100 protein-coding genes, 4 tRNA genes, 1 pseudogene and 1 riboswitch (1 of these 106 cut by a window edge) are annotated in these 115,343 nt (G+C 50.5%); of the genes and pseudogenes, 58 read left to right on the top strand and 47 right to left on the bottom strand.

Going from position 1 to position 115,343, the window contains the following annotated elements:
* On the bottom strand, positions 1-1,525 hold the 5' portion of the coding sequence (locus ABD028_RS16590; protein ID WP_343846325.1) for a tRNA(Met) cytidine acetyltransferase TmcA. The gene continues 575 nt to the left of window position 1, outside the view; only the first 1,525 of its 2,100 coding nucleotides appear in the window; its start codon is at positions 1,523-1,525; its stop codon lies beyond the left edge, outside the window.
* 60 nt (positions 1,526-1,585) lie between these two features.
* On the opposite strand from ABD028_RS16590, the gene ABD028_RS16585 reads away from it, so the two are divergent.
* Positions 1,586-2,002, top strand: coding sequence for an acyl-CoA thioesterase (locus ABD028_RS16585; protein WP_343846323.1), 417 nt, complete (start codon positions 1,586-1,588; stop codon positions 2,000-2,002).
* Here ABD028_RS16585 and ABD028_RS16580 read toward each other — a convergent pair.
* The 6 genes from ABD028_RS16580 to ABD028_RS16555 form a co-directional block, all read right to left on the bottom strand.
* Complete coding sequence (locus ABD028_RS16580; RefSeq protein ID WP_343846321.1) at positions 1,999-3,528, bottom strand: ATP-binding cassette domain-containing protein; 1,530 nt, start codon at positions 3,526-3,528, stop codon at positions 1,999-2,001. The genes ABD028_RS16585 and ABD028_RS16580 overlap by 4 nt on opposite strands.
* Entirely contained in the window at positions 3,525-5,123 is a 1,599-nt protein-coding gene (locus tag ABD028_RS16575) for an ABC transporter ATP-binding protein/permease (RefSeq protein WP_343846319.1), read from the bottom strand. The genes ABD028_RS16580 and ABD028_RS16575 overlap by 4 nt, the downstream gene beginning before the upstream one ends.
* Positions 5,116-5,220, bottom strand: coding sequence for a cytochrome bd-I oxidase subunit CydX (gene cydX / locus ABD028_RS16570; RefSeq protein WP_102796560.1), 105 nt, complete (start codon positions 5,218-5,220; stop codon positions 5,116-5,118). Before cydX ends, ABD028_RS16575 begins: the two co-directional genes overlap by 8 nt.
* Before the next feature lie 11 nt (positions 5,221-5,231).
* Positions 5,232-6,368 carry a cytochrome d ubiquinol oxidase subunit II gene (gene cydB, locus ABD028_RS16565; RefSeq protein WP_343846317.1) on the bottom strand — a complete coding sequence of 379 codons (1,137 nt, stop codon included), beginning with the start codon at positions 6,366-6,368 and terminating at the stop codon, positions 5,232-5,234.
* Complete coding sequence (locus ABD028_RS16560; RefSeq protein WP_343846315.1) at positions 6,365-7,936, bottom strand: cytochrome ubiquinol oxidase subunit I; 1,572 nt, start codon at positions 7,934-7,936, stop codon at positions 6,365-6,367. The genes cydB and ABD028_RS16560 overlap by 4 nt, the downstream gene beginning before the upstream one ends.
* Positions 7,937-8,141: 205 nt before the next feature.
* On the bottom strand, positions 8,142-9,419 hold the full coding sequence (locus ABD028_RS16555) for an NAD(P)/FAD-dependent oxidoreductase (RefSeq protein WP_343846313.1): 1,278 nt from the start codon (positions 9,417-9,419) through the stop codon (positions 8,142-8,144).
* Positions 9,420-9,615: 196 nt separating this feature from the next.
* Between ABD028_RS16555 and ABD028_RS16550 the strand changes: the two genes are divergently transcribed.
* Positions 9,616-10,923: a sigma-54 interaction domain-containing protein gene (locus ABD028_RS16550; RefSeq protein WP_425542127.1), complete on the top strand. Its 1,308-nt coding sequence runs from the start codon at positions 9,616-9,618 to the stop codon at positions 10,921-10,923.
* A 10-nt stretch (positions 10,924-10,933) separates the two neighbouring features.
* Here the strand turns inward: ABD028_RS16550 and ABD028_RS16545 are convergent, their stop codons facing one another.
* The 7 genes from ABD028_RS16545 to ABD028_RS16515 form a co-directional block, all read right to left on the bottom strand.
* Entirely contained in the window at positions 10,934-11,233 is a 300-nt protein-coding gene (locus ABD028_RS16545; protein ID WP_343846311.1) for an ArsR/SmtB family transcription factor, read from the bottom strand.
* Positions 11,234-11,285: 52 nt separating this feature from the next.
* Positions 11,286-11,504, bottom strand: coding sequence for a YgaP family membrane protein (locus tag ABD028_RS16540; protein WP_102796564.1), 219 nt, complete (start codon positions 11,502-11,504; stop codon positions 11,286-11,288).
* A gap of 42 nt (positions 11,505-11,546) precedes the next feature.
* Positions 11,547-12,806: a hypothetical protein gene (locus ABD028_RS16535; protein ID WP_343846309.1), complete on the bottom strand. Its 1,260-nt coding sequence runs from the start codon at positions 12,804-12,806 to the stop codon at positions 11,547-11,549.
* Between the two features lie 2 nt (positions 12,807-12,808).
* A complete protein-coding gene (locus ABD028_RS16530; RefSeq protein WP_343846308.1) occupies positions 12,809-13,591 on the bottom strand; it encodes an outer membrane lipoprotein-sorting protein in 783 nt (260 codons plus the stop codon).
* Positions 13,592-13,606: 15 nt separating this feature from the next.
* On the bottom strand, positions 13,607-16,132 hold the full coding sequence (locus tag ABD028_RS16525) for an efflux RND transporter permease subunit (RefSeq protein WP_343846307.1): 2,526 nt from the start codon (positions 16,130-16,132) through the stop codon (positions 13,607-13,609).
* A 235-nt stretch (positions 16,133-16,367) separates the two neighbouring features.
* Positions 16,368-16,757, bottom strand: coding sequence for a rhodanese-like domain-containing protein (locus tag ABD028_RS16520; RefSeq protein WP_343846306.1), 390 nt, complete (start codon positions 16,755-16,757; stop codon positions 16,368-16,370).
* The gene (locus ABD028_RS16515) at positions 16,754-17,500 is read right to left on the bottom strand and encodes a sulfite exporter TauE/SafE family protein (protein ID WP_343846305.1); all 747 of its coding nucleotides are present in this window, start codon (positions 17,498-17,500) and stop codon (positions 16,754-16,756) included. The genes ABD028_RS16520 and ABD028_RS16515 overlap by 4 nt, the downstream gene beginning before the upstream one ends.
* 97 nt (positions 17,501-17,597) lie before the next feature.
* On the opposite strand from ABD028_RS16515, the gene ABD028_RS16510 reads away from it, so the two are divergent.
* The gene (locus tag ABD028_RS16510; RefSeq protein WP_102796569.1) at positions 17,598-18,470 is read left to right on the top strand and encodes an MBL fold metallo-hydrolase; all 873 of its coding nucleotides are present in this window, start codon (positions 17,598-17,600) and stop codon (positions 18,468-18,470) included.
* On the opposite strand, the gene ABD028_RS16505 is transcribed toward ABD028_RS16510, so the two are convergent.
* Positions 18,467-19,465, bottom strand: coding sequence for a S41 family peptidase (locus ABD028_RS16505; protein ID WP_343846303.1), 999 nt, complete (start codon positions 19,463-19,465; stop codon positions 18,467-18,469). The genes ABD028_RS16510 and ABD028_RS16505 overlap by 4 nt on opposite strands.
* A 249-nt stretch (positions 19,466-19,714) precedes the next feature.
* Between ABD028_RS16505 and ABD028_RS16500 the strand changes: the two genes are divergently transcribed.
* From ABD028_RS16500 to ABD028_RS16480, 5 genes are all read left to right on the top strand, one after another.
* A complete protein-coding gene (locus ABD028_RS16500) occupies positions 19,715-20,302 on the top strand; it encodes a DUF502 domain-containing protein (protein ID WP_102796571.1) in 588 nt (195 codons plus the stop codon).
* An 84-nt stretch (positions 20,303-20,386) separates the two neighbouring features.
* Positions 20,387-20,516, top strand: a riboswitch (TPP riboswitch).
* Between the two features lie 65 nt (positions 20,517-20,581).
* On the top strand, positions 20,582-22,663 hold the full coding sequence (locus ABD028_RS16495) for a TonB-dependent receptor (RefSeq protein ID WP_343846302.1): 2,082 nt from the start codon (positions 20,582-20,584) through the stop codon (positions 22,661-22,663).
* Between the two features lie 63 nt (positions 22,664-22,726).
* A complete protein-coding gene (locus tag ABD028_RS16490) occupies positions 22,727-22,984 on the top strand; it encodes a hypothetical protein (protein WP_343846301.1) in 258 nt (85 codons plus the stop codon).
* Complete coding sequence (gene pnuC, locus ABD028_RS16485) at positions 22,984-23,595, top strand: nicotinamide riboside transporter PnuC (protein WP_343846300.1); 612 nt, start codon at positions 22,984-22,986, stop codon at positions 23,593-23,595. Before ABD028_RS16490 ends, pnuC begins: the two co-directional genes overlap by 1 nt.
* Positions 23,582-24,349 (top strand): phosphotransferase, encoded by a 768-nt coding sequence (locus ABD028_RS16480; protein ID WP_343846299.1) that lies wholly within the window; start codon positions 23,582-23,584, stop codon positions 24,347-24,349. Before pnuC ends, ABD028_RS16480 begins: the two co-directional genes overlap by 14 nt.
* A 54-nt stretch (positions 24,350-24,403) precedes the next feature.
* Here ABD028_RS16480 and ABD028_RS16475 read toward each other — a convergent pair whose 3' ends face one another.
* Positions 24,404-24,766, bottom strand: a complete 363-nt coding sequence (locus tag ABD028_RS16475) for a winged helix-turn-helix transcriptional regulator (RefSeq protein WP_102796812.1) — start codon at positions 24,764-24,766, stop codon at positions 24,404-24,406.
* Between the two features lie 111 nt (positions 24,767-24,877).
* Between ABD028_RS16475 and ABD028_RS16470 the strand changes: the two genes are divergently transcribed.
* The 6 genes from ABD028_RS16470 to argS all read left to right on the top strand — a co-directional run bounded on the left by ABD028_RS16470 (position 24,878) and on the right by argS (position 30,429).
* Positions 24,878-25,633: an HD domain-containing protein gene (locus ABD028_RS16470; protein ID WP_343846297.1), complete on the top strand. Its 756-nt coding sequence runs from the start codon at positions 24,878-24,880 to the stop codon at positions 25,631-25,633.
* Between the two features lie 90 nt (positions 25,634-25,723).
* Positions 25,724-25,800: transfer RNA gene (locus ABD028_RS16465), tRNA-Trp, on the top strand.
* A gap of 144 nt (positions 25,801-25,944) precedes the next feature.
* Positions 25,945-26,445 (top strand): hypothetical protein, encoded by a 501-nt coding sequence (locus ABD028_RS16460; RefSeq protein WP_343846295.1) that lies wholly within the window; start codon positions 25,945-25,947, stop codon positions 26,443-26,445.
* Positions 26,439-26,888, top strand: a complete 450-nt coding sequence (rimI, locus tag ABD028_RS16455; RefSeq protein WP_343846294.1) for a ribosomal protein S18-alanine N-acetyltransferase — start codon at positions 26,439-26,441, stop codon at positions 26,886-26,888. The genes ABD028_RS16460 and rimI overlap by 7 nt, the downstream gene beginning before the upstream one ends.
* A 186-nt stretch (positions 26,889-27,074) precedes the next feature.
* Complete coding sequence (gene prfC / locus ABD028_RS16450) at positions 27,075-28,667, top strand: peptide chain release factor 3 (RefSeq protein WP_343846292.1); 1,593 nt, start codon at positions 27,075-27,077, stop codon at positions 28,665-28,667.
* A 28-nt stretch (positions 28,668-28,695) separates the two neighbouring features.
* Entirely contained in the window at positions 28,696-30,429 is a 1,734-nt protein-coding gene (argS, locus tag ABD028_RS16445) for an arginine--tRNA ligase (protein WP_343846290.1), read from the top strand.
* Positions 30,430-30,526: 97 nt separating this feature from the next.
* On the opposite strand, the gene ABD028_RS16440 is transcribed toward argS, so the two are convergent.
* Positions 30,527-33,151: a TonB-dependent receptor plug domain-containing protein gene (locus ABD028_RS16440; protein ID WP_102796581.1), complete on the bottom strand. Its 2,625-nt coding sequence runs from the start codon at positions 33,149-33,151 to the stop codon at positions 30,527-30,529.
* 436 nt (positions 33,152-33,587) lie between these two features.
* Here ABD028_RS16440 and ABD028_RS23310 point away from each other — a divergent pair.
* Positions 33,588-34,685, top strand: a pseudogene (locus ABD028_RS23310) (PAS domain-containing protein); the annotation flags it as partial.
* Between the two features lie 153 nt (positions 34,686-34,838).
* Positions 34,839-35,339: a methyl-accepting chemotaxis protein gene (locus tag ABD028_RS23305; protein ID WP_425542126.1), complete on the top strand. Its 501-nt coding sequence runs from the start codon at positions 34,839-34,841 to the stop codon at positions 35,337-35,339.
* A gap of 15 nt (positions 35,340-35,354) precedes the next feature.
* Here the strand turns inward: ABD028_RS23305 and ABD028_RS16430 are convergent, their stop codons facing one another.
* The 9 genes from ABD028_RS16430 to queF all read right to left on the bottom strand — a co-directional run bounded on the left by ABD028_RS16430 (position 35,355) and on the right by queF (position 46,344).
* Entirely contained in the window at positions 35,355-36,800 is a 1,446-nt protein-coding gene (locus tag ABD028_RS16430) for a phosphohexomutase domain-containing protein (protein WP_343846287.1), read from the bottom strand.
* A gap of 6 nt (positions 36,801-36,806) precedes the next feature.
* Entirely contained in the window at positions 36,807-38,228 is a 1,422-nt protein-coding gene (locus ABD028_RS16425; protein ID WP_343846285.1) for a mannose-1-phosphate guanylyltransferase/mannose-6-phosphate isomerase, read from the bottom strand.
* 120 nt (positions 38,229-38,348) lie between these two features.
* Positions 38,349-38,654, bottom strand: coding sequence for a ComEA family DNA-binding protein (locus ABD028_RS16420; RefSeq protein ID WP_102796586.1), 306 nt, complete (start codon positions 38,652-38,654; stop codon positions 38,349-38,351).
* A 261-nt stretch (positions 38,655-38,915) separates the two neighbouring features.
* On the bottom strand, positions 38,916-39,923 hold the full coding sequence (locus ABD028_RS16415; protein WP_102796587.1) for an isocitrate dehydrogenase: 1,008 nt from the start codon (positions 39,921-39,923) through the stop codon (positions 38,916-38,918).
* A gap of 163 nt (positions 39,924-40,086) precedes the next feature.
* The gene (locus tag ABD028_RS16410) at positions 40,087-41,742 is read right to left on the bottom strand and encodes a hypothetical protein (RefSeq protein ID WP_343846284.1); all 1,656 of its coding nucleotides are present in this window, start codon (positions 41,740-41,742) and stop codon (positions 40,087-40,089) included.
* Complete coding sequence (locus ABD028_RS16405; RefSeq protein WP_102796589.1) at positions 41,739-42,116, bottom strand: DUF3192 domain-containing protein; 378 nt, start codon at positions 42,114-42,116, stop codon at positions 41,739-41,741. Before ABD028_RS16405 ends, ABD028_RS16410 begins: the two co-directional genes overlap by 4 nt.
* Before the next feature lie 94 nt (positions 42,117-42,210).
* Positions 42,211-43,572: a nucleotide 5'-monophosphate nucleosidase PpnN gene (gene ppnN, locus ABD028_RS16400; RefSeq protein ID WP_102796590.1), complete on the bottom strand. Its 1,362-nt coding sequence runs from the start codon at positions 43,570-43,572 to the stop codon at positions 42,211-42,213.
* A 2-nt stretch (positions 43,573-43,574) separates the two neighbouring features.
* Positions 43,575-45,137, bottom strand: a complete 1,563-nt coding sequence (locus ABD028_RS16395) for a diguanylate cyclase domain-containing protein (protein WP_343846282.1) — start codon at positions 45,135-45,137, stop codon at positions 43,575-43,577.
* Positions 45,138-45,504: 367 nt separating this feature from the next.
* Positions 45,505-46,344 carry an NADPH-dependent 7-cyano-7-deazaguanine reductase QueF gene (gene queF, locus ABD028_RS16390; RefSeq protein WP_425542125.1) on the bottom strand — a complete coding sequence of 280 codons (840 nt, stop codon included), beginning with the start codon at positions 46,342-46,344 and terminating at the stop codon, positions 45,505-45,507.
* Positions 46,345-46,402: 58 nt separating this feature from the next.
* On the opposite strand from queF, the gene syd reads away from it, so the two are divergent.
* A complete protein-coding gene (gene syd / locus ABD028_RS16385) occupies positions 46,403-46,954 on the top strand; it encodes a SecY-interacting protein (protein WP_343846279.1) in 552 nt (183 codons plus the stop codon).
* On the opposite strand, the gene ABD028_RS16380 is transcribed toward syd, so the two are convergent.
* Positions 46,951-47,247 carry a hypothetical protein gene (locus ABD028_RS16380; protein ID WP_343846278.1) on the bottom strand — a complete coding sequence of 99 codons (297 nt, stop codon included), beginning with the start codon at positions 47,245-47,247 and terminating at the stop codon, positions 46,951-46,953. The two genes, syd and ABD028_RS16380, sit on opposite strands and share 4 nt — an antisense overlap.
* Before the next feature lie 166 nt (positions 47,248-47,413).
* Here ABD028_RS16380 and ABD028_RS16375 point away from each other — a divergent pair, with 166 nt between their 5' ends.
* Positions 47,414-47,773 carry a DUF3192 domain-containing protein gene (locus ABD028_RS16375; RefSeq protein WP_102796595.1) on the top strand — a complete coding sequence of 120 codons (360 nt, stop codon included), beginning with the start codon at positions 47,414-47,416 and terminating at the stop codon, positions 47,771-47,773.
* A 25-nt stretch (positions 47,774-47,798) separates the two neighbouring features.
* Here the strand turns inward: ABD028_RS16375 and ABD028_RS16370 are convergent, their stop codons facing one another.
* Complete coding sequence (locus ABD028_RS16370; RefSeq protein WP_102796596.1) at positions 47,799-48,029, bottom strand: DUF2789 domain-containing protein; 231 nt, start codon at positions 48,027-48,029, stop codon at positions 47,799-47,801.
* A gap of 94 nt (positions 48,030-48,123) precedes the next feature.
* Between ABD028_RS16370 and ABD028_RS16365 the strand changes: the two genes are divergently transcribed.
* Complete coding sequence (locus tag ABD028_RS16365; protein ID WP_343846275.1) at positions 48,124-48,753, top strand: GNAT family N-acetyltransferase; 630 nt, start codon at positions 48,124-48,126, stop codon at positions 48,751-48,753.
* A gap of 649 nt (positions 48,754-49,402) precedes the next feature.
* Here the strand turns inward: ABD028_RS16365 and ABD028_RS16360 are convergent.
* Positions 49,403-49,705, bottom strand: a complete 303-nt coding sequence (locus ABD028_RS16360; RefSeq protein WP_343846273.1) for a DUF3301 domain-containing protein — start codon at positions 49,703-49,705, stop codon at positions 49,403-49,405.
* Complete coding sequence (locus ABD028_RS16355; RefSeq protein ID WP_343846271.1) at positions 49,702-50,718, bottom strand: DUF3549 family protein; 1,017 nt, start codon at positions 50,716-50,718, stop codon at positions 49,702-49,704. Before ABD028_RS16355 ends, ABD028_RS16360 begins: the two co-directional genes overlap by 4 nt.
* Before the next feature lie 88 nt (positions 50,719-50,806).
* Here ABD028_RS16355 and truC point away from each other — a divergent pair, with 88 nt between their 5' ends.
* Complete coding sequence (gene truC / locus ABD028_RS16345; protein ID WP_425542124.1) at positions 50,807-51,862, top strand: tRNA pseudouridine(65) synthase TruC; 1,056 nt, start codon at positions 50,807-50,809, stop codon at positions 51,860-51,862.
* A 10-nt stretch (positions 51,863-51,872) separates the two neighbouring features.
* On the top strand, positions 51,873-52,310 hold the full coding sequence (locus tag ABD028_RS16340; protein WP_102796601.1) for a flavodoxin domain-containing protein: 438 nt from the start codon (positions 51,873-51,875) through the stop codon (positions 52,308-52,310).
* A gap of 117 nt (positions 52,311-52,427) precedes the next feature.
* Here ABD028_RS16340 and dapD read toward each other — a convergent pair whose 3' ends face one another.
* From dapD to map, 3 genes are read right to left on the bottom strand one after another with little or no spacing between them, the layout of a single operon-like run.
* Entirely contained in the window at positions 52,428-53,252 is an 825-nt protein-coding gene (dapD, locus tag ABD028_RS16335) for a 2,3,4,5-tetrahydropyridine-2,6-dicarboxylate N-succinyltransferase (RefSeq protein WP_343846269.1), read from the bottom strand.
* Positions 53,240-55,888 (bottom strand): [protein-PII] uridylyltransferase, encoded by a 2,649-nt coding sequence (glnD, locus tag ABD028_RS16330; RefSeq protein WP_343846267.1) that lies wholly within the window; start codon positions 55,886-55,888, stop codon positions 53,240-53,242. The genes dapD and glnD overlap by 13 nt, the downstream gene beginning before the upstream one ends.
* A 12-nt stretch (positions 55,889-55,900) precedes the next feature.
* Positions 55,901-56,686, bottom strand: a complete 786-nt coding sequence (map, locus tag ABD028_RS16325; protein WP_102796813.1) for a type I methionyl aminopeptidase — start codon at positions 56,684-56,686, stop codon at positions 55,901-55,903.
* A 273-nt stretch (positions 56,687-56,959) separates the two neighbouring features.
* On the opposite strand from map, the gene rpsB reads away from it, so the two are divergent.
* The 18 genes from rpsB (at position 56,960) to tilS (ending at position 77,406) form a co-directional block, all read left to right on the top strand.
* Positions 56,960-57,688 carry a 30S ribosomal protein S2 gene (gene rpsB / locus ABD028_RS16320; RefSeq protein WP_102796604.1) on the top strand — a complete coding sequence of 243 codons (729 nt, stop codon included), beginning with the start codon at positions 56,960-56,962 and terminating at the stop codon, positions 57,686-57,688.
* A gap of 114 nt (positions 57,689-57,802) precedes the next feature.
* Positions 57,803-58,675 (top strand): translation elongation factor Ts, encoded by an 873-nt coding sequence (gene tsf / locus ABD028_RS16315; RefSeq protein WP_102796605.1) that lies wholly within the window; start codon positions 57,803-57,805, stop codon positions 58,673-58,675.
* Between the two features lie 190 nt (positions 58,676-58,865).
* Positions 58,866-59,606 (top strand): UMP kinase, encoded by a 741-nt coding sequence (pyrH, locus tag ABD028_RS16310; protein ID WP_102796606.1) that lies wholly within the window; start codon positions 58,866-58,868, stop codon positions 59,604-59,606.
* Positions 59,607-59,629: 23 nt separating this feature from the next.
* Positions 59,630-60,187, top strand: a complete 558-nt coding sequence (frr, locus tag ABD028_RS16305; protein ID WP_102796607.1) for a ribosome recycling factor — start codon at positions 59,630-59,632, stop codon at positions 60,185-60,187.
* Between the two features lie 34 nt (positions 60,188-60,221).
* On the top strand, positions 60,222-60,947 hold the full coding sequence (uppS, locus tag ABD028_RS16300; RefSeq protein ID WP_102796814.1) for a polyprenyl diphosphate synthase: 726 nt from the start codon (positions 60,222-60,224) through the stop codon (positions 60,945-60,947).
* A gap of 19 nt (positions 60,948-60,966) precedes the next feature.
* On the top strand, positions 60,967-61,830 hold the full coding sequence (locus tag ABD028_RS16295) for a phosphatidate cytidylyltransferase (RefSeq protein ID WP_102796608.1): 864 nt from the start codon (positions 60,967-60,969) through the stop codon (positions 61,828-61,830).
* Complete coding sequence (ispC, locus tag ABD028_RS16290; protein WP_343846264.1) at positions 61,830-63,014, top strand: 1-deoxy-D-xylulose-5-phosphate reductoisomerase; 1,185 nt, start codon at positions 61,830-61,832, stop codon at positions 63,012-63,014. Before ABD028_RS16295 ends, ispC begins: the two co-directional genes overlap by 1 nt.
* Positions 63,014-64,366: a sigma E protease regulator RseP gene (gene rseP / locus ABD028_RS16285; RefSeq protein WP_102796816.1), complete on the top strand. Its 1,353-nt coding sequence runs from the start codon at positions 63,014-63,016 to the stop codon at positions 64,364-64,366. The genes ispC and rseP overlap by 1 nt, the downstream gene beginning before the upstream one ends.
* Before the next feature lie 53 nt (positions 64,367-64,419).
* The gene (gene bamA / locus ABD028_RS16280; protein ID WP_102796609.1) at positions 64,420-66,888 is read left to right on the top strand and encodes an outer membrane protein assembly factor BamA; all 2,469 of its coding nucleotides are present in this window, start codon (positions 64,420-64,422) and stop codon (positions 66,886-66,888) included.
* 45 nt (positions 66,889-66,933) lie between these two features.
* Positions 66,934-67,452 carry an OmpH family outer membrane protein gene (locus tag ABD028_RS16275; RefSeq protein ID WP_102796610.1) on the top strand — a complete coding sequence of 173 codons (519 nt, stop codon included), beginning with the start codon at positions 66,934-66,936 and terminating at the stop codon, positions 67,450-67,452.
* A gap of 11 nt (positions 67,453-67,463) precedes the next feature.
* On the top strand, positions 67,464-68,489 hold the full coding sequence (gene lpxD, locus ABD028_RS16270) for a UDP-3-O-(3-hydroxymyristoyl)glucosamine N-acyltransferase (RefSeq protein WP_343846262.1): 1,026 nt from the start codon (positions 67,464-67,466) through the stop codon (positions 68,487-68,489).
* A gap of 23 nt (positions 68,490-68,512) precedes the next feature.
* Positions 68,513-68,959: a 3-hydroxyacyl-ACP dehydratase FabZ gene (fabZ, locus tag ABD028_RS16265; RefSeq protein ID WP_102796612.1), complete on the top strand. Its 447-nt coding sequence runs from the start codon at positions 68,513-68,515 to the stop codon at positions 68,957-68,959.
* A 3-nt stretch (positions 68,960-68,962) separates the two neighbouring features.
* Entirely contained in the window at positions 68,963-69,733 is a 771-nt protein-coding gene (lpxA, locus tag ABD028_RS16260) for an acyl-ACP--UDP-N-acetylglucosamine O-acyltransferase (protein ID WP_343846260.1), read from the top strand.
* Positions 69,734-69,744: 11 nt separating this feature from the next.
* Complete coding sequence (gene lpxB, locus ABD028_RS16255) at positions 69,745-70,902, top strand: lipid-A-disaccharide synthase (RefSeq protein WP_343846259.1); 1,158 nt, start codon at positions 69,745-69,747, stop codon at positions 70,900-70,902.
* Complete coding sequence (gene rnhB / locus ABD028_RS16250) at positions 70,892-71,485, top strand: ribonuclease HII (protein WP_102796615.1); 594 nt, start codon at positions 70,892-70,894, stop codon at positions 71,483-71,485. The genes lpxB and rnhB overlap by 11 nt, the downstream gene beginning before the upstream one ends.
* Positions 71,478-74,945 (top strand): DNA polymerase III subunit alpha, encoded by a 3,468-nt coding sequence (gene dnaE, locus ABD028_RS16245; protein ID WP_343846258.1) that lies wholly within the window; start codon positions 71,478-71,480, stop codon positions 74,943-74,945. The genes rnhB and dnaE overlap by 8 nt, the downstream gene beginning before the upstream one ends.
* A 120-nt stretch (positions 74,946-75,065) precedes the next feature.
* Positions 75,066-76,022: an acetyl-CoA carboxylase carboxyl transferase subunit alpha gene (accA, locus tag ABD028_RS16240; RefSeq protein WP_102796617.1), complete on the top strand. Its 957-nt coding sequence runs from the start codon at positions 75,066-75,068 to the stop codon at positions 76,020-76,022.
* A gap of 43 nt (positions 76,023-76,065) precedes the next feature.
* Positions 76,066-77,406: a tRNA lysidine(34) synthetase TilS gene (gene tilS, locus ABD028_RS16235; protein ID WP_343846256.1), complete on the top strand. Its 1,341-nt coding sequence runs from the start codon at positions 76,066-76,068 to the stop codon at positions 77,404-77,406.
* Between the two features lie 8 nt (positions 77,407-77,414).
* Here tilS and ABD028_RS16230 read toward each other — a convergent pair whose 3' ends face one another.
* Complete coding sequence (locus tag ABD028_RS16230; RefSeq protein WP_343846255.1) at positions 77,415-78,293, bottom strand: GGDEF domain-containing protein; 879 nt, start codon at positions 78,291-78,293, stop codon at positions 77,415-77,417.
* 345 nt (positions 78,294-78,638) lie between these two features.
* On the opposite strand from ABD028_RS16230, the gene ABD028_RS16225 reads away from it, so the two are divergent.
* Positions 78,639-80,873 (top strand): PAS domain S-box protein, encoded by a 2,235-nt coding sequence (locus ABD028_RS16225; protein ID WP_343846254.1) that lies wholly within the window; start codon positions 78,639-78,641, stop codon positions 80,871-80,873.
* Here the strand turns inward: ABD028_RS16225 and ABD028_RS16220 are convergent.
* The 5 genes from ABD028_RS16220 to tsaA all read right to left on the bottom strand — a co-directional run bounded on the left by ABD028_RS16220 (position 80,870) and on the right by tsaA (position 88,335).
* Positions 80,870-83,281, bottom strand: a complete 2,412-nt coding sequence (locus tag ABD028_RS16220; protein WP_343846253.1) for a two-component system response regulator — start codon at positions 83,279-83,281, stop codon at positions 80,870-80,872. The two genes, ABD028_RS16225 and ABD028_RS16220, sit on opposite strands and share 4 nt — an antisense overlap.
* Before the next feature lie 121 nt (positions 83,282-83,402).
* Positions 83,403-84,530, bottom strand: coding sequence for a patatin-like phospholipase family protein (locus tag ABD028_RS16215; RefSeq protein ID WP_343846252.1), 1,128 nt, complete (start codon positions 84,528-84,530; stop codon positions 83,403-83,405).
* A gap of 9 nt (positions 84,531-84,539) precedes the next feature.
* Positions 84,540-85,388, bottom strand: a complete 849-nt coding sequence (locus ABD028_RS16210) for an MBL fold metallo-hydrolase (RefSeq protein ID WP_343846251.1) — start codon at positions 85,386-85,388, stop codon at positions 84,540-84,542.
* A 363-nt stretch (positions 85,389-85,751) separates the two neighbouring features.
* On the bottom strand, positions 85,752-87,461 hold the full coding sequence (locus tag ABD028_RS16205) for a proline--tRNA ligase (protein ID WP_343846250.1): 1,710 nt from the start codon (positions 87,459-87,461) through the stop codon (positions 85,752-85,754).
* A 172-nt stretch (positions 87,462-87,633) separates the two neighbouring features.
* Complete coding sequence (tsaA, locus tag ABD028_RS16200; RefSeq protein ID WP_343846248.1) at positions 87,634-88,335, bottom strand: tRNA (N6-threonylcarbamoyladenosine(37)-N6)-methyltransferase TrmO; 702 nt, start codon at positions 88,333-88,335, stop codon at positions 87,634-87,636.
* Between the two features lie 279 nt (positions 88,336-88,614).
* Between tsaA and ABD028_RS16195 the strand changes: the two genes are divergently transcribed.
* From ABD028_RS16195 to ABD028_RS16175, 5 genes are all read left to right on the top strand, one after another.
* The gene (locus ABD028_RS16195) at positions 88,615-89,538 is read left to right on the top strand and encodes an ABC transporter ATP-binding protein (RefSeq protein ID WP_102796626.1); all 924 of its coding nucleotides are present in this window, start codon (positions 88,615-88,617) and stop codon (positions 89,536-89,538) included.
* The gene (locus ABD028_RS16190; protein ID WP_102796627.1) at positions 89,538-90,266 is read left to right on the top strand and encodes an ABC transporter permease subunit; all 729 of its coding nucleotides are present in this window, start codon (positions 89,538-89,540) and stop codon (positions 90,264-90,266) included. The genes ABD028_RS16195 and ABD028_RS16190 overlap by 1 nt, the downstream gene beginning before the upstream one ends.
* Before the next feature lie 3 nt (positions 90,267-90,269).
* Positions 90,270-92,105 carry a GldG family protein gene (locus ABD028_RS16185; protein ID WP_343846247.1) on the top strand — a complete coding sequence of 612 codons (1,836 nt, stop codon included), beginning with the start codon at positions 90,270-90,272 and terminating at the stop codon, positions 92,103-92,105.
* On the top strand, positions 92,098-93,117 hold the full coding sequence (locus tag ABD028_RS16180; RefSeq protein WP_343846246.1) for a DUF4340 domain-containing protein: 1,020 nt from the start codon (positions 92,098-92,100) through the stop codon (positions 93,115-93,117). Before ABD028_RS16185 ends, ABD028_RS16180 begins: the two co-directional genes overlap by 8 nt.
* Positions 93,118-93,237: 120 nt before the next feature.
* Positions 93,238-95,826, top strand: a complete 2,589-nt coding sequence (locus ABD028_RS16175) for a DUF2339 domain-containing protein (RefSeq protein ID WP_343846245.1) — start codon at positions 93,238-93,240, stop codon at positions 95,824-95,826.
* On the opposite strand, the gene ABD028_RS16170 is transcribed toward ABD028_RS16175, so the two are convergent.
* Positions 95,817-96,353 (bottom strand): DUF1415 domain-containing protein, encoded by a 537-nt coding sequence (locus ABD028_RS16170; protein ID WP_343846244.1) that lies wholly within the window; start codon positions 96,351-96,353, stop codon positions 95,817-95,819. The genes ABD028_RS16175 and ABD028_RS16170 overlap by 10 nt on opposite strands.
* Positions 96,353-97,207, bottom strand: a complete 855-nt coding sequence (gene folD, locus ABD028_RS16165; protein WP_102796632.1) for a bifunctional methylenetetrahydrofolate dehydrogenase/methenyltetrahydrofolate cyclohydrolase FolD — start codon at positions 97,205-97,207, stop codon at positions 96,353-96,355. The genes ABD028_RS16170 and folD overlap by 1 nt, the downstream gene beginning before the upstream one ends.
* Positions 97,208-97,508: 301 nt before the next feature.
* Here folD and ABD028_RS16160 point away from each other — a divergent pair.
* From ABD028_RS16160 to ABD028_RS16115, 10 genes are all read left to right on the top strand, one after another.
* Positions 97,509-97,585 (top strand) — tRNA-Pro (locus ABD028_RS16160).
* A 22-nt stretch (positions 97,586-97,607) separates the two neighbouring features.
* Positions 97,608-97,684: transfer RNA gene (locus ABD028_RS16155), tRNA-Arg, on the top strand.
* A gap of 150 nt (positions 97,685-97,834) precedes the next feature.
* A tRNA-His gene (locus ABD028_RS16150) sits at positions 97,835-97,910 on the top strand.
* Between the two features lie 243 nt (positions 97,911-98,153).
* Complete coding sequence (tig, locus tag ABD028_RS16145; protein ID WP_102796633.1) at positions 98,154-99,455, top strand: trigger factor; 1,302 nt, start codon at positions 98,154-98,156, stop codon at positions 99,453-99,455.
* A gap of 139 nt (positions 99,456-99,594) precedes the next feature.
* Positions 99,595-100,221 (top strand): ATP-dependent Clp endopeptidase proteolytic subunit ClpP, encoded by a 627-nt coding sequence (gene clpP / locus ABD028_RS16140; protein WP_425427693.1) that lies wholly within the window; start codon positions 99,595-99,597, stop codon positions 100,219-100,221.
* A gap of 100 nt (positions 100,222-100,321) precedes the next feature.
* Positions 100,322-101,599 (top strand): ATP-dependent protease ATP-binding subunit ClpX, encoded by a 1,278-nt coding sequence (gene clpX / locus ABD028_RS16135; protein ID WP_102796634.1) that lies wholly within the window; start codon positions 100,322-100,324, stop codon positions 101,597-101,599.
* Positions 101,600-101,732: 133 nt separating this feature from the next.
* Positions 101,733-104,093, top strand: a complete 2,361-nt coding sequence (lon, locus tag ABD028_RS16130; RefSeq protein WP_343846243.1) for an endopeptidase La — start codon at positions 101,733-101,735, stop codon at positions 104,091-104,093.
* A gap of 307 nt (positions 104,094-104,400) precedes the next feature.
* On the top strand, positions 104,401-104,673 hold the full coding sequence (hupB, locus tag ABD028_RS16125; RefSeq protein WP_102796818.1) for a nucleoid-associated protein HU-beta: 273 nt from the start codon (positions 104,401-104,403) through the stop codon (positions 104,671-104,673).
* 300 nt (positions 104,674-104,973) lie between these two features.
* The gene (locus ABD028_RS16120; RefSeq protein WP_343846241.1) at positions 104,974-105,237 is read left to right on the top strand and encodes a hypothetical protein; all 264 of its coding nucleotides are present in this window, start codon (positions 104,974-104,976) and stop codon (positions 105,235-105,237) included.
* A gap of 48 nt (positions 105,238-105,285) precedes the next feature.
* Positions 105,286-107,181, top strand: a complete 1,896-nt coding sequence (locus ABD028_RS16115) for a SurA N-terminal domain-containing protein (protein ID WP_343846240.1) — start codon at positions 105,286-105,288, stop codon at positions 107,179-107,181.
* 98 nt (positions 107,182-107,279) lie between these two features.
* Here ABD028_RS16115 and ABD028_RS16110 read toward each other — a convergent pair whose 3' ends face one another.
* The 6 genes from ABD028_RS16110 to pspF are packed head-to-tail and all read right to left on the bottom strand — an operon-like array spanning position 107,280 to position 113,672.
* Positions 107,280-108,056: an ATP-binding cassette domain-containing protein gene (locus tag ABD028_RS16110; RefSeq protein ID WP_343846238.1), complete on the bottom strand. Its 777-nt coding sequence runs from the start codon at positions 108,054-108,056 to the stop codon at positions 107,280-107,282.
* Positions 108,053-109,048: an oligopeptide/dipeptide ABC transporter ATP-binding protein gene (locus tag ABD028_RS16105; protein WP_343846237.1), complete on the bottom strand. Its 996-nt coding sequence runs from the start codon at positions 109,046-109,048 to the stop codon at positions 108,053-108,055. The genes ABD028_RS16110 and ABD028_RS16105 overlap by 4 nt, the downstream gene beginning before the upstream one ends.
* A complete protein-coding gene (locus ABD028_RS16100) occupies positions 109,048-109,941 on the bottom strand; it encodes an ABC transporter permease subunit (RefSeq protein WP_102796639.1) in 894 nt (297 codons plus the stop codon). The genes ABD028_RS16105 and ABD028_RS16100 overlap by 1 nt, the downstream gene beginning before the upstream one ends.
* Positions 109,928-110,959, bottom strand: a complete 1,032-nt coding sequence (locus ABD028_RS16095; protein ID WP_343846343.1) for an ABC transporter permease subunit — start codon at positions 110,957-110,959, stop codon at positions 109,928-109,930. The genes ABD028_RS16100 and ABD028_RS16095 overlap by 14 nt, the downstream gene beginning before the upstream one ends.
* 2 nt (positions 110,960-110,961) lie before the next feature.
* Positions 110,962-112,578, bottom strand: a complete 1,617-nt coding sequence (gene sapA / locus ABD028_RS16090; protein ID WP_343846236.1) for an ABC transporter substrate-binding protein SapA — start codon at positions 112,576-112,578, stop codon at positions 110,962-110,964.
* Positions 112,578-113,672 carry a phage shock protein operon transcriptional activator gene (gene pspF / locus ABD028_RS16085; protein WP_343846235.1) on the bottom strand — a complete coding sequence of 365 codons (1,095 nt, stop codon included), beginning with the start codon at positions 113,670-113,672 and terminating at the stop codon, positions 112,578-112,580. The genes sapA and pspF overlap by 1 nt, the downstream gene beginning before the upstream one ends.
* Before the next feature lie 209 nt (positions 113,673-113,881).
* Here pspF and pspA point away from each other — a divergent pair, with 209 nt between their 5' ends.
* From pspA to pspC, 3 genes are read left to right on the top strand one after another with little or no spacing between them, the layout of a single operon-like run.
* Entirely contained in the window at positions 113,882-114,565 is a 684-nt protein-coding gene (pspA, locus tag ABD028_RS16080; protein ID WP_343846342.1) for a phage shock protein PspA, read from the top strand.
* 29 nt (positions 114,566-114,594) lie between these two features.
* Positions 114,595-114,834, top strand: a complete 240-nt coding sequence (pspB, locus tag ABD028_RS16075; protein WP_281259791.1) for an envelope stress response membrane protein PspB — start codon at positions 114,595-114,597, stop codon at positions 114,832-114,834.
* Positions 114,831-115,250 carry an envelope stress response membrane protein PspC gene (gene pspC / locus ABD028_RS16070; RefSeq protein WP_102796644.1) on the top strand — a complete coding sequence of 140 codons (420 nt, stop codon included), beginning with the start codon at positions 114,831-114,833 and terminating at the stop codon, positions 115,248-115,250. The genes pspB and pspC overlap by 4 nt, the downstream gene beginning before the upstream one ends.
* The last annotated feature ends 93 nt before the right edge of the window (positions 115,251-115,343 follow it).

Raw genomic sequence — 115,343 nt, 5'->3', positions numbered from 1 at the left:
TCAGCATTTGCCGGCCCAGCCCCAAACGGCGCAGGTTGTCTTTTACCGCAATGCGCACAATTCGAAGATAGCTGAGACTGGCCAGCGCCGGTTCACATAAATAAGCACTGAGATTCTGCGCCAATAAATGACCTTGCACCCGCCGCTGCCCCAGGCTAATGGGGTTAGCGAGGTCCGCCAGACGCTGCGTGCCTTCTGTTTGTACCAGCATCGCAGCAAGCAAGTGTTGCTCTTGCTGCAAGGTAACAACCTGTATATCCGGTGCGTCCAGTATACGCTGCAGGTCATCCGGACTGGTCTGATAATGGGCATTGACCAGCAGGTCAAATACCTTATGCAATAAGCTGGGTTGGCTCGCCAACTGCGGGCCTGAATACCAGTGCAGTTTGGGTGCTGTGAACGTTTGTGAAGCTTCTGTCGCTGGCGCATCACGCATGAGTAAGGCGTCAAACCAGAATGCTTCCAGACAGTCTCCTGGTGACCAGCGCAAAGGAGTGGATAAATGCAGTTGTTGCCAGCCGGGACGCTGAGCCCGCAAATAAGGTTTAAAGCGTATCTCAAAGCCTCTCCCACTGCCTTCGTAGCCGTGAATAGTGGAGGCAAATACCACCCTGCTATAACGTCCTAACAGTTTTTTCAGCAAGGGCGCCGGGATCGCTGCGGCTTCATCCACAAGCAATACGTCGGCAGGCTGCGCTTCGCGTAGCAGCACATCAACAGGTACAAAGCGCAGCTCCCCATGTTCGGTCTGCAGTCGATCTTTGCTTTGGTTTGCTTCTGGCAAAAGCTTTGCGGCTTGTGTAAAAGCCTGGGCAACGGCATCCGGGTGCGGGGCGGTGATGACAATATTCCTGGCACTGTCACGGATCAGTTGAGCTGCGGCAATGCCCAATGCTGATGACTTACCTCGGCCCCGGTCCGCGGTAATAACCAGCGGGCGATGTCGGTGCCCCTTCGCCACTTTAACAATGCCCTGTACCGCCAACGCTTGTTCGGGGCTGGCACAGGGACCCGGCTTGGCTGATGGTTTATCAGCCGGATAGTGGTTGCCGCGAAATGCCTCAGGTGTAAATACTGCCACCTGCCTGGATTGGCTGACCCTATCGAGTAGCCAGCGACAGAACTGGCTGGGGCCAACAGGCCAGCCGAAGGAGTTTTTCTGTCCGGCTTTGGGGTCAATAAAGTGGGCCAGTTCTTGTTGCGCCGGACACAGCAGCAGCATTAAGCCTCCCCGGCGCACGGTGCCTGATAGTGCAACTAACGCACTGGCGCTGACACCTGCAAATAAGTCAAAAACAACGGTATCCCATTCATTGCCCAGTTGGCGTCTGTAGTCACGACAAGACACCTGCCCCGGCTCGTCGCCAATCCACAGAGCCTGACCCGCCCCTGAATGTGATAACAGGCTGGCGGCTTGCTGTCTGGTCCAATCTTTGGGCCCCTGAATAAGCAGAAGCTGGCGATGAAACTGACCTGAGTAACGCTGATTCAGCCAGGATTGAAAAGCATTTTGCACGTCGGCCATATTGTCAGATAACTGGTATACTTAGCGCCTAGTTTATCCTATTGCTGTAGAGGAATTCGAATGCGCTTTTTATCCCGTCGTCTGGTGATGCCTAATGACCTTAACTATGCGAACGCCTTGTTTGGCGGACGCGCCCTGGAATGGATTGATGAGGAAGCTGCCATTTATGCCATCTGCCAATTGGAAAGCAATCATCTGGTCACCAAACACATTGGTGAAATCAGCTTTGAATCTCCGGCATTACAGGGCGATGTGGTGGAATTTGGTCTGGCCACCAAAAAGGTGGGCCGTACCTCTATTACGGTGTCCTGCCTGGTGCGCAATAAGGCTACCAAGAAAACCATCTGTTTTGCTGACGATATTGTATTTGTACGGGTAGATCCGGAAACCCGTTTGCCGGTACCCCATGGTAAAACCATGGAAGAGCTGGAGTCGCAAACCCGCCAAGAGCTCAAGACCCTGAATATGCAGGACTAACTCACCTTACGCCCGGCTCTGGCGTTCGCTTCAATGAGTTTATCCATGTCCAGCGTCTGACTAACATTCAGATTGGTGGGTCGCAGGTGACTGGCCAGGACAATGATTCTATTGGCCGCAGCCCGGTTAATGCTGTCAGCCATCAGCTGTTGCTGATGGCTGTCCAGACCTTCAAAAGGTTCGTCAAGGCACCAGAGCGACGCCTCGCTTAACCAGGCTCTGGCCAGATTCAATCGTTTCAGTTCACCGCCACTTAATTTTCGCCCTGTTTCACCCAGCCACTCATCCAGGGCATTTTCAAGGTGTGACAGGTTGGCCTGCCGTAATACCTCAATCAGCTTAGTGTCAGAGGCCGCTGCCGAGGCGATCTGCAGATTGTCCCTGAGGCTGCCGGCCAGACAAACCGGTTGCTGCTGAGCGAGGTACCAGCCCGTTACCACACCCTGTGTCAGAGTCTGACCGTTAATCAGGCGTTCCCCTTGATAAGAAATAAGGCCAAACAGGGCCTGTAGCAAGCTGGTCTTGCCTGAGCCGGAGCCACCCTGCAGTAACAGTAACTGACCGCTTTGCAGGCTTAAACTCATCGGCGGCAGTGAGCGGTTGCTGACCTGAAATGCCTTAAGTTGTATCTGTTCAAGCGGCATATCCAGTGTTTGTTGCGAGACATTTTGGATGGCAAGATGGGTTAGTTGTGTTTTGCCGTTACGGTAATCGGCCAGCGCTTGCTGCGAGCGCAGCGGGCCCGCCAACCAGTCTCTGGCGGTTAACAGCAGCATAACCGGAATAAGCAGTTTGGCTTGTCCAAGCAGGGCTGCAGGGGCCTGATAAAGCACCATTATCAGCAGTAACAGGCTTACACCATGCAATCGCCATAGTGCATGATCAGCGCGGTTTTGGATGTGCTGCTGTGCCAGCCACATGGCGGATGCATCGGCCAGATGCAATTCGGATTGCATATGCCATAACGAGCAACTGCTGAGTTGGGCGTTGGTTTGTTGTCTGAAGCGCTGCTTATGTTGCAACAGTTGTTCACTGTCACTCAGAGCTTTGAGGCAAACCCAGCCAAAGCTGAGCAGCACCCCCATCAATAAACCCCAACCATACACTGCCACTGCTGGTGTTAACCACATCAGGGCCAGTTGACTAATCAGTAGCGTCAGGACCAGGCCGGCTTGCTGGCTTATCCAGGCCACCCATAAGGCGGCAACCGCTTCGGTATGCTGCACCAGTGCCTCAGTATTGGCGTCTTGTTGTGGTAACCGACTGTTGTGCAGGCGTTTGAATAAGGTCAGTCTGGTGGCTGCTAGTCGCTCTAACAATTGTTTATGCCCCAACCACATTTGTCCGTAGCCCGATGCAATACGAATCATGGCCAGGGCGCGGATGACCACGGCAGGCAACATATAGTTGAACCCCGGGGCGGCAATGGCGCAGGCGGCAATAAACCAACTGGAAAAAATCAGCAAAATCAGACCGGCAGCGATGTGGATTGCGGCCAGCAAGGTTGCCAGCAGATTGTGCTTCATAGACAGGTAATCTCCAGTCCATCTGCCTGCCAATGGCGGTTAAACCATTGTGCAGGTAACGGTTTGTGTGATGCCCATACCACAGTGCGATCAGCCAGATGCTGCCTGAGCAGATGACAGAGTCGCTGGTGCTGTTCGTTGGTCAGGTGAGCTGTGGGTTCATCCAGTAATACCAGATGAGTATCCGATAACAGTATTCGGGCCAGTGCCAGGCGTTGTGCCTGTCCTCCGGAAAGAGCAGGGTGCTCACCCATTATGCTATCCAGGCATTGAGGCAGGCACTTTGCCCAGTCACTTAACTCAACCTGGGCCAGCACTTGCCACAATCTGTCGTCATTGTGTTGATGGCCAAGACACAAATTATCGCGCAGGCTAAGGGGGGTGATAACGGCCTGTTGAGTGAGTAACACCGCCTGACTTTGTATCCTATGACTACAAGGACGTTGGCCAAGCAAACATTCCAACAACAATGTTTTGCCGCTGCCTGACGGACCGGACAGTTGCACCCAATCCCCGGCTTGTAAGGTCAGTCTTCTGGCATGCAACCCCGGCGGGCGGGCTTGCAGTGCTACCCAGTCCAAACCACTGAACTGTCCTGGTGCAGGGGCTGGTAAAGGCATTTCCAGTAGGGGTTGAAGCTCCATCGCCGCAGCCTCGGCTGCAGCCTTTTGATGATAGAGGCGCCCCAGGGCTTTTAATTCGCTAAAGCATAAAGGCGCAACCAGCAGAATAAACAGCCCCTGCTGCAGATTTAACGCAGGACCTATCTGCAGCTCAGACAGTAAATTAAAGCCAACAAATACCGCCACCAATGCCACTGCCAGGGTGGCAAAGAAATCCAGCACGCTGCTGGATAGAAAGGCCAGACTGACCACTTTCATGGTGCGCTGATTTAATTCTTCACTGGCATCTTCAAGCAGGCGCTGCTGGCCGCTATAAGCCTGATGAATCAATAGCAGGTCGGCCGCCTTCAGGCGGTCAGCAAACAAACTGCCCAACCTTGTCAGGGCGGTAAAATGCCTGCGATGCAAACTGGCTGCGCCACTGCCGACTAAATACATAAACAATGGCACCACAGGCAGGGTGAACAACATTAATACCGCTATCAACCAACTCGCCGGCCATAGACAGATGATGGCAAGCAACGGAGCCAGTACGGCCAATTGTTTTTGCACCTGATAGCGGCTCAGAAATTCCGCCGTGGCAGGAATATGTTGTGACCAGAGTTGCTGCCAGTAGAAGGTGGGATGGCGGCGCACCAGCGCCAGTTGTCCGTTTTGTAGTTGCCAGTGCAAGCGGCTTTGTAAATGCTGGCAGAGTTGCAAGTAAGTGCGCTGAGTCAGTTGTTGTTTTGCATAATCAAACCCAAGCCACATGCCCGCCGTCAGCATAACGCCTGATAATGTGGCCGTGTTGACGGGCTGTTTGCTGACAATCAGTGCGTCTGCGGCGACACTGACAAACCAGAAGAGTCCGAGCTGGCAGGCGAATATGGCCAAGCCCAGGGCTGTCAGCAGATGCAGGGCAGCGCGTTTAGTACTGCCCTGTTGACTGAGCCACTTCGACAGAGCCGGTGTGGCAGCGTCTTTAGTCATTTCTGTCCATGTCTTCGGTAGACTCCAGCCACATGGCATTGATAATGCCAAAGGCACAGGCGAGTAAAACGCCCAGTATCCAGGTGAAATACCACATAGTCAGTCCTCCTAGTAAATGGCGTGACTTTGATTAAGTTCAGATTGTTTAATGCGTCCGCGCATCACCCAAAAACCATAAGCGGTATATGCCAGGACGATGGGGACAAAGATACAGGCAACCGCAAACATAATTTTCAGGGTTAGCAGGCTGGATGTGGCGTCCCACATGGTTAAACTGGCATTAGGCATACTGGAGCTTGGCATCAAAAACGGAAACATGGAGAAGCCTGCAGTCAGGATGATGCCAGTCATGCTCAGGGAACTGCTGACAAAAGCCCAGCCAGCCCGCTTTTTCAGTGAAAACCAGGCACAGGCCAGGCCCGCCGCAATACCCAATGCAGGGGCGACCATCATCCATGGATAGACACTGTAATTACTCAGCCACGCGCCACTTTGTTGTTCAACTGTCTTCGTCAGGGGATTGGAGGTGGCATAGGCATCAACGACCGATGTTACGACAAAACCATCAACGCCCAGTGCGACCCAAATACCGGCCAGTATAAACAGCACAACCGCCAGCACTGACAACATCACCGAGACCGCGCGAGCCCGTTGCAGTAACTGATCAGTGGTTTTCAACTGCAGCCAGGTGGCCCCGTGGTTGAGTAGCATGGCAACAGACACCAGACCACAAAGTATGGCAAAGGGGCTGAGTAAGCCAAAGAAGCTACCGGTGTAAGTTGAGCGCAGGTTGTTGTCCAACTCAAAGGGCACGCCCAACAGCAGGTTGCCGAAGGCCACACCGAAGATCAGTGCGGGTACCAAGCCACCGGCAAATAAAGCCCAGTCCCAGGCTTTACGCCAGGTGGCATTGGGCAATTTGCTGCGATAGTCAAAGCCGATGGGGCGCATCCACAAAGCGATTAGTGTTAACGCCAGGGCCAGGTAGAAACCAGAGAAGGCGGTAGCGTAGATCATCGGCCAGGCGGCAAAGATGGCACCACCGGCGGTAATAAACCATACCTGATTGCCATCCCAATGGGGGCCGATGGTATTGATCATCACCCGTCTGTCCTGGTCGGTTTTGCCAACCAGGGTTAACAGGGCGCCCACTCCCAGGTCAAAACCGTCGGTGATGGCGAAACCAATCAGCAGTACGCCGACCAATCCCCACCAGATAACGCGCAATACTTCATAGTCGATCATACTTGTGCTCCTTTTATACCCAGGTGCAGATTGTCCCGCTCGGCTTGCTCAGCCAGGGCAGAAGGACCTTTTTTGGCGAATTTCTGCATCAGATAAAAGCCGATAATAAACATCACCAGATAAAAGCTGGTGTAGGCCACCAGGGTGATGATCACATCACTGACGGATAAGTTGGACACCGATGCATGGACCGGCAAAACCTCAGCAATAGACCAGGGCTGGCGCCCAAACTCGGCAACAAACCATCCTGCTTCACAGGCGATCCAGGGTAAAGGCAAGCTAAACAGCGAGGCCTTAAGTAACCAGCGGGGCTTGGTGATCTGATGCTTGGTGCTGTACCAGAACGCTGCCGCAAATAAGGCCAGCATTAAGAATCCGCACACCACCATTAAACGAAAACTCCAGAATAACGGGGCTACCGGCGGAATACTGTAGTCTACCGCCCGCTGAATGGCGTCTTCACTGGGATTGGCTACATCAGGGGTAAAAGGTTCAAGCAACATGGCATAACCCAGATTGGCCTTGTTTTGTTCAAATAACGCCAGTTCTGCCTCGCTGGCTTGTCCAGTTCTGACACTGTCCAGCACGCCGTAGGCTTTACTGCCAGCGATGATTTTTTGTCTGTGATCTTCCTTAAGCTCGCGGATACCCATCACTTCCTCGTCCAGCGAACGGGTGGCAATCAGTCCCATTACCCAAGGAATTTTTACTGCATACTCGGTTTTTTCCAGCTCATCATTGGGGATACCAAACAGGGTAAATGCGGCAGGAGCGGGCTGGGTTTCATATTCGGCTTCCACAGCCGCCAGTTTGACTTTCTGGACATCTCCCAGTTCATAACCACTTTCATCACCCAGCACAATGACCGACAACACCGAAGCCAGACCGAAGCTGGCAGCGATGGCAAAGGAGCGACGGGCGAAAGCAATCTCCCGGCCTTTTAACAGGTAGTAGCTGGAAATCGCCAGGATGAACATGGCACCTGTCACATAGCCGGCTGACACGGTATGCACGAATTTTACCTGTGCTACCGGATTGAACATCACCTCGGCAAAGCTGGTCATTTCCATGCGCATTGATTCAAAATTGAATTCAGCGCCAACCGGATACTGCATCCAGCCGTTGGCTATCAAAATCCACAAAGCCGAGAAGTTAGAACCTAATGCCACCAGCCATGTGGTGGTAAGGTGCTTAACCTTCGACATTTTGTCCCAGCCAAAGAAAAATAAGCCGACAAAGGTAGACTCCAGAAAGAACGCCATCAGGCCTTCTATAGCCAGGGGGGCACCAAAAATGTCGCCCACATAATGGGAGTAATATGCCCAGTTCATGCCGAACTGAAACTCCATAGTGAGTCCGGTGGCCACGCCAAGGGCAAAGTTAATGCCAAACAGCTTGCCCCAGAATTTGGTCATCTGTTTGTATATCTCCTTGCCCGTCATCACGTATACCGACTCCATAATGGCCAGCAGGAAGCTCAGGCCCAGCGTCAGTGGTACGAAAATAAAGTGGAACATAGCGGTCAGGGCGAACTGCCAGCGTGACAGCTCTATCAGTGTCTCGTTCATAACCAGGCCCTCATAGCAGGACTCCTTGTGAAGGTGTTGAATAACAGGTTCGTGGATTACTCTGTCACTGAACTGCTCAGCAAGTTTTGATCCATATCACCAAGGTGGTATTCCTTTGGGGGGAGAGGCCGCTACTGGGAAGGGCCGACAGGTCACCCGCATGGCAGGCCTGCTGAGTTGGGGGCGTGAAAGACTGACAATTTTGTCAGTCCTCGTCTAAACGTGCTATGCCAAGAGCTTTGAGCACATATTTTTCGTATACCGGTTCGCTGTTGCCGGTTTTCATCTTACGCATAAAGTATTTTTCAAAAGCGATCTTAGCCAGATGCACCCATTTGCCCTTTTTAAACCAGGTGACATTGCGAGGTGGGATCTGTGGCATTGCCACGAAGGCGGCGCCGGTATCTCCCATATCAGCGAGACAGATAGCATGCCAGGTGCCTTTACTGTGTGGAGGCTGATTGTCCACAATGATGGCTTTCAGGTTGTGGGCGATGGCTGTCATCATGGTTTCTATCATGTAGCCGGTTTTGGGGGTGCCGGTGGGGACTGGCGTCGTGTCTACTGGTGGAATGGCAACACAAACACCGCCTGAAAATATGTTTGGGTATGTCGGACTGCGTTGATACTCGTCTGTTATGACAAAACCTTTAGGGTTACACAAACCTTCCACATCAGCCACGGCTTGAACCCCGGCAAACAGCGGGATCAGCATGGCATGCTTGAAGGCCAGGTTGTGAGACAATTCCAACTGTCCTTTACGATCAAGCTCGCTGTTATGCATATTGCTTTCGTCAATCAGGTCGACCCTGGCATTACATATCCACTTAATGTCGCGCTGACGTAGCTCAGACTCCAGCAAGGATTTCGAATCGCCAACGCCGCCTAAACCCAGGTGGCCGATATAAGGCTCGCAGGTAACAAACACCATGGGGACCTTATGCCTGACTTTCGCATCGCGTAAAGCTTTATCCAGAATAAATGCATACTCATAGGCGGGGCCGAAACAACTGGCGCCCTGAAATGCCCCCACCACTACCGGGCCGGGGTTGGCGATCAGTGTCTCAACATCCTGATGGCAGCGAATCGCATGGTCCAGTGTACAAATGGATTGGGTGAAATGCGCCGGTCCCGCCCCCGGAATGTTCTCAAACGCCAGTTTTGGGCCGGTGGCAATGACCAGATAATCGTAGTCAATCTGTTCACCCCCTTTACCCAATAGGCACTGACGCTGTACGTCTATTTTTTCAATCTTGGCACAGACAAAATCGATATGTTTTTTAGCCAGATATGGCGCGATAGGAAACGTAATCGCTTTGGGCTCTCGCCAACCTACCGCCACCCAGGGATTAGAAGGAACAAAACGAAAGTCAGGGTGCTCGTTAACCATCACTACCTTATGATCAGCGCCCAGCATCTGTTTGATTTCATAAGCGGCAGGCATACCACCGGTGCCAGCCCCTAACACGACTATTCTTGCCATATTCAGCCTCATTGCGTTTGCATTGCTTGATGTAAAAAAAATGTTGGCGAGAAAGGTGCCAAAAGTGGTGAAACTTCGTTTCAGGGCTGAGATGCCGCGAAACCGGCCTTGTACTCTGTGAAAGTGAAAATTTCACTATGCTGAAATTGTCATTTATGTCAGTATTTTTCTGTGGTGACTGACAAATATGGCAAATATGAATCTGTCTATTATCCAATCCATGATCGATGCGCTGGACAAGCCCGCCATCTTTATCCGGCCCGATTATTCTATCCAAGCGGTCAACCAGGCCTATCTGGATACCTACCAGCAACCCGTCAAGCTGGGTTTGAGTCGTTGTCACGAGATTTCTCACCATGCAACGGAGCCTTGTGACCGGCACGGCGAGCAGTGCCCGTTGTTATATTGCCAGCAGCATGGGCGTAGTAGCAGTGTTGTGCATGTGCATCACACCCAGGCTGGGTTGCAACACTGCGATATCCTGATGCGACCAGTTCGAGATGACGATGGCATAACCCTTGGATACCTGGAAATTTTAAATAAGGTGGAATTTGCTGCGGCAGGGGCCGGTGTGAATAAGATGGTTGGCGTATCTGCGCCATTTAACAGAATGCTGAATCTGCTTAACCGAGCCGCGTCGGCTGATATTAGTGTTTTATTGCAGGGAGAAACCGGCACGGGTAAGGAGTTGGCTGCGCGGGCAGTGCATGATGCCAGTCAACGCCATGACAAACCCTTTGTAATTATTGAATGTACCGGGCTCAGCGAAGCATTGTTTGAAAGTGAGTTGTTTGGTCATGAAAAAGGTGCCTTCACCGGTGCCAGTCACGCCAAGAAGGGGCTGGTGGAGCTGGCCAATGGCGGCACGCTGTTTTTTGATGAAATTGGTGATGTGCCTTTAAACATGCAGGTTAAGCTATTACGTCTGTTGGAAACCCGCAGTTTCCGCTCTGTTGGCGGGCTGCAGCCAAAGCGCAGCGACTTTCGCCTGGTCTGTGCGTCACATAAAAACCTGCTGTCCATGGTGGATGCGGGGGAGTTTCGACAGGATTTATACTACCGCATTGCCGGGTTCCCTGTTCAGTTACCGGCGTTACGTGAACGTCAGCGTGATATTCCTCTGCTGGTTGAGCAATTTTTGCTTGGGGCGGCTGAACATAAGCAATTTTCTGATGCGGCTATGCAACAGCTTTGTCTTTATGACTATCCAGGTAATATTCGAGAACTGAAAAGTATTGTTGAGCAGGCAAGTTTGATAGCCAATGACAATCTGATCCAAGTGGAAGATTTACCTCAGATGCTGCAGCCACGTGGCAGTGAACAAGCTGAACCAGGCAACAGTATCTGCAGTTTGGAGGAATTGGAAAAGTATTATCTGGCCCAACAGTGCGAGGTATTTTCCGGTACTTTTGAACAATTGGCTTCAGCACTTGGGGTTAGCGACCGCACGTTATATCGCAAATTGCATAAATTTGGCCTGCGCTATCGTAGCCAACCTCAATAGGCAGGGCCGATTATTCAGGGCAGAACTTATCTTTTAGCAACTGCATAAAGCGCAATGTGTCCGGATCCTGGATGCGGTAGTAAATGCTCTGTGCTTCTTTGCGACACTGCACTAACCCCTGCTGCCGCAGTACGGCCAGATGTTGTGAAAATGCCGAAGCACTGAGGGCGAAGGTTTTATGCAATTCCCCGACATTTAATTCGCCTTCAGCCAGGCGGCAGAGAATTTGCAGCCTGTGTTCATTTCCCAGAGAGCGCAGAAAAGCGGCTGCTCTGGCAGCTTCATCTTGATGCAGTTGAATGTTGGTCATGGTCAAGCCTTACTACAATTGCAGTGACGGTTATCTATCAGAAGAGCCCCCCTTATTTGCCCGCCCTGGCCAATTCAGCTTCAGTTTTAAAGCCGAATATTTTTCGCAGTACTATGGTCGCCGGACAAAAACCGGTAAAGGACTGCTGAAATAAGTTGGCCCCGATAAAAACGGTAAACCAGACAAAATACGGGTGCACCCATACCGTCAGGGCCACGGATAATAACACCATAAAGCCGGCAAAGGCAGTCAGGGCTCGTTCGGCACTCATCAAATTCTCCTGTTTTACGCTAACCACTGTGGTGGCGTTAATCTAAAAGCTGTACCTGACTCTCAACCAGGCGTTGTTGTTGTCTTTGAACTGACCAAAAAAGCTATGTTGTTGGTCGGCAAAGAACAGATTTAACCCCAGGCTCCAGGCCCAATGGTCATCCAGACGATGGCTCAGGCCAGGTCTGATGTAACCATCCTGATCCGTGGGGGAATAAAAGGTAAATAAGGACAAGGTCAGATCATCGGTCAGATTGCGCCAGGTCAGCCGATTGGTCAGTACCACGCGATTCTGCTCTTTTTCCCATTGTGGGAAAGGTGAATGGGCGAGTAAGGCACCGTGGTCCAAAGTGTGTTCCAGATAAAACTGAAAGCCGCCGGTTAAGCGAGTGACCAACTCCTGCTCATAGCCCAGTAACAGGCGCCACTGGCTGTTTGGCACCGCAGGGTTGGTGCCATCCTGGTCCTGGCGGCTGTCATGGTAGGCCAATTCTGTGTTGAATAAACCCGCCCCCAGAGTTTGGCGAATGGATGCCCCTACGACCCGCAGGCGACTGAAAGTGGGCAGTCCTTCTGGGCTCAGGCTCTCTGGACTTTTGCTGTAACCATCATAGGCATAGAAAGCCAACTCACGACCATCTAAGTTTTTAAACAGCCGTAAGGCCCATTCGTCAGAGCTGGGTGCGAGGGCGTCAAAGCCAGGGGCGATGATGCCGCCTGCCCAGGGGTTAAAGAACGAAAAGTAGTCGCCGTTGATATAGTTGTCCGGATCAAACTTTGGGGTCCACACCAGATCAACATTAGCCAAGTCAAAATAGCCCGATACCTTTACCGCATCCGAGGGGGCTTTGAGGTATTCATCATGGCGTCCGGCAAAGAAAGACTGCCAGTCTTTAGGAAATAGATCGTTTAGAAACAGATAGTCACCGGTTCCCCAGGTAAGAATCTGCCGTCCCGCTTTGACATCCAGATGCTGGCCTAAGCTAAAACCTGCCGACAACTCGCGAAACTGACCACGCCATTGTTGTTGTACGCCGTCATACCAGCCGTCTGCTTTAGCGGTTACAGAAACTTGCTGCCATTGGCCGGTTTTTTCCAGTCTGAGCCTGGCATCGGCCAGGCTCACCCGCGAATTCCAATGGCTGGAAGTCAGCCGACTACCCAGTGCCAGTTCAGCAAAGCCCTGAAACGGCAGGGACGCGCCTGGTTCCTGCCAGTCCAAGTCCCAGTCGTCTTGTGCGCTTTGCTCCTGTGCTGACAGGCTTAAGCTGCACAACATAGCAAGCAGCGAGATGACCTTCATCATTAATCCTTAAGGTTTAGCCAGTCACGCGGCGGTGTGCGCAAGCTGCGCTCAGAGAAGATGTCCTCTGGCAGACCAAGGTCATACTTAATAAAACGAAACTGCATTTCGGTCTGACCACCGCTGAGCAAATCCTGCACCCTGGAATGGGTTACGGTCGGGTGCCCATCGATGTCTTCAACTTTCAGGGCCTCCACTTTTCTATATTCGCGCGCCTGGTTGTCGAAAAAACGGATTTCCACCGGCAGCATGCTGGTCTTGTCGATTTTTACCAGGTAGCGGCTGAATTCCACTGACGCAGGGTCTTTAGGTTTACCTTCCAGCACATAATGGTCGGGGGTTTGTTCCTGCAGGGTGAAGTCGTCTAGCTCGGTATTGCGGCCTGAAACATCTTCATAAAAGAAATGTGAACCGACAAATGAGGTGCGTTTGTCACCGGCCGAGATACGTTTAACCAGATCTAATCCCGGCAGATACAGCCAGCGATCATCGTCACTGTCAGTATGTTTGACGACCCTGAATACGGTGTCGCGCACATCGGCAGGCTGGGAGAAGAACACCATCATGTCTTGCGAGCCGCCATCTGCCTGGTCGCGGCGTAAAATGGTGAACTGACGCATTTGCTTACGGCCCTGATTATCGGTAATGATCATGCGTGCTGCACTGCGCCCATCATCTCCGGCGTAATAGGCAGCCAGCTCAGCTTGCCTGACTATGTCGCGGGCTTCCTGTGCCTGTATGCTAGTGTTTAGCAGCAGGGTGGTCAGCAATAGAAGCTTTTTCATTGTCAATTCTCCTCGTCAGGATTTAAACAGCCAGGAACGGACCAGCGTGGCCAGTGAAGGGAGCATCACCAATGTCACCAGGGCAGAAATTGCCATGATGCTGGCAAGGAATACGCCGACCGTGACATAAGGCACCAATGGGGCAAACAGCAGTGGCGTAAAGCCCATGGCGATAACAATCGCATTACGACTGATAGCTCGCGCTGGCTCTTCAAACATTAATGCCAGGGTTTGCTGCCAGTCCTTATGTTCGGCCCAGGTCGCCCGTAAACGCTCAATAAAATGAATGGCAAAGTCCACCGACAGGCCCAGGGTCAGTGATGACAGCACAGCAATGGGCATATCGTAATCCTTACCCAACCAGCCGATCAGGCCGTATATCAGGCTGATGGTAAGCGTCAGTGGCAACATGGCTAGAATACCGAAGGCCAGAGAGCGGAACAGTAACACCATCATCACCAGTACAATCACAAAGGCGCCAAGCAGACTGTCGAGCATGCCGGCCACCATTTCCTGTTGCCAGACCACGTTCAGATATGCCTTGCCGGCCCAGTTCAATTGCAATCCGTCAGGCAGCGGATGATCTTGTATATAGCGTTCAACCAATTCAACAACGGCCGTCATATCCTGATTGTCACCACTGGTCAGTTGCAGCCATACCAGGCTTTGACGGTAATTCGGTGTGACAAAGTGCCATAGATCCCCAGGGCGGTGCGAAGACTGATACTGCAGGAGTGTTTGTGCCACACCGTTGGCAGAGGAGGGCAGAACAAAGTCAGTCTCGGTGCCAGAGCGTAATTCCCGGTTCACGGTTTTAACCACATCGGCCAGACTGTTGGACTTGCCTACCAGGCCGCTGCTTTGCAAGTGGACCTGTAGCTGGCTTATGTAGTCCAGAACCGACGGCGATAAAAAGCGCTTTGCTTGACTGGACAATGATTCCACATCGGCCTGCAAAGTGGCTAACAATGCGATGTCTGTGTCGTTGCTGAGTTCGAAACTTTTGTCATCAATGGCCATTAGCAAGGCAGACAGATCATCGTCTTGTTCCAGAATACCGGCTTGCTGCCTGAGCCAGGTGCGGGTGGCGTCAGACATTTGTTTCTCACCCGCGATACCGGCAATGGCTTGAATTGCCTCGTGGCTTAGATTGTTCGTATCCGTTAACACCAAAAAGGCATCGTAGGTGCCGGCAAAGTGTTGGTTCAGCACGCTGTCGGCAATGCGCAGTTCATGGTCCGCTTTAAACCAGCGAACCGGGTTGTCGTTAATATTGATCAGGCTAATACCATACACAGACAACGCAAACAGGGCGGCAAATCCCAATAACCAGAGTTTGGCATGGCTGCCTGCCAGTTTGCCAAGCTTACGCAGCGCTGGAGTCAGTTTCGAATCCTGCTCTTTGGGTAGTTTTTCCAGCAGGCGGGACAGCGTATGGTCATTCAGACCGGACAGATAAGCCGGAACAAAAATGACGGTTAGTACAAAGGCCAGCATGATGCCGCTGCCCACGAACGCACCAAAAATCTGTACAGGAGGAATCGGCGTTAACATCAGGGATAGAAAGCCAACGGTGGACGTTACCGAAGTAAATAACATAGGAGTGAACAGGTGCCCCATAACCTGGCGAATAGTGTGGCTGGCCTGTTGCCCAGGTTTATGTCGATCGGCGAATTCAGAGAGTATATGCACTGAGTCCACCACGGCGATGGGCATTAGGAAGATAGCGATCATGGATGACATAATATGCACGGTAAATCCCATGCCGATGAGTGCTCCCATGGTAATCAGCACGGTTGCCATGGCGACAATCATGGCGGGCAGCACAAAGGGAATATTGCGGAAAAATACCCAAAGCAGCAGGAAAATGGTCAAGCCTGCCAGGGGGGCTGAGATACCCATCTGCACAAACATTTCGTAGCCGAATCTGTCTTCGGCTACCGGCAAACCCGTTATATGCCACTCATCCTGGCTGCCCAGACTGGCAATATGGGCCTTCAGATCCCGGGCTATGGCGTAGCTTTGGTTTTTATCGACGATAGGCACGTACAGTGCTGCTGCTTTGCCGTCGCCGGATACCAGCGTATTACGCAGCAGCGGTAATCTCTCAGCCTGCTCGCGAATACGTTGCGCGCCCGCTAAGTCGCTGGGGGCAGATTTCATCATCCATTCAAATCTGATGGTGCCAGGTTGCGCCTGACTGATATTGTCGACATTGGCCAGAGACATCAAATCGGCCTGCACCACCCCCTCTATGCTCATTGCATACTCGGTCACATCAACCAGCGCCGACAATGTTTGCGGATTGTAGATACTCTGCTGATTCACCACGCCAACCACTATGGTGTCGTGCATGGCAAATGTGGCTTTTGCCTGGTTGTGGAATACGCGCTCGGGGTTAGCGGCATTGAGCATATTTTCAGGATCGGTATCGATCTGAATCTTTGGCAATTGGGCGACAAATATCAGGGTTAGTAACAGCAGGCCCCAATACACCCACTTGCGATAATGGATAGCGATATTCAAAACAGTGTTGACCATCAGATGCTCTAATATCAGGTTTATCTAATTTAGAATAATACGAAATATAGCGGATGAAAAAGTTTCTGTCATTGTTTATTTCGCTTTTTTCTAAAGTAATGTTGCATGTGTGAGGTGTGAGGTGTGAGGTGTGAGGTGTGAGGTGTGAGGCGTGAGGCCGGGATGTCGGAATGAATTCCGACCCACTGTGGGTCGGACTTGAGTCCGACAATCGTGACGTAAGAAGGAGAGCCCCTTATGGCATTTCAATACGCAGATTGGCTTTTTTCCAGGCTTCAAACCCGCCTTCCACCGAGTAGACCCTGGTAAACCCCATGCGCATCAGCGACTCTGCGGCCAATGCGGAACGGGCGCCACTGCGGCAATACAAATACATATCCTGCTCTGCCAATTCTTCTAAAGGGGCCTCGGCGCCTCTGGCCTGCGGCAGATTAGTCAGGCTGGTTTCTAAGATGCCCCGTGGCAGATTCAGTGCACCGGGGACAAAGCCTTGTCTGTATTCGTCTGGCTCACGTACATCCAGCACTATAATGGGGTGTGCCAGTTGTTGTTCCAGGGTACTGATAGGGACTTCCTTGATACGCTGCTTGGCTTCAGCGACCAACTGTGGGGCGGATTTAATCATATGACCTCCAATAGACTGTGTCCGACAATAAACAAAGCAATAATGACTAATAACAGGGCAAAGCCACGACGCAAACGCTGTTGTGACCAACTTGCTGACCAGTAACGGCCGCTCAGACTGCCGATAATTCCTAGCGCGCTGATGGCCAACAGTAGCGTCCAGTCCAGTTGCCAGTTCGACTGAAATTTCAGATTGGCAAGCAGCGCCAATACGGCATTACTAAATATCAATAGCAAACTGGTAGCTCTGGCGTGGAAAAAGTCCTGACCTGCAAACCTGACTAAAACAGGTACCAGCATAAATCCACCGCCAGCACCGGTAAAGCTGGTCAATGCACCAGCGAGAGTTCCTGCGATAACGATAACGTAAGTGCTGGAATGGTTTGCGGTTGTTTCTTGATGCCGCCACATAGCTTGGGCGGCAATCAGCATCAGAGTGGCAAAGATCAGCAACTGCAGCAGTGGGTGAACGAATTGTCCGGCGTAGGCACCAATATACCCACCCAGCGCGCCACTGATACCTAATTGCCAAGCCAGACGCCAGTTTATCTGCCGCTTGGCAGGGCTGAATAGCAAGGTGGCGAGACTAATCATCGCTACGATAAACAATGATCCGGCAATGGCCTGCTTAACATCCTGACCGGCAAGATAGACAAGCAGAGGTAACGCTAGCACAGACCCCCCGGAACCTAATATTCCCAGACTCAGACCAATTCCTGCGGCGGCAAGAAGGGCTAACTGCATCGTTATCTCTCTTTGGAATAAGTTTATAACCTTGTGTTGTATGTTATTTCGTGTTTTGCTAAAGTTCAAGGCGGAATTTTCATCAGGAGGGGTATTTATGGCACTGCGTGTTGACACTTTTTTTCATCAGGACAGTTCAACCCTGAGTTATATTCTCAGTGATCCTGATAGCGGCGAGGCGGCTATCATTGACCCTGTTCTGGACTTTGACTATGCCGCCGGTCGCAGTCACACCGCCTTTGCCGACAGACTGATCGAGCATGTTGCGCATCAGAACCTGCAGGTGAAGTGGATCTTGGAAACCCATGCGCATGCTGACCATTTAACCGCCGCACAGTATCTTAAAACCAAGCTCGGCGGGCTGATTGCCATTGGTCAGGGGATTACCAAAGTTCAGCGAACCTTCCAAAGCATCTTTAATCTGCATGACAGTTTGCCCCTCGATGGCAGTGACTTTGACCATCTGTTTTATGAAGGCGACAAATTTAGTTTGGGTGACATGCAAGGAACAGTGTTAGCGACGCCCGGGCATACCAATGACAGTTTAAGTTATGTCATAGATGGCAATGCCTTTGTGGGAGACAGCTTGTTTATGCCGGATGCCGGTACGGCTCGCTGCGATTTCCCCGGCGGCAGTGCCGCTCTGCTCTATCAATCGGTACAAAAGCTTTATGCTTTGGGGGATGACATCCGTATTTATGTGGGACATGACTATCAGCCACAAGGGCGGGCGCTGGCCTATATGGCCACCGTGGCCGAACATAAAGCCCACAATATCCATATCAGCGCCAAGACCAGTGAAGCGGTATTTGTGCAAACACGCCAGACCAGGGATGTGACCCTGGCTGTACCACGCCTGATTGTGCCGAGTATTCAGGTCAATATTCGTGCAGGCAAATGGCCAGAGCCTGAAGACAATGGCCAGATTTATCTGAAGGTGCCGGTGAATATGCTGGGACAAAAGCCTTAATGCCTGGTGGCCAGTTTCAGTGCATCTGCCATGGCATTCTCTGCGCTGGTGTGGATATCCGGTGTGACACCTTGCCCTTCTATTCGACCAAGATTAAGACTGAAATAGTCGGCTATTGGCAGGAAGAGTTGTGCGTACTGGTCTAAGTCGAACAGGGTTTGCGACAGCATTTTCCCCGCCGTGGTTTCACCCACCAGTGTGACATTGGGTAACATCGCCATGGCGGCTGCGGCCAGTTCAGCAGCACTGGCAGTTTGACGACTGGTTAACACATAAACCTGCCTGTCAAAGCGTGGGCTGGCAGGCTGAAATTCCACCTTGGTCAGCGACTGCTTTTGTACGTCCTGCCAGAAAGAGCGAATCGACCAACCTTGCCAGGCGGGTAATGCCAGCCAGTCCTGCGATTCAGGGGCGCGTTGCTGCTGTAAAAACCATTGGCGACTGGCAAAGGCTCCGGCGGCAAGTGGCTGCTCAAGCAAATGTGCGACCAACGGGCGTACGGCAAAGGCACCGCCTTCATTATGGCGCAGGTCAATCACTAAGGCCTGGGCGTCGCTGAGTTTTTCATAGGCTTCGTCGATTTGCCGGATGGTATCCTGGCCCATCATGGTATTGACTGTCAGTATGGCAATATTATCCTGCCAGGTCAGAATTGCCCCTTGTCCACCAACATTCATTCCGTCCAGAAAGGCGGCTAACTCCTCTGCACTTTGCTGGCGCTTGGCCAGGCGTACATGGGAAAACGGCCCCTGTTGCCAGAGCTGATTAAAGGCTCTGGAAAATTCAATGGGATCGGGTATCTGTGCATCCAGTGTTGCTGTTTCTTGTCGGATAGCCTGGTAGGCAGGTTGCGCCAACTCTGCAGGATTGTAGTGGTGTTGTTGCAACAGGCTGTCTATGTTATCTGCTCTGCTGGCTTCAGCCTGTAAGGTGGCGCTGCAGCAAAAGCTTAGCAGCAGGCTGGCACATAACAGGGGGGAGGGCGATGATCGCATGGTTTTTCCTGGTTGGTTTTAATCGATACATGTCCTAGCAATTTATAAGCCCATTTTAAGTTTTTGATTTTTAAGTAAATACTATATGGGGGTGGCTGGGGGATGGTGAGAACGACTAGTTTGCGGGCTAAATAGCCAAGTGTTTTATGGCTGAATAAACCACCAGTTCACTGAATTATCTGCATGACCTGTTGATTTGTCACAGACCAATGCTACATTGCCTGCCTTGACAATGTTTTAAGGCTTTTCATGAGGTCGTCGGTTTCGCAGATTTTTGCCCGGGGTATGTTGTTCAGTCTGCCACTGGCTATTACCTTTGGCGCTTTGTACTGGTTTTTCAATTGGTCAGAGTCGTTACTCAGTGTACCGCTTAGCTATTTGCTGCCACAAGGCTGGTATGTACCCGGAATGGGCGTGGTTTCGGGCCTGGCGATTATTTTTGTGCTGGGTATTCTGGTTCAGCTTTATCTGGTCAAACATTTATTTCATTGGTTTGAGTCCCTGCTTGAGCGTATTCCTCTGGTGAAAACCCTATATGGCAGCGCTAAGGACATTCTTAAGCTGTTTTCCGGCTCCAGCCAGGACGAATTGCAAAAGGTGGTGTTAGTTACCCTGCACGACGATATTCGCATGATTGGTTTTGTTACCAATGAACAGATCGATTTCGCCGCCGACCAGGATGTTATTGCCGTGTATGTGCCTCTGAGCTATCAGGTTGGCGGGCATTTACTATACCTGCCGCGCAGCCGCTGTGAACCATTGGATATGCCAGTGCAAAAAGCCATGCAGCAAGTGCTGACGGCGCACATCAGCCAGGCCAAAGTGAAGAAGCCATAATTAAAGCCATATAGCTGGCGGCTGAAACATGCCTAGGCAAAGCTGTGACAGGCCTGTTACAATTCACATCGGCTTGTTATAAAGCCAAAGGCCAAGGGGTGCCACCTCCGTTGTCGGAGCAAAAGGCTGAGATGCGACCGCAGATACTGCGGCTAAGCAAACCCTTACACCTGATCCGGATAATACCGGCGTAGGAATGGTTGCAAGGTTTTCCTTCTGAATTTGTCCCATTGACCTGCCGTTAGCCCGGATCTTTTCCAGCTGTGATGAGAAGATCCAATGAAAATACGTTATTCCCTACTTTCTGTGGCGATTGCCATCGCCTGTCAGCCATTAATGGCCGAAGAAGCAGATACTGCTGTACAGGCCGTTGAACATATTCTGGTCACATCAGATTTCTCGGTTCGTAATTTGCAAACCCTGCCTGCCAGTGTGTCAGTGGTGGGGCAGCAGGAAATCACTGCCCGCCAGGCACAGCATTTAGAGCAGATTTTAAATGTGGCACCCAATGTTAATTTCAGTAGTGGTGCCTCGCGCGGGCGTTTTGTGCAGATCCGCGGGATTGGCGAGCGCAGTCAGTTTGCCGAGCCCATTAACCCTTCGGTTGGTTTTGTCATTGATGAGATGGATTTCTCTGGGATCGCCGCTATCGGTACCTTGTTTGACGTGCAGCAAGTGGAAGTGCTGAAAGGTCCGCAGGCCACCGAGTTCGGCGCCGCCGCCCTGGCCGGGGTGATAAAAATTCAGACCATGGAGGCGGGCAGTGACAGCCCTGGTCGTGTCAGTTTGAGTCTGGCTGAAAATAACAGTTGGTCAGCGGGCGTGGCCCAGGGCGGTGAGCTGACTGACAAGCTGCTTTACCGGGTGTCTGCTCAGCAATATAAAAGTGACGGTTTTATCGAAAACCTGCATTTACACAGAGATGACACCGGGCAGCGTGATGAATTGACCAGTCGCCTTAAACTCAAATACCTGGCCAATGACGATCTGACCCTGGCGCTAAACTATCAGTACTTTGATATTAACAACGGCTACGACGCTTTTACCCAGACCAATGATGGGAAAACCCGCTCTGACCAGCCCGGCTACGACAAGCAACAAACCCATGCTTTGAGTTTACAGGCCGACTGGCACCTGGACTGGGCGACCCTGAAAGCTATTGGTACCTGGTCGGATTCCGAAATGCAATATGGTTACGATGATGACTGGTTGTATGACGGTTACCCTGGCGGTTACACCGCTTTTGACGCCTATGCTCGTGAGCGCGACACGCACAGCCTGGAACTGCGCTTGTCATCTTCTGCCTCTGCAAAGTGGTTTAACGGCACCACTGATTGGGTGCTGGGCGTTTACAGCAAAAACGTGGATGAAGTGCTGACCCGCGAGTATGACTATCTGGATGGGGTGTTTCGCAGTGATTATGAGCCGCAAAACCACGCCATTTATGTGCAAACTATCAGTCAACTAAACGACAAAACCCGTCTGACCGTGGGGCTCAGATTCGACAAGTTTGATATTGAGTATGTTGATTCAGATGGCTTTGTGGCCAGCGTCAGTGACGACATGCTGGGCGGAAAACTGGTACTTGATCATCAGGTGACTGAGCAAACCCTGGTTTATGCCGGCGTCAGCCGTGGGTATAAGGCTGGCGGATTTAACCTGGATGAACAGGTGAGCGCCGACAAACGCAACTATGCACCGGAATATAGCTGGAACTATGAACTGGGTGTGAAAGGCAGTAATGTCGATGGTGATCTGACCCTGCACGTTGCCGGCTTTTACATGCAGCGCAAGGACACGCAGATCAGTGACTATCAACTGATACCTTCCACTGGCCAGGCAGCGGAATTTATCGACATTATAGCCAATGCCGATATAGGTACTAACTATGGACTGGAAGTGGAAAGTCGCTGGCAGGTTAACAGCAACCTGGGACTGTATGCCAACCTGGGCTGGCTGCGCGCCAGCTTTGAAGATTACACCAATGCCAAAGGCGAGTATGTGAATAAGCGCGATCAGGCGCAGTCTCCTCGTTATACCTTTAATCTGGGCATGGACTGGCGACTGGCTGAAAACTGGCATTGGCATCTGGAAACCGATGGTAAAGACGGTTTTTACTTCTCTGATGGCCACAATGAACAGGCCGATGCAGAGGTGTTGGTGCACACCCGCCTGAGCTGGCAGCACAATGACTGGACGGTGTCGCTATGGGGGCAGAATCTGTTCGACCGCGAATACCATGTGCGTGGTTTCTATTTCAACAATGAACCCGAAGACGGCTACGACCAGGATAATTCCAGGTTATATACCCAGTTAGGGGATGGTCGCCTGCTGGGTATCAGTGTTGATTATCTGTTTTAATTTATTGTCCCGGCAGGGACGCCGGGTATTTGCCAGGGCGGCAGGTTTGTCAGGAATATTTATATGAAACTGGTTGCAGAAATTTCCCTTTATCCCTTGGCCGATAAATACATTGCGCCTATTCAAACCTTTATCGACCGTATTAATCAGTACCCGCAACTGGATGTTGAAACCAGCGCAACCAGCACCCGCATCAGTGGTGACTACCTGCCCACCATGGAGATTCTGGCCAAGGAAATGCAGCGCAGTCATCAGGAGATTGGCCAGGCTATTTTTGTCTGCAAATTCTTAAATGGTGATGCCATGGGTAGCGGTCGGTAATGAACTGGTTATCTGTTGTCGCTCAGCAATGGGCTGCTCAGTCAAACTGGGAGTTACTGGCGGTGGTGCTGGCGCTCGGTTACGTGTGGCTGGCCGCCAGACAAAGTATCTGGTGCTGGCCCTGCGCTTTGGTGAGTACAGCCATATACAGCTGGTTGTTCTGGGAGCATACCTTGCCATTACAGACTTTGCTTAACCTGTATTATCTGGTTATGGCCGTGTATGGCTGGTGGCATTGGCGGGCCATGGCGGATACCGAGCCCTGCCAAGTACAAAAACGCAGTGGCTGGTATCACTTATCGGCGGTGCTACTGCTGTTGCCCTTGTCGCTGGCCATTGGCTGGAGTCTGAAAAGCTACTTTAATAGTGAACATTTGTATGTGGATGCGCTGGTGACGGTATTCAGTTTGTTCACCACCTATCTGGTCACGCAAAAAGTGCTGGAAAACTGGCTGTACTGGCTGGTTATTAATAGTTTTGCTGCCTGGCTTTATTGGCAAACCGGTTTGTATCTGACCGCGCTGCTGTTTGTAGGGTATCTTGGCTTTGCTCTGTATGGCTACATTAAATGGCGCAGTAGTTATCTGCAGGACCCGCATGCTGTCGGCTGAGCAGGTCATTGAGTTACAACGGCAGGGCTGGATACAGGCTGATTACCACCTGACAGAATTATTTGACGGCACGGTTAACCGGAATTTCTGTCTGACTTCAGGTCAAAAACGTTTTTTTCTGAAGTTGTTCAGTCAAAGCGGCGGTGATCGTCAGGATCGGCTTCGCCAGTTTGACCTTCAGCAACGTATTGCCGCACATGGCATGGCGCCTGAGCCCTTGTATGTATCTGAGCGGCACGATTTTATGCTGGAAGCCTGGCTGGAAATACAGGACTTGGCATCCGCCAGGCTGAGTAAACCGCAAAAAATACAAAGGTTGGCCGAGCGCCTGTTTGCTATTCATCAGCTACCCATAGATTGTGCTGATTTGCCGCTGGTGGACGACTGGCAACATTATATTCAACGCGGTGCAATTCAGGATCGCACCCTGCTGGCACAGGTTGAAGAACTGAGTCCCCGGTGGCTGGCTTTACCTAAGCCGGTGTTTTGTCACCATGACTTGTGCCTGGCCCACGTTTGCCTGATGCCAAAGCGAGTTTGTTTGGACTGGGAATATGCCGCCATGTCTACCCCTGTCTATGATATAGCGTCCAGTATTTTGGCCGAGGGGCTGGATGCACAGCAGGGCAGGTGGCTGAGTGACAGCTATGCCAAAATCAGCAGTACCTGTGCAACTGCGCTCTGGCAAGAGGTGCAGCAAATGCGGCCCTTTGCCGAGTTAACTAACCGGCTTTGGCACCTGGCTCATCGCTAGGGGCTGTTTATCTTTCAAGTATAGATTTTGTTCAAATCCAGCCCCTAGTGCTTATTATCCGTCGCCAGTTTCCAGCGACATAGGTTGTAACTGAAAAAAGCTATCCGGCGGCGTACTGCTGTCGGTGTATTGCATTGCCCATGTTGCCAGACTTTGCATCGCAGGTAACAGATCGGCGCCTTTGCGGGTGAGTCGGTATTGATAGCGCACCGGCTGTTGCTGATACGGCTGCTTGTCGATAATCCCTTCATTTAATAACCGTTTTAAACGTGCAGCAAGAATATTACTGGGTATGTTCTCCTGTTGGCAAAACTCTGAATATCGCCTGGCACCCCCGAGTAAATCACGAAGCAGCAGTAGTGACCATTTGTCACCAACAAGATTGAGAGCCTGAAAAAGCGGACAAGGTTTATGCATGGTTAGGCTTATTTATTGGTTTTCCTTATTATAAAATTGTCACTTGCAAAATAAAAGTTAGCGTTGCTATTCTCTCTTAACTTTCAAAATGCAAGTTACTTAAGAGGATATATGCTGGGCGATTACCAATGGAGTGAGCAAACCTGCGGCAGGCTGTCAAAATGGGACAAGCTCAGACTGCTTGGCTTGTTGGCAAAGGCTAAATGCATGGAACAAAGTTCCAGAATGGCGGTTAGCTTGCGACTGAGATCTGTGTTGCAAGATGCTGACGAAAACTGGCTTGCCCTGCCGGATTCGCAACTGGTCAAACAAGTTGAGGAAGAGGCTACCGCGCTATACAGTGCGCCGATGCTGGCCCATTGTTATCGCACCTATTTTTTTGCCCAGCTGTTTGCCCGCTATTATCAGCTTAAAGTGGACAGTGAATTGCTGGCTGTCAGCAGCCTGTTGCACGATGTGGGATTGTGCTCGCCTTATTCAGAACAATGCAGCCATACAGGATTTCAAATCATTGGTGCTCGCCATGTGCAACAGCGTATCCAGCAAGCCGGTTATTCGCAGCATAAGCAACGCTGTGCATATGAAGCGGTGAGTTTGCATTTAAATCTGTATATCAGGCCGAAGCCGCAATTTGCAGAAGCAGCTGTATTGCAAAGAGGCGCTACCTTGGATGTGATTGGTGCCAACCGGCATTTGTTTGCGCCGGCACTGTTGGCCTGGGTGCACAGGTACTATGCCAGGGATGGCTTTCGGGCTGATATTCTGGACACCATGCAGACTATACCCCATGCACCACATTCCCATGCTGGGTTTTTAGGGCGTTGTGGCTTTGCTGCATTGGCTGCCGCCAATCCTTTGGATCCATAGCCTCTGGACAACATTTACGCATTTAGAAAATGAGATGCAGATAAATGCTTTACCTTTAACTTGGCATGGGTATAATGCGGCCTCCATTGCAGGGGCGTAGTTCCAATTGGTAGAACAGCGGTCTCCAAAACCGATGGTTGGGGGTTCGAGTCCCTCCGCCCCTGCCAGTATTCAAAAAAGCCTGTCCAAGTGACGGGCTTTTTGCTTTCTAACAAGCAGCGTTTACAGACGATGATACGCTGGATTTGCCGTCTTATTACCCGTAACAATTATCGACGCTGGTTTGACTCTGATGGTAAGCTAGCCCTCCTATGACGACACTGACACCATATCAACAAGCCGTACTGACTGAACTGGGTATCGTTCAGTGGCAGCTACGCACTAAGCCTGATGCTGCTGAGATTGGCACGCCGACACACAGTGGGACGGATGCTGCACAGCTGTCCCCATCCGGACAATCTGCGCCAAGAGCCAGCGCCGAGTCTGCCATTGCCAGACTGAAACAGGCCATGCAAGGCAGTACCACCGCCATACACAGTCAACCTGAGCCTGTTCAGGTAAGTGCGCCTGCAGCGCTATCTGTGCCTGATACTAAGCCCATGGCTGAGCCTTTGTGGATAGCTGATAGTGAGCCAATGTTCAGCGATGTGCTGCTGGCGCTAAATTGGCCCGAAGGGCTAGGGTCTCTTCGTTGGCAACAAGCAGATGAGTTTAAGCTGGTGGATGGGATACTGTATTGTCCTGCGCCGACTGCCCTGATAGCCGATAGCCGTCTTAAACGCCGCTTATGGCAGCTTCTGCAAGCATGCTGAGTTTCCTTGCCTTAAACCGCGAAAACTACCAAGCGGCTTTTGCTTTGCAGGTGGCCTGTCATAGCCATCCCTGGTCAGAGGCCACCTTCGCCAGTTGTCTGGATGGTCAGTATTTTGCCTGGCAAATGGAAGAGAATGGTGAGCTGGCCGGGTTCTATGTGGGGTTGCAGGTTTTGCAGGAAGCCACACTCATGGATATCGGCATTGCCAGTTCACACCGGGGGAAGGGGTTGGCTAAGCCCTTGCTGGAACATTTTTTCAGCCAATGCCGCGATAAAGGCATTGATGAGGTGTGGCTGGAAGTGCGGGTTTCCAATCAGGCGGCAATTGGTTTGTATAAACAGTATGGCTTTGTACTGATTGAGCGGCGTAAAAACTACTATCCCTGCAAGGAAGGGCGTGAAGATGCGCTGATTATGAAACTAAGCTGGGAAAACGCCTGATTGGGCCAATTCCTGGTATTTCTGTTGCTGATGCGGCCAACCGCAATTTCCTCTCTCTCGTGGGCGACTTTACAAGCACTTTAGGCTACAATCCGCGCCTTGTTTTTAAACTGTTTCTACCCGGCGATACAGAGTGCCGGAGCCAGGAAACGGTCTGATATCAGCCAAACAGCAGCAGAGAGTCCCGTGGCCAGCAAAGCTTATTTAGAACAACTGAACAAACGACGCACCTTTGCGATTATCTCGCACCCGGATGCCGGTAAAACCACCATCACCGAAAAGGTCCTCTTGTTCGGAAATGCCATTCAAAAAGCCGGTACTGTCAAAGGGCGTGGTTCTAACCAGCATGCCAAATCTGACTGGATGGAGATGGAAAAAGAGCGGGGCATCTCGGTCACCACCTCGGTGATGCAGTTCCCTTATGCTGATTGCCTGGTTAACCTGCTGGATACCCCAGGACACGAAGACTTCTCCGAGGATACTTATCGCACCCTGACGGCAGTAGACGCCTGTTTGATGGTGATTGATGCGGCGAAGGGGGTAGAAGATCGTACCCGCAAACTGATGGAAGTGACCCGTCTGCGTGATACGCCAATTCTGACCTTTATGAACAAGCTGGATCGCGATATCCGCGACCCCATGGAATTGCTGGATGAAGTGGAAACCGAGCTGAAGATCGCCTGTGCGCCTATTACCTGGCCCATTGGTTGCGGTAAGGAGTTTAAAGGGGTTTACCATATCCACCGCGATGAAAGCATTCTGTACCAGTCTGGTCAGGGCCATACCATCCAGGCAGTGCGAATTGTAAAAGGGCTGGATAACCCCGAGCTGGATGCTGCCGTTGGCAGTTCTCTGGCTGGCCAGTTACGTGACGAACTGGAACTGGTAATGGGGGCCTCTCACGAGTTTGATCAGGCCGCTTTTCTGGCCGGTGAATTGACCCCGGTCTTTTTCGGTACTGCCTTGGGTAACTTTGGCGTGGATCATATGTTGGATGGCCTGGTGAAGTGGGCACCGCGTCCGCAAAGCCGCCAGACCGATGTGCGCGAAGTCAGTGTCGAGGAAGAAAAATTCAGCGGTTTTGTGTTTAAGATCCAGGCCAATATGGATCCCAAGCACCGCGATCGTATTGCCTTTTGCCGTATCGTGTCAGGCCGTTATGAGAAGGGCATGAAACTGCATCAAACCCGTATCGGCAAAGATGTACGTATATCTGATGCCCTGACCTTTATGGCCGGTGACCGTGAAGCCGTAGAAGAGGCCTTTGCCGGCGATATTATCGGCTTACACAACCATGGCTCGATTCAAATCGGCGATACCTTCACCGAAGGTGAAAAGTTGAAATTCAGTGGCATTCCTAACTTTGCCCCTGAGCTGTTCAAACGTATCCGTTTAAGAGACCCGCTTAAGCAAAAGCAATTGCAAAAGGGCCTGATCCAGCTGTCTGAAGAAGGTGCGGTGCAGGTCTTCAGGCCACTAATCAATAACGATCTAATCGTTGGCGCGGTTGGGGTATTGCAGTTTGATGTGGTGGTAGCCAGGCTGAAAGCTGAATATAACGTTGATGCCATTTATGAGCCGGTAAACGTGTCAACGGCACGCTGGGTATATTGTGACGATGCTAAAAAGCTGGATGAGTTCCGCCGTAAAGCTGAAGTGAATCTGGCCCTGGATGGGGGCGACAACCTGACCTACATCGCACCCACTATGGTGAATCTGTCGCTGGCGCAAGAGCGCCATCCGGATATCAAGTTCCACAAAACCCGCGAACATTCTTAAGCCGCCGTCGTACAGGATTACAGAGACCATGAATATTTACGAACTGCTACTGGATAAATTCAAACACGCATTGACTAAAGTCGGCGCGCCAGAAGGCGCCCAGGCGCCGCTGACCCGCAGCACCCGTCCTGAGTTTGGTGACTACCAGTTTAATGGAGCCATGGCGCTTGCAAAAGTATTGGGCCAAAAGCCACGGGATATCGCCGAGAAGATTATTGAGGCGGTGGAGCTGGATGGCATTGCTAGCAAACTGGAAGTGGCCGGTCCGGGCTTTATTAATATTCACCTTTGTAGCCAATGGCTGGCGGCCCAACTGGATAGTGCCGCCCAGGACCCGCGTTTGGGCATTGAAAAGGAAGCCGCCAACACTGTGGTGGTGGATTACTCCTCGCCCAATTTGGCTAAAGAGATGCATGTTGGCCACTTAAGAACCACCATCATTGGTGATGCCGTGGTGCGTATCCTGGAATTTATGGGCCATAAGGTGATCCGTCAGAACCATATGGGCGACTGGGGAACACAGTTCGGTATGTTGCTGGCGCATTTCAGTGATCAGCTTCAGGAGCAGGTTGCCGAAACAGCCTTGTCGGATCTGGAAGACTTCTATCGTGCCGCTAAAGTGCGTTTCGATGAGGAACAGGGCTTTGCTGACCGTGCCAGAGACTATGTGGTTAAACTGCAAGGCGGCGACAGCCAATGTCTGAAACTCTGGCAGCAGTTTGTGGATATCTCTATCGCCCATTCTGAAGAGGTTTACCAGAAGCTGAACGTGACCCTCAAGCGCGAAGATATTATGGGTGAAAGTGCCTACAACGCGCGCTTGCCTGGCATTGTCAGTGCCTTAAAAGAGCAGGGCCTGGCCGTGGAAGATCAGGGTGCACAAGTGGTATTTATCCGGGAACTGGCGGACAAGGAAGGCAACCCGGCGGTGTATATCGTACAAAAGTCCGGTGGTGGCTACTTGTACTCCACCACCGATTTGGCCGCCATGCAATACCGCTCTTTTGAACTGGGGGCTGATCGTATCCTGATCCTGACCGACGCCCGTCAGGCGCTGCACTTTAAACAGACCGAAATTGTCGGCCGCAAAGCCGGTTTTATCCGCGAGCAGACCAGCTATGAACATTGTCCCTTTGGCATGATGCTGGGCAGTGACGGTAAACCTTTCAAAACCCGCACCGGCGGCACAGTCAAACTGGCTGAGCTCTTGGACGAAGCGGTGGAACGTGCCTCTGCATTGATTGCTGCCCGAGACAGTGATCTTAGTGCTGACGAGGTAAACCAGGTGGCACAAAAGGTCGGGATTGGTGCGGTTAAATACGCTGACCTTAGCAAGAACCGCACGACAGACTATATGTTCAGTTGGGACAGTATGCTGGCCTTTGAAGGTAACACGGCGCCCTATCTGCAGTATGCCTACACCCGAGTGCAGAGCATTTTCCGCAAAGCCGGCGTGGATGCGGCGGGTCTGACGGCAAAGATTCAGTTGTTGGAACCTCAGGAACGCGCATTGGCATTGCAACTTAGCCAATTTGTTGAAGCCATAGTGCAGGTTGAGCGCGATGCTACCCCGCACGTGTTGTGTGCTTATCTGTATGATTTGGCCAGTCAGTTTATGAGTTTCTATGAAGCCTGCCCAATTTTGAAAGATGGGGTGGAAGAGGACGTGCGTAACAGTCGCCTGCAACTGGCCGGGTTAACCGCCAGAACCTTGCACACCGGCCTGAATTTACTGGGTATTGATACTCTCGAGAAAATGTAAGCCAGCTCTCTGAACGAGAACCCATAAAAAACGCCGGTACAGCACCGGCGTTTTTTGGTTTTAAATCATCGGCAACAGCCGATGATCTTTGTGTTTATCAGAAGCTATATTTAACCCCTGCAGTGTAAACACGGCCATCAATATCATATAACTTCATGGAGGTGGCACCTGTATCAGCGGTCCAGCCCAGGTTATCGTCAATGGATGGATCTTCGTCGGTTAGGTTACGCACACCCACAGAGATCTCCAGGCCGTCGATACCTGTCCAGATAGCGTTGATGGAGTGCATATCCCAGGCGGCGAAACGGCCTTTGGAATTGGCTTCCATGCTGTCGATCCAGTTGTAGCGGTAGTTCACTGCAAAGTCACCGATACTGTACAACAAGTTAAAGTTGGCACGGTTTGCCGGATACTCTTCCATGCCTTCACGCTCAATGACTGTTCCTACCAGCTCATCTTCGTATTTGGCAATATGAGACCATTGAATTTCTGGCGCGAAGCTACCGTATTCAGTGTCAAACTGATACTGCAGACGCAGATCCATACCTGTCACTTCACGGTAGCCCAGGTTGGCATTGACGTTGATCAGACCGCAGTTTGGCGCTTTTTCGGCAACACACAAGGTGATAGACCCAGGTATACCATTGCTGCTGGGGGCGCGGTTGATGACTACACCTGCCGGTAGGTTGCCTTCTTGCTCAAGTTTGAAAAGATCCTCAAACTCAGGAGAAGTGACCAGACCTTCAATTTCTACATTGTAATAATCTAGGCTGACCAGCAGTTTGTCGATTGGCTCAAGCACCAGCCCCAGATTGTAGGATTCGGACGTTTCCGCTGCCAGTTGCAGGTTACCGCCTGTGTAAGTTTCTACCTGTGCTTTGGGACAATCTTTATCGCTGATACCCTGGGCGCGACAGCGGGTCAGATCCTGTACGCCTTCGAAAGATTGCTGTGGCTTGGCGTACAAGTCAGTCAGGTTCGGTGCTTTAAAGCCCTGACCATATGAAGCGCGAACCTTTAACCACTCGGCTACCTGATAACGTGCGGCGATTTGCGGCGACACTTCAGAGCCAAAGTCACTGTAGTCGTCATAACGTACGGCCAGGCTGATATCAAAGTCATTGGTTACCGGCAGCTTGGTTTCGGCAAAAGCCGCCCAGCGGTCACGGCCGCCACTGGCGGAGTTGCCGGCAGAGCCTAAAACATTCTGAGCTTCACGATAGGAGTCATAGATATCCTGGTATTCTTCATCGGCAAATTCTGCCCCGGCCGCCCATTGTACGGCACCACCAGCCAGGTCAATCGGCAGATCGCCACTAAAGCTGGTTTGTACAGACCAGTAGTCTGAACGTAAATCACGGGACAACGTCGCGCGGCTGGCAGCTATAGCGGCCAGATGCTTGGGATCGCTGGACATAGGGTCAACATAGTTATAGTCGCCACTTGCCACCAATGCTTCAATATTGGACGTCAGCACATAGTTATTACCAGCCTCTGAGCCACGGTAGTCGTATTTACGTACGCTGACATCATAGTCCACTGCACCGTCAAAAATAACGCCATTAAAACCGGCTACCAGATCCATCTCTGTGACATCCTGACTATCATCGCGCGGGCCGTGCGCGACAAAACGGTGATACAGGATAAAATCTTCCCCAACCGGGTTGATGGGGGCATCGGCACCGACCAAGAAACCGCCGATGGCCGGCGCGAAACGACCGGAAGACTCCATTCTGGACAGCCTTCCTTCAAAATACAGTTGGTGGTTTTCCCCTAAGTCGCGACGGGCGTCGACAAAGGCTGAGTAACGCTCGGTATCCATGGTGGAGTAGGAGATATCGCTGTAGATATATCCGCAGCCTTCACCCGGCACATCCAATGGGTTTCTCATCTTCATATAGAAGCTTTCGTCACATTCACCCACAATAAATGCGCGTGATTGATCCATTGTCAGGCCAGTGTTGCCGCCGCCATTGGCACCGGTGACATCGACTCCATCAATAGGGTAGCCGTCTGAATCTTTCACATTCAGCTTCGAATAGTCGCGGTCACGATCGGCAATATGATCTTTCTTGGTGTATTCAAAAGAGAACAGCACGCTGGATTTATCATTAGATGAACCCGTGGTGAATTTTACCGACTTACGATCAGCACCATCGCGGCTGGGCGCTTCAATGGCAGCATCGATAATGCTGCCATCAAAGTCACTCTTCATAATAATATTGATTACCCCACCAATGGCATCCGCACCATAAATGGCAGAGGCGCTGTCGGTCAGAATTTCGATATTCTGCACGGCCGACAGAGGGATAGAGTTGATATCGACAGAGGATGAACCGGTAAAAGGGTTCCCCGGGACGCGGCGGCCATTAATCAGCACCGCGGTTCTGTCTGCCCCCAGGCCTTTCAGGTTTACCTGGGCGATAGGGCCAAAGCTGCTACCGGAGCTTTCACGGTAAGAGCCCATGGTATTGTATGAGGTGGAGCGGATAACATCGGCTACGTTTTCAAAGCCTGCTGCTTCAATGGCGTCGGCGGTAATCACAGTAACAGGGCGCGGCGCGTCCGATACCGTGGTGGCAATGCGCGAGCCGGTCACCGCGATTTTTTCTACACTTTGTTCCTGTTGAGCCTGAGCCATGGCCTGGGTGGCAAATGTGCTTGCCACACCCAGTGTCAGCGCCAGATTAACTGAACGAGACAATCTGGATTGCTTTTGCATGTGTTAGTTCCTTTTCTGTATTTTTGTATTTAGATGTCCGAACGCGGACGAAGAAGAGGCAAGCGGCGCTGTTTATTACCGCTGTCCTTTACCCGCCAGCAATGGTTTATGACTAGCGACGGGAACTGCTGAGAAAGCAGTGGCGGGACTCTAAAGGGGCTTTTATTTGGATACAAGCGACAAAGACAAATTGTAACAAATACAAAATCTTAGTGTCGATTTTTGGGCTGTTGAATCGCGTTGATGGCTGAATCTTTTTTGTACCTATCGCCTTGCTGCTGAGGTTGGGCGGCGCTAAAAACAATCCAGAGATACAGGCTGGGATATTTATTGTGCTCGCAGGTCGATTTGACCATCTGATTGAACTGTTTAAAGTTTGCAAAACCATAGTGATTAGCTATTTCTATATAACTCAATGAATTAGTTGGAACAGCTTATGTGGTTTAGGCGTAGTCATGCCGATGACGTCGTTCATGCCATTCATCAGACGCAGGCGGTTATCGAATTTTCACTGGAAGGTATTATTGAGACTGCCAATCAGAATTTTCTGCAATTAATGGGTTATCAGCTAAAAGAAGTGCAAGGCAAGCATCATAAAATATTTGTTGATGCGCAAACCGCCAGCAGTAAAGCCTATCAGGAATTCTGGGCACAACTTCGGGCTGGCAAACCGCAAACTGCAGAGTTTCGGCGTATTACCAAGTCTGGTGCCACGGTGTGGATCCAGGCATCTTACACCCCCATTTTCAGAAAAGGTAAGATTGAACGAATCGTTAAATTTGCTACAGACATTACCCAACAGGTTTTAACCCGAGCCAATTATCAGTCACAACTGGATGCGATTCAGCGTGCCCAGGCGGTCATTGAATTTGATCTGGACGGTAAAATCCTGCATGCCAACGACAACTTTCTATCCTTAATGGGCTATACCCTGGCAGAAGTGAAAGGCAAGCCCCATGCTATGTTTGTTGATCCGCATGAGGCGGCATTACCGGCATACCGGCAGTTTTGGCAGCGACTTCGTGAAGGGCGCTATCAGACCGCAGAGTACAAACGCATTGCCAAGGGGGGCAGACCTGTTTGGATCCATGCCACCTATAATCCGATCCTTGGACCGGACGATACGCTGTTAAAAATAGTGAAGTTTGCCAGTGACATCACTGAAGAAGTGCAAAAACGAGAGGAATTTAAATTACTGTCGCTGGTGGCCAATGAAACAGATAACACGGTGATTATTACTGATGTGGAACGTAAAATTCTCTATGTAAATAATGGCTTCAGCCGTATGACCGGTTATGTGCAAGAGCAAGCGGTAGGGCAGTTTGTCAGGGATATTCTGGTCGGCCCCAGAACCGACGACGTAACGCGCCGGCGTATTGTCGATGAATTGTCAAAACCGGCAGCGTTCTACGATGAGATAGAAATACATCGGCATGATGGCACATCACTCTGGGTGTCTGTTACCAGTAATCCTGTGCATGCGGAAGATGGCAGCCACAATGGTTTTATTGCAATTCTGGCAGACATTAGTGCGGTAAAAACCACGGCACTGGACTATCAAACCCGCTTTTTAGTTATTAGTCGTTCCAACTTACTGATCGAGTGGGACAATAACGGTCAATTGCTTGAGGTAAACAACTACCCTAAAGAACATTTTAATGTCGACAATCAGTTATTTGCTAAAGCAATGGGAAACTGGGCAGGCTGCTTAAATACTGAGCAACGTCGGTTTTTAGCAGAGAAAGACCTGGTTTCGGCTGAAGTTGCGGTGAACCTGAATGGTCATGGCTATGTTATTGCTGCCACATTCGGACAAATTCGCACTGTCACCGGCGAACCAAACAAAGTGATTATGTTTGGTACTGATGTGAGCGAACGTCAGGCTGTTGTTAATACCAGTGAGCAAGTGATGGAACAATTGCTGCAATCTGGTCAGCGCATCAACCAGATGGTGGCCAGCATTAATGCCATTGCTGACCAAACCAACTTGTTGGCGCTAAATGCCGCCATCGAGGCGGCCAGGGCCGGCGAGGCCGGCCGAGGGTTTTCTGTGGTGGCCGATGAAGTGCGCAATCTGGCCGCCAAGGCAGGCAGTTCGGCAGGGGAAATAAACCAAGTTGTTAGTACCAATCAAACCTTGCTGAATGACTTGTCAGACACTTTGAAGTTGCTGAATCGGCGTAATTAATCCACCACAAGCGGACTATTGTCTTATCTTGGCCAGTAATTCTGCGGTTTTTTCCTGCATCAAGGATGGATTACCGCGGCTTTCCACATTTAAACGAATCACCGGCTCGGTGTTGGACTTGCGTAGATTAAAACGCCAGTCGGCAAATTCAACACCTATGCCATCTGTATAGTCCAGCGCCAGGGCATCGGCCTGATAAGCGTCCAGCACCTTTTGCAAGGTGGCGTTGGCATCAACCACCACGCTGTTTATTTCACCAGAGGATGGGAACGCCTGAATACGTGCCTCAACCAGCTGTGACAGCGGGGTACCTGTAGTGCAGATAAGTTCAGCCACTAATAACCAGGGCAGCATACCTGAATCACAATAGGCAAAGTCACGGAAATAATGATGCGCGCTCATTTCTCCGCCATATACCGCATCTTCCAGTCGCATGCGTTCCTTAATAAAGGCATGGCCGGTTTTGCTTTTTACCGGGCGGCCACCTGCATGCTGAATGATATCTTCTGTATTCCAGTAGACTCTGGGGTCAAAGATGATAGCTGCCCCAGGGTCTTTCTGTAAAAAGGCCTGTGCCAGCAGCCCGACTATATAGTATCCCTCGATAAAGTGACCTTTTTCGTCAAATAAGAAGCAGCGATCAAAGTCGCCATCCCAGGCGATGCCCATATCGGCATTATGCGCTTTTACCGCTTCGGCTGTTTGGTCGCGACATTCCGGCAATAACGGGTTGGGAATGCCCTGTGGAAAGGTGCCATCCGGTTGGTGATTGATTTTAATAAATTCCACCGCGCAGCCAGATTGATGCAGGGCTTTTTCAATACAGTCAAGGGCTGGTCCGGCGGCACCGTTACCTGCATTGACCACCAGTTTCAAAGGCTTAAGATGGTTGGTATCAATGTAGCTCAACACGTGGGCGGTAAATGCTGTTTTGTTGTCTTGCAACTGATAGCGGCCACTGGCAAGGAGCTTCTCCTGTGCCACGCAGCCATGCCCCTGTTCAAAGCTACCTTCTAACGGGGTAGTTGCATAGCCAGCCAGGGCGGCAGCAACCACATCTTGTGCATAACTTTCAGCCAGCGTCTGCACGTCAAACAGGCCGGTATCGCCGCTTATAGGACGCGAACCTTCGCGCACCAGCTTCATACCGTTATAGTCGATGGGGTTGTGGCTGGCAGTAACCACAATGCCGCCGTCCTGATGTAAGTGGCTGGTGGCAAAGTAAATCTCTTCAGTACCCACCAGGCCGATATCGGTCACCTCGGCTCCGCCGTCTATCAGGCCTGCACTTAAGGCAAATTTCAGCGGTTGTGAACTTAGGCGTACATCACCCCCTACCACCACGGATTTGGCTTGCAGGTGCTGGGCAAAGGCGCGGCCGATACGATATGCAATGAACTCATCCAGTTGCTCTACCAACTTGCCGCGAATATCGTAAGCCTTAAAACAGTGCATTTTCATCCGCCGTTATCCTTCTTTTTGTTCCGTGCGGCCATACCGGTCTGAAAAACGCACAATATCGTCTTCACCAACATATGAACCAGACTGCACTTCTATCAGCTCCAGCGGTATTTTTCCTGGATTTTCCAGACTGTGCACAGCACCGATGGGAATATAGGTGGACTCGTTTTCGGTGAGCAGAAATGTCTGCTCATCACAGCTGACCCTGGCGGTACCCGCCACCACTATCCAGTGTTCGGCTCTATGGTGGTGCATTTGTACGGACAGTTTCTCGCCCGGTTTGACACAAATGCGTTTAACCTGAAAACGACTACCCTGATCCAGTGAATCGTAGCTGCCCCAGGGCCGAAACACTTCGCGGTGAAATTCAAATTCTGGGCGTTTTTTCGCTTTAAGTTTGTCTACTACCTTTTTAATGTCCTGTACTTGGTCTTTGTGTGCTACCAATATGGCATCCTTGGTTTCCACTACCACCACATTATCTATGCCAACTAACGCGATCAGTCGCTGTTCGGCATTGACGTAGCTGTTATGTACGTTTTCCAGGATTGCATCGCCTCGTACCACGTTACCTTTGGCATCTTTTTTCTGCACTTCCCATAAAGACGACCAACTTCCCACATCACTCCAGCCGGCATCCATTGGCACAACAGCGGCAGCGTCGGTCTTTTCCATGACTGCATAATCAATTGAGTCTGAGGGGCATGCAGCAAAGATGTCACTGTCTACACGGACAAAATCCAGATCCTGACTTTCACTGGCAATGGCCTGACGACAAATATCGACAATCTCAGGTGCATGCTGTTCCAGTTCTTGCAGGTAGCGGCTGGCCTTGAACATAAACATACCGCTATTCCAAAGGTAAGCGCCGGATGCGAGGTATTGTTCTGCTGTGTTAAGGTTCGGTTTTTCCACAAATTCGGCCACGGCGAAACCATCACTGCTTTGTATGGCGTCACCCCGGCGGATATAGCCATAGCCTGTATGGGCGCAAGTGGGCACAATGCCAAAGGTAACCAGTTTGTTTTGTCTGGCTAGTTGTTCTGCCTGGGATATGGCCTGATAGAAGGCCGGAATATTTTCAATTAAGTGGTCTGCCGCCAGTACCAGTAGAATCGGGTCTTCCCCTTTTTGCGTGGCATGCAGGGCGGCAAGGGCGATGGCCGGAGCGGTATTCCTGCCAACAGGTTCAAGCAGAATGCCGTCATGGTGAATCCCGGCCTGAAGCAACTGTTCGGCCACGATAAATCGATGCGCTTCGTTACACACAAACACCGGGGCATCATGCGCCAGACCGTTCAGTCTTGTCAGGGTATCCTGCAGCATGCTGTGCTCTGATGTAAGGCTTAAGAACTGCTTAGGAAAGGCCGCCCGGGATTTAGGCCACAGACGACTGCCTGTTCCGCCAGCCATAATAATGGGTTTCATATGTGATCTTCCGACTTGATTTTTTACAAGCATAACATCGGCTTGTTGCCAGGGGTATAGGGCTGGAAGAGGGAAAGAACTGGATGGCGCGGCACGTCCCTGTGCCTGACAACAGGGCCGTTACTTCACTGTGGCTTTTCCTATCAGGGCTTTGACGGTTTGCTTGCCAATACCCTGAATCTTGGCGAGATCTTCTATGGACTGAAAGTTACCGTTGTCCTGGCGATATTTCACAATGGCTTCAGCCTTACTTTTGCCGATACCTGGCAATTGCATCAGTTCCTTGGCCGAGGCAGTGTTAACATTAATTGCTGACATACTGGCCTCAGTTTGTACCGCCCTGTCCTTGGTTACATCCTTATCTGATGCCAGGGCGGGGGCGGTGATGCCCAGCATCAAGAGCGACAACAGTAAGTACTTTTTCATATCCTTTTCCTTCTATTCCTTGTCATAACGCTGAGCGTCGCATTCAAGTGTAGACCTAGTTTGATGTTTTTTTGGTCAGTGGTAAGGAATTTTTAATACTGTTTGTCCCTGGACATCGCCGCTCATTCGCCTCCATGCGATCGCGGCATACCGTCCATCCCTGGACATCGCCGATGAAAGCTCCTTGCAACATCGGCATACAGTCCATCCCTGGACATAAAAAAGCCGGTCAGGGACCGGCTTTAGTGTTGTGGGGCACGCTTACAGGCGTTCTAACACTGCCTGGGTAAAGTCAGTGGTGCCATGTGAACCGCCCAGATCGCGGGTAGTACGGTCACCTGACTCAATCACTTCCTTAATGGCGGCACGAATCCTCTCGGCTTTATCGGCCATACCCAAATACTCCAGCATTTGAATGGAAGCCAGGATCACTGAGGTTGGGTTGGCCAGATTCTTACCAGCGATATCCGGCGCTGAGCCATGTACCGCCTCGAAAATAGCACAGTCTTTACCGATGTTGGCACCTGGGGCCATGCCCAGGCCGCCAACCAGGCCGGCGCACAGATCAGACAAAATATCACCGAACAGGTTGGTGGTAACAATCACATCAAACTGATGGGGATTCATCACCAACTGCATACAACAGTTATCGACGATCATCTCTGTTGACTCAATTTGCGGATAACGCTGAGCGACCTCACGGGCCACCTTGAGGAACAGACCAGAGGTCGACTTCAGGATGTTGGCTTTGTGAACCGCAGTGACCTTCTTGCGGCCTTCACGTACAGCCAGTTCGTAGGCAAAGGTGACAATGCGCTCTGCACCTTCGCGGGTGATCTTACTCATGGCTTCCGCTTCGCTACCATCAGCAGATACAACCTGACCAAGACCGGAATACATACCTTCGGTATTTTCACGAACCGTGATGATATCAATATTTTCGTAGCGTGCTTTCGTGCCTTTAAATGATAGTACCGGGCGCACATTGGCATATAGCTGGAACTTTTTGCGCAGGCTGACGTTGATTGAGGTGAAGCCTTCGCCCACAGGTGTGGTCAGGGGACCTTTCAGTGTCACCTTGTTGCTGGCAATAAGATCCAGCGTTTGTTGAGGGAGCAACTCACCGTGTTTTTCCAGTGCCACCAGGCCTGCGTCGGCATAGTCATAGGCAAAATCACAGCCGGCCTTTTCCAGGATTTGAATGGCTGCATCAACGATGTCCGGACCAATGCCGTCACCACGAATAACAGTAATACGCTGTTGAGTCATGAAGAATTCCTATGTCTGTCGTCAGGCTGACCCATTGGCAAAGATTACACTATGGGCGATGGGTTCCGGTTATTGTCAGTACCGGAATTATGGGCGCGTTTTATAGCACTTTAGCCGATAATTTTCCAGCTGATAGCGCCAAAGTGCGGGAAATGCCCCACGCTTATCCAGACAAAGGACAGTAGCAATGGCTTTGCTCTATGGCTTGCCATTTGACCATTTGGCATTGTGCTGTGTTGATATCTAATAAGTTTATTGCTGCCAGGTGGTATGGGCAGTTGTCATCCAGTGTTTCAGCAAACCAGATATGCCTTGCTATCATCAAACTAAGTCCCAGCAGACAGGCTGAGGCGCGGATACCAACCGGCATATCATGTGGCATGTCCGCATGGTATTTAAGTGCTTGCAGTAACTTGTGCTGTTGATGCCAGCCTTCTGCCAGCTTTAAGGCATGAATTTGCATATCTGCGGACTGCGGAATGAGTCCGCTAAGTGCATAGGCCGGGGTTGCCGGCTTGGGCAATTTGACCATGATCTTGACGGCTGGATGGGTGAAAAGACCGGCGCAGGCGAAATATCCAAGGGTCATGGCTTCATCACTATCCAACGAGGCATGCTGATGTGCCAGTGCTTCCATAATTCTCACCACGAGCTGGGTGAATTGTAAAAGGCTTTCCTGCAAGGGGAAGAAATGCTGATTCAACCTGCTGATTAAGGCTTGCTGGATCAATAAGTGGCGGGTTCGTTCCAGCCCCTGAAACAGCAAGGCGTGTTTGACTTCCGACATTCTTAGTTTAAGTCTGGTACGACGGCTGGCATCTTCACTTAACTGACGGGCTAAGAAACCTTCATCGGCAATATGTCTGGCCAGATTGTCCAGATCTGCTTCCGGGTGCCCAAGCAGGTCCTGTATGACGATAAGTTTGGCCGGAGGCTGGCTAATTGGATAAGTGGATTTACTCTGGGCCGACAGAGTGGGGGAAACCTCACAAGCCTGTTGCCAATCTGAATTCCAGCAGCTCTCAAAGACACTGACATTCGGGAAACACAGCCTGGGGTGAATGGCATTCACGTTGTCATACGATATCCATTCCACACTTTGCCCTAAGTCATTGTCTGAGTCGGGGACACCTCTGACTATTACACCCGCATCTGAAACGGACAGCACCATAGCCAGCCGCTGGTCGGCGAGTTCGATATGGCTGCCAGGCGGTATTCCCCCTGGGAACGGATAAAGCCCGTCCATCAAGGGTAAAAAAGTAGGAGGAAGTTTTTGTGCGACTGCTTGAATTGCTTCATCAAAATGCTTTTCCAGCATTTTGTCAGCCAGCAATGTGGCAAATACCAGCAGGCGCTGTGTCGTCGACAGCCTGTGCAATGCCCGGTAAAAACCTTGCTTTCCAGCATGGGGTAAAAGGTTATGCAACATCAACGCGCCGCTGTACCAAAGCGGCTGATTACATTGCTTTAGCCAGCGAAGCAGGAGCTGATACTTCTGATTGTCTTGTATCACTGAATGGCAAAGCGTGGCGCACAACAAGCTTTGTGCAACGCTATCGTTAACCGACATACGTTGGCAAAGCAACTGAGTGATAATAAGTCTGCGTAAGGTTTGCTGACTTTGCAGGGCAAGGGATTCTAACCTGATAAGGGCCAGAGCAGTGAATTGGTCACAAGCCTGGCTGGCTTGTTTAGCTTGCCTGGCTACGGCCAGGCATTGACGTAGCAGCGATGTGCTCAGTGTTGCCAGATTAGCTTGTTGTTCAAGTTCTTGCAGGGCCGCTAAGAGCTGAATGCCGGGACTTGATGTTGAACTCACTGCCAATCCAGATACTGCTGGTAAGCTCCTTCTCCCCAGGCGATCAGTTGATCATTCTTAAACAGCAAAGGTGTACATTCATTCATGGTGGTAATGCCATCAGACTCCATATGTTGGGTACGATAGAACATTACCTGCAGCTTATCATCCTGGCTGTGCTTGGCTTCGCTGATATCCGGTGAACCGAGTAACTCAATAATGGCTTGTCTTGCTGTACCAAGCTCCAGCTTGCCGACTTGCACTTTGTTGTATTGTTCACGGTCCTGCCAGTCCATGGAATCAGGATCATCCGGATAAAATAATAGTACCAGCACCGCGAAGAGCAGGTAGATAATCAGTCCGAGGCCAATTCTTTTTGCAATGGTTTTATTCATAATTATTGTGCGTTATTACTGCCTACCGCTAAAGTCTACACAAAACACAGCGCCAAGACAGTGGTCTTAGGCGCTGATATTGAGCGCTTGATCTTTATTTCACCAGTTTATAGCAAGGGTGATACTGACTACCAGGCAGCTTCATCCGATGTTGGGTAACAAAAGACTGAAGTAGTTCGTCCAACATCTTCATTAATTGCAGATCGCCGTTTATTTCAAATGGACCCTGTTCGCGAATTTGCCTGACGCCTTCGGCCTTAACGTTACCTGCGACTATGCCTGAAAAGGCACGTCTCAGCGAAGCCGCTAATTGGGCTTTAGGCTGATTCATATGCAAATTCAGCGATTTCATATTGTTATGAGTTGGCGCGAAAGGCATTTGAAACTCTGGGTCTATTTTAAGGGCCCAGTTGAACTGGTAAGAATCGCCCCGCATCTTGCGGTACTCTGTGATATCTGCCTGGCTTTGCTTGATGGTTCTGGCGACCTCGGCTGGGTCATCGACGATAATGGTGTACAAACTTTGTGCTTGTTTACCTAAGGTTGCACCGATGAATTGATCAATGCTGGCAAAATAATCCTCACATTCTTTGGGGCCGGTCAGGATAATGGGCACCACCTGATCCTGGTTCTGCTCATGCAACAGAATACCGAGCAAATACAGTAATTCTTCTGCGGTTCCAACGCCGCCGGGAAAGATCACTATGGCATGGGCGATACGGACGAACGCCTCCAGGCGCTTTTCAATATCCGGCATAATCACCAGTTCGTTGACTATGGGATTGGGGGGTTCGGCAGCGATAATGCTGGGTTCGGTAATCCCCAGATAGCGACCGTGTCTGACCCGCTGTTTGGCGTGCCCTATCGTGGCGCCTTTCATCGGACCTTTCATGGCGCCTGGACCACAACCGGTACAGATATTTAACTCGCGCAGTCCCAATTGATAGCCAACTTCTTTGGTATATTTGTACTCCAGCTCACTGATGGAGTGTCCACCCCAGCATACCACCATGTTCGCGTCACCACTGGGACGGATAACCTCGGCATTACGCAGCATATCAAAGACCATATGGGTGATATGGATAGATTCAGACTGTTCGACCAGCAAGTTGTTCTGGTAACGGGCGCCCATATGTAGCAAATCCCGCAACACAGCAAATAAATGCTCATGAACCCCTTTGATCAGTTTATCGTCTACAAAAGCCAGAGCAGGTGGGTTGACCAGTTCAATCTTCACCCCGCGTTCGCGGCGCAGAAGGTTGATCTCGAAATCTTCATAGGGAGAAAATATGTTTTCGTAGTTGTCTTCATGGGCGCCACTATTCAGCACTGCCAGGCTGCAATTGCGAAACAGTTGGTAAAGTTCGCTGGAGGTGGATTTTTTCAGTCTGTCTACTTCCAACTGGGACAGCAGACTCATGGCCCCGATAGGGTTTAGCTGTACAGTTTTTTTCATTATCATCCTTTACTGATTATGCAGCGGTTTCGGCCCTGATGCTTAGCTTCGTATAGTGCGCGATCGGCACGCTCGAAGACGGTGTCAACGTCATCTTCACGGGAAAAGCCAGCAGCACCAAGTGATACTGTGATACTGACCGCTTGCTCTTTGAATTTAAAGGGGATTTTTTCAATTTGTTGGCGAATTTTTTCCAGCACGCTATCCAATTCTGCAATGGGGGTTTGCGGAAACAAGATTACAAACTCTTCCCCACCCCAGCGGGCTAAAAAGTCTGTGGAGCGCAGACATTTGGCAATTTGCTGGGCAATAACCTGCAAAGTCTTGTCGCCCCCAGCGTGGCCATATTTATCATTAATACCTTTAAAGTGATCGACATCAACCAGAGCCAGGCTTAAGTCGGTGCCGTATCGGCGCCAGCGCCGATATTCCAGCTCGACCCTGTCATTGTAAGCATAACGGTTGGGGATCTGAGTCAGAGGATCATGATGACTATGGTATTTTTGCTGTAATAGCTTTTGTTTGTATTCAGATGCTTCTTTTTCGAGCAAGGTCAGTTGATCCTTCATATCCCTTAACAGGTTCATCAGCACCAATTGCTCTTCTTTGTCGGCCCGTTCACGGCTGTCTAACGTGGATGCTATCTTGCTCAGGTAGTCGCAGGCCTGTTGTTTTAGTAAAGACAGGTCATGGGCTTCCCCTACTGCCAGTTCGATACCCTGAAGATGTTGGCGCAGTTGCTGATTACTTTGTACCTTGATTTGATATGCCGCCTGACTGTCTTTGAGTGAGCGGCCCACCGCCTGGCTGACATTATTCAAGGTTGAATGCAAACTGGTTATAAAACGCTCGGCTTGTTTTCTGTCTTTGAGCACATCCTTCAATAGACAGCGTACGATCACCAGACAGCATTCCAGCAGTTCACTGCGCTGCAGACCATGATCGAGCCGCTGGCGGATTTCTTGTAACTCTTCGTCCTTACTGGCGCCGGACAGTTGCAACACCAGTTCCCGTAATTCGCAGACCAGTTGTTGGTGCAATCGTTGCTCATCTTGGTCAGAGGAAGGCTTGGTTATCTTGTTGCCTTGTGTAGCGGGGCTTTCGGCCAGCGCTCTTTGGTAGAGTGATAAGACTTTTTCTAAATAGGCCTGACCAGTATAAATCGATGCATAACTTTGTCGGATAGTTTGCAGAAATTGCTGAGAGTCCTCTTTCAGGGCCTGGGGCACATCTGGGGTTTCACGTAACTGTTGAATGGCATCTTCCAGCAGGGCCTGAAACTTGGCATTCTGCTGGCGGCTGTGGTCAGCATTGTCCATCAGCAACCCGGTCAGTTTGCCGATACTGACTTCCGCCAAAGTAAAGTTAACCTTGCCCCCCAAATGCCCGCGTAACACCTGAAGTTCCTTGTCAAGCAGGGGGTTTACCCCATCATAGAATTTGCTGAGTCTTAAAATAAATTGCGACAGCGTATCAATTTGATGCTTAAAGCTACGCAGCACTTTCTGCTGGTTCTGGGAAGACAGATCTAATCGCACAGTATTTGTTTGTGACTCATTATCCATGCCAATGGGTCCTTACTTTCGGCTCCGTGTCAGACCAATGGATTGGGCTGTCAGCTCATCGCGTTGCGAGGTACGATCGTCAGTATAATGGTTATTTATCTGGGTATAAGCAATTTTTTTAAGAATATCGGGGAGTTGGGCGTATATACAGGAGCGCTCAGGCAGAAAAAACAAAGGGATGGCAAGCCATCCCTTTGTTTCAGTCGTCGTTCAATGGACGTTTGACCAGATAGTAGGGTAACCGGTCATTTTTATTATTGTTAAGAGGCATGTGTGTTCTAGTCCTGTTATCAACAACTGCGGACATTTTACACAGTTAGCTTTAAAGTGAAAGTGGTTTTGTAATTATTCTTGTAGGCTTTCAGTTTTACTGGCGAATCAGTCGCAAATTGGCATAGGGAGATTCAAAATTACTTCTGAAAGGATTGATGTCCAAACCACCGCGACGGGTGTAGCGTGCATAAACAGTCAGATTCTGAGGCTGACACTGCTGCAGGATGTCGCAAAATATCCGCTCGACACACTGTTCGTGAAACTCGTTATGTTGCCGGAAAGATATCAGGTAGCGTAACAGACTCTCCGGTTGGATTTCGTTTCCGCTGTAGCGAATTAAAACACTAGCCCAGTCTGGTTGGCTGGTGATCAGGCAATTGGATTTGAGCAAGTGACTGATATGACTTCGCTCTACCAACTTATCGGTACAGACCAGCAATTGAGGATTGGGTTGATATTCACTTACCTCAATATCCAGATCATCCAATAAATCAGCCTGATAATGCTGGATTTGGTAATCCTTGGTGGCGTCGAGGTCATGTAAACTGACCTTAACCTTTTCTCCGGCACAATGGGATAAGTCCCTGCTAAGTGTGGCTTGTAGTTCATCCCGGCCGCCAATCTTCCACTGATTGAAGCTGTTCAAATATAGCTTGAAAGACTTGGATTCAATTAAGTTTGGGCTACTGGCTGGGATCTCAACCTGCATCAGGGCTACACAGGGTTTACCCTTAAGATTCAGCCAGGATAGCTCATAACCGTTCCAGATATCCACACCGTGGAAGGGTTGAGTATCCACACATTTCAACGCTTGCCGATTCATACTGCGAGGTACGGCCTGCAACAGATCCGGTGTGTATTGGTCAATGTATTCTGAGACTTTACCCAGGCTGAGATGGGCCAAGGTATCGGTGGCTTTCTGCTCTGTCATCATCATTCTATGCAGGTTAAACTGACACTATTCTAACGTTTTTCGTGTTCAATCAATAGATATGCAAGTTGCCAGTAGTCTACAAACCTTTGTTCAGCGTTATGTTCAATATTATCAGCAATCTGGGCGGCCCTTGCTGACTGACTGGGATGCGAACTGGCTTTCTCCTTGCCAGATTGGCGAGACTGATGCCGCTGGACAGATTATATGGCAGCCTGTGGCCAGAGTCGGGCTCGCTGACTTTGTTGATACCGAACGGGCGTTGGAGCTTGAGTTTCACCCGGATATCAAGGCGTTTTATAGCGCATATTGGAGTGAGAATCTGACGGCCCATACTTCCAGGGGGGACTTACAATTGCTGTTGCCCTGGAATGAGGATGACTTTATTCGCTTGCAGCAAAATTTGATTGGTCACGTGCTGATGAAAAAGCGCTTAAAGCAGCCTGTCACCCTGTTCTTTGCGGTGACGGATGATGATGATTTTATTCTCAGCCTGGACAACCACAGCGGTCAGGTGGTGCTGGAACGCGTGGGTTTACCTGCCTCAGAGGTGCTGGCGGATAATCTCAGCTGTTTTCTTGACGGTCTGGCACCAGGCCCAGGCGAGGTTTAGGATTTGCCCAACTGCTGATGAATCTGAGCAACCAGAGCGATAAGTTCTGACATCTGCTTTTCCAGTCTATCTACCCGTTGTGACAAAGACGGAACCTGTTGCTCGGTTTCTGCCACGGGTTTGGCCTTGGCCGCTAATGCCTCGGGTGCCTGTTTCCACTTTTGTAATACCGACAGAATGTCGGCCAGCGGCAGTGGCTTTTGTGCTCTGGACTTTATCAGAGCCACTGAGGGGGCTTTCCCTGCCGCCGATAATTCCTTGCATAACGACAAAATATAGTCCGCATTGTTCATAGTATTGGTCAATTTGGCTATCTAGTGGTGAATAGAGTCATTCTAACACTACCTAAGCATGGCACTGATATTAAAAAGTGTTTTAATATCAGTGTTATACAACTTGGTTCGTCTCTTGCTTACACCCATTCACATCAACCAACTGTCCAACAAGACGAGGAAAATAATGAATAAATGGATAGCTGCGATTACGTTAAGTTTGGCTGTAGGCAGTTTATCTGGCTGTATAATTTCGGTTAAACCTGATCAGTATCATCAGGCAGATTGGGAGAAACGTGAAAGCCAGAATCGCCAAGAGATTGCCAGGCTAAGCCCAGGGTTAAGTCTGGAAGAAATTACTCACCGCCTGGGGGTACCCGATTTTAGCGAGTATCACGATCAAAATGGCCAAAAGGTCCAAGTCTTGTTTTATCGTACCCATCGAAATCATGGTGATGGTGTAACAAGCAAGGATGAATGCACACCTCTGGTGTTCAAAGATAACCACTTAAGTGGCTGGGGCGACGAGGCCTATCGGACATATTAGTCTGAACCTAATGCTTACTCATTGATCAGCGCAGCCTGTTGTTGAGCTGATCAATGACTTCAGCCCACTCCGCATCATCAGTCAAGGCATGCTGAATAAAACTGCTTTGAGACGAGTTCCAGAAGGGTGCCTGCTCCAGCTTGACCCGGCTGTCTAAGCCTTTATGACGGTCTATAAAGCGGTTTATCGCTCCTTCGTCACTGGCGAGCCCCAACTGGTTAAATAGATCGTTAATGCTTGGACTGTTGATGTTCATACCTTCCTCCACGAAGATAACAAAATGTTAACAAATTCCCCGTGCTGGGTTATTGTCTTATCTACAACTATAGACAACTTCTGTTGGAAACGGCATGAACCTGGCGTTGGCAAAAGATAAAGTAAAAGCGGTATTCCTGGCGGCTGAAGATCTCAAGATCGCTGCTTCGATTTTATACCAGGCTTACCATGATGATCCGCTGTTTATGAATATATTTCAGGCCGATAAAGAGGGCTACGAAGAGCGACTACGCGCTGCTATCCGTGAAGAACTGCATACTTTTTGGATCGCCAAACAGCCTATGGTCGGGTTATTTGAAGGCGAACGACTGTTGGCAGTGGCCTGCCTTATTCAGCCCAACGCCAGCCTGGGACCCAATCGTTTCTGGCATTGGCGTTTAAAAATGTTGTTGACCGCTGGATTCCTGGGCACCCGACAAATGGTTGAGAAGGAGCAAAAGGTCAGAGAGCAGGTGCCGGCAGGACGTTACCATATGCTGTCGTTTATTGGTGTGCATCCGGATCATCAGCATCGTGGCTTGGGGCATGTATTGATGGGGGCCATTGATACCTTGATGGATGAAGATAGATCCAGTGAAGGGGTTGCAGTATTTGTCACTTTGCCCAAATGTCTTGGCTTTTTTGAGGACGGTGACTACGGGTTAGTGAAAGAATTACAGGTTGGCCGTATCGCTGGCCACTTGATGTTTCGGCGAAAAAAATAGCACTTTGCTTAGCGTTTGCGCAGCTTTATTTGGACTGAGCATTTGGCCGTTGTCAGACGTGTAAGACAAAGGCCGCTTTCTTTGTAAGACATTTCTCACAAAACTGTAGGATAAACCGCTTTTGTTTATGCCGACAAACTCCTACGACTTTTCTTAATCTATTGAAATGTAAAGTTTATTGGTCTTTTCTTCTTGTCTGTCATAGTGCATTTATGTTGTCAGCCTGAATTGGGGGTATGGCAAATAATCCCCTGTGCTTTATCTTTATCCCTGTCACAAGGAAACACGATGGGTCAGGGAAGAGTTTTGGATACCTTCAGGATGAAGGGCAGGGATGAAGCCTAAGGAGAAGGCAAAAGGAACAGCTTCAGGGGGAAGCTAAAGGAATAACTTCAGGATGAAGTAAATGGACAACCCTGGGAGAGGGGAATCGCGCCACAATGGAGGCAGCGTACAGGGATAAGGGAGCGGGATCCACTCAGGACGAGTGTCTTACTCAGGGAGAGTAAGGGCAAACGGATTGGATTCCAGATGGAACCGGAACAAGGATGATAGTGGCAAAGGTATGCCGTAAAGGGAGTTAGTATTTGGTAGGGGCGTGGTCTGATGACCACGCCTTTATTCTTTTTGGCGCCTTGGTTTGGCGGGGTCAAACCCGGTAAGGCGGCAACTGGGTATCTGTTACTTGCATTCCACGCATAATTAAACTGCCCTGATAGGTATCCTCGCCGTTACCGGAAAATTCAAAATCAAATTCACAGTACCAATCCAGTTTGCCGTGAAAAGGACGAATTCTGGTCTTTCTTCTGGACAGAGAAATAAGCTGTAAGCCTTGCTTATTGCAATAGTCCTGCAGATAGCCATAGGCTTTTTCACTCATAGCCCTGACTCGCCAGAATTGCCAGGCCAGCGCCAGAATCACCATCATTAATAGCAGGTCAGCCAGATTCATTGCTGTTGCTCGCTAAATAGTCGTCCGATGGCCTGGGTAAGGGCGGGACTTTTGTCTGTGCTGCGCAGCATGGCCAGCATAGCTGTTCTGAGCTGCGGCAATCTGACCAGATCTGCAAACACTGGTGCAAACAAATCCGGCGTATGTTCAGCCACAAGATTTATATAGGGTGAAAGCAAGTCATGGGGTAGCAGCCTGTGCCAGTGACGCCCGGAAATCGTTATCAGCAAATCGCTGTCAATTTGCTCACCTTGCAGCAGCTTGCTGAGTGTATCAGCCACTAATCCATCAGCCTGACTTTGGCTGAGAGCCCGTAATCCAGCTATTTGCCAGGCTGGCTGTGTCGGGTGTGCCGCCATCTGTGCCAGTATAAACTCACTCAGACCGACATCCAGTTGGTGATTTTCCAAGGAATTCAATAAGGTTAGCTGCACCTGTTGATGTAATGCAGTAAATTGACTGATAAACAATTGGCGTGTCTTAGGGTCGTCCAGACTAGCGGCTAAATCAGCCAGTCCTTGCAAGGCCAGGGATTGCCACTCCTGATCCGCAGGGGCACGAATATAAGCCTGAACATTAGCCAGGTGTTCTGATTCGGGTAATTTCATCGCCTTACGCACTAAAGCGTTAAAATCTGCCATTTGTTGTTGGCCCGGAACAAAGCCATAAGGATGTTCCGGCAGGGTGTCTGGCGAGGCGTTGTCCATCTGTTTGCCCAACGCTTCTAATACAATGCCCAGGAAATGATTGCGGGCGGCACTGACCAACATTCCTTGCTCGTCCAGTGGCAGTTTTAAAAACCAGATGTACTGCTGATGACTAAGCTGCTTATTCCAGAACAACACAGCCAGCCAAGCATAGCCAAGTCGGGGATAAGGATGGGCCTTGCGGTTATTTTCTATATCCAGAAAGGTTTGCGGATCCAGCTTACGGATCGCGCGGCCTAAATCATATACCCGGTACTGACAGCCGGATTGCAGCAGGAATTCACTCAGTGTACTGATACTGGTCATGTTACTCTTGGACTTTTCGCCCCTCCGATTGGAGGTGCACCATATTGCCTTAATTTGAAGCAGGCAAGTATAACCCGATAGATATAGCATGTCAGACTTTGTAAAACGTAAGCTAAGCCACAAGCTCCTCACTAAACTCACCAATGCAATGCAGCATGCGGGTCTATGGCACAAACAAACCCCAGCGGCTGGAGCGTTGTTAAGTCAGGCACCATTTTGTGTGGATACCCTGCAGTTTGAACAATGGTTACAGTTTGTTTTTCTGCCGCGCATGAATAGCATTATCACTCAAGATTTACCTTTGCCTGGCACTATGGCGCTGCTCCCCATGGCCGAGCAAAGCTGGGGTGACAGAGTTGATCTCTCTGCTGTGCTGACGGTGTTGTCGCAGATAGATGACTTATATGCACCCATGCCGACCTTACCCGTATTGTATCAGGATGACTACCTGGTGGCGGTGCACAAGCCGGCCGGGTTGCTGGTGCATCGCAGTGTGATTGACAAGTACGAGACACGTTTTGCCATGCAGGCCGTGCGCGATCAAATTGGTCAGCCAGTGTATACCGTGCACCGCCTGGATAAGCCTACTTCTGGGGTATTGTTATTCGCTCTTAGCCAGGAAGCTGCCAGGCGGCTGACGGAGCAGTTTACTCAAGGGGCAATAAACAAAACCTACCGGGCCATTGTCAGAGGCTTTACCCCGGATGCCGGGCGCATCGATTATGCTCTTAAGGAAAAGCTGGATAAAATTGCCGATAAACAGGCAAAAACAGATAAACCAGCGCAGTCCGCGGTCACTGATTATAAAACCTTACAGCGATTTGAATTACCCTTTGCGGTCAGACCTTATCAAACTGCCCGTTATTCCCTTTTGGAGTTGTATCCGCAAACGGGTCGTAAGCACCAGATACGCAGACATATGGCACATATCCGCCATCCCATTGTCGGCGATGTGAATCACGGCGATGGCAAACACAATGCGTTGCTACGCCGTGAATTTAGTTTTAACGGACTGGGGCTGTGTGCCTGGAGTATGTCGCTGATACACCCTTTTACTCAACAGGCGCTGACAATCACACTTGAGCAGGAACCCAGATTCGATGCACTATTGACCCGTTGGCACGATTACCAAATTAAGGAGTAATAATAGGCTTATGGCTGAAATCAGTATTTTTTACGGCAGTGTTTATGGCAATGCCCAGCAATTGGCCGAAGATGCCAAACAACAATTAGCCGCTGGCGGACATCAGGCTAAGGTGATTGATGAACCTGTTATGGCAGATTTCCAACAGGCCGAGCAACTGTTATTTATCAGCTCCACCACCGGGCAGGGCGACATTCCGCCTAATCTTGAAGGTTTTATTCTGGATCTGGAATCCCGCTTTCCGCTACTCAATGGTAAAGGCTTTGCCGTTGTGGGCTTAGGGGACAGTAGTTACGGAGAAACCTATTGTGGGGCCGGGCGAAAAATATTTGCCTTGCTGGAAGAATTACGCGGTGAGCCATTGGCGCCGCTTTTCAAAGTGGATGCATGTGAAACCCTGGATCCGCAGGACGAAGTACTGCCCTGGTTAAAACAGGTATTTGGCTAAGCCAGATTATGGCTGTGACGCGGCAAGAAAAGTCCTGAGCGCTCATCACCTGATAGTCTTTGCGTCATACAAGTAGTACCGTTGATTGAGGGCGGGGTGTCCCGCCCTCAGCGCAGATTACTCAGCGCCCCGCAGCAGGGCATTGATACCCACTTTAGCGCGGGTTTTGGCATCCACTTTTTTAACAATGATCGCGGCGTACAGGCTGTATTTGCCATCGGCTGACGGCAGATTGCCAGGTACCACGACCGAGCCCGCCGGGACTCGACCATAATGGATCTCGCCTGTTTCACGATCATAGATGCGGGTGCTCTGGCCAATATAGACACCCATAGAGATCACGGCGCCTTCCTCAACTACCACGCCTTCCACGATTTCAGAGCGGGCACCGATAAAACAGTTGTCTTCAATGATGGTTGGGTTGGCTTGCAGCGGCTCCAGTACACCGCCAATACCGACACCACCAGACAAATGCACGTTCTTACCAATTTGTGCACAAGAGCCCACTGTGGCCCAGGTGTCCACCATGGTGCCTTCATCCACAAAGGCGCCGATATTAACGTAGGAAGGCATCAACACCACATTGCGGCCGATAAAGCTGCCGGTACGTACTGTTGCCGGCGGTACCACCCTTACACCTTCAGCGGCAAACTGTTCGGCGCTGTAGTCGGCATATTTCAGTGGCACTTTGTCAAAGAAACGGCTTTCGGCACCGTCCATTACCTGGTTGTCATGCAAACGGAAATACAACAGCACGGCCTTTTTCAGCCACTGGTGCACGACCCATTCACCGGCTATTTTCTCGGCTACCCTGGCCTTACCGCTGTTAAGCAGGGCCATCGCCTGCGCCACGGCGTCATGAATACTGGCGTCAGCCGTGGCTGCACTCAGTTCGTTACGTTGTTCAAATGCGTGTTCAATAATGGATTTCAGTTCTGACATGTTTCACCGTGGTTTTGTTGATCTAATGTCTCGATCAGTTGTTTTTTAAGGGAAAGTTGTTGCTCCTGGCTCAGCGCCTGGCCCTCGGCATTGGTCAGGATAAAAAGATCTTCTGCCCGCTCACCAATGGTGGTGATCTTGGCCATATGCAGTGACAGGTTAAAGACCACAAACTGCTGACTGATTTTGGCCAGCAAACCCGGAGCATCCAGTGCCTCCAGTTCCAATAGCGTCATATTGGCCTGATTAGTAAAAAAGCGCATCTTGGTCGGCACATTCAACTGCTTCATGCGCCTGGGCATTTTACGATTATTGGTATGCTGGTGGCCGGGCTTGGCCAATTGGGTCTGGATGGCATTTTTCAGACTCTGACGACGGGATGGTGAGTCTACACGGCCACCATCCTGTTCCAGAATAATAAAACTGTCCAGCACGTAGCCATCCTGAGTGCTCATAATTTGCGCATCATGAATGGAGCAGTTGCGGCTGTCCAACACCGAAGCTACCTGAGCAAACAGGGTCGCTCTGTCACGTCCATACAAAATCAGCTCGGTACCGGCCTTGGACGTTTCATCAGACAGTTCAATTAACACCTGCTGCTCGTCAAGATCTTCATTGTTAAGGAGCACTTTGGCATGCCAAATGAGCTGACTGGGTTTGAATCGAACAAAATAATCCCAATCCAGTCGCTGCCATAACGCTTCGACCTGCTCTGGCTTGTGCCCCATGCTGGTGAGCATAGCCAGGGCTTCCTGCTTGTGTTCATTGACCAGCGACTGCAAGTCAATCTGGCACTCCAGACCGTTTTCCAGAGCCTTGCGGGTCATCTGGTAAAGTTCGCGTAAAAGTGAGGCTTTCCAGTCATTCCACAGGTTGTCATTGGTGGCACGGATATCCGCCAGGGTCAGGGCATACAGATGATTCAGGTAGGCTTTGTTACGCACTTTACCGGCAAATTCGTGGATAACATCCGGATCATAGATATCGCGGCGCTGCGCAGTGACAGACATTAATAAATGCTGCTCCACTAGCCATACCGCCAATTCGGTGTCTTTGTCAGACAAATTGTGACTCTGGCAAAACTCGGCTAAATCTGCTGCACCTAACTTGGAATGATCGCCTCCCCGTCCTTTGCCAATATCGTGGAACAACGCAGCGATGTAGAGTATCTCCGGCTTATCCAGATTTTGCATGATGCGATGGCAGCGGGGAAAGTCCCGTGCCCCTTCAGGGCGTGAATAGCTATAGATGTGCTTGATCAGTCTGTGGGTATGTTCATCTACGGTGTAGGCATGAAACAGGTCAAACTGCATCATGCCGACAATCTGATTCCACTGCGGTAAATAGGCCTGCATGATGCCGTGCTTATGGGCCAAATCCCAGGCCAAGCCAAAAAAGCCGGGATGGCGTAACAGCCGAATAAAAATCTGTCGGCAACTGGCATGTTCACTGAAGTAGTGTTCGCGGAAACGCCGTCTGGCATTGCGCAGTAAACGCAGGGTGGCGGAATGCAGGCCGATAGTTTGTGGCGTATCGGCGACCAGCATCAGGAAGCTCAGAAGCTTCTCGGGGCTGTCAAATACCTGCTCGTGACGGGCCTGTAACAGGCCGTCTGACAAGGCAAAATCCTGATTGATCGGCTGATAATCCCGTACCTTAAGGGCCAGAATGTCTTGGCGGAAATGCTGCAGCAGCATTTCGTTTAATTCACTGATACGCCTGACAGTGCGAAAGAACGCCTTCATCATGGTTTCCACCGACGCCTTGCCCTGCTCACCATAACCCAGACGCTTCGCTACCTGCGGCTGATAGTCAAACAGCAGGCGGTTTTCACTGCGCCCGGCCACCAGATGCAAACTGAAACGGATACGCCACAGATGATTGCGACATTCGATCAGTTCCTCAAACTCCCGCGCGGTAAAGTAACCATGCTCAACCAGCTCGCGGCCTTTAAGGACCTTAAAGTGTTTTTTGGCCACCCAGCCGATACTCTGAATATCGCGCAGACAGCCAGGATTCTCTTTTACGTTGGGTTCCAGGTTGTAAGAGGTACCGTTGAATTTGGCATGCCGTTGAATCTGCTCTTCGTACTTGGCCAGAAAAAAGTCTTTGCTGTTCCAGAATCCTTTGCCTTGTACCTTCTGCTGCAGTTGCTCAAACGTAGTTTGGCTGCCACTTAGCAATCTGGCTTCAATCAGGTTGGTGGCAATGGTGATATCTTGCTTGGCCAGCTTAATGGTTTCGCTGATGGTGCGCACAGCCTGGCCGATATCCAGGCCAATATCCCACAGCAGGGTAATAAAGCTGCCAAGTTTTGTCTTGACCTCTTCTGCTGGCGGCTTTTGGCTAAGTAGCAGTAAATCCACATCGGAATAGGGCTGTAACTGCCCGCGGCCATAACCGCCTACTGCCACCAATGACAAATCCTTGATTTTATCCAGTTCCAGCAATTGCCAGGCCTGACGCAGCAATGCATCCACAAACACAGCGCGACCCGTAACCAGATGGTCCACATCCACCTGGGATGACTCACTGTTCAGCCATTGATAGCTGTTTTCGACACAGGCTTTAAAGGCCGCCACATTGTCGAAGTTGTTGATCTGTCTGATTTGCCCTAGCAGGCTTTGCAGCGCCAAAGTTTGCCTCTTTTAGTGACTGATGATGCGAGGAATACTGTCGTCGCTACGCAAGGTCAGGATTTCGCAGCCATCGGCCGTGACCAGCAGCGTGTGCTCCCACTGGGCGCTCAGGCTTCTGTCCTTGGTGACCACAGTCCAGCCGTCTTTTAATAACTTGGAATGACGTTTACCAGCGTTGATCATGGGTTCGATGGTCAGGCACATACCTTCTTTCAACACTTCCCCTGAGCCCGGTTTGCCATAATGCAACACCTGCGGTTCTTCGTGGAATTCCGCGCCAATACCATGGCCGCAATATTCGCGGACCACAGAATACTTATGTTGCTCGGCATGCACCTGGATGGCATGGCCGATATCGCCCAGGTGCACACCAGGGCGCACCAGCTCTATGCCTTTATACATACATTCCTGAGTAATGCGGATAAGGCGTTCAGCCAAAATAGACGGCTGACCGACCACAAACATTTTGGATGTGTCACCGTGGTAGCCATCTTTAATAACAGTGACGTCAATATTAATGATGTCGCCGTCCTTCAGCACCTTTTCGGAAGGAATGCCGTGACAGATGACATGATTGACTGAGGTACAGATGGACTTAGGAAAGCCGTGATAATTCAAAGGAGCAGGAATGGCCTGCTGCTGATTGACAATATAGTCATGGCAAATGCGGTTGAGCTCATCGGTACTGACGCCTTTTTTAACATAAGGGCCAATCATTTCCAGCACTTCTGCGGCCAGAGCGCCGGCAACGCGCATCTTTTCTATCTCTTGCGGGGTTTTGATTATGGCTGTCAAAGGAAATCCACTGTCTGCTAACAATAAAACACTGGCCGCATTCTAGCGGCTGGGGGACGGACTGTATAGGCTGGATTAGATAGCGGATAGTTGTAACTTATAGCGGCTTTATGGTATAAAGCGCGCGCATTTTGTCCGGCTGTTGTCCGTGGCAAGTGTAATTAACTTAATAACACACATGCATCGACACGGTTTTCGGGGTGTCTTGCCGTTTTTACGGCGGGATCGAGGACTGGGATGCATGGAGGCCTAACCCCATTTGAGGAAAATCTAATGGCAAACGTATCTATGCGTGACATGCTGCAAGCCGGCGTGCACTTCGGTCACCAGACCCGTTACTGGAACCCGAAAATGAAACCTTTCATCTTCGGTGCCCGTAACAAGGTTCATATCATCAACCTGGAAAAAACCGTTCCTTTGTTCAACAACGCACTGAACTTCCTGTCTGGCGTTTCCGCCCGTAAAGGTAAGATCCTGTTCGTTGGTACCAAGCGCGCGGCCTCTGAAGCTGTTAAAGAAGCAGCACAGAGCTGTGATCAGTTCTACGTGAACAAGCGCTGGTTGGGCGGTATGTTGACCAACTGGAAAACCGTTCGTCAGTCCATCAAGCGTCTGAAAGATCTGGAACAGCAAGCTCAGGACGGTACGTTCGACAAGCTGACCAAGAAAGAAGCGCTGATGCTGTCTCGCGAAATGGCCAAGTTGGAATCCAGCCTGGGTGGTATCAAGGACATGGGCGGTTTGCCTGATGTTCTGTTTGTGATCGATGCTGACCACGAGCACATTGCCATCACTGAAGCCAGAAACCTGGGTATCCCTGTTGTATCTGTAGTAGATACTAACTCTGATCCAGACGGCGTAGACTACATCATTCCTGGTAACGACGACGCTATCCGTGCCGTTCAGTTGTACCTGAAAGCTGCTGCCGACGCTATCAGCCAGGGTCGTGAACAGAACCTGGAAACTCAGGCTGAAAGCGACGACTTCGTAGAAGCTGAATAATCGTCATCCCTTTGTCATGGCAGGCCGACATACTGGCCTGTCAATGGGATGTCATAACACAAGGGCTTTTAAGCCCTTGTGTTCCATACGAACAAATCTACTGAGGAAAACAAAATGGCAGTGACTGCAGCCCTAGTAAAAGAACTTCGTGAGCGTACCGGCGCCGGTATGCTGGATTGTAAAAAAGCACTGGAAGAAACCGCTGGTGATATCGAGCTGGCGATTGAGAACATGCGTAAATCTGGTCAGGCCAAAGCCGCCAAGAAAGCTGGCCGTATCGCCGCTGAAGGCGTGATCCTGACTGCCGTTGACGGTAACACCGCAGTGATGATGGAACTGAACTGTGAGACTGACTTCGTTGCCCGTGACGAAAGCTTCCTGGCTTTCGGCGCTAAAGTTGTTGCTCTGGCTCTGGCCAATAAAGTCAACGACGTGGAAGTGCTGAATGGTCTGGAAATCGACGGCGCAAAAGTTTCTGACGTACGTGATACGCTGGTGGCTAAAATCGGTGAAAACATCAACGTTCGTCGCGTCGTAACCATTGAAGGTGACAACCTGGGTGCCTACGTGCACGGTGGTCGTATTGGCGTTCTGGCTATCCTGCAAGGTGGCGAGAGCGATTTGGCTAAAGACGTTGCCATGCACGTTGCCGCCAGCAACCCACAATTTGTTAAGCCTGAGCAAGTACCTGCCGACGTGGTAGAGAAAGAGAAGGCAATTCAAATTGATATCGCTATGCAAAGCGGCAAGCCTGCAGACATCGCAGAAAAGATGGTTGCTGGCCGTATGAGCAAGTTTACCGGCGAAATCAGCCTGACTGGTCAGCCTTTCGTAAAAGATCCTTCTCAGACCGTTGGTCAGTTGCTTAAAGCTGCCAATGCTGACGCTGTTAACTTCGTGCGTTTCGAAGTAGGTGAAGGTATCGAGAAGAAGACCGAAGACTTCGCTGCCGAAGTTCAGGCGCAGATGGCCGCGGCCAAGAAATAAATAGACGCTGTGACTTTTGCCTCAGGGCATTGTCATATAAACTACGGGCACCTCAATTGGGGTGCCTTTTATTATGTGCTGGTTTCTGAATAGAAATCCGGCCATATACCCCAAAGACTCAGAGGCTTTGCCAGACTCAGTGTCAGGGCAGAGCGCGGGCCAAGCAGAACTTACAGGAAGCATCTTTTCAATGAGTATCAATCCAAAATCCGCCTATCGACGCATATTGTTAAAACTCAGTGGTGAAGCCCTGATGGGCGAAGAAGGTTTTGGTATCGATCCCAAGGTGCTGGATCGTATGGCACAGGAAATTAAGGAGCTGGTGGAACTGGGCGTGCAGGTTGGCCTGGTGATCGGCGGCGGTAACCTGTTCCGCGGTGAAGGTCTGGCGAAAGCCGGAATGAACCGCGTGGTGGGTGACCATATGGGCATGCTGGCGACGGTAATGAATGGTCTGGCCATGCGTGACGCTTTGCACCGAGCCTTTGTCAATGCCCGTTTAATGTCTGCCATTCCCCTAAACGGCGTATGCGATGCCTACAATTGGGCCGAGGCCATCAGCTTGCTTAAATCTGGCCGGGTGGTGATTTTTGCCGCCGGTACAGGTAACCCCTTCTTCACCACTGACTCTGCCGCCTGTTTGCGCGGTATAGAAATTGAAGCCGATGCGGTACTGAAAGGAACCAAAGTAGACGGCGTATATGATTCCGATCCGGCTAAAAACCCCAATGCCGTGATGTATGAGCAACTAAGTTATCAGGAAGTGCTGGAAAAAGAGCTTAAGGTGATGGATCTGGCCGCCTTTACCCTGGCCCGCGACCATAGTTTGCCAATTCGGGTGTTCAATATGAACAAGCCTGGCAGTCTAAAAGCGGTTGTCATGGGTGAAAATGAAGGTACTCTAATCGATCACCTCGATAATCTGAATTAAGCACTGTAGACAGGATTGAAAGCATGATTAACGAAATAAAAAATGACGCCAAAGAGCGTATGAGCAAATCTATCAGCGCACTGAAAAGCCAGTTCAGCAAGATCCGTACGGGGCGCGCTCATCCAAGCCTGTTGGACAGTATTATGGTGTCCTATTACGGCTCTGATACGCCGCTGCGTCAGATCGCCAACGTGGTCGCTGAAGATGCCCGGACCTTGTCGCTGACTGTATTTGATAAGGGTGCGACTCAAGCAGTTGAAAAAGCCATTATGCAATCGGATCTGGGTCTCAACCCCATGAGTACCGGTACCGTGATTCGTATTCCATTGCCGCCATTGACCGAGGAACGTCGTAAAGATCTGATTAAAGTGGTACGTGGTGAAGCCGAACAAGGCCGCGTAGGGATCCGCAATGTGCGTCGTGACGCTAATGCCGGAATTAAAGATCTGGTAAAAGAAAAGGAAATCAGTGAAGACGATGGTCGCCGTGCTGAGGATGATGTTCAGAAACTGACGGACGATTTCATCAAGCAGATAGATCAACTGCTGGTGGAAAAAGAAAAAGAACTTATGGAAATCTGATCGGTTTCATCACGCGATCGGAGTTTTCCTCATGATGTCTTCACAAAGCATTCCAAGGCATGTTGCCATCATTATGGATGGCAACGGGCGTTGGGCCAAGCAGCGGGGTAAGATTCGTACCTTCGGCCATAAGGCTGGAGTCGATTCTGTACGCAGCTCGGTAACCTATGCTCGCAAGAAAGGGATTCAAGTCCTCACCCTGTTTGCTTTTTCCAGTGAAAACTGGAATCGGCCTGCTGATGAAGTTGGCGTATTGATGGAGCTTTTCAAGCTGGTTTTGAAAAGTGAAGTCAAACGTTTGCATAAGAATGATGTGCGCCTCAAGGTCGTTGGGGATCTTAGCCGTTTTGATGAGAAACTGGTCACGCGCATTCGCGAAGCAGAAGCCATGACCGCTGGTAATCAATCACTGGTATTGAATATCGCTGCTAATTACGGCGGTCGATGGGATATAGTCCAGGCTGCCAGGCAATTGGCTGACAAAGTTAAGTCCGGTGAAATGGACAGCGCTCAGATCGATGAGACCAGCTTTGATGCCCATACCTCGTTGTCTGGTTTGGCGGATTTGGATTTACTGATCCGTACCGGCGGTGAAAGTCGGGTGAGCAATTTTCTGCTTTGGCAGTTGGCCTATGCAGAGCTTTATTTTACGTCAGCCCTGTGGCCGGATTTCACTGAACAGGAATTCGAGCTGGCCGTAGCCGATTTTTCCGCTCGCCAGAGGCGATTCGGTAAAACCGGCGAGCAGGTCGAGGTATGACGTTCCGAGGATCAACCCTTTGCTAAAACAACGCATAATCACCGCTTTGGTGTTGGCCCCCCTGGCGCTTGGCGCTATTCTGTTCCTGCCTTTAACCGGTTTTGAACTGTGTATTGGCCTGATTGTAGGCCTTGGCGCCTGGGAATGGGCCAATCTGATGAGTCTTTCCAGCCGCAAGGCGAAGGCACTCTTTACGTTACTGGTTATGGGTATCTGCTTGGTCCTGACCTGGCAAATACCCACAGAGCAAATCTGGGTGCAAGGCCAGCTTAACCCTGTGTATCTTGCTATTCTGAGCGCTGCGGCGGCCTGGTGGGCACTGGCTTTGCTGATGATCCTGGCATATCCCAGACATACCAGCATGTGGCGAAACAGTGTGCCGATTCGTGGGCTGTTTGGCCTTTTGACTCTGGTCCCCACCTGGGTTGCTATCGTGACCCTGCGTACCAAACTCTATGATATCGACCCTTACTATGGTGCTTCGCTGATATTCTACGTACTTGGTATTGTCTGGGCGGCAGATATTGGTGCTTTCTTTGTCGGCGTGAAATTCGGACGGCGCAAGTTGCGTCCCAATGTATCGCCCGGTAAAACCTTGGAAGGCTTATTAGGGGGCATTGCTGCTTCGTCTGCCATTATAGGTTTTGCGGCTTTGCATTATCAGGTTAATGCCAGCATGATCTGGACACATATACTGATTGGCGGACTGACGGTTGGCGTGTCTGCGCTGGGCGATCTGAATGAAAGCATGTTTAAACGCTGCGTAGGGTGCAAAGACAGTGGCACTTTGTTGCCTGGCCATGGCGGTATACTGGACAGAATTGACAGTCTGACTGCAGCCTTCCCGGTGTTCGCCCTTTGCTATGTATTATGGATGACCTGATGCCAGGAATTTGCATATTGGGTTCAACCGGCTCTATTGGCCAAAGTACGCTGGATGTGCTGGCTCGTCATCCGCAGCGTTATCAGGTTGTTGCCCTTACCGCGCACAAGAATCTGCCCTTGCTGATTGAGCAAGCCAGACTGCATCAACCCAGATATCTGGTGGCGGCAGATGAGGCTGATTATGCAAGTCTGTCTGAACTGGCCGCTGATGCAGGGGTGACAGCAGAGATTTTAGCAGGAGACGATGGGCTGGCGTATGTAGCCAGCCATGGCGAGTCTCAGGTGGTGATGGCGGCTATTGTCGGTGCGGCAGGCTTGCTTCCTACCCTGGCCGCTGTCAAAGCTGGCAAGCGGGTGTTATTGGCCAATAAAGAAGCGCTGGTCATGTCTGGGCACTTGTTTATGCAAGCTGTGCGGGAACATCAGGCGACGCTGCTTCCCATCGACAGTGAGCACAATGCTATTTTTCAATGTCTGCCCGACGATTTTCGTTATGGTGATTTGCAGGCTGCCGGGATCAGTAAAATTTTGCTGACCGGTTCTGGTGGCCCTTTTCTGAACTACCAGCTAGACGAGCTTAGTCTAGTTACCCCCGAGCAAGCCTGTAAACATCCCAACTGGAGCATGGGGCGGAAAATTTCGGTGGACTCGGCCACCATGATGAATAAAGGCTTGGAGTTTATCGAAGCTTGCTGGCTGTTTGGGTTACTAGCCAGTCAGATTGAAGTGGTCATACATCCACAAAGTGTCATTCATTCAATGGTGCAATATCGCGACGGCTCTGTTTTAGCGCAAATGGGTAACCCGGATATGCGTACGCCCATTGCCCATGCATTGGCCTATCCACAGCGTATTGATGCCGGGGTCAGCCCCCTGGACTTTGCCACTCTGACAGATTTCTCCTTTCAGTACCCTGACTATGCGCGGTATCCTAATCTGAAGCTGGCGATTGAGGCGTGCCAGGCCGGTCAATATGCCACAACCAGTCTCAATGCTGCCAATGAGATTGCGGTGGAGGCCTTTTTGCACAAACAAATTAGTTTTACCTGTATTGCAGAGGTCAATGCTGCCGTGCTGGCAAACATTGAACATCGGCAACTGCAAAGTATTGACGCAATACTGGCTATGGATGCTGAAGCTCGCAGTCTGGCGCACCAGACCATAAAAAGGCTGGCCGTATGATTTTGTCTTTTTTGTGGAGTCTGCTGTTTTTTGTTATCGCGTTGGGATTGCTGGTGGCGGTGCATGAATGGGGGCATTTTATTGTGGCCCGCTGGTGTGGCGTAAAAGTGCAGCGCTTTTCCATCGGTTTTGGTAAAGCATTCTGGCGTCGTACCGATCGTCATGGCACCGAATTTGTGCTGGCGGTGATTCCGCTTGGCGGGTATGTCAAGATGCTGGATGAGCGGGTAGAGCAGGTAAGTGAAGCCGAGCTGCCAAAAGCCTTTAACCGACAAAGCGTGTATAAACGAATCGCCATTATTGCGGCAGGTCCTTTGACCAATTTCATTTTCGCCGTTTTTGCCCTGATGTTGATGTACATGCTCGGGGTAGAAACAGTCAAACCTGTAGTGGGGGATGTACCGAAGGAATCCATTGCGGGAAGGGCTTTTGTTCAGCCCGGTATGCAGATTACCCGGATAGCGGATCATGATACCCTCGACTGGGAAGCCGTGAATCTGGAGCTGATTTCACATATTGGTAAAGACATGATGCAAGTCGAAGCCATCTGGCCTGAATCTGGTCAAAAAGTGGATCTAACCCTGGATTTGCGTGATTGGCAGTTTGACCCGGAGAAGGATTCGGCATTGCTCAGTTTGGGGCTGGTGCCCTATCGCCCAGAAGTAACGACCCGTATTGCACAGGTGGCTGACGATTCACCAGCAAAAGCGGCTGGGCTGAAGGTAAATGATAAAATTGTCCAGTTAGATGGAACTCCGGTGCAGAATTGGGAACAAATAGTGGACCGGATTGCCGCCAGGCCCAATCAGATGATGAATATCTCCCTGCAGCGGGATGGCTATTTAGTTACGCTGGATGTGCGGGTCGGGCAGCGGCAGGGACAAGACAGTCAGCAGGGTTACCTTGGGGTCGTACCTTATGTGGAGCCATGGCCTGATTCTTATCGCTTTAGCCATGAGTACGGGCCTGTTGGCGCGTTTATACAAGGTGCGCAGAAGACCTGGCGTTGGATGGTATTGAGTGTGGAAATGATCGGTAAGCTGATCAGCGGCGATGTGTCGGTGAAAAATCTTAGCGGCCCCATTTCCATAGCGCAGGGCGCAGGGGCCAGCGCTGGATTTGGATTGGTATATTTCCTGAGTTTTCTGGCACTTATTAGTGTAAATCTTGGGATCATTAACCTTTTACCCCTGCCGGTACTTGATGGCGGACACCTACTCTATTATTTTATTGAGCTTTTAACGGGTAGGCCGGTACCGGAGTCGGTTCAGGAGATCGGGTTTCGTATTGGTGGCGCACTGTTGTTGTTGCTGATGACGATAGCCATAGTTAACGATATAACTCGCTTGTAGGCTGCCATGTTGGCGTTCCAGCGAAACCCAGTAGTTTGGAAGAATAATAGTAAATGAAGTTAAAACCTCTAATTGCAGCCTTGATGCTGGCCGGTACTACCAATGTCTCTGCCAATAGTGACAGTGAATTCATCGTTGAAGACATCAAGGTGGAAGGCCTGCAGCGGGTTGCCCTGGGTGCCGCGCTGACTTATCTGCCGGTGAAAGTGGGCGACCGCCTGAATGATTTCCGCGTTTCGCAGTTAATCCGTTCACTGTATGCCTCTACGCACTTTGAAAGTATTAAAGTACTGCGTGATGGCGGCACACTGGTGGTGCAGGTGAAAGAACGCCCCACCATCAGCAAGATCACCTTTGAAGACAATAAAGACATTAAGGACGAGCAGCTCCAGCAAAGTCTGGATGACAGTAAGATCCGGGTCGGAGAGCCGCTGGATAAAACAGTGCTGACGTCTATTGAAAATGGCCTGAAAGATTTTTATTACAGCATTGGTAAATACAATGCTGAAGTGAATGCCATTATTACGCCGTTGCCCCGCAACCGGGTGGATCTGAAACTGTCCTTTGAAGAAGGGGACGCCGCGAAGATAAAGCAAATCAACGTGGTGGGTAACGAAGTCTATTCAGATGTCGAACTGATGGATCAGATTGAGCTCAAGTTCGATACACCCTGGTGGGATTTCTTGTCTGAGACCCGTTATCAGAAGCAAAAACTGACCGGTGATATGGAAACCCTGCGCAGTTACTACATGGACCGGGGCTACTTGCGTTATAACCTGGATTCCACGCAGGTTTCTATGACTCCGGATAAATCCGGCATCTATATCACCCTAAACGTGACCGAGGGCGAACAATACACTGTTTCTGATGTGGAACTGGTGGGGGATTTGCTTGGTCAGGAAGAGTTCGTTAAGCAGATACTGCCGCTACGTAGCGGCGAGATGTACAACCTGGCCGAAGTGACCTATACCGAAGAGTTTATCAGTAAGTATCTGGGCCGCTTTGGTTATGCTTTCCCAACGGTCACCACCATTCCTGAAATTAACGATGAAGACAAAACCGTTAAGCTGACTCTGTCGGTAGACCCAGGCAAACGCATTTATGTGCGCCGGATTAACTTCCAGGGCAATGAAGTGACTTCTGATGAGGTACTACGCCGTGAAGTGCGCCAGATGGAAGGTGCCTGGTTATCCAATGTGGCACTAGAATCATCTAAAGGCCATATGTCGCGACTCACCTATGTAGAGGAAGTCGAGTTTGACACGGTGCGTCTGCCGGGTGAGGAAGACAAGGTCGATGTGGACTTTAAAGTCAAAGAGCAGCCATCGGGTTCATTTAACGCCGGTATTGGTTACGGCGACCGCACCAAGTTGAGTCTGCAGGCCGGTATTCAACAGGATAACTTCCTCGGCACCGGCAAACGCCTGGCGTTGAATCTGAACACAGTTTCCTATCAGCGTAGTGCAACTATTTCATACACTGATCCCTATTTCACCATTGATGGCATCAGCCTGGGTGGCACACTGTTCTATTCAGACTTTGATGCCGGCAATGCCAACCTGGTGCAATATAAAAATAAATCCTGGGGCATCGGAGCGAACTTTGGTTACCCGGTGGACGAATATAACCGGTTGAATTTTGGCGTTACTTACCGCTACAACGAAATTTCACAGTTACGCACCTATGATCAGATCCGTAATTTCTATGAGTTGTTTGCCGATCCTAGTAACCCGGATGCAGGTATTGAATTTAACAGCTATGAGTTTAGTGCCGGCTGGAGCAGAACTACCTTAAACCGCGGGATTTTCCCTACCGCTGGCTCGTCACAACGGGCTGTGGCCAAAGTCACTGCACCGTTTTCTGATGTGGATTATTTTAAGCTGAGCTTTGATACCCGTTTCTATTTCCCCTTGTCCCGTGATCAGCGTTGGTCGGTATTGGCCAGGTTGGAACTTGGTTATGGTAATGGTTATGGTGATATCGACGGCAATGATCAGATCTTGCCATTCTGGGACAACTTCCGGGCCGGTGGTAGTGACTCGTTGCGCGGCTTTGAAAGTAATACCGTGGGGCCGAGACCGGTTTACCGTAGAACATCTGTCATCGATGGCCCGGGTGGCGTGAAAATACCTCTTGGACCCGATCAGGATTTCATTGACGACCCAAATAACCTGAGATCCATTGGCGGCAATGCGCTGGCCCTTGCTGGTCTTGAGTTGATAGTGCCGACTCCGTTTGTGGATGAGGAATTCGACAATTCAGTGCGTACCAGCTTGTTTGTTGATGCTGGTAATGTATGGGACACTGAGTTCAGGCTGGACAGGTATAAGAATCTGCGCGACAGTGAGCGCGCCAAAATTCCGGACTTTGCTGACCCTGGTCGTTTCCGCGCCTCAGCAGGTATTTCAGTACAATGGCTATCGCCTATGGGTCCGATGATTTTCAGTTTCTCACGGATCCTGAAAGAAGAAGAGGGTGATGAAAGTCGCTTCTTCTCCTTCAATATCGGCCAGACATTCTAATAACAGTGCAGTTACAGCACACCCAAAGACTTAAAGGAGAACAAATTGAAAACCCTTAGAAAAAGCATGCTGACCGCCGCCATTTTGGGCACTGCCATGATGAGCTCTGCCGCGATGGCTGAGCAGAAACTGGGTTTTGTCAATGTACAGGGCGTGTTCCAGGCCCTGCCCCAGGCAGCACAAATCCAGGAAACGATTCGCACTGAGTTTAAGGACCAGTTCGACGAAGTGGCTCGCCTGGAAAAAGACATTAAGTATTATCTGGAAAAGCAGCAGCGCGATGCTGCGACAATGAGCGACAAGGAAAAGAAAGAGCTGGAGACTAAACTGATCAGTCTGCGTGATGATTATCAGGCCAAGGCTCAGCCACTTCAGCAGAATGCCCAGCGTCGCCAGATGGAAGAGCGCAACAAAATTCTGGGTTTGATCAAACAAGCCATCGACAGCATTGCAGCCAAAGATAAGTATGATTTAGTCATCAATGCTGAAGCGGTACTCTATACTGCAGATGAAAAGCATGACCTGTCCAAGCAGGTTATTGATCAGGTCAGCAAAATTAAATAACGGACCCTTGCATGAAGCCAATCAGCTTACGCGAACTCGCGCAGCATTTGGGCGCCAGGCTGGTTGGAGATGGCGACCTGATGATTCAGTCAGTGTCGACCCTCTCCAGAGCTGGCAAAGGTCAGATTTCCTTTTTGTCCAACAGCAAGTATCGTAACCAACTCGCTGACACGTCGGCCGGTGCCGTGATTCTGAGCGAAGATGATCTGCCTCACTGTCCTTGTGCCGCGTTGGTATTGGCCAACCCTTATGTAGGATTTGCCAGAGTTGCCCAGTTAATGGATACCACTCCCGCAGCGGCACAGGGTGTTTCATCTAAGGCGGTGATTGCCGATGATGCAGTGCTTGGCCAGGGCGTGGTGATTGGGCCTAATGCGGTGATTGAATCCGGTGTTGTATTGGGTGACCAGGTGCAGATAGGTGCAGGTTGCGTGATTGGGCGTAACAGCCGAATCGGCGCGCGCACCAAGCTTTGGGCCAATGTGACCCTTTACCACGAAGTGGAAATTGGTGAAGACTGCCTGGTGCAATCCGGAGCGGTAATTGGTGCTGACGGCTTTGGTTACGCCAATGATAAGGGTGCCTGGGTAAAAATTCCGCAACTTGGCCGGGTTATTCTGGGCAACAGAGTGGAAATTGGTGCCAGCACCACAGTTGATCGCGGTGCACTGGACGATACCATCCTGCATGATGGTGTGATAATCGATAACCAATGCCAGATTGCTCATAATGTGGTGATCGGTGAGAACACGGCGATGGCTGGTTGTAGTGTTATCGGTGGCAGTACCCGTATTGGCCGAAATTGTACTATTGGCGGGCTGAGTGCCATAACCGGTCATGTGGAAATTGGCGACAATGTCCATTTTACCGGCATGAGTATGGTAACCAAAGGGGTAACCGAGCCTGGCTTGTATTCGTCTGGTTTGCCCTCACAGAGCAGCAAAGACTGGCGCAAGTCGGTGGCCAATGTACGTAGCCTGGACAAGCTTGGTCAACGTGTCAAAGCATTGGAAAAGAAATGTGCTGAGCGGGATTAATCCCGCCTTTTGGAGACAAACAGTTGGCTAACGAACTGAATCTGATTCAAATTGAAGAAATTATGGAGTTGTTACCCCATCGCTATCCGTTTCTACTGATAGACCGGGTGACCGACTATACTTTGGGCGAGTCTATTCGCGCATACAAGAATATTACCTTTAATGAACCTTGCTTCACTGGCCATTTCCCTGGCAAGCCCATCTTCCCGGGCGTGTTAATTCTGGAAGCCATGGCGCAGGCGGCTGGTGTCTTGGGTTTTAAAACCGTAGGTAATTCTGACCAATTGTATTTATATGCCGGTATTGATAACGCTCGCTTTAAACGCCCGGTGGTACCTGGGGACAGACTGGACTTCGACGTGAAGTTAGTTAAGGAAAAGCGCGGTATCTGGAAGTTTGCCGGGGTGGCCAGCGTGGATGGTGCGGAGGCCTGTAGTGCCGAGTTTATGTGTGCCATGAGGAAGATGTAACCGGTGATTCACCAGACTGCCATTGTTCATCCGAGTGCCAAGCTGGGTAAAAATGTCCAGATTGGTCCGTATTCTGTTATTCAGGGAGAGGTGGAGATCGGTGACGATACCCGCATCGAATCCCATGTGCTGATTAAAGGCCCTACTCGTATTGGTAAGGGAAACCATTTCTATCAGTTCAGCTCCATTGGCGAAGATTGCCAGGATAAGAAGTATGCCGGTGAGGACACCCGACTGGAGATCGGTGATAACAATATCTTTCGCGAATGCGTAACCGTGCATCGCGGCACAGTCCAGGATCAGGGGCTGACCCGCATAGGTTCCAATAATCTGTTTATGAACTACGTGCATGTCGCGCATGATTGCATGATTGGTGACAATAACATATTTGCCAATAACGCCAGTACCGCAGGGCATGTGCATGTTGGCGACTGGGCCATTCTTGGCGGTATGTCAGGGGTACACCAGTTTTGTCATATCGGTTCCCACAGCTTTGTGGGTGCCGGTTCCATTATGGTGAAAGACCTGCCTCCTTATGTGATGGTGGGCGGCGTGAATGTGACCCCTCACGGTATTAATTCCGAGGGCTTGCGCCGTCGCGGTTACTCTAAAGAAGCGATTTTACAGATTCGCCGAGCTTATAAGGTGTTGTACCGTAACGGTAACACCGTGGAACAGGCTCTGGTGGAGCTAAACGAGATGGCCAAAACTACCCCGGAGCTGCAAATTCTGGCCCAGTTTGTTGCCAATTCTCCACGGGGGATTGTCCGCTGACAATCTCATCTGTGCCAGTCGAAAAAGCACCATTGCGAATTGGAATTGTCGCCGGAGAAACCTCCGGCGATATTCTTGGTGCCGGTTTAATTCAAGCCCTCAATAGCCGCTTCCCGCATATTCAATTCGAAGGTATTGGCGGCCCCCGTATGCAGGCGCAAGGCTGTCAGTCGTTGTTTGATATGGAAGAGCTGTCTGTTATGGGGCTGGTTGAGGTATTGTCCCGGATCCGGCGCTTATTACATATCCGCGCATCACTGGTCGAACATTTTATTGCCAACCCACCAGACCTGTTTATCGGCATCGATGCGCCTGATTTCAATCTGGGGTTGGAAAAACGCCTCAAAGCCGCAGGCATATGCACGGTTCAGTATGTTAGTCCGACCATTTGGGCCTGGCGTGAGAAGCGGGTATTCAATATTGCAAAGGCGACCAATCTGGTGCTGAGTTTATTGCCCTTTGAAAAGGCGTTTTACGACAAATACCAGGTGCCGTGCACTTTTGTCGGTCATACCCTGGCCGATGCTATTCCTGTTGAAGTTGATTCAACTGGAGCCAGAGCGCGACTGGGGTTATCCGAACAGTGCAAGGTGCTGGCGCTGTTACCTGGCAGCCGGGGTGGGGAGGTCAGCCTGTTATTACCTGCCTTTGTGCAAACCGCTGCGCTGCTGCAGCAGCAGATCCCAGATTTGCAGGTGGTATTGCCTGCCGCCAATGCCAAACGTCGTCAGCAAATTGAAGAGTATTTGGCGAGCACCCAGAGCCAAGCGCACATTCAGATCCTGGATGGTCAGTCCCGAGACGCGATGAGCGCCGCTGATGCGATTTTGCTGGCATCCGGTACCGCTACCCTGGAGGCTATGTTATGCAAAAAGCCGATGCTGGTGGCATATAAGTTCAACTGGCTGACCTATCAGATTGCCAAGCGTATGGTCCGGGCTAAGTATTTTTCCCTGCCCAATTTGCTGGCGGGTGAGGCCTTGGTACCCGAGCTGCTGCAGCACGATGTCGAGCCAGAGCGGATGACCAAAATTTTAGCTCCCATGCTCACTCAGGGCGCACCTGGCTTGGTAGATAAATTCACTGCTTTGCATCAACAACTCAGGCTCAATGCTGACGAACGCGCAGCAGATGCCATCAGTAAATTAATAGAATCCAATGGAAAATAGATTGATTGCCGGTGTCGACGAGGTTGGCCGCGGCCCACTGGTCGGTGACGTGGTCACTGCTGCCGTGATCTTGCATCCCGACCAACCCATTGTTGGACTGGCAGACTCCAAAGCCATTTCAGAAAAGAAACGTCTTAGACTTGCCGACGAAATCCGTGAAAACGCCCTGTGCTGGTGTATTGGCCGGGCCAGTCCGGCAGAAATTGATAAGCTGAATATCCTGCATGCCACTATGCTGGCTATGACCCGTGCTGTGCAGGGCCTGGCCGTTCAACCTGAGCATGTGATGGTAGACGGCAATCGTTGCCCGCCCTGGCAATATTCCAGTGAGGCTGTGGTAAAGGGCGACGGCCTTATCGCCGCCATTTCGGCAGCTTCGATACTGGCGAAAGTCACCCGTGACGAAGAAATGCAGCAGTTAGATGCCCTGTATCCGGCTTATGGCTTTGCCAAGCACAAAGGCTATCCCACCGCATTGCACTTACAAAAGCTGGCTGAGCTTGGCCCCACCCCTTTGCACCGCATCAGTTTTAAGCCGGTGCAATTGGCATTGCAGTCACGTCAGGGAGAGTTACATGGCTGATGCTAAGTTTGTGCATCTAAGGGTGCACAGCGATTTTTCCATGCGCGATGGTCTGAATAAGGTCAAGCCCATACTTGGCAAGGTCAAGGCGCTGAATATGCCGGCGGTGGCCATTACCGACCAGATGAACTTCTGTGGACTGGTAAGGTTCTACAGTGAGGCCCATGCTCAGGGGATTAAACCCATAGTGGGTGCTGACTTCTGGGTGCAGAGCGAAGAGCTGGAAGAACAGATGTTCCGCCTGACCCTGCTGGCCGCCAACAACGAAGGCTATAAAAATATCACTTTGTTGATATCCCGTGCCTATCAGCGCGGCTTTCATCCCGACCGACCGGTTATTGATAAGAACTGGTTGGCAGAACATAAAACCGGTGTGTTGATTTTATCCGGTGCCAGGGAAGGGGATCTGGGTATTGCCCTGAGCAAGGGCAATCAGGATATGGTGAAAGAGATCCTGGCCTTTTACCAGCAGCATTTTCATGATGCGTATTACCTGGAGCTGATGCGCACTGGTCGGCCGGGAGAAGATGACTATCTGCACCGGGCGGTGGAGATTGCCCAGCAATATGATTTACCCGTGGTGGCAACCAACGAAGTGTGCTTTATTGAAGCGGACGCCTTCGATGCCCATGAAGTGCGCGTCTGCATTCACGACGGCTATACGCTGGAGGACAGCCGCCGTCCTAAGCGTTACAGTGAGCAGCAATATTTACGCAGCGGCGAGGAAATGGCCGAGCTGTTTGCTGATATTCCCGAAGCCCTGGAAAATACCCTGGAGATTGCCAAGCGCTGCAACGTCACTATGCGTTTGGGTGAATACTTCCTGCCTAATTTCCCCACCGGGGATTTAAGTATTGAGGACTTCCTGGTCAAAGTATCCGAGGAGGGTCTTGAAGAGCGACTGGCGTTTTTGTTCCCCGACCCTGCTGAACGGGCAGAGAAGCGCCCCGCCTATGATGAGCGCTTGGCCATCGAGCTGCAGGTCATCAACCAGATGGGCTTTCCCGGTTACTTCCTGATCGTGATGGAGTTTATCCAGTGGAGTAAAGACAATGGGATTCCGGTTGGACCGGGGCGTGGCTCGGGTGCCGGTTCACTGGTGGCTTATGCGCTGAAGATCACTGATTTGGATCCCCTTGAGTTTGATTTGCTGTTCGAACGTTTCCTCAACCCCGAACGGGTATCCATGCCGGATTTTGATGTGGATTTCTGTATGGACCGGCGTGATGAAGTGATTGATCACGTGGCGGATTTATATGGACGGGATGCGGTATCGCAGATCATTACCTTCGGTACTATGGCGGCGAAAGCCGTGGTGCGGGATGTGGGCAGGGTATTGGGTCACCCCTATGGTTTTGTTGACAGAATTTCCAAGCTGATTCCTGGTGATCCAGGCATGACACTGGCCAAAGCCTTTGAGGTGGAGCCGCGTCTGCCTGAACTTTATGATCAGGACGAAGAGGTTCGCGACCTCATTGATATGGCCCGCACCCTGGAAGGGGTAACCCGAAACGCCGGTAAACATGCCGGAGGGGTAGTAATCGCGCCCACCAAAATTACCGATTTCGCCGCACTGTATTGCGATGACGAAGGTAAAAACCCGGTTACCCAGTTTGACAAAAACGACGTGGAAACCGCCGGGCTGGTCAAGTTTGACTTTTTGGGATTACGCACTCTGACCATTATCCAGTGGGCGCTGGATATGGTCAAACAAACCAAAGGGCTGGATATCGATATCAGCGCCATCCCCCTGGATGATCTGCCCAGTTACAAGATGCTGCAAAATGCTGAGACAACTGCGGTCTTCCAGCTTGAATCGCGGGGCATGAAAGACCTTATCAAGCGTCTGAAGCCGGACACCTTCGAAGACATTATCGCCTTGGTTGCCTTGTTCCGCCCTGGTCCGTTGCAGTCAGGCATGGTGGATAACTTTATCGACCGTAAGCATGGCCGTGAGGACATATCTTACCCGGATGCCGAATACCAGCATGAATGCTTGAAAGAGATCCTTGAGCCCACCTACGGCATCATTCTGTATCAGGAGCAGGTGATGCAGATTGCCCAGGAAATGGCTGGCTACAGTTTAGGTGGCGCTGACCTGTTACGCCGGGCCATGGGTAAGAAAAAACCCGAAGAAATGGCCAAGCAGCGCTCTACCTTTGAGGAAGGTTCGAAAAACAACGGCATTGACGGTGAGCTGTCAATGAAGATCTTCGACCTGGTGGAAAAATTTGCCGGGTATGGTTTCAACAAGTCTCACTCTGCTGCCTATGCCCTGGTGTCATATCAGACCCTGTGGCTTAAGAAGCATCATCCAGCCGAGTTTATGGCGGCAGTGATGTCGGCGGATATGGATAACACCGATAAAATTGTGACTCTGGTGGACGAGGTTCAGCGCATGGAGCTGACGGTCTTGCCACCGGATGTGAATACCGGCCTGTACAAGTTTACGGTGAACCCGCAAGGGCAAATTGTTTACGGCATTGGTGCCGTGAAAGGGGTGGGCGAGGGCCCGATTGAAGCCATTATCCAGGCCCGCCAGGTCAAAGGCCCGTTCAGCGATTTATTTGATTTTTGTGCCAGAGTTGACCTTAAAAAAGTCAACAAAAGGGTGTTGGAAAAGCTGGTGTTATCTGGTGCTATGGACAATCTTGGGCCGCACCGGGCTTCGCTGATGGCCAGTCTGCCCGAAGCGATTGCTGCTGCCGACCAGCATGCCAAAGCCGAATCTTTTGGTCAGAGCGATATGTTTGGCTTGCTGACAACCGAACCGGAGCAGGTGCAACAAGCCTTTGCTGATGTACCCAAATGGCCGGAAAAAGTCTGGCTGGAAGGCGAGCGGGAAACGCTGGGACTGTATCTTACCGGCCACCCCATTAATCAGTATCAAAAGGAAATTAAGAATTACACCAAAATCCGTCTGGTGGATGTTAAACCTACTCCCAGGGATGGCAGTGTCACCGCCATTGGTCTGGTGATCGATATGCGGGTAATGGTGAACAAGCGAGGTCGGCGCTGGGCCATTGTTACTCTGGATGACAAAAGTGCCAGGCTGGATGTGCGCTTTTTCCCCGACATGTTTGAACAATTCGAAAGCACGCTGGAGAAAGATCGTATTCTGGTGGTGTCCGGACAGGTCAGCTTTGATGAATATTCCGGGGGCAATACAATGTCGGCCCGCGACGTATTGGATATTGTACAGGCCAGGGAAAAGCATGCCAGGGCGATTCTGCTGGGACTTGAACAACCCTGGTGTAATGCCGACAATATCGGCAGGTTAAGAGAACTGCTTAGTCAGTATCAGGGGGGCACCTGTCCTATTCAGTTGTCATACCAGCACCCGGATGCCAGTGCTATGTTGACCGTTGGTGCGCAGTGGTACGTGACGCCGCAGGATGAACTGTTGCATGAATTGCAGGTTTTGCTGGGCGAAGAGCGGGTGTCTCTGACATTCCATTAAGCATGTGGCTGTTGAAAACAGACAAAATGTACCCATGAAGCTGGTCAAGGGCCGGTTTCATCCATAGAATTCAAAGGATGTCCGGGAGCCGGACAACCAAACAACCAATAAGGTAGTGGGATGAGTTTAAACTATCTGAGTTTTGAACAACCGATTGCAGAGCTGGAAGCCAAGATTGAAGAGTTGCGCCTGGTCAACCGGGGCGGCGAGTTTGACGTGGGCCTGGAAGAGGAAATTACCAAGCTCAGGGAAAAGAGTGGCGAGCTGACCCGCAAGATATTCAGTGATCTGGGCGCCTGGCAGATTTCCCAGTTGGCGCGTCATCCCTTGCGCCCTTACACACTGGATTATATTTCCCGGATCTTTACCGATTTTGACGAATTGGCCGGTGATCGGGCCTTTGCCGATGACAAAGCCATTGTGGGCGGACTGGCCAGACTGGATGATCAGCCGGTGATGATTATCGGCCACCAGAAAGGCCGGGATACAGCCGAAAAAATTAAGCGCAATTTTGGTATGCCCAAGCCCGAGGGATACCGCAAAGCCTTGCGTCTGATGGAAATGGCTGAACGATTCAACCTGCCGATTATTACCTTTATCGATACACCTGGCGCCTATCCTGGGGTGGGGGCCGAGGAACGCGGTCAAAGTGAAGCTATTGCCCGCAATCTGAAGGTAATGGCCGGACTGAAAGTACCGGTAATCTGCACTGTGATTGGTGAAGGTGGCTCTGGTGGCGCACTGGCTATCGGGGTGGGCGATAGGGTCAATATGCTGCAATACAGCACCTACTCGGTGATATCTCCAGAGGGCTGTGCCTCTATTTTGTGGAAAAGTGCTGAAAAGGCCCCGCTGGCTGCAGAGGCCATGGGCGTCAGTGCACCGCAAATTAAAAAACTGGGGCTGATCAACAATATCATCGATGAACCCTTAGGCGGCGCGCATCGTGATCATGACGGCATGGCGGCAAACCTCAAGGCTTGTATTAAACAGCAACTGGCACAATTACAGAAATTGTCCAAGGTGGATCTGCTGAATGAGCGTTACGAGCGTTTGATGTCTTTTGGCTATTGCTAAGTAAATCCCCTAGAATAGGCCGCAATTAAGCGGCCTTTTTTATATGTCAGACAGTTTATATTCCAGCTTCGAATCCAGCCTGATTGCTACTTGGCGGCCACCCCAGCCCATTGTGGTTGCCTATAGTGGCGGACTGGATTCAACCGTGCTATTGCACTTACTGGCCAGCTTCAAACAGCGGCATCCGAATGCTGTGGTCAGTGCAGCGCATATTCATCATGGCCTGAGTGCCAATGCCGATAGTTGGCTGATACATTGCCAGAAACAGTGTGAGCGACTGGCTGTGCCTTTTGCTGCCCGTCATCTGGTGCTGCAACGTTCGCCAAGACAGAGTCTGGAAGCTTTGGCCAGAAAGGGGCGTTATCAGGCGCTGGCCGAGCTGACGGATGAGGATGCACTGATACTGCTGGGCCAGCATCAGGATGACCAACTGGAAACCCTGCTTTTGCAATTAAAACGAGGGGCCGGTCCCAAAGGGCTGTCTGGAATGGGGGTTGATACTACCCATTGTCAGCGTCGCTACGCCAGACTTCTGCTTAATCATAGCCGGGCTGCGCTTGCTGACTATGCGGCTTGCCATCAGCTTGACTGGATTGAAGATGAGTCAAATCAGAACCCGGCGTATGAGCGTAATTTTTTGCGCAATGCGGTTATTCCGCTGCTCAGGGAGCGCTGGCCCAGCATTGGTACTACGGTATCGCGCAGTGCCAGATTGTGTGCCCAGCAGCAGGCGTTGTTAGATGAGGTGGCGCAGCAGCGACTTAAGCTGGTGCGAGTGGCGGCCGATTGTCTGGATTTGCAGTCCCTGGCCGACTACAGCTGGGCCTGGCAGCAACAGATAATCCGCCTATGGTTGCAGGAAATGGCAGTCCCCGCCCCCTCTGAACAGCTTTTGCATCGCTTACCGACTGAGTTATTTAACGCCAGGGAAGATGCCCAGCCCTGTATACAATGGGACAATTGGCAATTTCGCCGTTTTCGTCAAAGGCTGTATATCGTCAGATCACAGTGTTGGCAGCCTGAGCCTATCAACTGGTTGGGAGAAGGAGCGTTGTTGTTACCCGATCAGCGCGTGATGGAGTTTGATCTGACCGAAGACACCACTGAGTGTCCATTACTCTATTTACATCAAACAGATAGGGTACAGATTCGATTTGGTGAGTTTAGCCACCGTTTTACCCCGGCGGATGCGCTACACAGCAAACCGTTGAAACAATGGTTTAAGTTTTGGTCTGTGCCACCCTGGCTCAGAGATAAGCTACCACTGGTGTTTGTCAATGACAGGTTGGCCGCCGTGCCCGGTTATGCAGTCGACCAGGCATTTTCCCAACCGCAACAGGATAAGTCAGCCTGGCGGCTTAACCTTGCCGGATCTGGCAAATAGTTTCCGGGTCAGGCGGTCTTTCCCAGCAGGCTGGCATTCTGTTTGTCCTGATACAGTGCTGCATCGGCCCGACTGAACAAAGCACCACGCTCTTCACCAGACTGATAGAGTCCTGTGCCTATACTGCAGCGCATATGGTGCTTGGCCAGCAAGGGTTGGTTGTGCATCGCCTGGCGAATGCGGTGACTGACCCGTTGTAACGTTGCGCTGTCAGCGTCTGGAATTAAGCAACAAAATTCGTCGCCACCGAAGCGAAAAGCAAAATCGGTATCCCTCAGGCTGGTGCTAATAGCTTGTGCCATGGCAATCAGTACATTGTCACCCTCCTGATGGCCAAAGCTGTCATTAATAGCTTTGAATTTATCCATGTCCAAGACCATCAGGCCGAACACTTCGCCACTGCGTTTGGCGTGGCTAAATAACCTGCTGAGATGTTCTTCAAAGCCTGCCCGGTTGCCCAGGCTGGTTAGATGGTCCTTGCTGGCCAGACGTTTAATCTCACTGTGCCTGATAACGTTGCGCAATTGCGGTGTCACAAGGGTATGGATCTCATCCAGTCGTCTGTTATCCAATGCATTCAGTGGTCGGTTAAAGTGATAGCGGATAGCCGTGGCGGTATCCCGCGGACAATCCATCAGTCGGGTTAGTGTACCGCTGCTACCCAAGGCTAATCGTCCTGCTGGCGACTGAATTTCCAAGCCACATAATCCAAGGCGCACAGTTAAAAGATTTTGCAGGGTCTGGGCGAAATCCGCCAGGTCCAGACAGCCCAGCAAGGTTTCGAGGATATGCAGACGCTCGGCATCGCCCAATTGCTTGTCTATTTGGCTGAAGCGGAAAAAGCTATCAGAACCTGCGTTGTCGTAAAAGGGAAGATGTTGTTCCACCGTCTGCTCCTGGTTGCGTAACGGCCTGTGCCAGCAACCTTTGCTATATTATCTCTGCTTAGATTCGAGCAAAAACTATGCCGGACTCCTTGTGAGCGTATTCGTCGGTAACCATGCTATTGAAGCTTATGAACTTTTTTGCCTTGAAGTCGAAGACTCTATGGCCATAGTGAGTTGGCGTTCTGGCCAGAGACGTCAAATAACCGCCGGTTATTGTTTAAATTGGTTATGCGCTGTTTGTTTAAGCCGGTATTTGACAATTGCTGCAGATATTTGTGCTTAGCTGCGCCTGTCACACTATATTGGTAAAGCAGATGTTCTTTTCGCTTTGGACAAGGAGCCCTGATGGAGCAGCACCTCAATGACTTTTTCCGCGCCGATTATATGCCGCATGGACATTGTTTTTTATGGCGACCGGACATTCTGTGGCTGAATGTACTGTCCGATGCGCTGATTGCCACCGCTTACTTTACCATCCCTTTAGTGCTCTATCTGTTTGTCCGTCAGCGGCCGGACATTCGTTTTGGCTGGATGCTGTATTTATTTGCCGCCTTTATCTTATGTTGTGGCGTGACCCACTTATTTGGCATCTATGTTATCTGGCACGGGGCTTATGGTTACCACGGCCTGGCAAAGCTGCTCACGGCTACTGTTTCCATCAGCACTGCTTATGTGTTGATTCGGCGCCTGCCAGACGCGCTGGCTATGCCCAATTTATCGGAATATTCTCAGCATAAGGAAATGGCTTACCGGGCCGAGCTGGACAGGTTGGAGCTGGTCAGAGAGCAGGAACGGCTGGCTATGGTGCGACTGGCAGTAGAAGGCTCCCCTTTTGGTATGCTGGTAACCGATGCAAGCGGACATATTCGTATGGTCAATTCTGCCCTGACCCGCATGTTTGGTTACAGTGAACAGGAATTACTGAATGAACATGTCAATATGCTTCTACCGACAGAACAGCGCAGTCGTCACAGAAAGCTGGTAGAGGAAATCAGTATCGGTGCCCGTAGCTCAGGTTTAATGACCTCCAGGCTGGTGTATGGGGTGGCCAGAAATGGCGATAAAATCCCGGTGGAGGTGACCCTGCATCGCAGCGAAGTGGACGACGAGGTACGAGTGTTTGCCACCGTGGTGGATATCAGTGAGCGTTTGTCTTATCAGGCCCGGCTGGTGGAGGCCAATAACCGTTTTGAGCGGGTCATCTCTGGCTCAAGAGACGCCCCCTGGGAATGGCATCCCAAAGATAACAGTAACTGGTTCTCACCGCGTTTCCATGAACTGTTGGGCTGGCCAGCTCAGGTGCCGGGCCACTTCGATACCTGGATAGCTCATGTACACCCGGATTATCATGACAAAGTGATGGAACACTTAAAAAGTCACATCGAGCAGCACAGCAAGTACGATATTAACTACCTGGGGCTGGCGGCAGACGGGACTTACCACTGGTTTAATACCAGGGGCGACAGTCAGCGGGATGAAAACGGCAATATTGTGATTATGTCCGGGGTGATTTCCGATATTCAGGAAGAAAAGGAAATGGAAGCGGCGGTAATGCATAAAACGGCGTTTCTTGAGTCGGTATTTGCCGGCGCATCCTGTGGTTTACTGGTGCTCGACTGGGAGGAAGATGACAAGGTTAGCATCTCTGCCGTTAATCAACGTTTTAGCATTCTGTTGGGGGATCAGGCTGGCGATTTAGAGGGGCAGGAGCTGCATCATCTGGCCCAGTCAGACGAGCGGGGCGTAATGGCTCGCTTGCAAGCACTGCTGTTTGGTTCGGCTATGGAAGCCGAGCAGGGCAGTCCGGTTGGTTTTCTATTTCAGACCCAAGATCATTGGGTGCAGATAGATGTACATCCTATTTCCGACGCGAAAGGAGAATGGTTCAGGGTGATAGTGTCTGCCAGTGACGTCAGCGAATTAAAGCAGGCCGAAGAGGAACTGGAAGAGGCCTTACAGGAGAAAGTTTCGCTGCTTAATGAAGTGCATCATCGAGTGAAGAACAACCTGCAAATCGTCAGTAGCCTGATGGATATCCAAAGCCGTCAGGTTAAAAAAGAAGATCTGGCGGTGATGAGCGATCTGAAAAACCGGGTGCGGGCCATGGCCCTGATCCACGAGTTGCTCTATCAAAATGACAGCCTGGGCTCGATTAACTTGCAAAGTTATGTGCAGCGTCTGGTCAACCTGATCGGCGATACCCTCAATCACTCCAGTCGTGAACAACTGACCTTAGATATACAGGCAGGACGTGGCGAACTGAACATCAGCATAAACCAGATGGTGCCTTTGGGGCTGCTGATTTGTGAGGCGGTCACTAATGCCTTTAAATATGCCTTCAGCGGTCGCCCGGGTAAGTTGACCATCAGTATGAAAAGGGAAGACGCGCGGCTGCAATTGGCGATCTGTGACGATGGCCCGGGGTTTGATGCTGAGCTGTTCGAGCAAGCCAGCCTGACCAGCCATCTTGGCTTTACCCTGATGAAAACCTTTGCCAAGCAAGCAGGTTTTGCCATTCAGGTGGATGGCAGTCAGGGCACCTGTATTTATCTGACTGAACAGGCCAGCAATTCAGACTAGAACAAGTTGTGGTTGCCGTCTTTATTGTCAGACAAGTACCTGAGTAAATCATTTAGCGGCATGGGTTTGGCAAAATAATAGCCCTGCATGCTGTGTACGCCCTTGTCACGCAGGTAGTGCCATTGTTCCTTGGTCTCAATGCCTTCGGCGGTAATCAGCAAGCCCAGGCTTCTGGCCAGATTGATAATGGCCTCGATTATGATCTGGTGGCGACTGTCCGTCCCCAAACTATCCACAAAGGTCCGGTCTATTTTTAGCTTGCTGACCGCCATTTCCGCCAGTCTGGATAAGGATGAATAACCGGTGCCGAAGTCATCAATGGCAATATTGACCCCGGTCTGGCGAATCTGCCAAAGCAGCATGGCGGCGTTTTCCGATTGCAGGGTACTTTCGGTGACCTCCATTTCCAGATGGGCGGGATTTATCTGACAATCCTGGATAATTTCATTCAGGGCGTCGAGGATTTCGCTGTCTTTTAACTGGGCGCCGGATACATTAACCGCAACCCGAATACCACTGAAGCCGCGTTCATCTAACAGTTTCAATAACATGCAGGATTCTCGCAGCATATGCAGGCCGATACTTTGGATCAGGCCGGTTTCTTCCGCTACCGGAATAAAAGCATCAGGTGACACCATGCCCACGTCTTTGTCTATCCAGCGACATAGGGCTTCCACTCCCACCACCTGACCACTGTGGCCATCGACAATAGGTTGCCAATGCGCGGTAATACTCTGCTCGGTCAGGGCCTTACGCAGCCCCTGTTCGATAAACAGGCGATAGCGGACTACATCCACCAGATCATTTGAATAGAAGGTATAAGTGTACTTGCCACGGCGTTTGGACTCGTACATGGCAGCGTCGGCATGTTTAAGCAGTGACGCCGCGCAATCTACGCTTTCATCGGCAATGGCCACACCTATGCTGCAGGTGACCATAATATCTCTGCCGCTGATGTTAAATGGTTCGTTGCAGATGGCGATGATTTTTTCTGCCAGCCGCTCAAAGTCCTGACGCCGTTCTACGTCCTCGACTATCACGACAAATTCATCGCCGCCCAGGCGAATCAGCACATCTTCGGCACGCATGATCTGCTGTAATCGCTGAGCAAACTCTATTAACAATTGATCGCCGGGCTCATGGCCCATGGAATCGTTAATCAATTTAAAAGAGTCAATATCAATAAAAAACAAGCCAATTCCGCTACCTTTCTGACAATCCAGCTCCCCTAATACCTGGTTCATCAAATTTCGGTTGCCAAGGCCAGTCAGACCATCCCGATAGGCCATACGATTCAGTTCCCGTTCGGCCTTTTTCAGCGACGAGATATCGGTCAGGATCATGATAAATAATTCAGGGTTGTGTTCGGTGGCAGCGATGCGACTGATATTTTGCAAGGCATGAAAATGACTGTGATCGCGTCGATGTACCACCACTTCATGACGAATACTTTTGTTGCAGTCGGCCAGCACTTCATCGTGGCGCCTGTTGCCGGACAATACCATGGAGACCGGAGCGCCAATCACGTCATTGGCATTAAAGTGAGTGTGTTTATAGAAGGCCTTGTTCACCGAGCGAATGGTGAAATCTGAGTAGAGTACAATCACCGACTCATCTATATTGGCCAGAATGTTGTAGGCGGTGCGAAGCTCATTGACAAAATTTTCTCGTTCCGATACGTCTTTAACCGCGCCAATCCGAATCAGGCCCTGTTCCAGCGTCATATCGCTTAAGTACAGCTCTATCCAGCGTTCGTCCTGAACATCATTATGTTGAGCTTTGAGTTTGAAGGTGCGACTGACATTTTGTCCGTTACGCAGCAAGGCTTCCAGTTCGTCCACATCCTCCAGCGCCAGACGGGCGAAAAAGTCGTGAGCCTTAAGTTCCACCTTATCGCCAACGATATTAACTTGTTCACCGAACAAGCCCTCAAACAGCACCGTGCCGCGCTGCACGTTGTATTCCCAAAGCCCCAGCTTAGCGGCATGCACGGCTGCTTTGAGACGTTTTTCGGAGCGCTCTGTGATTTTTTCATATCTGTGCCTGGCTAAGGCGGTTTCGATACTGGCTTTTAACTCCCGCACATTATATGGCTTGACGATATAACCGTAAGGTGCCGTCAGACCGGTGCGGCGGATAAGATCGTCACTGGTGTAGGCGGTAAGGTAAACTACCGGAACATGTAATTCTGCGCCAATGCGCTGGGCTGCGTTGATGCCATCACCCCCTGCACCCAGGTTAATGTCCATCATCACCAAATCAGGTTGATGTTGCTTGGCCATCTCAAAGGCTTCTTTTTCTGAACTGGCAATACCACAGACATGGTAACCGTTATCCTGCAAATCCAGAGAAAGATTCAGGGCGATGAGCTGTTCATCCTCGACAATCAACAAAGTGCTACGTTCCATTTACCTTCCTTGTCGCACAAGAGGTTTACCGGACATTGTCCGGCCTGGGAGCGGCCATTAACACTGAAAGTGTGATAAGTATCCTAAATCTCCCACCTCTTCAGATTTAGTCTAAGAGAGATTAGATTTCCAGAAAGGCGCGAATTTCATCCAGTCTTTGCAGACCATCTTCCAGACCTTTGTCCATCATGGCCTGGCAAAAGCCGCCTTCAAACAGCAGATAGCTGAGCAAACTGGACTGTGAATCGGGTTTAATGCCCATAAAACGCATCAGGGTGCGAATGCCCAGCGGCAGATTGGCATAGTAGTCGGCCGCCTGCTCATTAATATTAAAACTGGGGTTGATTGCCAGGCATTCCACTGGTTTTAACTGGGTCGCCTGACGTTGCTTGTCATTTAACAGCGACAGGGTGTGGTTGATTCGATACAAACGCTCTAAATCTGAATGCAGGGTATCGGCGAAGATGGTGTCCAGTAAATGACCGGCAATGGTGGCGCTGTTTGGATAATGTTGTAACTGATGGCGGCGGTCCGGCCGCGGCTGCTCAACACCCACAATCAGGATTTTTTCTGCGCCCAGGTGAATGGGTGGACTTAAAGGAGAAAGTTGGTGAATGGAGCCATCGCCAAAATACTGGTCGTTGATTTTGACCGGTGGAAAAACCAGTGGAATGGCAGCGGACGCCATCAGGTGTTCTACATTTAGCTGGGTTTTGATGCCCAAACGTTTGGAGCGTTGCCAGGAGTTGAGCTCTGGCACGCCCTGGAAGAAGCTGATGGAATCATTGGTGCTGAAACTGGATGCCGTGACACTGATCGCTTTCAAATGTCCGGTCAGCAGGTTGCGGTCAATGCGGCTAAAGTCCAGAGTGTGTTTCAGCAAACGACGCAGCGGCTGGTTGTTAAGCAGGCTTGAAGGTCGTCGGCTTTTGTCTTTGGCACTCAGATGTTGTAACTGGTTGCCCAGTAAATAGCTAAACAGCGGTAATGTGTCACTGGCATATACCTGTTGGGTATGAAAGTTTTTCCATACCCACTCCAGCTTTCTCACGCCTAAATGATAGCAGGAGGCAAAACAGGCCAGCGCGGTTGCATTGATGGCGCCAGCAGAGGTGCCGCAGATGATGGGGAAGGGCAGACTGTGATTGCGTGGCAGCAGGCGGGTAATGGCTTTCAGTACGCCCACCTGATAAGCCGCACGGGCTCCGCCACCGGTTAACAGTAAGGCAAATCGGTGTCTTTGCGACATCTTGTGTAATTATTCCTGATCAAAGTCAATCTGCATACCCTCATAGGCGGCAAACAAGTCTACATTCATCTGGCCAACCTGAATGATGTCCCGACAATGTTGTTGAATGGCATCGATTTCATCATCGGTGCGTATATCATCATGGCTGTACAGCGCTACGCGTTTTGCTCTGCAGGCCATGGCCAGCTTCACTGCTTCTTCTGCTACGGAGTGACCCCAACCCGCTTTTTTGGGCATATCGGCTTGCTGGTATTGTGCATCATGTATTATCAAGTCTGTGTCGGCAGCAAACTTCACCCAATCCAGAAAGGCGGTGGCTTTTTGATAGGGAGGGTAAAGTTCATTATCGGTAATGTAGGCGATACGGGCACCATCGGCTTCTATAAGATATGAACTGCCGCCGCCAGGATGATTAATGGCAATGCGTGAAACGCAGGCGCTACCCAGTCGCCAGGTGCTCACTTGTGCATCTTGTGGGCAAAGCTGAATATTGGCCGGTAAATCCTGATAGTGCACTGGGAAATAACTGCCAGTCATTTGTCTTAACACCGCATCCTGTTCAGGCAATTGTGTTTTTCCTGGCGTGATGTAAATAGTACGCCCGGCTTGATATATAGGGGCAAAGAAGGGAAAGCCCTGAATATGATCCCAATGGTTGTGGGTGAGCAGTAAATGTATATCGTTGGATTTATCCGCAAGATTGGCACCTAAGGCTTTAATACCCGTGCCAGCATCCAGAATAATATCGGTACCATCATTTAACTCAATATGCACACAGGCTGTGTTGCCGCCGTAACGGATAAAGGCTTGGCCCGGAGCCGGGATAGAGCCTCTTACACCATAAAATGTTAGTTTCATGCCTCAACCTGCTGCAGCGTATCAGTGATGTTAAGCTGATACTGTTTTCCTTTGTTTTATAAGGAATTCCCTAATTCAAGCCTAACTCTAATTAAAGCAAAAATATAAGCCAAGTGTTATCTGCTTGGTCTTGTGGCTTTATCGACTGACAAATTCAGGTTACCACTTCAGCATACCTGCGCCGCTGGTGAGGCTGTCCAATCACACCTGCTGCGTCCATTCCTGGATATCGCAGGTGAATGTTCCCGACCACACCTGCTGCATCCATCCCTGGACATCGCAGGTGAATGTTCCCGACAACACCTGCATACCGTCCATCCCTGGACATAAAAAAGAGCGCCTGGGCGCTCTTTGTCATTTACCTTACAGGGCCTGGATAAAACTCAAGACCTTGTCCAGCGCCAGCAGTTGCTTTTCCCCGCTGCGGCGGCATTTGTATTCCACCTGGTTATCGTCAAGGTTACGTTCACCAACCACGATATGGTGGGGGATACCCATCAGCTCCATATCGGCAAACATTACGCCAGGGCGCTCTTTACGATCATCAAACAGTACCTCAATACCGGCTTGTTTAAGCTGCTGGTAGATCGCTTCGGCCGCTTCCTGAATACGGTGAGACTTGTGCATATTCATGGGGATCAGGGCGACTTTAAACGGCGCAATGGCATCCGGCCAGATGATACCGAATTTATCGTGATTTTGTTCAATGGCTGCGGCCACGATGCGCGACACACCAATACCATAACAACCCATGGTCAGTACCTGATGCTTGCCGGACTCGGTCAGCACTCCGCAGTTCATGGCCTGGGAATACTTGTCGCCTAACTGGAAGATATGCCCTACTTCAATGCCGCGCTTGATTTCCAACTGACCGTTGCCGTCAGGGGATGGATCGCCAGCCTGGACATTACGGATATCTGCCACCTTGGGCAACGGCAAATCACGTTGCCAATTGATATTAAAATAGTGCTTGCCGTCAATATTGGCACCAGCACCAAAATCGCTACATTGGGCCACGGCCCGATCGGCAATTACCGGAATCGGCAAGTTCACCGGCCCCAGTGAACCCGGCCCTGCACCAATAATGGCCCGAATTTCCTCATCACTGGCGAAGGTCAAGGGGGAAGCCACTTCCTCCAGTTTGTCCGCCTTGATTTCATTCAATTCATGGTCACCCCTGACCAGCAGGGCCACCAACGGTGCGCCCGTTTCTTCACTGGCTTTGACGATTAGCGTCTTGATGGTTTTTTCAATCGGCAGATTAAATTGTTCCACTAATTCGCTGATAGTCCGGGCGTTGGGGGTGTCCACCAGTTGCATATCGGCGGCAGGTGCGGCGCGCTCACCGGCAGGGGCCAAAGCCTCAGCCATTTCCACGTTAGCGGCAAAATCCGACGCATTACTAAAGGCAATATCGTCCTCACCGGAAGCAGCCAGTACATGGAACTCATGGGACATACTGCCACCGATAGAGCCGGTGTCGGCGATAACCGGACGATACTCAAGGCCAATGCGTTCAAAAATACTGCAATAAGCCTGATACATATCCTGGTAGGTTTTTTCCAGGCAGTCCTGACTCAGGTGAAAGGAGTAAGCATCTTTCATGGTGAATTCACGGCCACGCATTACGCCGAATCTGGGACGAACTTCATCGCGGAATTTGGTTTGCACCTGATACAAATTAATCGGCAGTTGTTTGTAGCTGCTGATTTCGCGCTTAACCAGATCTGTGATCACTTCCTCATGGGTTGGGCCAAGCACAAAATCGCGCTGATGACGGTCTTTAATGCGCAGCAGTTCCGGGCCATATTCTTCCCAACGACCGGATTCTTCCCATAAATCGGCCGGCTGCACCACAGGCATTAACACTTCAATGGCACCGGCCCGGTCCATTTCTTCGCGCACGATGTTCGCCACTTTATTCAGTACGCGCAGTCCGGTTGGCAGCCAGGTATAAAGTCCGGAGGCCAGTTTGCGGATAAGCCCGGCACGCAACATTAATTGATGGCTGATGACTTCGGCATCGGCTGGGGTTTCTTTTTGTGTAGCTAGTAAGTACTGACTGCTTCGCATAGTTCACGTTACCTGGTGTATTTCGCTGTACCTGATGGGCTGTGGTGCCCTTCGGCGTGCTGAGCTTATATAAGCTGCCGTTATTGCGGCAGTGAAAATTGCGCCATTCTAGCAGCGCTTTTACGGGGGCTAAAGGCAAAACTGTCGGCTTTTCACCATTGGCAAAGGAGCGCTAGTTTAGCGGCACAATGGCGGTCACCAGGCTTTGGCCATTTTCCACCTGCCAGCGGATATTAAATGCCCCAAGCTTAACCCCAAATTCCTGGATTTGCGGTTGATGTTTTTTGTAGGCCGGGCGGGGATCCTGGGCTAATACCTGGCTTATCAGTTCTGTAATGCCAGGATGCAGTTGTTCCGCCTTTGCCAGGGCGGGGGCCAGATTCGGGTGGAAAGACACTGGCATTTGATTATCCGGTATCTCGTTGGCAAACCCGCCTTGCGCCAGCGGCAGGGCATCGGCGTAGGGAAGATAGGGTTTAATATCCAGTATCGGTGTGCCGTCCATTAAATCCATGCCTCGTACTTTCAGTACGGTTTTTCCTTTCGTTGTGCTGAGCCCCGCAAATTCTACTACCGACAAGCCGATGCCGTTGGGTCTATGTGTACTGCGAGTGGCGAATACGCCCAATTTGGCATTGCCTCCCAGCCTGGGGGGGCGCACCAGTGGCGACCAGCCGCGGTCTGCGGTTTGATGAAACTGAAACAACAACCATAAATGCGAGAATTGCTCGATACCACGAAAGCCGTTGGGATCGGCATAATCGTCAAACAGATGGATTTCGCCAACCGCACTGCTAACCAGGCCGGGCTGGCGGGGAATGGCAAACTTTTCCTTGTAAGGAGTGAGGATAGTGCCTATGGGGGATAAATGCATGTCGCCGGTCTGGATTCATAATTTGCAACATTTTCACGGCTAACGGTAATAATTTCAAAAGCTTTTACCCTTACACTGGCTACAGGATTTGAGAACATTCTCAAACTCCCCTTCCCGGACAAGTTCTTCGCCCACCGCCTTGGTGGGTTTTTTTTGCCCTTTGTTTGTACCTCCACGCTTCGACTTCACTTGTATGTGAGTTATTCTGGGCTTGAATTTTGGCTAACCATGCCCATATGAAAGGCGATTTTCTAACTCTTTGATCATTTAAGGAATCTTATGATCTCAGTAAAGAACCTGTGTAAACAATTTGGCGACTTTATGGCCGTCGACAATCTTTCCTTCGAGGTCAGACCTGGCGATATCGTCGGTTTTCTCGGACCCAATGGGGCGGGTAAATCCACCACAATGAAGATGCTCACTGGCTTTCTGGCCCCGACCCGGGGCGAAATCCGTATCTTTGACCAGGATATGAGTCAGTCGGCCAAGCATATCCAGCGTCAGCTCGGCTACCTGCCAGAAGGTGCGCCAGCCTATGGCGATATGACGCCGCTGCAGTTTCTGGATTTTATTGCCAATGTGCGTGGCTTACGTGGTCAGCAAAAACGCCAGCGTCTGAATGATGTGGTCGATATGGTAGAAATCCGTTCCATGCTGGACAGGCCAATAGAAAACCTATCCAAAGGGTTTAAGCGCCGAGTAGGGCTGGCTCAGGCCATATTGCATGATCCGCAGATTCTGATTCTGGATGAGCCCACCGATGGGTTGGATCCTAATCAGAAACACCAGGTCAGGGAGCTGATTCAGAATCTGTCCAAAGATAAGCTGGTGATCATTTCCACCCATATTCTCGAAGAAGTGACGGCGGTGTGTAATCGCGCCATGATTATCGCTGGTGGCCGCATGTTGTTCGATGCCACCCCTGATGACTTGCAGCGTCGCTCCCGTTACTACCGGGCGGTAAGTTTGCATTTTACGCAGATGACCGACATCTCCGGTCTGGCGGAATTACCAGGGGTGGACGATATGGAAGTGGAAAAAAACAGTGGCCGGGTGGTGCTGTTTCCAGAACATCAGCAGGATTTAATGCCTGTGGTGTCTGCCTATATTAAAGATCGTGGTCTGCAGGTGGATAGCCTGTATCAGGAGCAGGGCCGTCTGGACGATGTGTTCAGACAAATGACAGCTGAGGTACGTGAATAATGGTCGGTACGTTATTCCGGCGCGAGTTCGCCAGTTATTTTGCCACGCCAGTGGCTTATGTCTTTATTCTTATATTTCTGATGTTAAGCGGTGTCTTCAGCTTCTTCATTGGTAATTTTTACGAACGTGGCCAGGCTGACCTGCTGCCATTTTTTAATTTCCATCCCTGGCTGTATCTGTTTTTGGTACCGGCCATGGCCATGCGCAGTTGGTCAGAGGAACGCAAGAGCGGCACCATTGAACTGTTGATGACCTTGCCGGTGACTATCTGGCAGGTGATGCTGGGTAAGTTTCTGGCAGCCTGGGCGGTACTGGGATTGGCATTGGTGCTGACCTTTCCGTTGTGGGTGACGGTTAACTATCTGGGCAATCCTGACAACGGCATTATTCTGGCGGCCTATATAGGTAGTTGGTTGATGGCCGGGGCCTTTCTGGCCATAGGTATTTGCATGTCCGCCCTCACGAAGAGCCAGGTGGTGGCTTTTATTCTGGCCGTGGTGGTGTGCTTTTTGTTTGTGCTGTCGGGCAGCAGTATTGTACTGGATTCCTTTAAAGGCTGGATGTCGCCGATGTTACTGGACACGCTGGCGTCTTTTAGCTTCCTCACCCATTTTGAATCCATGGCCAAAGGCGTGTTGGCGCTGAATGATGTGGGCTACTTCCTGATTGCCATTGGCATTTGGCTATATGCTGGCTTTTTGGCCGTAGAACAGAAAAAGGCGGAGTAATTCATGTTGAAGCGATTATCCACGTCAATAGCCGGAATTTTGTTATTACTGGTGTTTTTTGTGCTGGTCATGCTTAACAATCAGTTGTTAGGCTCTGTGCGCCTGGATCTGACCGAAAATCAGGTTTATTCCTTATCTGAGGGCAGCAAACAGGTGCTGAAAGAGCTGGATGAGCCGGTACATCTTTATTTCTTCTTTTCTGATAAAGCCTCCAAAGGCATGACCAGTTTGCGCAATTATGCCAACCGGGTGGAAAGCTTGCTGGAAGAGTACCGTTCTGCATCAGGTGGCAAAATTGTGTTGCATAAAGTTGATCCTGAACCGTTCTCCGAAGCCGAGGATGAGGCCAATCGATTTGGCTTGACCGCCGCGACGCTTGGCTCTGCCGGTGATGCTATCTACCTTGGACTGGCGGCAAGAAATGCCTTTGATGATGAAAAAGTCATCGGCTTTTTTGACCCACAACAGGAAAGCTTTCTGGAATATGAAATCAGTAAACTGATTTACCAGTTAAGTGATCCCAAGGACGTCAAAGTCACGGTGATTACCGACTTGCAGGTACAAGGTGGGCAAAATCCAATGACGGGGCGCTTCGACCCTGCCTGGACCAGCATCACCCAGTTGCAACAGCTTTACGATGTGCAAGTGCTGGGCTCAGATATCAGCCAGGTGCCGGAAGATACGGATGTACTGCTGCTGGTGCATCCTAAAGCGTTTAGCGATGCCTTGCTGTTGAGTATTGATCAGTATGCCCTGGGCGGCGGCAAGCTGATGGCTTTTGTGGATCCTCACCATGAATCTGATCCTATGGGGGCCATGGGCGGAGCCAATAGTTCCAGTCTGGATAAACTGTTTACGGCCTGGGGAGTACAGTTCGATGCTGGCAATGTGGTGCTCGATGCGGCGACAGGCCTGGATATCCGTACCCAAAGTGGCGTAACGCGACATATGGGCTTTTTGGGCTTGGGCAGAGAGCAACTGGATAGCAAGGATGTGGTGACCAGTGGGTTGGAGTTGTTAAACGGCGCATCATTTGGGCATTTCACGCCGCCAACCGGCACATCACTGAAATGGCATCCGCTGCTAACCTCATCGCGTTCCACCAGCCTGATGGACAATATGACCTATGCGATGACCCGTGATGCGAAACAACTGAGCAGTGGCTTTGTTGACGCCAATCAATCCTATGTACTGGCGGCCCGGTTATCAGGACGGGCAAATTCCGCCTTTGATGCCTTACCAGAGGGCAGCGAACCGCAGGAACTGCTTGCTTCCGGTGAACTGAATGTGATTCTGGTTGGTGATACCGATTTGTTAACGGACCGATTCTGGGTGAGTCAGAGCAATTTCTTTGGTCAGACTATCTTTACGCCTTTTGCCAATAACGGCGATTTCCTGACGAATGCGGTGGAGAATCTGGGGGGCAGTAATGCCCTGATCAGTATCCGCAGTCGCGGTACGTTTTCCCGTCCCTTTGAGGTAGTGCAGGCTCTGACAGTTAAAGCCGAACAGGCTTTCAGGGATCAGGAACAATTGCTGCAGCAGCAATTGGATGAGACCGAACAGGCCCTGGCCCAATTACAGGGGCAGCGCAGCGACAGCGGTGCGCTGGTACTGGATGCTCAGCAGCAGGAAGCGCTGGAAGATTTCATGCAAAAGAAGATTGAAATTCGCAAGGCTCTGCGAGAGGTGCGTCACCAGTTGGATAAAGATATCGAACGTCTGGGCAGTTGGTTGAAGTTGATTAACATTGCCGTGATGCCGATCCTGTTGGTGCTGTTGTTAGGGCTGTTGGCCAGACTGATGCGTAAAAAGGCCGGGGAGGTTAAACATGGCTAAACACTTGTTGAGTTTGTTGTTGGTATTGCTACTTGCTGTGGGGGCAGGCTTTTTGTTGCTGACACAGGAAGATGGGCAAGCCAAATTGCAACAAGGACCTTTATTGCCAGCCCTGGCCGAGCAGGGCAGCCATGTGACCCACCTTGCGATTCAGGATGCCCAGGGCCTGTTGATTGAGGCTGAACTGGTGGATGGCAAATGGCTTGTCAGCAGTGAAGGCGGTTATCCCGCTGATGAACAAAAACTGGCGGAGTTACTGCAATCTTTGGTGGATGCCAATCGCCTGCAGGCTAAAACCCGTCAGCCGGAGCATTTTCATCGCCTGGGTTTGCAGGCGCTGGATGCTCCGGGCAGCACCGCAAGCTTACTTACCCTGGAAACCACACAGCACAGCTGGCAGCTCTTGATTGGTAATACTCCAAGTAGTGGTCATGGCCGTTACGTGCGTTTTGCTGACGACCAGCAGAGCTGGTTGATTGACCAGGACCTGAGTTTGCCTATGGCTGCGCGGGACTGGATGCGCCAACCCATATTGGATTTCGACAAGCAACAGATTGCCAGTATCAGCCGCTTGGATGGCAGCGCCTGGCAGATACTAAGAGACAGTGCCGAACAGCCGGATTACCAATTAGCGGCAATGCCTAAGGGCAGAGAGCTGAAGTACGCAACTGTATTAAATTCCGTGGTAACCAATCTGCTGGGTCTGAATTTTGAAGAGCGCCTGGTGGTAGATGAGGAATTCTGGCAAGCGCCGCTACAGGCTGTTTTTCAAATGGTTACTTTTGATGGCCAGCAAGTGGACATTGCGCTTTTGCAAAAGGACGACAAACACTATGTGCGTTTTACCTCTTCTGCGGGGCAGCCATACTGGCAGGGGCTGACCTATCAGATATCAGGGTTTTCCGCTAATCAGTTAGCGAAAACGCGGGAAGACTTCCTTGCCGAACCTGCCGCACCGCAGAATAAGTTACCGGTTGGTCACCTGGATGAAGGCGAAGCGCCAAACCGATAACATTTTCCACTCGGTTGTAACGCGATCAAACCCGCTGCCTGGCGGGTTTGTTTTTTCTGTGTAATTGCGTATTGTCAGCAAAGTATTGTGCAGTTGATCTGACTCTGACAGGAGAGAGGCATGGAGGCGATATTTGGCCTGATAATCTTGCTGGCCGCGTTGGCTGGCGTCATCGCTTTTTTTAAAGTGCAAAGTCTGAGCCGGGAGCTAAGTGAGCTGCGTCGGCTTGTTACTGATTTAAACAGCAGGATTGTGCCTGCGTCTTCTGCTCAGATGGAATCAACAGAACGGCATAAGACGGTGGATAACATAAATAGGCCGGTCAATGTGCAGCCCAAGCCGGCTATCCCGTCGGTGTCACCAGCGGCAGTGTTACAAGTAAAGGCGTCCGCCAATCAGTGGCAAACCAGCTTCAAAGCCTGGCAGAACGCTTTTGAGCAAAACGGTATGGTGTGGATTGGTGCTGTGGCGCTGGCGCTTGGCGGCATCTTTCTGGCCAGTTATAGCCTGGAAAGGGGCTTGCTGTCTCCCCTGGCCAGAATCTTACTAGGTAGCGTTTTTGGTGTGGGTCTGATCCTGACATCCTTGTGGTTACACCGCCGTGCAGTGGTGTTTGAAGGTTATGCCAATTACATTCCCGCAGCCCTGGCCAGTGGCGGCTTTATTAGCTGCTTTGCCATGGTGCTTCTGGCCTTTTATGGCTATCAGATGCTGGGTAATCTCAGTGCCTTTGTGTTATTAGCCATTGTCGCTCTGAGCGCCAGTTATCTGTCGTTATTGCTTGGCCCCTTGCTGGCGGCCATTGGCATAGTTGGCGCTTATACGGTCCCACTTTGGCTAGGGGCTGACAGTGGCAGTCTGTTTGCATTGCTCAGCTATGTGCTGTTTGTTGGCCTGGCGGTGCTGTTACTTGCCAGACGTGTGCAGCAATCCTGGCTTTGGTATGCCCTGTATGGTGGCCACTTTGGCTGGTACATGCTGGCCCTGATACAGGGGCAAGCATCAGACAGTTCGCTATTTAGTGGATTTGTGTTGCTGACCTTGTACGGACTGGTGGTGTGGCCGGTCTGCGGCTGGCGCCTGCAAAGCCGACAGCTGCAGTCGCTGCCATTTCGGTCCTTGTTGCAAGCAGACAAAGAAAACGCAGCTTTGTTGCTGAGCTTACTTCCGGCCCTGGTATTTTTGTTATCAATCAGTTATCAAACGGCCAGTCTCACGCTGCTATTGGCGCTGGCTTTTGCCATGCTGGTGCTACCAAGGCTGCATTGCCGGTTTTCACATTGTGCGTTACTGACTTTGCCGATTTTTCTGGTCGGCATAATGATAGTGCCGACACCGGTGCGTTTGGATGAGTTGAGCGGCGCGTTAAGTGGCAATTATTTGTTGGTGGTGGGGAGCGCATTGTTGCTGTTTGTTTATGGCCTGGCGCTGGGCAGACAGCAGACAAAGCGTCTGGAATGCCATCTTTTGGCTGCCTTTGCCCCTTTTATTCTGATTGGGGTCGGCTATAGTCTGGCGCCGACAGGTGATAGCGGATTGCTCTACCCCTTTTGGGCGACCATGTTGTTGTTGATGAGCATGGGACTGGCAGGATTGGCCTGGCGGACTGCCGGTTGGCAGGCATTTTGTTACGTAGCAGGCAGTAACGCCAATCTGGCATTAAGTCTGACCATGCTGCTGAATGATAGCGCCCTGACCCTGGCGTTGCTGACGCAGGTGCTGGTTATTAGCTATTTGGCACAAAAAAGGCAACTGGCGCTGCCGCATTGGATTGTAAAGCTGCTGGTATCACTGATTCTATTGCGACTGAGTCTGGCGCCATGGACGCCAGGTTACGACACTTTGCAATTGCTCGGACTGCATTGGTCTATTGTGGTTTATCCTCTGGCCATTGGTCTTTTTTATCTCAGTGCCAGACTCTGGCAGGCTTCAGCTTTGTATCCCTGGCTGCTGGCAGCGGTACTGCATTTGTTTGCGCTGCTGGTCACCACAGAAACCAGTTATCTGTTAGTGGGGCACTATCCGCAGCCTGGTGCGCTTAGCTTTCAGGAAACAGTGTTATTGGCCATGAACTGGTTGTTATTGGGTGCTATGTATTTATATCGTGCCAGCTTTGCCGGCAATGCCCTGCCCATCTATCGATTCGCAGGTATTCTGCTTTGCATCGCCGCAGGGCTTTTGCAACTGCAATTGCTGGTGGACGACAACCCATTCTTCATTCAACAAGGGGTGGGGCAGTGGCCGCTCCTGAATTGGTTGTTGCCGCTATGGGCAGTGCCTGCGGCATTACTATTTTATCTCTCCCGAGGTCATCTGGCGGGGACAGCAGCCAAGGTGGTAAAAGGCATCAGTGCCTTACTGGCGTTTTTGTTCGTCAATGCTGTGATTCGCCAGGCCTGGCAAGGTGAAGAAATCCATCTCTGGCTGGCCACCTCGGATGCTGAACAATACAGCTATTCATTGGTCTGGCTGCTGATTGCCAGTAGTCTGGTCGGAATAGCTTATAAATTCGTCTTGCCTGGCTGGCAACGACTGGGATTCGGTTTGTTACTGATGGTTATTCTCAAGGTTTTCATTGTGGATATGGCAAACTTACAAGGCTTATTCAGGGCGGTGTCTTTTATTGGGCTGGGTCTTTGCCTGGTGGCGCTGGGTTGGCTATTTCAGCGGCTCAGGCAAAGTATTGCCAGTGAGCCTGATTATAACTGACGGCAGGTTGCCAGGAGCGCCTGCATCGCCTCCGCGCCCAGTTTTTTTGCGGTGGCTATATTGCGCTCGGGAATTGCCTCCGGTTCGCGATAACGCGCCAGCACCTGTTCAATGCTGGCTTCACGCAGTAAGTGCAGCACCGGGTGGGGGGCTCTATTGGTATAATGCGCCGCGGAGTCTGCCGGTTCATCGGCAAAACAATACTGAGGATGAAAACTGGCAAGCTGATAAGTACCACGGAGTTGGTTGTTATCCAGACTGCGGTTGGCTTCTTCCAGTAATGCAAGGTATTGCTCGTAATCCTCAAACTGTGGATAAATCAGCAAGCTGGTGGCAATCTCAGGGTGGGCATCCAGATAGTCACACTCATCCAGCAGTGCTTCTATTGCTCTGACCATCCGTTCATGGCCGCACACCAGATAGCGGGTATTGGCCAGTTCTTTTTTAGCAAAAGGGCAAAAGTTCAGACCCACCACCACTGTCTCTACCCAGTGGCGGGTCTGGCTGATTAGCTTTTGCTCGTTCATCAACTGTGATATTTCACGTAGGCTTCCAGGGTGTTTTCGATCAGGCTGGCTACTGTCATTGGACCAACCCCGCCCGGTACCGGGGTGATCCAGCCAGCCCGTTCCACAGCACTGGAAAACTGCACATCACCTACTAATTTACCGTCGTCGACCCTGTTAATGCCTACGTCAATAACAATGGCACCGGGTTTGATCCAATCGCCAGGAATAAATTCTGGCTTACCAACGGCGACTACCAGCAAATCTGCCCGTTCCACATGGGCACGCAGATCTTTAGTAAACTTGTGGCAAACGCTGATTGTGCAACCTGCCAGTAGCAGTTCCAGTGACATGGGGCGACCAACGATATTGGATGCGCCCACTACAACGGCGTCCAACCCCTTGATATGACGCTTGGTGGATTCAATCAGGGTCATAATACCTTTAGGTGTGCAGGGCCGCAGCGCCGGCAGACGCTGGGCGAGACGACCCAGATTGTAAGGATGGAAGCCGTCCACATCTTTATGCGGGTGAATGCGCTCCAATATCTGTTCGGCATTAAGGCCGGCTGGCAGGGGCAACTGCAATAATATGCCATCGACCTGATTGTCCGCATTGAGCTCATCTACCAGATCCAGTAACTGTTGTTGTGTAGTACTGGCGGGTAAATCATAGGAGCGGGAGACAAACCCCACTTCTTCACAGGCGTTGCGTTTGCTGCCGACATAAACCTGAGAGGCCGGATCGCTGCCGACCAGGATCACCGCCAGCCCTGGGGCGCGTTTTCCTGAGGCACGTATAGAGGCTACCTGGCTGGCCACATTCTGGCGTAATTGCTTGGCAATAAGTTTTCCGTCAATAAGTTGTGCTGGCATGGATTTATTTATCTATATAGAAGCGTGGCCAATATTGTCCCACAGATTAATGATTCCATTAAGCACTTGATCTATAGATAGCGTTCGACAATTTGTGAATCAGGGTGGATTGATAGAAAAGCCGGGTTGTATAGAAGGAATTGCTCAAAATGTTGGCAAATAAGTCGAAAACTCGCCAGTCTGTTTTAAAATTGCGCATACGAACTTTTTTTAATGAAAAAGTGTTTGACGGTCAAAGGTCATGTGGGTAATATTCGCGCCCCGTAGCAGCCAGTAAATGTTCTACTGCTACAGCAAGAGTCGGTGAGTAGCGCAGCTTGGTAGCGCACTTGTTTTGGGTACAAGGGGTCGCAGGTTCAAATCCTGTCTCACCGACCATCTCTTGCTTCAGGTTCGAAGAGCGCCCGTAGCTCAGCTGGATAGAGCAACGGCCTTCTAAGCCGTGGGTCGCAGGTTCGAATCCTGCCGGGCGCGCCAGCGACAGGCAGGTGAGAACAGTTCGACAAAATCGCCTGGAGCGATTTTGAACATCCATAGGATGGCCCGAAAGGGCGGAGTACAGGAAGTACGAAGTCATCCTGCCGGGCGCGCCATTCCAATCTGGCGTGACCAAAAAGAGAATCAGTGGTGGGCGTAGCTCAGTCGGTAGAGCCCCGGATTGTGATTCCGGTTGTCGTGGGTTCAAGTCCCATCGTCCACCCCACTCTTCTCTCTCTTCTTTAGAATTCTATCTTGTAATCCCTTTTTTCTTCGCTTTTATCCAATATTTTTTCGTTTTTTCAACTGGAATTGCCATGGGGCTGCCGCTATAATGCTGCGTCTTTTTATCAGGTCCAAGTTCACCCTCCAATCGCCTGATTCCCGCCAGATAGATTAGCGCGTGATTAAAAGGAAGTGGGTGGGCATATAGAAAAGCAGCCTAAGTGCGCATAGTTGAGGTAGAAGAATGCAAGTTTCCGTTGAGACGACTAAAGGTTTAGAGCGCCGTCTTACTATCACTGTTCCGGCTGAAAAAGTCGATGTCGCAGTAAAATCCCGTTTGCAACAATTGGCTAAAACCCAAAGGGTTAATGGCTTCCGTCCAGGCAAGGTACCCGTTACTGTTATTCAGAAACGCTTCGGTCAAGCCGTTCGTCAGGAAATCGCTGGCGAAGTAATGCAACGTAATTTCTATGAAGCCATTGTTCAGGAAAAATTGAACCCTGCCGGTATGCCTGCCTTTGAACTGAAAAAGGATAGCCAGGGTGAAGACCTGGAATTTGTGGCTTCGTTTGAAGTTTATCCAGAGGTGGAAATTAAGGACCTGAGTAAAATTCAGGTAGAAAAGCCGGTTGTTGAGATCGCCGATAAAGATCTGGACAACATGATGGACACACTGCGTAAGCAGCACGCTACCTGGAAAGAAGGCAAGCGTAAAGCCAAGAAAGACGACCGTGTCACTATCGATTTCGTTGGCACTATCGACGGTGAAGAGTTCGAAGGTGGCAAAGCCGAAGGCTTCCAGTTGGAGCTGGGCAAAGGCCGCATGATCCCAGGTTTTGAAGACCCTATCGTGGGTAAGAAAGCCGGTGAAGAAGTGGTTGCCGACGTGACCTTCCCTGAAGATTACCATGCCGAAAAACTGAAAGGCAAAGCCGCTCAGTTCACCATTAAAGTGACCAAAGTAGAAGGCTTGGATCTGCCGGAAGTGAACGAAGAGTTCGCCAAGCTGTTCGGTGTGGAAGACGGTGGTGTTGAAGCCCTTCGTGCCGAAGTACGCAAGAATATGCAACGTGAGCTGGAGCAAACCCTGAAAAACCAGGTTAAAGAGCAAGTTCTGAAAGGTTTGCTGGAGAACAACCAGGTAGATCTGCCTAAGGCGCTGGTTGACCAGGAAATCAATGTATTGCGTCAGCAGGCACTGCAGCGTTTTGGTAACCAACAGCAAGGTAATATGCCTGAGCTACCTGCTGAACTGTTTGAAGAAAATGCCCGTCGTCGCGTCAGCATCGGTTTGTTGCTGGGCGAAGTGATCAAACAGAAAGAACTGAAAGTAGATGCAGCTAAGGTTGAAGCGTTGATTGAAACCACTGCTTCTGCTTACGAAGATCCTGCTGAAGTGGTTAGTTACTATAAAACTAACAAAGAACTGATGCAGCAGATGAATAATATTGCGCTGGAAGATCAAGCTGTAGAAAGCGTGTTGGCAGAAGCCAAAGTCAAAGAAGTGAAAAAGGCCTTTGACGAAATCATGAACAGACAAGCCTAATTTGGCTGTTGTTCGTTGACTTGACCAGTCAGCAACTGCTTAAATGCTCGGTACCTACCGAGCATTTTTATTTTCAGCGGACGAAACCCAAACGCTACAAGGAGGGGTCCAAGTGTTGAATAACGAGAAGCCTAATATGATGCAGAATGCCTTCGAGCCCATGAATTCTCTGGTACCCATGGTGGTTGAGCAAACCTCCAAAGGGGAGCGGGCCTATGATATTTACTCCCGACTGCTGAAAGAGCGAATTATCTTTATGGTAGGTCAGGTGGAAGATCATATGGCCAACCTGATCGTTGCACAGATGTTGTTTCTGGAGTCAGAAAACCCAGAGAAAGATATCTTTTTGTATATCAACTCTCCTGGCGGTTCGGTGACGGCGGGCATGGCTATTTATGACACCATGAACCTGATAAAGCCCGATGTCAGCACGATGTGCGTAGGACAGGCGGCCAGTATGGGCGCATTCCTGCTATCCGGCGGTGCCAAGGGCAAGCGTTATTGTCTGCCAAACTCCAGAGTGATGATTCACCAACCCCTGGGCGGTTTTCAGGGCCAGGCATCGGATTTTGAAATTCATGCCCGTGAAATACTGTCTATCAAGGAAAAGCTTAATCGTCTGATGGCTGAGCATACCGGGCAGGACTATGAGATTGTGGCCAGGGATACCGACAGGGACAACTTTATGAGTGCGGCGGAAGCCAAAGAATATGGACTGGTGGATCAGGTGCTGGCCAATCGTCTGGATGCCCATCAAGATAAATAGTCACTTCGGCTTATTTGTCGCCAAGAAATTGAGAAATTGGTCGATAAGGGTTAATACTTGTAAGACAGGTAGCCCCAGGTCTGACAGAGGTAACGAGTAAATGAGTAATAGTCACAGCGGGGACGGCGATAATAAGCTGCTGTATTGTTCTTTCTGCGGCAAAAGCCAGCATGAAGTTCGCAAGCTGATTGCCGGGCCGTCAGTCTTTATCTGTGATGAATGCGTTGAGCTCTGCAACGACATCATCCGTGAAGAAATTAAAGAGATTGCCCCGAAAAAGAAACAAAGTGCCCTGCCTAAGCCGCAGGACATCCATAAGCACCTGGACGACTATGTCATCGGTCAGGAGCATGCCAAGAAGGTGTTGGCAGTCGCTGTATATAATCACTATAAGCGTTTACGCAATGGTGATGTACACGAAGGCGTCGAGCTGGGTAAAAGTAATATTTTGCTGATCGGCCCGACCGGTAGTGGTAAAACCCTGCTGGCTGAGACCTTAGCGCGTTTTCTGGATGTGCCTTTCACTATGGCTGATGCCACCACCCTGACTGAAGCAGGGTACGTGGGGGAAGACGTTGAGAATATCATCCAGAAGCTGTTGCAAAAATGCGATTACGATGTAGAGAAAGCCCAACGGGGTATTGTTTACATTGATGAAATCGATAAGATTTCCCGCAAGTCCGACAATCCGTCCATTACCCGTGATGTCTCCGGGGAAGGCGTGCAGCAGGCGTTGCTTAAGCTGATTGAAGGGACCATTGCCTCTGTTCCGCCCCAGGGGGGCCGCAAGCATCCGCAGCAGGAATTCCTGCAGGTTGATACTTCCAAGATCCTGTTTATTTGCGGCGGCGCTTTTGCTGGTCTGGATAAGGTGATTGAGCAGCGCATGCAAACTGGCACCAGCATTGGCTTTGTCGCTCAGGTTCGTAGTAAGGATCAGAAAGCCGGGTTGGGTAAGCTGTTCCAGCAGGTTGAGCCGGAAGATTTGATTAAGTACGGTTTAATCCCTGAATTCATCGGGCGTTTGCCGGTAGTTGCGACACTGGAAGAGTTGAATGAAGCGGCGCTTATCCAAATTTTGTGTGAGCCCAAAAACGCCTTAACCAAACAGTATGGCGCACTGTTTTCCATGGAAAACACCGAACTGGAATTCCGGGACGATGCTTTGCACGCTATTGCCACCAAGGCTATGGAGCGTAAAACCGGTGCCCGTGGATTGCGTTCCATTGTGGAAGGTGTATTACTGGAAACCATGTACGAGCTGCCTGCCATGAGCAACGTCAGTAAGGTGGTGATTGACGAGTCGGTGATCCGCGGTGAATCCAAACCCATATTGATATACGATAACGCCAAGGAAAAGAAGGCGGCATCCGAATAATCAAAGGCCCCACAGGGGCCTTTTTGCTGCCTTGATAGAGGCAACTGCAGAAGATGACAGGGCATGTCGTTGAACTTCCCCTGACCATCCCCATATTACTTCCAGTTTAGATTAAAACGATAAGAGATTGAGTATGACGACTGAGCGACCTGAACGTGTCGAAATGCCCGTCCTGGCCTTAAGGGATGTGGTGGTATACCCGCATATGGTTATCCCGCTGTTTGTCGGCCGGGAAAAGTCCATTCAATGCCTGGAAGCGGCCATGAACAATGACAAGCAAATCTTTCTGGTCGCCCAGAAAGACGCTGGCATTGATGAACCGCAAACCGATGATATTTACAAGGTTGGAACCATCGCCACCATTCTGCAATTGCTGAAGTTACCCGACGGCACCGTCAAGGTGCTGGTAGAAGGCAATGTACGCGGAGAAATTCAGACTTATCTGCAAACCGACGAGTTTTTCATCGCTGAGGTCATCCGTAAACAGGACGATGCCATGGCTGATGCCGAACAGGAAGTCTTGATTCGTTCCGCCATCTCGCAGTTTGAAGGCTACGTAAAGCTGAATAAGAAAATTCCGCCAGAGGTACTGACGTCTTTAAATGGTATCGAGGATGCCGCGCGCCTGGCAGATACTATGGCCGCGCATATGCCGCTGAAGCTGGCGGAAAAACAAAAAGTGCTGGAAATGGCTCAGGTCAATGAGCGTCTGGAATATCTGATGGCGCTGATGGAAGGGGAAATAGACCTGCTGCAGGTGGAGAAGAAGATTCGCACCAGAGTCAAAAAGCAGATGGAGAAAAGTCAGCGCGAGTATTATCTCAATGAGCAGATGAAAGCCATTCAGAAAGAGTTGGGGGAGCTGGATGAAGCCCCTGACGAATTCGAAAGTCTGAGTAAAAAAATTGAAGACGCCAAGATGCCGGCCGATGCCAAACAGAAGGCCGCCGCAGAATTACAAAAGCTGAAGATGATGTCACCCATGTCAGCTGAGGCCACTGTGGTGCGCAGCTATATTGACTGGCTGGTGTCGGTGCCATGGCATAAGCGCAGTAAGGTGAAGAAAAACCTCGCCGCCGCCGAGCAAGTACTGGACGCTGACCACTACGGTCTGGAGCGGGTCAAAGAGCGAATCATCGAATACCTGGCGGTGCAGCAGCGCGTACGCAAGTTAAAAGGCCCCATATTGTGCCTGGTTGGCCCGCCTGGAGTGGGTAAAACCTCGTTAGGACAGTCCATCGCCAAAGCGACGGGCCGCGAATATGTGCGTATGGCCCTTGGCGGGGTCAGGGATGAAGCAGAAATCCGTGGTCATCGTCGCACATACATTGGTTCATTGCCCGGTAAACTGATCCAGAAGATGGCCAAGGTTGGCGTAAAAAACCCGCTGTTCCTGTTGGATGAAATTGACAAAATGTCATCTGATATGCGCGGCGATCCTGCTTCTGCCTTGTTGGAGGTGCTGGATCCTGAACAAAACAGCAGCTTCAGCGATCATTATCTCGAAGTGGATTACGACCTGTCTGATGTGATGTTTGTTGCCACTTCCAACAGTATGAATATTCCCGGTCCGTTGCTGGACAGAATGGAAGTGATTCGACTGTCCGGTTATACCGAGGATGAAAAACTCAATATCGCCACCCGCCATCTGATAGAGAAACAGATGAGCCGTAACGGTCTGAAGAAAGGCGAGTTGGTCATTGAGGAATCTGCCATTTTGGGCATCATTCGTTATTACACTCGCGAAGCCGGGGTGCGCAGCCTTGAGCGGGAGATTTCCAAGATCTGTCGCAAGGCGGTAAAGAATGTATTACTGGATAAATCCATCAAGAAAGTCGTGGTGACTCAGGACAATCTGGCCGACTACCTGGGGGTGCAGCGTTTCGATTACGGCAAGGCAGACAAAAACAATCAGATTGGTCAGGTGACGGGTCTGGCCTGGACTCAGGTTGGTGGCGATCTGCTTACTATTGAGACCGCAGCGGTAGCGGGCAAAGGTAAAACTACCTTTACCGGCTCGCTGGGTGATGTTATGCAAGAGTCAATTCAGACCGCCATGACAGTGGTTCGCAGCCGGGCCAGCAAGTTGGGCATCAACGAAGATTTCTACGAGAAACGTGATATCCATGTACACGTACCTGAAGGTGCAACTCCCAAAGACGGTCCCAGCGCAGGTATCGCGATGTGTACTGCCCTGGTGTCAACCCTGACAGGTAACCCAGTGCGCTGCGATGTGGCAATGACCGGGGAAATCACCCTGCGTGGTGAGGTACTGGCCATTGGCGGCTTGAAAGAGAAGCTACTGGCTGCGCACCGTGGTGGGATAAAGACCGTGGTGATTCCCAAAGAAAACGAGCGTGATCTGAAAGAAATTCCAGATAATGTTAAGCAGGATCTGGCGATTCATCCGGTGCAATGGATTGATGAAGTGTTGGTCCTAGCCTTGGAAAACAACCCGGAAGGTTTCGAGGTGGTAAACGCCGCAAAGGCCTAGTTGGATTGCACCGACTTGGTGCTGAAAGGTCACGAAATCCGCTGTTGTGGATGACAAAGCGCAAAAAGTTGTCGTAAACAGGCACTTTTTGCGTTTTTTTTGATTTACAGGGCTTCCCTACCCAGCAAGATATGGTAGCCTTAATTCAAGATCGCTTCAGGCCTTGTCACAAAAGGGATAGCGGCGAATCTGAATTAATTTAAATATTAAAATCTTGGCTTGAAGTTGCGATTCAAGCTTGTTATAACATTTTCGCAACAATTGTTTGCGGATCAGCAATATAATAAAAACTGAAGGGGATGATATTGTGAATAAGTCTCAACTAATCGATAAAATCGCTGCTGGCGCGGATATTTCCAAAGCTGCCGCAGGTCGTGCACTTGATGCCCTGACCGATGCAGTAACCGACGCGCTGAAAGGTGGCGATCAAGTTGCTCTGGTTGGCTTTGGTACTTTCTCCGTGCGTGAGCGTTCTGCTCGTAGCGGTCGCAATCCACAAACTGGTGCGACTATCCAAATCGCAGCTGCCAAAGTGCCTTCTTTCAAAGCTGGTAAAGCCCTGAAAGACGCTTGTAATTAAGCCGCTATGTTCGGTTGAAAAAGCGATGAGAAATCATCGCTTTTTTTATGTCCAGGGATGGACGGTATGCCGTGGTCGCATGGATGCGAGAGAACGGCGATGTCCAGGGACGGACGGGACGAAAGCCAGCTCCTGCGTTTTCGTCACTTCCACCATCCTTGGTGGTCGTATGCCGTGGTCGCATGGATGCGAAAGAACGGCGATGTCCAGGGACGGACGGTACGAAAGGCTATAAGCTACTTCCTGTAGCTTACCTGCAATGCAGGCCAGCTAAAGCTGTTCCATAGCGTTCCATACGCTATGGTGCTCCTGCGTTTTCGTCACTTCCACCATCTTTGGTGGTCGGCAGAAAAGCTGCTCCTGCGTTTTCTGCACTTCCACCATCCTTGGTGGTCGGCAGAAAGGCTGCTCCTGCGTTTTCTGCACTTCCACCATCCTTGGTGGTCGAATGCCGTGGTCGCATGGATGCGAGTGAGCGGCGATATGCTGGGGCGGCAATACGCCGTTGCCATTCTGTTTCAGTTTACACTGAGTTATAATCCGGCGAATTTGATTAAGCGCTGACCAGGTCTCCCCCAAGGTTTTGGCGCAAATTGGAGTTTAAAGACCAAGATGTTAGAGAGAATAAGAGAAGGATCGCAGGGATTTTGGGCAAAAGCCATTCTGGGGCTGGTCATTCTGACCTTTGCCCTGGCTGGGGTTGGAAGCTACTTAAATGCTAAGTCAGATATCCCTGTCGCAACTGTTAATGGTGATGACATCAGTCAGTCCAGTCTGGAAAATGCTTATCAGAATGAACGTGCCAGAATGGAAAGTCAGTATGGTGATGCTTTTGCCAATCTGATGGCAGACAGCGAATATATGCGGACGTTCCGTCGTGGTTTACTGGATCGGTTAATCGCCGACAAGTTGGTAGAACAAACCGCTGCAGAGCTGGATTTACGCGTCAGTGACAATCAGGTTAAAGAGGCTATTGTGAATATGCCTGAGTTTCAACTCGGCGGCACATTCAACAATGACAGATATCAGGCCGTATTGCGCCAGGCCGGGATGCAACCACAGGATTTTCGTGATCGCCTTCGCCAGGACATGACGCGTCAGCAGTTGATGCGAGCCCTGGTTGGCAGTGAATTCAGTCTGGATGCGGAAGTCGCACAAACATATGCGCTGCAGCAGCAAAAGCGCGATATCAGCTATGTGAATATTCCTGCCGTTGCTTTTGAGGCTGATGTGCAGGTTTCAGAGCAGGAAATCAGCGATTATTATCAAACTCACATCAGCAGTTTTGACACCGAAGAGCAGGTTGCTTTGCGTTATCTGGAATTGAAGGTTGCCGATCTGTTAGATGCGGTGCAGGTTTCAGAACAGGAGCTTAATGATTACTACCTGTCTAATCAGGACCAATACAGAACCGAAGAGGAACGTCGCGTCTCGCATATTCTGTTGGAGTTTGGTGAGGACAAACAGGCAACGCAGGAACAGGCAAACGCTATTCTTGAGCGCCTCAACAATGGTGAAGACTTTGCTGCACTAGCAAAAGAGTTATCTACCGATGCATTCAGTGCTGAGAATGGTGGTGATCTGGATTGGTTTGGCCGTGGCGTGATGGATCCCGCTTTTGAAGAGGCCGCCTTTGCTTTGGCTCAGGAAGGCGATGTCAGTGACGTGGTGGAGAGTGCATTTGGTTTGCATATTATCAAGCTGACGGGTGTAAAACCTGAACAAGTGCAGACCCTGGAGCAGGTTCGGGATGAAATTGTTGCTGCAGTCAAGCAGGACAAAGCGCAGGCAGAGTTTTATCAGTTACATCAGCAGGTGGCTGAGCTGGCTTTTGAGCAGCCAGATAGTCTGGATGATGTGGCCGGTTTGTTGGGCAAGGAAATTCAAAGCACTGAACTGTTCAGTCGCACTTCTGCACCAGAAACCTTTGCTGGAAACCAGGTGTTGAATGTCGCCTTTTCAGAGGAATTGATTGAAGACCGGGTAAACAGCGAGGTGATTGATATTTCACCTGAGCATTTGCTGGTACTCAGAGTGGCGGAACATCAACCACAGCGCACCCGTCAGTTAGCTGAAGTCAGCGAAGATATTAGCGCTCAACTTAAAGCCGATAAAGCGCAAGCTGCAGCCAGACAATGGGCTGACGAGTTGGTTGCTTCAGCTAAGTCTGGAGAGAGTATTCAGTCCAAACTGGATGAGAAAGGGCTGAGCTGGGCAACGGAGTCAGGCCAAATGCGGTATGGCTCGGTACTACCGGCTGCGGTAGTGGAACAGGCCTTTAAATTGACTGCCAACTCAGATGCGAATCTTGCTGCGGTCAATACAGCCGCTGGCAATGCCGCATTAGTAAGGCTAGACGCGATACACGAAGCTGAGGCAGCACAAGATACAATGCTGGCCAGCATTGAGCAGCGTCTGTCCAGTGGCCGCGGTCAGCAGCTTTATGTGGATTTTATCGATGCCTTAAAGGCGAAAGCAGATATAGAGATCCACGCTGTTCAGCAGTAAGGCTGAAAGCACAGAAAAAACGCTGCAGATTGCAGCGTTTTTTGTTTTAGAAGCCAGTTGACAGCGCTCTCGAGGTCAGAATGTGATACGTCAACTGCCTAAGCGTCCCGGCTAATGAGGGCCTGATAGGCATGGATCAGCCGTTGCGTATAATCTGATTTTGGCCAGTTAAAAATCACATCGGTTTTACCGGACTCCACCAGTTTTCCTTCCTCTAGCACGAGTATTCTGTCGCTGATATGCCGGACAATTCCCAGATTGTGCGAGATAAAGATAAAGCCCAGGCCCAGGTCACGCTGTAACTTCATCAACAGGTTGACCGTTTGTGAACGTACCGATGGATCCAGTGCGGCGAAGGGCTCGTCAGCTACCAACACTTGTGGGTTGAGAATTAAGGCTCTGGCAACAGCGACCCGTTGCCGCTGCCCTTCAGAAAGCATATGCCGATAAAAGAACTGATGTTCAGGCAGCATGCCTACCAGTTTCAGCGTTTCTTCAATTTTCTGCTTACGCGCCCGACTATCCAGCTCCGTGTTGAGGATCAGCGGCTCCTCCAGCAGGCTGCCCAATGTCAGTGCTGGATTGAGTGATTCCTTGGTATGCTGAAAGATCATACGAATGGCTTGAAAACGCTGCCTTTTGTGATGAAGAGGCTCACCATTTAGCAGTATTTCACCTGCATTTGGCCGTTCCACCCCTACCAGTAATTTAGCCAGCAGCGATTTACCTGAGCCGTTTTCACCCATGATGGCCATGGTTTCTCCGGCTTTCAGTTCAAAACTCAGAGGGTCCAGGCGAAAGCCTGCATTTTTGCCAAACCAGGATTTGTCCTTTTTGCAATAACTGAGGTTAGAAACGGTCAATAGTGGCGTCATGTCTTATCCCTGTGCAGAGGGAAATGGCAGGCGTAATAGTGTTCATGAATACGTCGGACATCCGGCATCTTAACGCATTCTTTCTGCGCTCTTGGACAGCGGGGACCCAACCTGCAGCCAATAGGTAAATGCTGAAGCGTGGGAATGGTGCCATCCAGACTCGACAGAGCCGCCTTAGGTGGTAAATCACGTCTGAAACTGGGCGCACTATCCAGAAGCGCCTTGGTGTAGGGATGCAGTGGTCGTCTTTTTAACTGGCTCATTTTGCCGCTTTCCACTGTCTGGCCGCAATAAAGTACGGTCATAGTGTCTGCCATGGCCGAGATAGCCAGTAAGTCATGACTGACAAATAAGATACTCAGTTCCCTGGTTTTATTGAGCTTAGCCAGTAGGCGCAACACTTGGATCTTGGTGGTGGTTTCCATTCCCATCGTGGGATTGTCAGCAATCAACAGTTTAGGGTTGGATACCAACGCCATGGCTAACGCAAACTTCTGGCTAATATCTTCTGCAACCTGATGCGGGTAGCTGGCCAGACAAACGTCGTGGTCCCGGATACCGACCTTATGCAATTGTTGGGTGGCAATTAAACGTCGCTGCTGCCGACGTTGCCAGAACCAACCCCTGTCAAGCTGACTGTCAGCAATACTTTCCTCAATCTGTTCCTGAAGTGTGGCTGAGGGGTCTAATGAGGTTGCTGGATTTTGCAATACCACGGACATTTCGCTGCGGGTAATGGCGCGGCGCTGGCTGTCAGACATGGACAGTAAATCCCGGCCTTTCCAGTTCATACGGTCAGCCGTGACTTTCCATCTGTCCGGCAGCGCGCCTACGATAGACTTGACCACCAGACTCTTACCCGAACCTGACTCGCCCACCAATGCGCGGACCTCGCTACTATCAATGCTGAGGTTTATCTTATCCAGTGCTTTGATCCAGCCCAGCGGTGTGTCGATTTCCAGGGTTAGATTCTTGATATCCAGAAGTGGCATTATTGACTCAACCTGTTTTTCAGCGCGGTACGAAGTCCGTCTCCCACCAGATTAATGGATAGAACCATCAGGAAGATGGCCGCCCCGGGCAATGATATGCTCCAGGGGGCAACATAAGCGGTTTCCAGTGCATCGGACAGCATCGCGCCAAGCTCAGGAGAAGGAGACTGAGCACCCAGACTCAGAAAACCAAGGGCGGATATGTCCAATATTGCCACAGACAGCGCCATGGTCGCCTGTACGACCAGCATTTCAATCATGTTCGGTAAGATGCTATGAAAGAATATGCGCAGCTCGCTGGCTCCGTCCAGGCGGGCAGCGGTCACATATTCTTTTTTATATTCACGTCTGACCATATCGCGGGTGTGGTGTATAAACTGCGGTATAAGCGCCAGGGTTATGGCCCACATACTGTTCATCAGGCCAGTACCGAGGATGGCCACGATGATAATAGCGATCAGCAGGGTAGGGATAGCCATGATGGCATCAAGTAGGTGATTAATAATACTGGCGCGAAGTCCCCGGCTCATGCCAGCATAAGCGCCGATACTGCAGCCTATTAACATCGCCAGTAATACTAAAAACAGGCTGGCACCAAAGGTGATCTGGCAACCATGTACAACCCGGGTCAATAAGTCCCTGCCTATACCATCGGTGCCAAACAGGTGCGAGACATCACCATTCGCATCCCAGGCCGGAGGCAATAGAATGGCCTCAGTATTCTGATCAAGTGGGCCAAAGGGTAACAACCAGGGGCCCAATAACACCAGCAGTACAAAGAATCCAAGGCACCATAGACCGGCCAGGGCAATATGGTTACGTTGGAACTCGTTCCAGGTATGGCGCATTGGCGAGGGATATAACTCCTCGTTGTAAAAACTAGACTTGGGCATGGATTTGTTTCTTGCTCAAGGGGTAGATCATACGGATCAGCAGATCCACGGAGATAGTAACAATCACCACCAGGGCCGATACCGCCAACATACCGCCGCGAATAGCTGGAAAGTCACGCTGATAAATAGCCTGAATCAACCATTCCCCGATACCGGGCCAGGAAAAGATTACTTCGACAATCATGGCATTGGTGAGCAATACAGTAAACTGCATCGCCAATTGCGGCATGATGGGAAGCAGAGCATTCTTCATACCATGGCGCCAAAAAACCTGGGGGCGACTTAACCCTTTTGCAAAGGCGGCTTTTATATAGTCACTGGCCATGACATTAATAACCGAGCGGCGTGTCAGACGAATGACCAGGGAACTGGTCACTATGGATAAAGATAGGGTGGGTAAAATCAAATGATTCAGCGCATCCAGCAATACCTGCTGCTTATTTGCAACATTGGACATGATTATGTCTAACAGAATAAAACCTGTTTGGTGAGGAATGTCGTAAAGCAGGCTAACCCGCCCGGACATCGGCAGCCCTCCCCATTGCAGGGCAAAAATCAGTATTAATAGTAAGGCCAGCCAAAAAACCGGCAAAGAGAACCCCACCAGGCTAACGGACAGGATCCCCATATCAGAAATACGTCGGTGGTTTAAACCGGCGATAATACCCAATGGAATACCAACCAGTAGCGATACAAACATGGCATACAGGCTGAGTTCAATACTGGCAGGCAGAAACTGACAAATGTCGTCGAAGATTGGATTTTGCGAGCTGAGGCTAAGACCCCATTCACCTACAAGAGTCAGCTTCAAGTATTGCCAGAAGCCAGCAAGCGCTCCTTCATCTAACGCATACATCAAGCGCAATTGTTGCGCCTGATCATCCGATGGTGAGGGGTTGCCTGACAGATTTGTCAGAGGATCACCCGGAAACAGGAATGCCAGAATGTATGAGGCAATACATAGAATCAGCAAGGTGATCAGTAGCAGATTTAGTCGGCGTCCGAGGTAAATAAGCATTTTCACTTACTCTCCTTACGTGCCTGACCAAAACGAATGCCACCAAATGGATTGATCTGCATGCCGCTAATACCTTCCCTGTATGCCTGAAAGCGATACGCATGTGCGATAGGCAGCAATGGCATTTCTTCTACCAGCAGTTCATTGGCCTGACGGTAGTAGTGCAGTCGCTTCTCCTCTTCAGTAAAGCGCAAGGCCTCGTCGATTAAGGCATCATATTCCTGCATGCACCAGTTCGCCCTGTTAGTACCAGAAGCAATGGCCGAACAACTAAGCAGAGGGCGATAGAAATTATCCGGGTCACCATTGTCAGCAGACCAGCCAATCAGCACTGTGTCGTGCATGCCTTGCTTTAACAGTCGTCTGAAGGTGGCCCATTCATAGCTGACTATGTCGGCTCTGATTCCCACCTTATCCAGATAGCTTTGGATAAGCTCTGCCATTTTCGTTGCATTGGGGTTGTAGGCACGCTGAACCGGCATGGCCCAGATATTCATTCTGAAACCTCTGGCGATACCAGCTTCATCCAGAAGTTGCCTGGCTGCAACAGGGTTGTAATGCACCTCACGCTGATTTTCATCGAATGCCCACGAGGTTGGGGGCAACAAGCCTTTGGACGATACTGCACTATCTGAGTAAACTGCATCCAATAAGGCTTTTCTGTCTATGGCCATGGCCAGGGCTCGCCTGACACGTGCGTCATTAAAGGGCGCTTTGGTGGTATTAAAAGCCCAAAAGCCGACATTCAGCCCCGGCTTTTCTTCCAATACCAGGTCCTGGCGCTCGTCAACAATTCGCAACTCAGTCTGGGCTGGAAAGGCAATCACATCACATTCACCGGTAATCAGCTTGGCCAGACGCATTGAGCTGGTTGGCGTAATATCAAATATCAATTGTTGTTGCTGGACGTGACCTTGCCAGTAATTTTCGTGGCGTTGATACCTGATAAAGTTGTTCTTTTTGAACTTATCAAACTTGAATGGTCCGGTTCCGATGGGTTGGCTGTCCAGTAATTCGGGCGTACCGGCCTGCATAAGCTGCTCTGCATACTCTGCCGACAGAATCACGGCAAAATCGGTGGCCAGGGTGGCCAGAAAAGAGCTGTCCGGTCTGTTTAGCTTAATTTCCACCCTGTAGCCGTTAAGCTTGTTCACTTCAGCGACAATGTCCTGTAAACCAAGGCTCTCAAAGTAGGGGTATATGCCGCCCGAAATTTTATGATACGGGTGATTGGGCTGGCGCCAGCGATTAATACTGAACAGGACATCGTCCGCGTTAAAAGTTCGGCTGGGAGTAAAGTAACGGGTTTGCTGAAATTGCACATCTTTGCGCAACTGAAAGGTATAAGTCAGTCCATCCTCGCTGACCAGCCAACTGTCGGCCAGCGCCGGAATAACCTTACTGGAGTCGGGATCAAAATCCAGTAAGCCATTATACAGTTGATGTGCTGTTGCATCGGCCGTGGTACCAGATATGTCTAACTGCGGATTGAAGGTTACCGGGCTCCCTTCCGAACAATATATTAGCCCCTGTTGTTTCACCTGGGCATCGTTGATGTCCTGGCAGCCGATGCTTAAAGTGCAGGACAACATCAGACCAAGGTAAGTTCTGTTAATCATCAATCCACTTCTCTGGATGTGCCTTCCAGCAGGTTGTACTTTTTCAGGTAACCCCGTAATTGATGGTAGGTCAATCCCAGCTTATCCGCTGTTTTCTTCTGATTAAACTGACTATCTGCCAACGCCTGCCGGATCAGGTCAATTTCGAAATCCTGTGACATGGTTTTTAAGTCGACCGGGAAGCTGAACCTTACGGCACTGCTATGATCTTTCTTGGCTATAGGCATCGGCTCAGCAATACTGACCGTTGGCTCAGCAATTGGTTTAGGCGGTGGCAGCCGGTCTTGTGTTTTGATTCTGCCTTTAGGACGGAACGGCGATTCGAAGGGGTCAAGGACAATCTGATGAACCGGCAAGTGAGGATTGTTGCAACGGTAAACCGCACGTTCTACTACGTTCTTTAATTCCCGAATATTGCCTGGCCAGTGATAATCCAACAAGGTGCGTCGGGCTTTTTCGGTAAAACCGCTGAACAATTCCATTTCAAGTTCTCTCGCCATATTAATAGCAAAGTGTTCGGCCAGCATCAGAATATCTTCTGGCCTTTCACGCAGCGGCGGTAGGGTAATAACGTCAAAGGCCAGCCTGTCCAGTAGATCGGCTCTGAACTCCCCCCGCTCTGCTAAATCTGGCAAATCTTCATTAGTGGCGGCTACCAGTCTGACGTCCACTTTGACCGACTTGGAACCCCCCACACGTTCAAATTCACCATACTCAATGACTCTTAGTAACTTTTCCTGAATCAGACCTGAGGTGTTGGCCAGTTCATCCAAAAACAGTGTGCCATTATTCGCGGTCTCAAAGCGTCCTTCACGACGTTTGGCTGCGCCGGTAAATGCGCCAGCTTCATAGCCGAACAGTTCACTTTCCAGCAGATTGTCGTTTAAAGCCGCACAGTTCAGTTTCAGGTAAGCCTGATCCCAACGGCCAGACAGGAAATGTAATCGGGCTGCCACCAACTCTTTGCCTGTGCCCCGTTCGCCAATAATTAATACGGGCTTGTTCAACGGGGCTATCTGAGAGATCTGCTCGAGTACTTCGAGAAAACTGTTGGATTGCCCCAACAGATTGTCTTGTTGGCGAAACCGGCTCACTACAATCCTTAAAAAGTGGTCTAATCGACTAATTAGTGGTTGAGTTTAATAATAAGTCAGCTGTGATTAAAAGAATAGTAAATTAATAATCCTTTTAAATCAGGTTGTTACTTTGCTTTGCCTGATTGGCCTGTAAATTGTATGGTCACATGCAAGGTTGGAAATGAACAATGCATTTCCTTTCAGATCATGACAAAGAGGTAAGCATTATGGGTATTTTCTCTCGTTTCACCGACATAGTGAACTCAAATATCAATGCCTTGTTAGACAAGGCCGAAGACCCGGAAAAGATGGTCAGATTAATTATTCAGGAAATGGAGGACACCTTGGTGGAGGTGCGGTCAACCTCAGCGAAGACCATTGCCAATAAAAAAGAAATCAGTGCACAGATTAGCAAGCTGCAAGCTCAGTCTGACGATTGGCAAGCTAAAGCCGAACTGGCGCTGAGTAAGGACCGTGAAGATCTGGCCAGAGCCGCACTGGTGGAAAAGAAGAAAGCTGCTGAACATGCCGAAGCGCTGATTAAAGAACTACAGTTAGTGGAAGATCAAATTGCTAAACTTCAGGGCGAGACAGCGCAATTGCAGGAAAAGCTGGCAGACGCTAAGGCCAGACAGAAGGCGATTATTTTGCGTCAGAAAACCGCACAGTCCAGACTGGATGTAAAACGCACCCTGGATAGCAGTAAAGTCGATGATGCGATGGGGCGTTTCGAGCGCTACGAGCGTAAGATTGATGACCTGGAAAGCCAAATTGAGGCTTATGATATGGGTAAGAAGACCCTGGCCGATGAATTTGCGGCCCTAGAAGACGGCGATAAAATTGATGACGAACTGGCAGCGTTGAAGAAGAAAATAAGCAAGAAAACGCCTAAAGCCGCGAACAAAGAATAAGTCATCAAGCAGCACTGGTTGAGGAGAATATCGTGGAAGATATCATTGGTATATTAGTGGCGCCCATCATCATATTTATGATCTTTGTGGCTCCCATCTGGTTGATTCTGCACTATCGCAGTAAAAAGCAGGTGGCGCAGGGACTGTCCAAAGAAGAATACGCTTCGCTGACTGAACTGGCCGACAAGGCTGAAAAAATGGCCGAACGCATCCATACCTTGGAAGCCATTCTGGATGCTGAGGCCCCGCAGTGGAGGAACCGGGCATGAAAGGCAAAGGTGAAATGTTTCGTAACAGTCAAAAAGGCAAAATCGGTGGTGTATGTGCCGGCATTGCAGACTATTTCGGTTGGGAAGCCTGGTTAATCCGCATTATCCTGGTTTCAGCCGTCTTATTATCAGGGCCTTTCTTTATCATGGCGTATATTGCGGCTTGGTTTATTTTGGATAAGAAACCAGTCAATGACGATGTTTTGAAAGCGCAGGGTAAAGGTTGGTACAACGACGAAGGAGATAACTCACAAGTCGAAGTGAAGTCCAAAGTCTGGCAGGCGGGTGAGCCGCCAAAACAGGCTTTTCACGATATCAAAGGAAGGTTTGACCGACTGGAAATGCGTCTGCGCAGAATGGAAACCTACGTTACCTCGGCTGAGTATCAATTGAACAGGGAAATTAGCCGTCTCTGACCCAGGGACACTTATGACCAGGGGAGCAACATGCTCCTCTTGTTGTTTGTGTGTCTCTTTTCTTACCGTTAAAAACAACCCCGGTAAGAAGTT

The sequence above is a fragment of the Bowmanella denitrificans genome (assembly GCF_039522935.1).
Taxonomy (GTDB): Bacteria; Pseudomonadota; Gammaproteobacteria; order Enterobacterales; family Alteromonadaceae; genus Bowmanella; species Bowmanella denitrificans.
Note: the sequence above shows the minus strand (reverse complement) of the source record. Positions and strands in the feature narration are given on the sequence as shown.

Bases quoted from the DNA above. Each gene is read 5' to 3' on its own strand.
- ABD028_RS16515 (WP_343846305.1), bottom strand. From the start codon at position 17,500: ATGCAGTTAGCCCTTCTTGCCGCCGCAGGAATTGGTCTGAGTCTGGGA.
- ABD028_RS16425 (WP_343846285.1), bottom strand. From the start codon at position 38,228: ATGAAACCCATTATTATGGCTGGCGGAACAGGCAGTCGTCTGTGGCCT.
- ABD028_RS16535 (WP_343846309.1), bottom strand. From the start codon at position 12,806: ATGAAGGTCATCTCGCTGCTTGCTATGTTGTGCAGCTTAAGCCTGTCA.
- ABD028_RS16490 (WP_343846301.1), top strand. From the start codon at position 22,727: ATGAAACTGGTTGCAGAAATTTCCCTTTATCCCTTGGCCGATAAATAC.
- ABD028_RS16225 (WP_343846254.1), top strand. From the start codon at position 78,639: ATGGAGCAGCACCTCAATGACTTTTTCCGCGCCGATTATATGCCGCAT.
- ABD028_RS16190 (WP_102796627.1), top strand. From the start codon at position 89,538: ATGGTCGGTACGTTATTCCGGCGCGAGTTCGCCAGTTATTTTGCCACG.
- ABD028_RS16395 (WP_343846282.1), bottom strand. From the start codon at position 45,137: ATGGATAATGAGTCACAAACAAATACTGTGCGATTAGATCTGTCTTCC.
- ABD028_RS16505 (WP_343846303.1), bottom strand. From the start codon at position 19,465: ATGCGATCATCGCCCTCCCCCCTGTTATGTGCCAGCCTGCTGCTAAGC.
- ABD028_RS16415 (WP_102796587.1), bottom strand. From the start codon at position 39,923: ATGACTCAACAGCGTATTACTGTTATTCGTGGTGACGGCATTGGTCCG.
- ppnN (WP_102796590.1), bottom strand. From the start codon at position 43,572: ATGAAAAAAACTGTACAGCTAAACCCTATCGGGGCCATGAGTCTGCTG.
- ABD028_RS16575 (WP_343846319.1), bottom strand. From the start codon at position 5,123: ATGACTAAAGACGCTGCCACACCGGCTCTGTCGAAGTGGCTCAGTCAA.
- syd (WP_343846279.1), top strand. From the start codon at position 46,403: ATGCAAGTTGCCAGTAGTCTACAAACCTTTGTTCAGCGTTATGTTCAA.
- frr (WP_102796607.1), top strand. From the start codon at position 59,630: ATGATTAACGAAATAAAAAATGACGCCAAAGAGCGTATGAGCAAATCT.
- rnhB (WP_102796615.1), top strand. From the start codon at position 70,892: ATGGAAAATAGATTGATTGCCGGTGTCGACGAGGTTGGCCGCGGCCCA.
- ABD028_RS16105 (WP_343846237.1), bottom strand. From the start codon at position 109,048: ATGCCACTTCTGGATATCAAGAATCTAACCCTGGAAATCGACACACCG.
- clpX (WP_102796634.1), top strand. From the start codon at position 100,322: ATGAGTAATAGTCACAGCGGGGACGGCGATAATAAGCTGCTGTATTGT.
- ABD028_RS16585 (WP_343846323.1), top strand. From the start codon at position 1,586: ATGCGCTTTTTATCCCGTCGTCTGGTGATGCCTAATGACCTTAACTAT.
- ABD028_RS23305 (WP_425542126.1), top strand. From the start codon at position 34,839: ATGGGAAACTGGGCAGGCTGCTTAAATACTGAGCAACGTCGGTTTTTA.
- ABD028_RS16480 (WP_343846299.1), top strand. From the start codon at position 23,582: ATGCTGTCGGCTGAGCAGGTCATTGAGTTACAACGGCAGGGCTGGATA.
- ABD028_RS16440 (WP_102796581.1), bottom strand. From the start codon at position 33,151: ATGCAAAAGCAATCCAGATTGTCTCGTTCAGTTAATCTGGCGCTGACA.
- cydX (WP_102796560.1), bottom strand. From the start codon at position 5,220: ATGTGGTATTTCACCTGGATACTGGGCGTTTTACTCGCCTGTGCCTTT.
- ispC (WP_343846264.1), top strand. From the start codon at position 61,830: ATGCCAGGAATTTGCATATTGGGTTCAACCGGCTCTATTGGCCAAAGT.
- ABD028_RS16110 (WP_343846238.1), bottom strand. From the start codon at position 108,056: ATGACGCCACTATTGACCGTTTCTAACCTCAGTTATTGCAAAAAGGAC.
- ABD028_RS16525 (WP_343846307.1), bottom strand. From the start codon at position 16,132: ATGGTCAACACTGTTTTGAATATCGCTATCCATTATCGCAAGTGGGTG.
- ABD028_RS16555 (WP_343846313.1), bottom strand. From the start codon at position 9,419: ATGGCAAGAATAGTCGTGTTAGGGGCTGGCACCGGTGGTATGCCTGCC.
- ABD028_RS16365 (WP_343846275.1), top strand. From the start codon at position 48,124: ATGAACCTGGCGTTGGCAAAAGATAAAGTAAAAGCGGTATTCCTGGCG.
- tig (WP_102796633.1), top strand. From the start codon at position 98,154: ATGCAAGTTTCCGTTGAGACGACTAAAGGTTTAGAGCGCCGTCTTACT.
- ABD028_RS16355 (WP_343846271.1), bottom strand. From the start codon at position 50,718: ATGACCAGTATCAGTACACTGAGTGAATTCCTGCTGCAATCCGGCTGT.
- ABD028_RS16095 (WP_343846343.1), bottom strand. From the start codon at position 110,959: ATGCTTATTTACCTCGGACGCCGACTAAATCTGCTACTGATCACCTTG.
- ABD028_RS16405 (WP_102796589.1), bottom strand. From the start codon at position 42,116: ATGAATAAAACCATTGCAAAAAGAATTGGCCTCGGACTGATTATCTAC.
- ABD028_RS16470 (WP_343846297.1), top strand. From the start codon at position 24,878: ATGCTGGGCGATTACCAATGGAGTGAGCAAACCTGCGGCAGGCTGTCA.
- ABD028_RS16375 (WP_102796595.1), top strand. From the start codon at position 47,414: ATGAATAAATGGATAGCTGCGATTACGTTAAGTTTGGCTGTAGGCAGT.
- folD (WP_102796632.1), bottom strand. From the start codon at position 97,207: ATGCCAGCACAACTTATTGACGGAAAACTTATTGCCAAGCAATTACGC.
- truC (WP_425542124.1), top strand. From the start codon at position 50,807: ATGTCAGACTTTGTAAAACGTAAGCTAAGCCACAAGCTCCTCACTAAA.
- queF (WP_425542125.1), bottom strand. From the start codon at position 46,344: ATGATGACAGAGCAGAAAGCCACCGATACCTTGGCCCATCTCAGCCTG.
- ABD028_RS16580 (WP_343846321.1), bottom strand. From the start codon at position 3,528: ATGAAGCACAATCTGCTGGCAACCTTGCTGGCCGCAATCCACATCGCT.
- ABD028_RS16205 (WP_343846250.1), bottom strand. From the start codon at position 87,461: ATGCGAAGCAGTCAGTACTTACTAGCTACACAAAAAGAAACCCCAGCC.
- ABD028_RS16460 (WP_343846295.1), top strand. From the start codon at position 25,945: ATGACGACACTGACACCATATCAACAAGCCGTACTGACTGAACTGGGT.
- ABD028_RS16360 (WP_343846273.1), bottom strand. From the start codon at position 49,705: ATGAATCTGGCTGACCTGCTATTAATGATGGTGATTCTGGCGCTGGCC.
- lpxD (WP_343846262.1), top strand. From the start codon at position 67,464: ATGAAGCCAATCAGCTTACGCGAACTCGCGCAGCATTTGGGCGCCAGG.
- ABD028_RS16540 (WP_102796564.1), bottom strand. From the start codon at position 11,504: ATGAGTGCCGAACGAGCCCTGACTGCCTTTGCCGGCTTTATGGTGTTA.
- ABD028_RS16340 (WP_102796601.1), top strand. From the start codon at position 51,873: ATGGCTGAAATCAGTATTTTTTACGGCAGTGTTTATGGCAATGCCCAG.
- ABD028_RS16170 (WP_343846244.1), bottom strand. From the start codon at position 96,353: ATGAACGAGCAAAAGCTAATCAGCCAGACCCGCCACTGGGTAGAGACA.
- ABD028_RS16500 (WP_102796571.1), top strand. From the start codon at position 19,715: ATGAGGTCGTCGGTTTCGCAGATTTTTGCCCGGGGTATGTTGTTCAGT.
- ABD028_RS16220 (WP_343846253.1), bottom strand. From the start codon at position 83,281: ATGGAACGTAGCACTTTGTTGATTGTCGAGGATGAACAGCTCATCGCC.
- ABD028_RS16560 (WP_343846315.1), bottom strand. From the start codon at position 7,936: ATGAACGAGACACTGATAGAGCTGTCACGCTGGCAGTTCGCCCTGACC.
- ABD028_RS16545 (WP_343846311.1), bottom strand. From the start codon at position 11,233: ATGACCAACATTCAACTGCATCAAGATGAAGCTGCCAGAGCAGCCGCT.
- ABD028_RS16520 (WP_343846306.1), bottom strand. From the start codon at position 16,757: ATGATTAAATCCGCCCCACAGTTGGTCGCTGAAGCCAAGCAGCGTATC.
- ABD028_RS16120 (WP_343846241.1), top strand. From the start codon at position 104,974: ATGGTGCTCCTGCGTTTTCGTCACTTCCACCATCTTTGGTGGTCGGCA.
- ABD028_RS16210 (WP_343846251.1), bottom strand. From the start codon at position 85,388: ATGAAACTAACATTTTATGGTGTAAGAGGCTCTATCCCGGCTCCGGGC.
- ABD028_RS16380 (WP_343846278.1), bottom strand. From the start codon at position 47,247: ATGAACAATGCGGACTATATTTTGTCGTTATGCAAGGAATTATCGGCG.
- ABD028_RS16420 (WP_102796586.1), bottom strand. From the start codon at position 38,654: ATGAAAAAGTACTTACTGTTGTCGCTCTTGATGCTGGGCATCACCGCC.
- dapD (WP_343846269.1), bottom strand. From the start codon at position 53,252: ATGTCAGAACTGAAATCCATTATTGAACACGCATTTGAACAACGTAAC.
- pspC (WP_102796644.1), top strand. From the start codon at position 114,831: ATGAAAGGCAAAGGTGAAATGTTTCGTAACAGTCAAAAAGGCAAAATC.
- accA (WP_102796617.1), top strand. From the start codon at position 75,066: ATGAGTTTAAACTATCTGAGTTTTGAACAACCGATTGCAGAGCTGGAA.
- ABD028_RS16180 (WP_343846246.1), top strand. From the start codon at position 92,098: ATGGCTAAACACTTGTTGAGTTTGTTGTTGGTATTGCTACTTGCTGTG.
- ABD028_RS16550 (WP_425542127.1), top strand. From the start codon at position 9,616: ATGAATCTGTCTATTATCCAATCCATGATCGATGCGCTGGACAAGCCC.
- bamA (WP_102796609.1), top strand. From the start codon at position 64,420: ATGAAGTTAAAACCTCTAATTGCAGCCTTGATGCTGGCCGGTACTACC.
- ABD028_RS16495 (WP_343846302.1), top strand. From the start codon at position 20,582: ATGAAAATACGTTATTCCCTACTTTCTGTGGCGATTGCCATCGCCTGT.
- sapA (WP_343846236.1), bottom strand. From the start codon at position 112,578: ATGATTAACAGAACTTACCTTGGTCTGATGTTGTCCTGCACTTTAAGC.
- pyrH (WP_102796606.1), top strand. From the start codon at position 58,866: ATGAGTATCAATCCAAAATCCGCCTATCGACGCATATTGTTAAAACTC.
- ABD028_RS16115 (WP_343846240.1), top strand. From the start codon at position 105,286: ATGTTAGAGAGAATAAGAGAAGGATCGCAGGGATTTTGGGCAAAAGCC.
- tsaA (WP_343846248.1), bottom strand. From the start codon at position 88,335: ATGCATTTATCCCCCATAGGCACTATCCTCACTCCTTACAAGGAAAAG.
- clpP (WP_425427693.1), top strand. From the start codon at position 99,595: ATGCAGAATGCCTTCGAGCCCATGAATTCTCTGGTACCCATGGTGGTT.
- tsf (WP_102796605.1), top strand. From the start codon at position 57,803: ATGGCAGTGACTGCAGCCCTAGTAAAAGAACTTCGTGAGCGTACCGGC.
- ABD028_RS16475 (WP_102796812.1), bottom strand. From the start codon at position 24,766: ATGCATAAACCTTGTCCGCTTTTTCAGGCTCTCAATCTTGTTGGTGAC.
- rimI (WP_343846294.1), top strand. From the start codon at position 26,439: ATGCTGAGTTTCCTTGCCTTAAACCGCGAAAACTACCAAGCGGCTTTT.
- ABD028_RS16195 (WP_102796626.1), top strand. From the start codon at position 88,615: ATGATCTCAGTAAAGAACCTGTGTAAACAATTTGGCGACTTTATGGCC.
- ABD028_RS16100 (WP_102796639.1), bottom strand. From the start codon at position 109,941: ATGCCCAAGTCTAGTTTTTACAACGAGGAGTTATATCCCTCGCCAATG.
- ABD028_RS16510 (WP_102796569.1), top strand. From the start codon at position 17,598: ATGGCACTGCGTGTTGACACTTTTTTTCATCAGGACAGTTCAACCCTG.
- pspA (WP_343846342.1), top strand. From the start codon at position 113,882: ATGGGTATTTTCTCTCGTTTCACCGACATAGTGAACTCAAATATCAAT.
- pnuC (WP_343846300.1), top strand. From the start codon at position 22,984: ATGAACTGGTTATCTGTTGTCGCTCAGCAATGGGCTGCTCAGTCAAAC.
- ABD028_RS16370 (WP_102796596.1), bottom strand. From the start codon at position 48,029: ATGAACATCAACAGTCCAAGCATTAACGATCTATTTAACCAGTTGGGG.
- uppS (WP_102796814.1), top strand. From the start codon at position 60,222: ATGTCTTCACAAAGCATTCCAAGGCATGTTGCCATCATTATGGATGGC.
- rpsB (WP_102796604.1), top strand. From the start codon at position 56,960: ATGGCAAACGTATCTATGCGTGACATGCTGCAAGCCGGCGTGCACTTC.
- lon (WP_343846243.1), top strand. From the start codon at position 101,733: ATGACGACTGAGCGACCTGAACGTGTCGAAATGCCCGTCCTGGCCTTA.
- ABD028_RS16175 (WP_343846245.1), top strand. From the start codon at position 93,238: ATGGAGGCGATATTTGGCCTGATAATCTTGCTGGCCGCGTTGGCTGGC.
- ABD028_RS16215 (WP_343846252.1), bottom strand. From the start codon at position 84,530: ATGTCGCAAAGACACCGATTTGCCTTACTGTTAACCGGTGGCGGAGCC.
- ABD028_RS16530 (WP_343846308.1), bottom strand. From the start codon at position 13,591: ATGAAAAAGCTTCTATTGCTGACCACCCTGCTGCTAAACACTAGCATA.
- ABD028_RS16430 (WP_343846287.1), bottom strand. From the start codon at position 36,800: ATGAAAATGCACTGTTTTAAGGCTTACGATATTCGCGGCAAGTTGGTA.
- argS (WP_343846290.1), top strand. From the start codon at position 28,696: ATGAATATTTACGAACTGCTACTGGATAAATTCAAACACGCATTGACT.
- cydB (WP_343846317.1), bottom strand. From the start codon at position 6,368: ATGATCGACTATGAAGTATTGCGCGTTATCTGGTGGGGATTGGTCGGC.
- ABD028_RS16185 (WP_343846247.1), top strand. From the start codon at position 90,270: ATGTTGAAGCGATTATCCACGTCAATAGCCGGAATTTTGTTATTACTG.
- tilS (WP_343846256.1), top strand. From the start codon at position 76,066: ATGTCAGACAGTTTATATTCCAGCTTCGAATCCAGCCTGATTGCTACT.
- dnaE (WP_343846258.1), top strand. From the start codon at position 71,478: ATGGCTGATGCTAAGTTTGTGCATCTAAGGGTGCACAGCGATTTTTCC.